Below are 113,281 nucleotides of genomic sequence, written 5' to 3' on the forward strand. Positions count from 1 at the left end.
GGAAGCCGGCGCGGTGGCCTTCACCAATGGCCGCAAGGCGCTTTCCGATACGCTGGTGCTGCGCCGCGCCATGACCTATGCGCGCGAACTGGGCGCAGTGATCGCGCTCGAGACGCGCGACAAATATATCGGCGGCGGTGACATGAACGAGGGGCTTTTCGCAAGCTGGCTCGGGCTGTCGGGCGTTCCGAAGGAGGCCGAGATCATCCCGCTGGAGCGCGACCTGCGCATTTCCGGGCTGACACAGGCGATCTACCACGCCGCCAAGATTTCCGTGCCCGAATCCGCAGAAGCGATCCGCGTTGCGCGGCAGCGGGGCGTCAAAGCCACCTGCGGCATCTCGATCAATCATCTCACGCTCAATGAAAACGATATCGGCGAATACCGCACGTTCTTCAAGCTCTCTCCGCCGCTGCGCGCCGAAGACGACCGCAAGGCCATGGTGGAAGCACTGAAGGACGGCACCATCGACATTATTGTCTCCTCGCACGACCCGCAGGATGTCGACACCAAGCGGCTGCCGTTTTCGGATGCGGCGAGCGGCGCGGTCGGGCTTGAAACCCTGCTGGCGGCGGCGCTGCGCCTGCACCACAGCGGCGAAGTTCCGCTGATGCGGCTGATCGATGCGCTCTCCACCCGCCCGGCGAAGATTTTCGGACTGGATGCGGGAACGCTGAAGGCGGGTGCGAAGGCCGATATCACGCTGATCGACCTCGACGAGCCATGGCTCGTGGCAAAGGAGCAGCTGGTCTCGAAATCCAAGAACACCCCGTTCGAGGATGCCCGTTTCAGCGGCCGCGCGGTTGCCACTTATGTGGCTGGCAAAGCCGTTCATTCCTTGGCATAAGATCACCGACAGAGATCACGCGGCCAGCGCGACAGAGGGGACGTTTGAATGAGTGCTTTGACTGACTGGCAGACGGCGCCTGCCCTTCTCGCGCTTTCAGCGCTGATCGGCTATCTGTTCGGTTCCATTCCTTTCGGCCTCATTCTTACCCGCATGGCGGGGCTGGGTGACGTGCGCAAGATCGGCTCCGGCAACATCGGCGCGACCAATGTGCTGCGCACGGGCAACAAGAAGCTCGCCGCCGCAACCCTGCTGCTGGACGCGCTGAAGGGCACGGCGGCGGTGTTGGTCGCCAATGCGCTCTGGGGTTACGAAGCGTCGCTGGTCGCCGGTTTCTTCGCCTTCCTCGGCCACCTGTTTCCGGTGTGGCTCGGATTCAAGGGCGGCAAGGGTGTGGCAACCTATATCGGCGTGCTTTTGGGGGCCGCACCGCTGATGATGCTGGCCTTTGCGCTCATCTGGCTCGCAACCGCCTTCATCACCCGCTACTCGTCGCTGTCGGCGCTTTTGGCCATGCTGGTCATTCCCGTCGCCCTCTGGGTGTTTGGCCCTGAAAAGACGGCGCTGCTGGTGACGCTGCTGAGTGCGATTTCATGGTGGAAGCACCGCGAGAACATCGCGCGCCTGCTGGCGGGCACTGAAAGCAGGATCGGGCAAAAGGGCTGAGGCCCATTTAAGGATGTGCCATGCCGCATGAGGAAACGACACGGCAGGGCATAGAGCTTTCCGCGCGGCAGCGGGTCGCGTGGCTCCGGCTGATCCGTAGCGACAATATCGGTCCCGTCACCTTCCGCGAACTCATCAATCATTTCGGCAGCGCCGAAAAGGCGCTCGATGCCCTGCCCGAGCTTTCAAGGCGCGGCGGCTCGTCGCGCAGTCCGCGCATCGCGACGCAAGCGGAGGCGGAACGCGAGATCGAGACCGCGGAGAAATTCGGCGCGCGTTTCGTCGGCATCGGCGAGCCCGATTACCCATCTGCCCTGCGGCAGCTGGATGGCGCGCCGCCGCTGATCGCCATGAAAGGATCGGCAGCGACCGCGACAAGACCGAGCATCGGCATCGTCGGTTCGCGCAACGCCTCCATCAACGGCGCGAAATTCGCCGCCATGCTGGCTCGAGATTGCGGCCGCGCCGGCTATAGCATCGCTTCGGGGCTGGCGCGCGGCATCGATGCGGCCGCACATCGGGCAAGCCTTGCAACGGGCACCGTCGCCATGCTGGCCGGCGGTCTCGACCGCCCCTATCCGCAGGAAAATTTCGGGCTTTTGCAGGAAATATATGACCAGGGCGGCGCGACGATCAGCGAAATGCCCTTTGGCTGGGAGCCGCGCGCCCGCGATTTTCCCCGCCGCAACAGGTTGATCGCCGGCGTCTCCCTCGGTGTCGTCATCGTCGAAGCGGCGGAACGCTCCGGTTCGCTGATAACGGCAAGGCTTGCCGGAGAAGCGGGGCGGCTCGTTTTCGCCGTACCCGGCTCCCCGCTCGATGCACGCTGCGAGGGCACCAACCGGCTGATCAAGGAAGGCGCGATGCTGACCACGGGCGCGGCCGATATTCTGGAAGCGCTGCGGCCGCTGATGGAGCCGCAATTGCCCTATGAACGCAAGATCGAGGAACCGAGATCCGACACGGAGATGTCACCACCAGGGGACGACGAGCGCAGCATCATCGCCGCCGCTCTCGGTCCCTCGCCTGTGGAAACGGACGATATCATCCGTCACACAGGTTTTTCCGCTGCAACCGTTCACCTGGTGCTGCTGGAGCTTGATATTGCCGGACGTCTAAACCGGCATGCCGGGGGGCGTGTGTCGCTCTTCATCGCGGATTGACAGCTTGCGCCGTCCGCTCTGGATATCGCCGACTTCGACATAGGCCATCTCGATCAGATAACACAGCATGTCGGCCCCCTCACGGCTTGCGACCTGCCTCAGTTCCGCGAGCATCTGGCGAATGTAAGCCAAGTTCTCTCTGGTCCCTTCATTATCGGCATTATTGTTTGTTGCGTTGGGGACCATATATCTATCCTGCAAAATTTGCCTGAAACGAAGAGCAATAAGTCGATTCAAATGATGTTGCCCATCATAACCAATTTACCAAAGATTGCAATACAACAATAGATTATCCATAGGTTGCAATCACCTTGAAGCGATAAAATCGGCCTTGCCTCTTGACCCGCGCGCATTACCTGTCCATGTCGAAATATAAAGAAGGCGAATTGCGGCATTGCGCCGTGACCCGGCCACGTTAACGGACCAGTTCCAGAGAAAAACAATATGAATGTCGTCGTCGTAGAATCTCCTGCCAAAGCCAAGACGATCAACAAGTATCTTGGCTCGGGCTACAAGGTTCTTGCATCCTTTGGCCACGTCAGAGACCTTCCTGCCAAGGACGGATCGGTGCTGCCCGACCAGGATTTCGAAATGTCCTGGGAGGTCGACAGCGCATCCGCCAAGCGCATGAAGGATATTGCCGATGCGGTAAAATCCTCCGACGGCCTCATTCTCGCAACCGACCCGGATCGCGAAGGCGAGGCCATTTCCTGGCACGTTCTCGATCTCTTGAAGAAGAAGCGCGTCCTCGGCGACAAGCCGGTAAAACGCGTGGTCTTCAACGCCATCACCAAAAAGGCCGTGCTGGACGCCATGGCGAACCCGCGCGACATCGACGTGCCGCTGGTCGACGCCTATCTTGCCCGCCGCGCGCTGGATTATCTGGTCGGCTTCAACCTGTCGCCCGTGCTGTGGCGCAAGCTGCCCGGCGCGCGTTCCGCCGGCCGCGTTCAGTCGGTTGCGCTGCGTCTCGTCTGCGACCGCGAATCCGAGATCGAGCGTTTCGTCTCTGAGGAATACTGGAACATCAGCGCGCTTCTGAAGACACCGCGCGGTGACGAGTTCGAAGCCAAGCTGGTTTCGGCCGATGGCAAGCGCCTGCAAAGCCGCTCGATCAAGACCGGAGACGATGCGAACCGGCTGAAGGCGCTGCTGGAAGGCGCGAGCTATGTGGTTGAAAGCGTCGAGGCGAAACCGGTCAAGCGCAATCCCGGCCCGCCCTTCACCACTTCGACGCTGCAGCAGGCGGCCTCCTCGCGCATGGGCTTTTCCGCCTCGCGCACCATGCAGGTGGCGCAGAAGCTTTACGAAGGCATCGATATCGGCGGCGAGACCGTCGGTCTGATCACCTACATGCGTACCGACGGCGTGCAGATGGCCCCGGAAGCGATCGATGCCGCCCGCCGCGCCATTGGCGAGCAGTTCGGTGGCCGTTACGTGCCGGAAAAGGCGCGTTTCTATTCCACCAAGGCCAAGAACGCCCAGGAAGCGCACGAGGCGATCCGCCCGACCGATTTCAACCGCACGCCGGATCAGGTGAAGCGTTACCTCGATCCCGATCAGTTGCGTCTTTATGACCTGATCTGGAAGCGCGGCATAGCGAGCCAGATGGCCTCGGCGGAAATCGAGCGGACTACGGTGGAAATCCTCGCCAGCAATGGCGGCGAAAAGGCAGGCCTGCGCGCCGTCGGCTCTGTCATCCGCTTCGACGGCTTCATCGCCGCCTATACCGACCAGAAGGAAGATGGCGAACAGAGCGATGACGGTGACGACGAAGGCCGTCTGCCGCCGATCAACGAGCGCGAGAACCTCGCCAAGCAGAAGATCAATGCTAGCCAGCACTTCACCGAACCGCCGCCGCGTTATTCGGAAGCCTCGCTGATCAAGAAGATGGAAGAACTCGGCATCGGCCGTCCTTCCACCTATGCGGCGACGCTGAAGACGCTGAGCGACCGTGAATATATCGTCGTCGACAAGCGCAAGCTGGTGCCGCATTCGCGCGGCCGGCTGGTGACGGCTTTCCTCGAAAGCTTCTTTACCAAATACGTCGAATATGATTTCACCGCCGCGCTTGAAGAAAAGCTCGACCGGATTTCCGCCGGCGAACTGGACTGGAAGCAGGTGCTGCGCGATTTCTGGAAGGATTTCTTCGCCCAGATCGAAGACACCAAGGAACTGCGTGTCACCAACGTTCTGGATGCGCTGAACGAGGTTCTGGCGCCGCTGGTCTTCCCCAAGCGCGAGGACGGCTCCGATCCGCGCATCTGTCAGGTTTGCGGCACCGGCAATCTTTCGCTGAAGCTCGGCAAATACGGCGCTTTCGTCGGTTGCTCCAACTATCCGGAATGCAACTATACCCGCCAGTTGACCTCGGACGGTTCGGAAGCCGAAGCTGCCGCATCGAACGAGCCGAAGGCGCTGGGTGCCGATCCGATGACCGGCGAGGAGCTGACGCTGCGCTCCGGTCGTTTCGGGCCCTATATCCAGCGTGGCGACGGCAAGGAGGCCAAACGCTCCTCGCTGCCCAAGGGCTGGAAGCCTGAAGATATCGACCACGAAAAGGCCTTAGCGCTCATCAACCTGCCGCGCGATATCGGCAAGCATCCGGAAACCGGCAAGATGATTTCCGCCGGCCTCGGCCGCTACGGGCCGTTCCTTTTGCATGACGGTTCCTATGCGAACCTTGAAAGCATCGAGGACGTGTTCTCTATCGGCCTCAACCGCGCCGTGACCGTGATTGCCGAAAAGCAGAGCAAGGGACCGGGCCGCGGCCGCAGCGGCACGCCGGCGGCGCTGAAGGAACTGGGCGACCATCCAGATGGCGGCGCGATCACCGTGCGCGACGGGCGTTATGGCGCTTACGTCAACTGGGGCAAGGTCAACGCCACCATTCCGAAAGGTCAGGACCCGGCTTCGGTGACGCTGGACGAGGCGCTGGTGCTGATTGCCGAGCGCATTGCCAAGACCGGCACCGGCGGCAAGCCTGCCAAGGGCAGGAAGACAACTGCCAAGAAGGCCGATGGTGACGCCGCAGCAAAGCCCAAGGCGACCAAGGCCAAGGCGGCAACGAAGAGCAAGACGGCCGCCAAGCCGAAGGCAGCGGCCAAACCCAAGAAGGCAGCAGAGTGAGCAAAGCGCCGCGTCAGAGACAGGGTTCCGCCAGCGACGGTTTCGGACGCACCGGGCGCGGCAAGCGGGTCAGTGAAGGTGAAGGCATCATCCATGGCGAGGTGCCGTCCCGCGAGGTGCTGCTGAAATTCATCGCCGACCATCCGCAACAGGCCTCCAAGCGGGAAATCGCCAAGGCTTTTGGGCTGAAAGGCGAGAACCGCGTCGTTCTCAAAGCGCTGCTGAAAGAGCTTGAAGCCGACGGCATGGTGCAGAAGAGCCGCAAGTCGCTGACGCGGCCGGGCGGCCTGCCGCCGGTCACGGTTCTCGATATCACCACCCGTGACAAGGACGGCGAATTGATCGGCCGGCCGGCGGAATGGCCCGAGGATCAGGGCGCGGCGCCGGCCGTGCTCATCCGCCAGTCATCGCAGGATCGCGGCAAGAAAGCGCCAGCCGCCGGTCTCGGCGACCGTATTCTCGCGAAAATCTTCCCCTCCAAGGAAAGCACCGGCCCCGCCTACACGGCCCGCGTCGTCAAGCTGATCGACCGTCGCCAAAATGCACTGCTCGGCGTGTTCAAGGAAACGCCCGGCGGCGGCGGACGGCTGATGCCGATCGACCGGCGCGGCGAGGAAATGGTCATCGACCCCGATGGCGTCGGCGATGCCAAGGACGGCGATCTGATCGAGGTGGAAACCTCGCGCAACAGCGGTCGTTACGGGCTGACGCGCGCCAAGGTGCTGTCGGTCATCGGCTCCGTTGCCTCGGAAAAGGCGATCTCGATGATCGCGATCCATTCCCACGGCATTCCGCATATCTTTCCCTCGAACGTTCTTGCCGAGGCGGATGCCGCCAAGGCGGCCAGCATGTCGCACCGCGAGGACTGGCGCGACCTGCCGCTCATCACCATCGATCCGGCCGACGCCAAGGACCATGACGATGCGGTCTATGCCGAGCCCGACACTTCGCCCGACAATCCTGACGGTGTCATCGTCACCGTCGCCATTGCCGATGTCTCCTGGTATGTGCGTTCCGGTTCGCCGCTGGACCGCGAAGCGCTGAAACGCGGCAACTCGGTCTATTTCCCCGACCGCGTCGTGCCGATGCTGCCGGAGCGCATTTCCAACGATCTCTGCTCGCTGAAGGAAGGCGTCGACCGCCCTGCCCTTGCGGTGCGGATGATCTTTTCGAAGGAAGGTCGCAAGGCCGGCCACACCTTCCACCGCATCATGATGAAGAGCGCTGCCAAGCTCTCCTACAGCCAAGCTCAGGCGGCCATCGACGGACGGCCGGATGACAAGACCGGTCCGCTGCTGGAGCCGATCCTGAAGCCGCTATGGCACGCCTATGCGGTGATGAAGCGCGGCCGCGACCGCCGCCAGCCGCTGGAACTCGACATGCCGGAGCGCAAGATCCAGCTGCGGCCAGACGGCACGGTGGACAAGGTCGTCATTCCTGAACGCCTCGATGCGCACAAGCTGATCGAGGAAATGATGATCCAGGCGAATGTCGCCGCCGCCGAGACGCTGGAAAAGAAGAAGCAGCCGCTGGTCTATCGCGTCCACGATGCGCCCACGCTTTCCAAGCAGGAGGTGCTGCGCGAATTCCTCGGAACCATCGGCATTTCCATGGCCAAGGGTGCGGCCATGCGCGCCAATTCCTTCAACGGCATTCTGGCCCGCGCGCTCGATACGCCGCACCAGATCATGGTCAACGAGATGGTGCTGCGCAGCCAGAGCCAGGCGATCTACAGCCCGGAAAACATCGGCCATTTCGGCCTCAACCTGATGAAATATGCGCATTTCACATCGCCGATCCGCCGCTATGCCGACCTCATCGTGCATCGCGCGCTGGTGGGGTCGCTTGGCCTCGGCGAAGGCGGCATCACACCGCAGGAAGAGGCGACGCTGGATGACATCGCCGCCGAAATCTCGACCTTCGAGCGGCGCGCCATGGCAGCAGAGCGCGATACCGTCAACCGGCTGATCGCGCATCATCTTTCCGAACGGGTGGGTGAAGAATTCGAGGGTCGCGTCGGCGGTGTCACCAAGGCGGGACTTTTTGTCGCGCTTCCGCAATTTGGCGCTGACGGTTTTGTTCCTATATCTACACTCGGAACCGATTATTTCCTTTACGATGAGGCCCATCAGGCCCTGACAGGAGAGAAGACCGGCCTCGGATACCAGCTTGGCGATACGGTTCAGGTGCGGCTTGCGGAAGCGGTGCCTTTGGCAGGCGCGCTTCGTTTCGATATGCTGAGCCCGGGGCGCAAGATGCCGGTCGGCTCGCGGTCGTTCCACAAGGCAGGCCGGCGAACGTCGCGTTCTGCCGCAAAGCCCGGGACGCGGCCGCCCAGAAGGCGACGGTAACAAGACCGCTGCAGGCGGTTGAAAAACGGGAGAAGGACTTAAGGATGAGTGCACATCAGGGCTCGGAAACAGTCACCTTCGGAGACGATAGCGCGGAACGGCCGCTTGGCCGCTCGATCATGCGGGGAATGGCCAATCGCTGTCCTGCGTGCGGAAGCGGACGCCTGTTCCGGGCCTTCCTGAAGCCGGTGGACGCCTGTGCCGCCTGCGGCGAAGAAATGCACCACCACCGGTCCGATGACCTGCCGCCCTATATTTCCATCGTCATCATCGGCCATATCGCCGTCGGCGGTTTCATGATGACCGATATGGTGTTTTCGGTTCCCATGTGGGTGCATTTCGCCATCTGGGTGCCGATCACCATTCTCGCCGCACTTTTGACGCTGCAACCCATCAAGGGGGGCGTCATTGGCCTGCAATGGGCGCTGAAGATGCATGGGTTCGACCGAAAACAGCAAAAAGCGCAGATCGACGGCTCGTCTCACTGACGGCGGGCGGGACCTTGCAGGTGACTCAGCTTCCCCGGCGTGCCGAAACGGCGAGCGCGCCCATGCGGCCGCGCGACGCCGCCTCCATCATTCTGTTCGACCGCTCCGGCTCGCAGCTCAGGGTGCTGATGGGCCAACGTAGCAGCGCCCATGTCTTCATGCCGGGCGCTTTTGTGTTTCCCGGCGGCAAACGTGATCCGCGCGACCATGCGCTGCCCTTTTCGGGCGATCTGCATCCCGCCGTCCTCCACAGCCTCACCGCCTCCGCGGCGCGGCGGCTGAGCGCTGCTGGCGCGAGAGCTCTGGCGCTTGCCGCCGCGCGCGAACTTTTCGAGGAAACCGGTGTGGATCTCGGCTTGAGCACCAGAGGCCCCGATCTTTCCCGTTTCCGATATGTGGCCCGCGCTATCACCCCACCCGGCAATGTGCGGCGCTACGACACGCGATTCTTCTGCTGTTATGCCGACGAATTGCGGCTGGATACCCGGCTAACCCGTGATTCTGACGAGTTGCACAATGTGCAATGGCTTGACATGACAGACCTTTCCGGTCTGAACATGCCGAAAATCACGCGCACGGTTCTCGAAGATGTCACAAAACTCATGATAGGTGATCCCTCATTGCCCTTTGAAAGCCCCGCGCGGCTCTATGTCACGCGCCACGGCCGGTTCATTCGAGACTTTGTATAAAGGCCGTCATGTCACAAATGAAATGCGAAGAAGCGGACGCCATTCACTGGCCCTCACTGATCGCCGCCATTTCCGCCATCAGTGCGGTCGGTGTCGCCATCGGCCTTGGCCTTCCGCTCCTGTCGATCATCCTTGAGAAGCGCGGCATCTCTTCCACCATGATCGGGGTGAATTCGGCCATGGCCGGCGTCGCGGCGATGATGGCGGCCCCCGTGACCACCAAGATCGCCCATGATTTCGGCGTGGCGCGAACCATGCTGTTCGCAGTCGTCATTTCGGCGCTGAGCGCGCTCGGTTTTTATTTCGCCGAGGCCTTCTGGATGTGGTTTCCGCTGCGAATCGTTTTCCATGGCGCCACCACCACGCTTTTCATTCTCTCCGAATACTGGATCAACATGACCGCGCCGCCCAGAAAACGCGGCATGGTTCTCGGCATCTACGCCACCGGCCTTGCGGTCGGTTTCGCGGTCGGTCCGCTGCTGTTTTCCGTGGTCGGCAGCGAAGGCATATTGCCGTTTCTGGTCGGCGCGGCGATCATCCTGCTCGCCGCGATCCCGATCTTCATGGCGCGCGGCGAAAGCCCGGAGCTGGACGAAGGACCGAACCACCATTTCGTCCGTTATGTCTGGCTGGTGCCCATGGCGTCCGCGGCGGCCTTCGTCTTTGGCTCGGTGCAGGCCGGCGGCCTTTCGCTGTTTCCGATCTATGCGACGCGGGAAGGCTTCAACGAATCGCAGGCAGCACTCCTCCTCACCGTCATGGGCATCGGCAATATGGTCTTCCAGATACCGATCGGCCTGCTTTCGGACCGGATGAAGGACCGGCGGACAATGCTGGGGCTGATGGCCTTTGCCGGCGTCTGCGGCACGCTGGCGCTGCCTTTCCTGGTGGAAAGCTGGCTTCTGGTGGCGGCCTTGCTGCTGTTCTGGGGCGGGCTGGTCTCCGGCATGTATACTGTCGGCCTCACCCATCTCGGATCGCGCCTGAAAGGCGCCGATCTGGTCGCCGCCAATGCCGCCTTCATCTTCTGTTACGCCGTCGGCACGATTGCGGGGCCGCAGGCCGTGGGCATTTCCATGGACCTTGCCGGAACCGACGGCTTTGCCTGGTCGCTGGCGGTATTTTTCGGGCTTTACGTGGTGCTTTATATCGTCCGTTTTGTTTTCCGGGCAAAACAGGCTTGACTTTTCAGGCGCGATACGTAGTTTCGCGCCAGATTTAGCCGAGGTGAGAAGCGCCTGCGGCTTCTCTTTTGTTTAAAGGCAGGACGACCATGGCGAAAGCTACAACAATCAAGATCAAGCTGCTGTCGACAGCCGACACCGGTACCTTCTACGTCACCACCAAGAACAGCCGTACGTTCACGGACAAGATGACGAAGACGAAGTACGACCCGGTTGTACGCAAGCACGTTGAATTCAAGGAAACCAAGATCAAGTAATTTCTTGATCGGTCTCCGACAAAAGCGCGCCCAACGGGCGCGTTTTTTGTTTGTGCCGAAGGAAGAGGCTGCCATCAGCCTTGTCGCGCCCAGAGGCTTTCCAGACTGCCAATAAGGCCACCTCTCCGCTGCCCCGGAAATTGCCGCCGTCACCGGCAAAGCGCGCGAGCAGCCAAGGGTAAGTCCGACCATCTGGCCTGACGCCCCATCCGCCGCCGCAATCATTCAGATGCTCGGAAGAAGTATCCCAAGGGCTACACATGCGCCCCTGCCCCGTATCACGACCTCGGACATGACGCGAACGGAGACGACCGCAAAAGCCGCTAAGCTGCGACACGCACACCACGAACAGGCAATTTTCTGGAAGAAGGCGGTCGGCCAACGATGCGATTACGGCACGAGGAACCGATTCGGACATCGTCAGCCGACCGACCCCACGATTCAGGAGATGCGGCGGACCTGAGCATCATGGGGCATTCAAACTACGCAATACCAGCCCCTGACGAGCGAAATCGCGACGGCTAAAGCCGCTATCATTCATCATCACAAGACGGATAAACCGCCGGAAGAACTGTTACTCTCAATAGGAGTGTGCGCAGAAGTAAAATAAAAATCAACAAATTCTTAAGCCAGAGATACATCACCTGGGAAACATGGTTAAGTATACAAAGCTGGCACACTATAGTTGCCGGAGAGATTGAATTCAACGTATTTTTCAACTTCAACTCTATTTATATCGCCAATTTGCATCTTTTCATTGCAAAGTGATAAAATACGTCCAAGGTCAATGGCTTGCAGTCTTGCGACGGCCGCCCCGTATTCCCGAACAACTATTTCGCCGGGATATGACGGAGAGATTGCGCAATATTTTATGCAATCCGCCGCTAACGCTCAGGCAGCGGCAGCAACGACGCGGTTGCGGCCGGCGTGTTTCGCCTCGTAGAGCGCCTTGTCCGCCTGCTTCAGGATTTCGTCCGGCGCACCGAAGGCGCCGCTGCTGGTGGCGATGCCGAGGGAGGCGGTAATGCTCAATTCCCGGTCGATGGAACGAACATAAAAAGGCTTGTCCTCGACTATCGCCCGCAGGCGCTCGGCGACGCTTGCCGCAAGCTCCATCGGCGTATCGGGCATGACGACGACGAATTCCTCCCCGCCATAACGGCAGGCGAGATCCGCGCCGCGCACCGTGCTGCGGATGCGTGCTGCAAATTCCCGCAGCACCTCATCGCCGACATCGTGGCCATAGGTATCGTTAACCAGCTTGAAGCGGTCTATATCCGTCATGCAGATTGAGATCGGACGGCCGCGAACGGCAGCTCGGTCGAAGAGTATCTTGAGGTGGTTGTCGAGATAACGGCGATTGTTGAGGCCGGTCAGCCCGTCGACAATGGCAAGTTCCATCGTATGCTGGAGATTGAGTCGCAGATGTTCGTTGTAGCGCTTGCGCCTGATCTGCGTCAGCGAGCGCGCGACGAGTTCGTTCGGATCGATCGGGCGGAGAATGTAATCATTCACGCCGAGATCGAGCGCCCGCGCCACCATATCGTCCGCCCCCTGCTCCGCCACCAGAAGCAGCGGCAGGAAACGGGTGCGTTCCAGCGAGCGAAGCTGTGAGCACAGCCGCAGCGGATCGTAATTCTCGAAATTGGAATTGACGATGACGAGCTCGAACGGATTGCCCGCAGCCTTGAGCAAGGCCGCCTGCGGCTCGGTGACGGCATCGACCTCGGCAACCGGCTTCAGCGCCCGCACGATACGTTCCTGCGAGCTGGCGCGGCCATCCGCAACCAGCACGCGGCCCGGCGTCTGCATCAGGCCATCGCTGCGCAGCATTTCTTCGATGCCAATCTGGCGTGCGGTTTCGGCACGCAGCCGCAATTCGTCGCTGACGGCCTTGAGGCGCACCAGGCTTTTGACACGGGCGATGAGCTGAAGGTCATTGACCGGCTTGGTGAGAAAATCGTCGGCGCCGGCCTTGAGGCCGCGCACGCGGTCCGAAGGCTGATCGAGTGCCGTGACCATCACCACCGGAATATGTGCGGTATTCGGATTGGCCTTCAGCCTTTCGCAGACCTCGAAACCATCCATGCCCGGCATCATGATATCGAGCAGGATGATATCGACCTGCTCTTCGTCGCAGATCGCCAGCGCCTTGAAACCATCCTCGGCGGTGACGACATCGAAATATTCCGCCAGAAGACGGGCTTCGAGAAGCTTCACATTGGCCGGAATATCGTCAACAACCAGAACTCTCGCCGTCATAACCGTTCCCCAGTCGCCTCACGCATCGCCCAGATAAGTCTTGATAACTTCGATGAACTTCGGAACGGAAATCGGCTTCGACACATAGGCCTCGCATCCGCCCTGGCGAATCCGTTCCTCGTCGCCCTTCATGGCGAAAGCCGTGACCGCGATGACCGGAATGACATGCAGCTCGTCATCTTCCTTCAGCCACTTCGTCACCTCCAGCCCCGAGACTTCCGGAAGCTGGATATCCATGAGGATGAGGTCCGGGCGGTGCTTGCGGGCGAGATCGAGCGCTTCCATGCCGTTGCGCGTCTGGATGGTCGTGTAACCGGACGCCTCGATCAGGTCGCGAAAGAGCTTCATGTTCAGCTCGTTGTCTTCGACTATCATGACCTGCTTGGGCATGGTGAGCAGTCCCCGTTTCGCTTTGAAACCTTCATCCAGACATATAAGTTGCCAGAGAACCGATTCCATCGTCCATTTGTTGCGCAAGGCTAGAGGGATTTGGTTTCAAAATAGGTAACTTCGGGGAAGAAATGCTGCGCGATACGAAAAACAAAGGCAATGCCGGCCAGGATCCGCAAGAAACGGCAGCCGCCATACTTGGCTGGCTGGCAAACGAGCCGGAAATGCTGGCGCGTTTTCTGGCGCTGAGCGGGTTGCAGGCCAATATGCTGCGCCAGGCCGTCAACGATCACGGCTTTCTTGCCGGCCTCACCGATTTTCTGATGAGCCATGAACCGGACCTGATGGCGTTTTGCGCCGCGACCGATACTTCCCCCGAAACAGTGGCGGCCGCCTGGCATCACTTTTCCGGGCCGGGGCTGGATTCAGGCGTGTATTGACGGGTCGCCAGCCGGAGGCGGTCAGCGTTTCAACAATGTGCGGGCATAGGATTCCAGCACAGCATTCATGCGCGTCTGGTATCCCTTGCCGGTGGATTTATAAGCCTCGACGACGGACTTCTTGACCCTCAGCGTGATCTGCTGCGTCCCTTCCGGCTCCACGAGTTTTGCGTTCGCCCAGAAGCGCTCATCCAGTTCGGGAATATCGCTGTAGTCTATCTTCTCGTCAGGCAAGGCTGCCAGTTCTTCAAGACTCAGTTCTTTTTCGTATTTCTTCGTCATAACGTTTCCTTTCGCGGCGGTTTGCCGGCCGGGCGGAGATGATGCGGGTTTTACCGGCACGATCGGTATGGATGACCGCCAGAAATACTATTCCTTCGATCTGCCCTATGCTGTGATAGAGCGTCTCTCCATACGCCCCGCGCTCATCGACCCATGAAAGAACCGCACCCTCGAAGATTCGAATCGCAGTCTGAAATCCGACGCCATGCTTTCGGATGTTGGACCTGTTTTTCTCTTCATCCCATTCGAACATGCGTAAAAAATCATCTACAATTGTAACTACAAATATGGGTGAAGATCAAATATTTCTCTACGATATGCAAGTTTTCCCATGTACCGGGGTTTTCAGATCCGGGCTTTGTCGCGAACGCCCCTTGAGCCGTTGTCACGGCCGGAGTATGGTCGGCAACGTTCTGGTTTTGTTTTCGCCCCATGTCCACGTCGCAACCCTATGATCCCGGTTTTTGCCGCGACTGTCTGGCCGGCCAGCCAGAGGGGCTGAGGCGTTGCCGCGCCTGTGGCAGCCCGCGGCTTGTTTATCATGCCGAACTCTACGATCTGAGCATTGCCCATATCGACTGCGACGCCTTTTATGCCTCCGTTGAAAAACGGGACAACCCGGAACTGGCCGACAAGCCTGTGATCGTTGGCGGCGGCAAGCGTGGGGTGGTTTCCACCGCCTGTTATATCGCCCGCATTCACGGCGTTCGCTCCGCCATGCCCATGTTCAAGGCGCTGGAAGCCTGTCCTGACGCCATCGTCATCAAGCCGGATATGGAAAAATACAGCCGTGTCGGACGCGAAATCCGGGCGATGATGCAGGAATTGACGCCGCTGGTGCAGCCGCTTTCCATAGACGAGGCGTTTCTCGATCTTTCCGGCACCGAGAAGCTGCATCACGATCCACCGGCCCGTGTGCTGGCGAAATTCGCTAGGCGCGTGGAAAAGGAAGTGGGCGTGACCGTTTCAGCCGGGCTTTCCTATTGCAAATTTCTGGCCAAGGTCGCGTCCGACCTGCAAAAGCCGCGCGGCTTTTCGGTGATCGGCGAAACGGAGGCGCTGTCCTTTCTGGCGACACGACCGGTGACGACCATCTGGGGGGTGGGCAAGGCCTTTGCGGCGACGCTGGAGGCGGACGGTATCCGCATGATCGCGCAGCTGCAGGAGATGGAGGAAAGCGAGCTGATGCGCCGTTATGGCGTGATGGGGCAACGCCTCTTCCGGCTTTCGCGCGGCATTGACGAGCGGCATGTGCACAATAACGACCCCGTCAAAAGCGTCTCTTCCGAAACCACCTTCTTCAACGATATTTCCCGCCATGAGGATCTGGTGCCGATCCTGCGCTCGCTTTCCGAAAAAGTTGCCTGGCGGCTGAAAAAGAGCGGCATTGCCGGCCAGACGGTGGTGCTGAAGATGAAGACGGCAGACTTCAAGCTCCGCACCCGCAACCGCAAGCTGGACGACCCCACGCAGCTTGCCGACCGGATTTTCCGCACCGGCCTTTCGCTGCTGGAAAAGGAAACGGACGGCACCAGGTTCCGCCTCATCGGCATCGGCGTCAGCGATCTGCGCGACGCGGGCCTCGCCGATCCGCCCGATCTGGTCGACAAACAGGCGGGGCGCCGGGCAGCGGCGGAAGCGGCGATGGACAAGCTGCGCGACAAGTTCGGCAAGGGCAGCGTCGAGACCGGCTATACGTTCGGAACGCGCAAATAACGGTTGCGGGATTGTGTGACAGGTCGCGCAATCCTGCGCTGGCCGCCTCGCGCCGGATATATTTTAGATTTTACACAAATTAGTGATGTTGCGAATGGACGGTCCTTAAACTTCATTAAACTTCGCGTGATTGAGTGAGGCAAGTTTTGTACATGTGGTGTATTGCGTCATGTCCCTCCGCCTCCGTCTTATGGCCGGCATGCTGTCGGCCAGCATTCTTGCCTTTCCGGCGCTTGCCGCTGACAGCAGGTCCCTGCAGATACTGGTATCGAAAAGCGACCAGTCGCTTTCGCTTTATGAGAACGGCGAAATCGTCGCCACCTCGAAAGTCTCCACGGGCAAGGCCGGGCATGAGACGCCGAGCGGCATCTTCTCGATTCTGGAAAAGCGGAAATACCACGAGTCGAATATCTACTCGGCCGCGCCCATGCCCTTCATGCAGCGGCTGACATGGTCCGGCATCGCGCTGCACGAAGGCAAGGTACCGAACTATCCGGCCTCGCACGGCTGCGTGCGCCTGCCGTCCAAATTCGCGAAGTCTCTCTTCGGAGACACCAAGACCGGCGTGCATGTCATCATCACCGACCGGCCGGTCTCGCTGCGCTTTGTGCAGCATCCGGCGCTGTTTCAGCCGCGCGACGATGCCGATGACGGCAAGCTGCTTCTGTCGGATGTGGAATTGCGCCCGGCGACTTTCGATGCGGCCTTGGGGACGGTGGAGGTTGCCGTCAATGAAAAGACCCAGGCTATCAAGCCGGCGGCAAAGACCAGGGAGCCCTCGCCCCTGCGCATTCTCATCACCCGGCGCGGCGAGCGGGAAAAGGTGATGGATATTCAGACCGTTTTGACCCGCCTCGGCTTCGATGCCGGTTCAGCCGATGGTTATGCCGGGGAAATGACGATCAGCGCCATCAATGGTTTCAAGCGCTGGAAGGGGCTGAAAACCACCGGCCCGCTCCTGACCGACGCCTTCGTGACGGCGCTTTATGCCTCCGCCGGTGAGGACCACCCACCGACCGGCCAGATCATGGTGCGGCAGGATTTCAAGCCGCTGTTCGAGGCAGCCATCGACATCAAGGACCCGGAAGTCGCGCTCGGAACCCATTTCTTCGAAGCCGTGTCCGTGGATCGCGCCGCCGGAACTGCCGAATGGAACGGCGTGACGCTGGAAAACCATCTGCCGGCGGCGGCCCGCAAGCGGCTCGGCATCTCCGTTACAGAAGCCCCGGGCGGTTTCGATCAATTGAGCGCCGTGCTCGGCCGCCTCGAAATTCCCACGGAAATACGCAGCCGGATCGAGCAGGAGCTTTCAAGCGGCAGCTCGATCACCGTTTCCGATATCAGTCACCAGCTGGAGACAGGCACTGGAACGGACTTCATTACCGTGACCAAAGAAGGGCCGGTATGAGCGACGTGTGAGGCCTCATGCCTCACACCAGTTCCACATCGACGACACCGGGCGCGGACCGCAGCGCAGCGGCGATTTCCGGCGAGATGCGGTATTTCTCTGTCAGCTCCACCTCGATCTCGCGGCTGCCCTCATCCTTGATGACGATGAAATAGACTGAGCCATCGCCTTTCGTATTGAGGTGGCGGGCCACCGTTTTCAGCGGGCCGGAATCGCGCACATAAACACGCAGCGCCTTCTGCATCTGCACGGATTTCTCTTCCAGTGACTGCGCCGTCTGGATACGCAGGCCGATGCCTTCCGGGCGCTCTTCCGCCTGCACGGTGATGACCAGCGATTTACCGACCTCGAGCAGATCGCGGAACTGGCCGAGCCCTTCGGAAAACAGCACCGCCTCATATTGGCCCGATGCGTCCGAGAAGGTGACGATGCCCATCTTATTGCCGGTGCGGGTCTTGCGCTCCTGCTTGCCTGTCACCGTGCCGGCCAGACGCCCGGCAGTTGCGCCCTGTTTCACCGCGGCGGAAAAATCGGCGAAATTCTGCACCCGCAGCTTCTCCAGCACGGGGCGATAGGTATCGAGCGGGTGGGCGGTGAGGTAAAAACCAAGCACCTGATATTCACGCAGCAGCTTTTCGGAGGCAAGCCACGGCTGGAAGGCAGGAAGGACCAGCTTTTCCGGACCGCTTCCGCTACCGGAACCAAACATGTCCGATTGTCCAACTGCGCGATCATTCTGAGCCATCTGCGCATAACCGATGATGCGGTCCAGCCCGCCGATCAGCTCGGCGCGGTCGCGGCCGAAACAATCGAAAGCGCCGGCATTGATCAGACTTTCCAGCACACGCCGGTTGATCTGCTTGGGATCGATGCGCAGGCAGAAATCCTCAAGGCTCGTGAACGGCTTGCCGTCGCGTACCTGGACGATGTGTTCCACTGCCCCCTCGCCCACGCCTTTGATGGCGGCGAGCGAATAATAGATGCGGTTCTCACCCGTCTCGAATTGCCGGAATGACGTCTGTACCGAAGGTGCGACGACCTCGATGCCAAGGCGGCCGGCATCCTGGCGGAAATCGTTGAGCTTTTCCGTGTTCGCCATATCGAGCGTCATGGAGGCCGCCAGGAACTCCACCGGATAATGCGCCTTCATATAGGCGGTCTGGTAGGACACGATGGCGTAGGCCGCAGCGTGGCTCTTGTTGAAGCCGTAATTGGCGAATTTCGCGAGAAGGTCGAAGATGGTGTTGGCCTGCGGCTTCGAGACGCCGTTCTTGATGGCTCCGTCGACGAAACGCTCGCGCTGCTTGTCCATCTCCTCCTTGATCTTCTTGCCCATGGCGCGGCGCAGAAGATCGGCTTCGCCGAGCGAATAACCGGAGAGAACCTGGGCGATCTGCATCACCTGTTCCTGATAGACGATAACGCCCTGCGTTTCCTTGAGCAGATGGTCGATGGTGGGGTGGATGGACTCCAGCTCCTCCTCGCCATGTTTGCGGGCATTATAGACCGGGATGTTTTCCATCGGTCCGGGACGATAAAGCGCCACCAGCGCGATGATGTCCTCGATGCAGTCCGGCCGCATGCCGATCAGCGCCTTGCGCATGCCGGCACTTTCCACCTGAAACACGCCGATGGTTTCGCCACGCGAGAGCATCTCGTAGGTTTTGGCATCATCCAGCGGGATCGCCGCGAGATCGACCTTGATGCCGCGCTTGGCAACAAAATCGACGGCCACCTTCAGCACCGTCAGTGTCTTCAGGCCGAGGAAGTCGAATTTGACGAGACCGGCGCTTTCCACCCATTTCATGTTGAACTGGGTGACCGGCATATCCGAGCGCGGATCGCGATACATCGGCACCAGCTTCGACAGCGGGCGGTCACCGATGACGATACCGGCTGCGTGGGTGGAGGCGTGGCGGTAAAGTCCCTCGATCTTCTGGGCGATATCCAGAAGGCGGGCGACGACCGGCTCCTTGTCCGCCTCTTCCTGCAGGCGCGGCTCTTCCTCGATCGCTTTCGACAGGGGTGTCGGGTTGGCCGGATTGTTGGGCACCAGCTTGCAGATCTTGTCCACCTGCCCATAGGGCATTTCCAGCACGCGGCCGACGTCGCGCAAGGCCGCGCGCGCCTGCAGCGAACCGAAGGTGATGATCTGCGCCACCTGCTCGCGGCCATATTTGGCCTGCACGTAACGGATCACCTCTTCGCGACGGTCCTGGCAGAAGTCGATATCGAAGTCGGGCATCGAAACGCGTTCAGGATTGAGGAAGCGTTCGAACAGCAGCGAGAAGCGCAGAGGATCGACATCGGTAATCGTGAGCGCATAAGCGACAAGCGAGCCCGCACCCGAACCGCGGCCCGGCCCGACCGGAATATCGTGCTGCTTGGCCCACTTGATGAAGTCGGCAACGATCAGGAAGTAACCGGGGAACTTCATGCGCGAGATGACGCCGAGTTCGAAATCCAGCCTGTCGCGATAGTCCTGCTCCGTATAGCCGGCCGCCATGCCGAGCGCCGCCAGGCGCTGATCCAGCCCCTCCACCGCCTGACGGCGAAGCTCTTCGGCTTCGGCATGTTCCGCCGCCTCCGGGTCGTCGCTGGCGCCGGTGAAACGCGGCAGGATCGGCCCGCGCTTCTTCAGCACATAGGAGCAGCGCAGCGCGATCTCGACGGTGTTTTCCAGCGCCTCGGGAAGATCGGCAAACAGCGCCGCCATTTCCTGTCGACTTTTGAGGTAATGGTCGGGCGTGAGCCTGAACCGGCTGTCATCGGAGACAATAGCGTTATGCGCCACCGCCATCAGCGCATCATGCGCCTCGTAATCGGCTTTGGAAGGGAAAAACGCCTCGTTGGTGGCGACCAGCGGAATATCATGGTCATAAGCAAGGCCGATCATGCGCCGCTCATGGGAGCGGTCATAACCGGACTGGCGCTGTAATTCGATATAAAGCCGGTCACCGAAGAGTGACTTCAGCGTCAGCAGCCGTTCTTTCGCCTGGGCAGCGTGACCTTCCTTCAAGGCCATATCCACCGGACCGCCGGAAGCGCCCGTCAGCGCGATCAGGCCGGCATTGGAGGCTTCCTCCAGCCATGCACGGGTAATATGTACCGAATGGCCGCTGCCCTCGCCTTCCAGATAGGCGCGGCTGACGATATCCACCAGCCGCTCGTAACCTTCGGCATTGGCGGCAAGGAGCACTATGGCGGGAAGTTTCTGAAGGTGGCTGTTATGGTTGCGGCGGTCCTCCGCCGCATCCTGCATGTCGATCGACAGCTGGCAGCCGATGATGGGCTGCAAACCTTCATCGCGCGCCTTTTCGGAAAATTCCAGCGCGACAAAGAGGTTGTTGGTATCGGTGATGGCAATGGCCGGCTGGCCGTCGGCGACGGCCTTCGACATGATTTTCTTGAGGGGTAAGGCCCCCTCAAGCAGGGAATAGGCGGAATGAACCCGCAAATGGACGAAACCGGGAGTTTTTAGCGTCTCGCCAGAGGTCTCTCCACGCACAACCGCATCGCCCATATCATCATCCTGTCATTCTGAATCGAGGGGGCGATTTTCCGATTTCCGGCGCTCAAAGTCCACCGCTTTGCGGCGTCCATACAGGTTTCTGCGCCAGCGTGCCCTTCACAGGGCGGTGAGGATCACCGAAAAGCTGGCTACGAAGACAGCGATGGAGGCGAAAGCGGCAACGTCACGGATGAAATCAGTCATTGGTCTCTCCTTACTCGTTATGTTCCAACTTTGTTCTTATTTTGTTCGATTGTCAACAGGGTTTTGCTGATATTCCCCTTGCTAATGCCGCAGAATCGCCTTCGGTTCCCGCATGGGAACAGCAAGCCACTGACTCCAAAACGAAAAAACCCGGAGGTAAAACACCCCCGGGGCTCGGAAAAAACTCAAATTTGGAGAACGGGCGTTCTCTGGAGAGCATCGGGCGGACCGAATCGCCAGCTTGGTGCAATCCGTCCCGGTGCCGTCATTCACCCCAATTGGCGGGAACGATCATTTCCAGCGCTATGGAAAAATTGGCGCACGAGGATCGTGTCTCGCGCATCAGTTCAGAAATCGACGATCTTGCCGTCGGTCAGCGTCACACGCCGGTCCATGCGGGCGGCGAGTTCATGATTGTGGGTGGCGATCAGCGCCGCGAGGCCGGATTGGCGTACCAGCGCCTCCAGCGCGTCGAAAACATAATGCGCTGTTTCCGGATCGAGATTGCCGGTCGGCTCGTCGGCGAGCAGCAAAAGCGGTGCGTTGGCGACGGCGCGGGCGATGGCGACACGCTGCTGTTCACCGCCGGAGAGTTCCGCCGGGCGGTGCTCACCGCGATGCCCCACCCGCATATAGTCGAGCAGCGCACTGGCGCGCTTGTGGGCTTCGGCCTGTGTCAGACCGGCGATGAGCTGCGGCATCATCACATTTTCCACCGCCGAGAATTCCGGCAGGAGGTGATGGAACTGGTAGACAAAGCCGATATCGCTGCGGCGGATCGCGGTTCGCGTTTCATCCGGCAGGTCATTGCAGGGTGCGCCGTTGATATAGACCTCGCCGGCATCTGGATGTTCGAGAAGTCCCGCCAGATGCAGCAGCGTGGATTTGCCGGTCCCCGAAGGGGCGACCAGCGCCACCATCTCGCCGCTCTTCAATTCGAAATCAGCCTTGCGCAGAATGGAAAGCGACGTCTCGCCCTGACCATAGGTTCTCTCGACGCCAGTAAGCCGCAGCACTGTTTTTTTTGCCATATTGCGAAGCGGTCCTTATTCGTAACGCAGGGCCTGCACCGGATCGAGCTTGGAAGCCCGCCATGCTGGAAAGATCGTTGCCAGGAAAGAGAGCGTCAGCGCCATGATGACAACGGAAATGGTCTCGCTGATATCCATTTCGGCCGGAAGCTGGCTCAGGAAATAAAGCTGCGGGTCAAACAGCACCGTGCCGGATATCCACGAGAAGAACTGCCGGATGGATTCCACATTGAGGCAGACGATGACGCCGAGCGCCACGCCGGCAAAGGTGCCGACCATGCCGATGGCCGCCCCGGTCATGAAGAAGATGCGCATCACGGAGCCGGAGCTTGCACCCATGGTGCGCAGAATGGCGATGTCGCTGCCCTTGTCCTTCACCAGCATGATGAGGCCGGAAATGATGTTGAGCGCCGCCACAAGAACGATGAGGGTCAGGATCATGAACATCACGTTCCGCTCCACCTGCAGGGCGGAAAAGAAGGTCTGGTTCCGCTGTCTCCAGTCGGTGATATAAATCTGCCGTTCGGCGGCCTGTTCGACCAGCGGGCGGATTCCGTCGACATCGTCGGGGCGGCTGACATAAAGCTCTATGGATTGCACGAGGCCTTCGGCATTGAAATAAAGCTGGGCTTCGGACAGGGGCATATAGATCATCGAGGCGTCATATTCCGACATGCCGATCTCGAAGACGCCGGATATCTTGTAGGATTTGACGCGCGGATTGACGCCCATCGGCGTCACGTCGCCTTCCGGGGAAATGAGGGTGATGTCGTCACCGGCCGTTACGCCGAGCTGGGCGGCAAGCCTTGAGCCGACGAGAACACCATCTCCAGCCATGAAGCCGACCAGATCGCCAGTCTTGATGTTGGTGGCGACTTCCTTGACCTTGTCGATATCTTCCTGGCGAACGCCGCGCACCAGGGCGCCGGAGCCCGCGCCGCCGCGGCCGGAGGCGAGCGTCTGGCCCTCCACCAGCGGCAGGGCCATGGTGACGCCGGGAACGGCGGCAAACTTCTTCGCCAGCTCATCATAATTATTGAAGGGCTGGTCGATCGGCTGCACGATCATATGGCCGTTGATGCCGAGAATGCGCGAAATGAGCTCGGTGCGGAACCCGTTCATCACCGCCATGACGATGATAAGCGTCGCCACGCCCAGCATGATGCCGACAAAGGAAAAACCGGCGATGACGGAAATGAACGCTTCCTTGCGCCGCGACCGCAGATAACGCCAGGCCACCATGCGTTCAAAAGCGGAAAACGGCCGGGCGGTTTTTGCCCCGGCGGAAACAGCCGCACCCTTGTCAGCCTCGGCTTGTGCCATGTCGTCTCCCTGATCTCAAACTGCAAGGCCGGTCTTTTCCGAAAACCGGCCCATATTTCTGCGGCATCTGCGTTACGAAACCGGAGCGGACTTCGGGTGAAGCCGCTCCGTCTTCAGCTCGCGCTTAGCCGAGCACTCTGGTCATCGCCGCCTCGATCGTCACGGTCTCCCGCTCGCCGGTCTTGCGATCCTTCACTTCGACTTCGCCATTCGCGACCGAACGCGGGCCGACGATGATCTGAAGCGGCACGCCAATAAGATCAGCGGTTGCGAATTTCTGGCCTGCACGGTCGTCCGTGTCGTCGTAAAGAACATCCTTGCCGGCGTTGGAGAGCGAGTAATACAGCTTTTCACAAGCCGCATCACAGGCAGCATCGCCAGCCTTCATGTTGATGATCACGACATCGAAGGGAGCGACCGAGGCCGGCCAGATGATTCCGTTCTCATCATGCGATGCTTCAATGATGGCGGGAACAAGGCGTGTCGGCCCGATACCATAGGAACCCATGTGGACAGGGTGTTCCTTGCCATCCTTACCCTGCACTTTCGCGCCCATCGGCTCCGAATATTTGGTGCCGAAATAGAAGATGTGGCCGACTTCAATGCCGCGCGCGGAAAGGCGCTCGCCATCGGGAATGGCATTGTAAGCGGCTTCGTCATGCATTTCGGACGTGGCGGCATAATCGGCCGTCCACTCATCGAATACGCCTTGCAACGCCGCGACATCGTCGAAGTCGGTGTTTTCGGCGGGAATGGCGCGGTCGAGGAAGCTCTTGTGGCAGAAGACTTCGGATTCGCCGGTATCGGCCAGAATGATGAATTCATGGCTGTGATTGCCACCAATCGGGCCGGTATCGGCACGCATCGGAATGGCGCGCAGGCCAAGGCGCTCGAAGGTGCGCAGGTAAGCCACGAACATCTTGTTATAGGAATGGATCGCGTCTTCCTTGGTCAGATCGAAGGAATAGGCGTCCTTCATCAGGAACTCACGCGAACGCATGGTGCCGAAACGCGGACGTACCTCGTCGCGGAACTTAAGCTGTATATGGTACAGGTTCAGCGGCAGGTTCTTGTAGGACTTCACATAAGAACGGAAGATGTCAGTGATCATCTCCTCATTGGTGGGGCCGTAGAGCATCTGGCGGTCCTGACGGTCCTTGATACGCAGCATTTCCTTGCCGTAGTCATCGTAACGGCCGCTTTCCTGCCAGAGCTCGGCCGATTGCAGCGTCGGCATCAGAAGCTCGATGGCGCCGGAGCGATCCTGCTCCTGGCGGATGATCCTGTTGACCTTGTCCAGCACGCGCTTGCCGAGCGGCAGCCAAGAATAGATGCCAGCCGATTGCTGCCGGATCATGCCGGCGCGCAGCATGAGGCGGTGGGAGACGATCTCCGCTTCCTTGGGGTTTTCCTTCAGGATGGGCATGAAATAACGGCTGAGACGCATGACGGCTTCCATTGATGCGGACGACAGCGCGCAAAGGCGCGGGAATCGCCCCGAATAGAGGGATATTGGCGCCGGATATAGCCGTTTCCGGCCGAGATGAAAACCCGCCATGAAAAGAGCGTTAAAGGCCATTTTGCGGTATTTTCGCGATAGCTAATTCGCGTCAAAACGCTTTGGTCGGAATATTATTCTTGATCCGGTGCGACAAATTGCACCACGGAGAATTTTTTGCCGACTGTAACAAATATGCAAAAAATGAGATGACAAGCTTGGGGGTTTGAGCTAGCTTTAGCTTACAAAAGAGGCAGGAAGTTTAAATTCTTGTCATTTTCGCGGTCAGTCTTGGGAGGATCAGATCTTAGGCGCGCTCGTTCGCAGCCCCGGCAACGGTTACAGATCACGCGAAACCTGGAAAACAAGGCTGAAAGGCCTTGTTTTTTTTTGCTTCTACACAAATGACCCCGCCCCCGCCGCTATATTCCGGTAAAATTATGGCGGTGAATCAGGCACTGAGCACGTTCCTGCTGTGTGCACGAGAGATATGACATCCATATGACAGAATCCCGGTCATATCCCCCGGAAACTGCCGCGACCATGGGCTCACCGCCCGTCTGAGTGAGCAAGATGCGCGCGAACGGCGATCACCAGCGCAGCTTTTCAATCGAAAACGGGAATAATTCTCGGCAGGTCATCGAGGCTGACGCCGAACCACCAGGTTCCGCCGTACCACAGCCCACAGATCAGGGCCGAGATTACGGTCGTCCACAAAACGATCCGCCCGCCCCTGAACCTTGATGGCGCACTGGCGACCGTGCCCAGCGCCACATCGCCCTCCTCGTCCTGAGTGCGCAGGCCAATCGGCAGCACGATGAAAAGCACCGTCCACCAGACGATGAAATAAACGGCGAAGGCCGAAAGAAGCGGCATGTGATCCTCCTGCACAATGGGATTCTTGTAACGCATTCATCCGCAGATCGGAATCACTTCTCCGCAAGAAACCCTAAAAGAAAACAGAAGGGCCGCGCTTTGCGGCACGGCCCTGGAATCAACGGGAAAAAGGCAGACGCCCCGGCCGATTGCCAGTAAGCTCCCGGCTTAGACCTTGGTTACAAATACCGTGACGATCGGCTTCTTGCCCCAGCTCTGGTTGGCGGCGGCACGCACGGCGCGACGCACGGCTTCACGCAGCAGATCCAGATCCTTGCGGCGGGCACGCGGAATGCTTTCTACGGCGCCGAGAACGGCGTCATAAAGCGTGTCTTCCATCGCCTCGTCCTCGTCATCGAATTCCGGCAGGCCGAAAGGCACGACATCGGGGTCGCCAAGGAAGTCATAACGGCTGTCCAGCACGACGTTGACGGCGACGTGGCCGGCGAAGGACAGCTTGCGGCGATTGCTGATGCCCATCTCGTCCATGTCACCGACGAGATTGCCGTCCTTGAAGACGCGGCCATGCGGCACATCGTCAATCACCTCGGCCGGACCGGGCGCAAGGCGCAGAACATTGCCATTGCGAACCTTCGGCACCTGCGAAATGCCAGCCTGTTCGGCGAGCTCCTTCTGCGCCACCAGATGCGCCGCTTCGCCGTGAACGGGCACGACGATCTGCGGCTTCGTCCATTCATACATCCTCAGAAGCTCGTTACGGCGCGGATGGCCGGAGACATGCACCAGCGCCTCATTGTCGGTGACGATATGGACGCCCTGCTCGATGAGGCCGTTCTTGATGTCGATGATCGCCTTCTCGTTGCCGGGGATGGCGCGCGAGGAAAACACCACCGTATCGCCGGAAGCCAGCGCCACATTGCGCATCTCGTCACGCGAAAGCTTGGCGAGTGCGGCGCGCGGCTCGCCCTGCGAACCGGTCAGGATCAGCACCACCCGGTCGCGCGGAATATAGCCATATTCGTCTTCGGCGAGGAATGGCTTGATGCCTTCCATGATGCCGAGATCCTGCGAGACGTTGACGACGCGCTTCAGCGACGAGCCAAGCAGCAGCACCTCGCGGCCGGCTGCTTCCGCGGCCTGCGCAATCGAACGGATGCGACCGACATTGGAGGAGAAGGTGGTGACGGCCACACGACCCTCGGCGTTTTCGATGATCTGCCGCAGGCCTTCGGAAACCTCGTGTTCGGAGGGCGATACGCCATCGCGCACCGAATTGGTGCTGTCACACATCAGCGCCAGTACGCCCTCTTCGCCGATGGCGCGGAAGCGGGCCTCATCCGTCAACGGACCGAGCGACGGGGCCTCGTCGATTTTCCAGTCACCGGTGTGGATGACATTGCCGAGCGGTGTGCGGATGACCAGCGACATCGGCTCCGGAATGGAGTGGTTGACGCCGACCGCCTCGATTTCGAACGGGCCGACATTGATGCGGTCGCCCGCCTTGAAGATCGTCACCGGAATTTCGGCACGCGTGCCCTCATAGGCGCGCTTGGCTTCCAGCATGCCGGCGGTGAAAGGCGAAGCATAGACCGGCACGTTGAGGCCGGGCCAGAGATCGTTAAGCGCGCCATAATGGTCTTCATGGGCGTGGGTGATGATGATGCCCTTGAGGTTCTTTTTCTGCTCGGCGATATAGCTGATGTCCGGCAGTACCAGATCGACGCCCGGCAGGTCCGGGCCGGCGAAGGTCACGCCGCAATCCACCATGATCCATTGGCGCTTGCTCTCCGGCCCGTAGCCATAAAGCGCCAGATTCATGCCGATTTCACCCACGCCGCCAAGCGGCACAAAGACCAGTTCGTCCTGTTTAGCCATTGTTTTTCTTATCCATTCACGAAAGCATGCAGGCGACGGCAATTGGCCGCGCCCGCCGCTCTTAAGCATCGGACCTGTTGAACCATCTGATCGACCGGGCCGATGCGGAACCGGTTTTTCACCCTGCTTTTCATGAGCCGCAGGAAAGCTCCAACCTGTGGGATCCGGTTCGGCGCGGGTTCCTGGGCCGCACCGTTCGCCTCATCCGAAAAACACGTCGCCGGCGGCGATGGAGCGTCTTGCGCCCTCATCCTCATCCAGCAGCAGATAACCATTATCATCAATCCCGACGAAACGCCCGCCAATCGAGCGGTCCGGAAAGTTGACGGTGATATGTTCGCCGATGCCGCAGGCGGCGGCACGCCAGCCGGCCATGATGCCGGCAACGCCCCTGCCCTCGTCCCAAGCCCCCAGCACCTCCGCCGTCTCACGGAAAAGATGGGCGAACAATTCGTCGGGCGAGCAAGAAGCCCCATGTTCGGAAAGCATGGTGACGGGGTAAAGCGGATTTTCCGGCTTATGGGCGATATTGATGCCGATGCCGATGACGATGGCGCGTCGGCCATCCGGCAGCAGCTCCGCCTCCATGAGAATGCCGCAGGTCTTGCGGCGTCCGATCAGCACGTCGTTCGGCCATTTGATTTCGAGCGGCTCACCACCCGTCGGCAGCACCGCGCGGATGGCGCGATAAACAGCCAGCGCGAAGGCAAGCGGCAGGGACCCTATACGGTCCATCGGAGCGGGATCGATCAGAAGAAGCGAGGCGTAGAGATTGCCGGGTTCGGAGACCCATGGCCGGCCGCGACGGCCGCGTCCGCCGGTCTGGCGGATGGCGGTGATCCACAGATTGCCGCCATCGCCCGCCCTTGCCTGGGTGAAACATTCCAGATTGGTCGATGGCGTTTCCGCCATCGCCTCGTGCCGGAAGTCATCGATGGACATCCGGCCCGTATGCTTGTGTGTGCTGCTCAAAAGAAGGTCTTCGCCGCAGCAGTGACCGCGTTGCCGAGTGCACCGCCGAAGACGATGAAGGCCACGGTGAAGAAGGCCGAAAGCGCATAAACCACTTTGAGTTCGCCCGACGGACGCTCGAACTTGTCCTTGGCTTCATCGAACCACATGACCTTGACGACGCGGATGTAATAATAAGCGCCGACAACCGAGCCGATGACACCGATGATGGCGAGCGGATAGAGCTTCGCCTCGATGGCAGCGAGGAAGACATAATACTTGCCGAAGAAGCCGGCGAGCGGCGGAATGCCGGCAAGCGAGAACATCAGGATCGTCAGCACAACCGCCATGAAGGGGTTGGAGGACGAAAGACCGGCCAGATCCTCGACAGTCTCGACATTGCCGATTTCCTTGCGGCGCATGGAGAGAATGCAGGCGAAGGTGCCGAGCGTCATGACCATATAAACGGTCATGTAGAGGATGACGCCAGCCACACCGGCTTCGGTGCCCGCAGCGAGACCGACCAGCGCATAACCCATGTGACCGATGGAGGAATAAGCCATCAGGCGCTTGATGTTCTTCTGGCCGATTGCGGCAAAGGAGCCGAGCAGCATGGAGGCGATGGAGATGAACACGACGATCTGCTGCCAGTCGGCGAAGACCGGCTGGAACGCCTCGATGACGATGCGAACGAGGATCGCCATAGCGCCGATCTTCGGCGCAGCCGACAGGAACGCCGTTACCGGGGTCGGCGCACCTTCATAAACGTCCGGCGTCCACATATGGAACGGCACGGCCGAAATCTTGAAGGCGAGACCGGCGAGAACGAAGACCAGGCCGAAAACGAGACCGAGCGAACGGGTTTCCGAGGCCAGAACCTGGGCGATTTCGGTAAAGCCGGTATTGCCGGTGAAGCCGTAGACCAGCGACATGCCGTAAAGCAGCATGCCGGAAGACAGCGCGCCGAGCACGAAATACTTCAGGCCCGCTTCCGTGGAGCGCAGGCTTTCACGGTTGATGGCGCAGACCACGTAGAGCGCCAGCGACTGCAGTTCCAGCGCCATGTAGAGCGAGATCAGGTTGTTGGCCGAGATCATCAGCAGGATGCCCAGCGTCGCAAGAACCAGCAGCACCGGATATTCGAAACGGCCGATGGGTTCGAAACGGCCCTGACCGACGGCCAGGATCATGGCGGTGATGGAGCCGATCAGCGCCAGTACCTTCATGAAGTTGCCGAAGGCATCGGCGATGTAGACACCGCCGAAGGCCACGCCCGAAGCGGGGGCAAAGATGATCCAGAGACCGACGACGAGCAGGAGGGCAACGGCAAGGCCGGTGACCGTCGTTGTCGACTTGTCGCCCGAGAAGACGCCAATCATGAGCAGCGCCAGCGCGCCGACCGCAAGGATCAGCTCGGGCGTCGCAATGTGCAGACTGGCAAAAAGGATTTCAGCGGTCATGTCCAACGGGTCCTGTCGTCAATTCATAGAGAGCGCAACATTTTGCGCCGCCTGCAGTGCAGCCGAATAGTTGTTTACCAGAAGATCGACCGATGCGGCTGTCGCATCGAACACCGGTGCCGGATAGACGCCGAAGAAGATCGTCAGCACAACCAGCGGATAAAGGATGACCTTTTCGCGGGTCGACAGATCGAGCATCGACTTCAGGCTTTCCTTCTCGAGCGCACCGAAGATCACGCGGCGATAGAGCCACAGCGCATAGGCGGCCGAGAGGATGACGCCGGTTGCCGCAAACAGTGCGACCAGCGTGTTGGCGCGGAAGACGCCGATCAGCGTCAGGAACTCACCGACGAAGCCGGAGGTGCCGGGCAGACCGACATTGGCCATGGTGAAGATCATGAAGGCGACGGCATATTTCGGCATGTTGTTGACGAGGCCGCCATAGGCCGCGATTTCGCGGGTGTGGAGACGGTCGTAGACAACGCCGACGCAGAGGAAGAGCGCGCCCGACACGATGCCGTGCGACAGCATCTGGAAGATTGCGCCCTGCACGCCCTGAACGTTGGCGGCGAAGATACCCATGGTCACGTAACCCATGTGGGCGACGGAGGAATAGGCAATCAGCTTCTTGATGTCGTCCTGCATCATCGCCACCAGCGAGGTGTAGATGATGGCGAGAACAGACAGCGTGAAGACGAAGGGAGCGAAATAATCCGAAGCCAGCGGGAACATCGATAGCGAGAAGCGGATGAAACCGTAACCGCCGAGCTTCAGCATGACGCCGGCAAGGATGACCGAACCTGCGGTCGGGGCCTGAACGTGGGCGTCCGGCAGCCAGGTGTGCACCGGCCACATCGGCATCTTGACCGAGAAGGCGGCGAAACAGGCGAGCCACAGCCAGGTCTGCATGCCGGCCGGGAAGCCGTATTTCAAGAGTTCTGTCATGTCGGTGGTGCCGGCCTGCCAGTACATGGCCATGATGGCGAGCATGGTCAGAACCGAACCGAGCAGCGTGTAGAGGAAGAACTTGTAGGAGGCGTAAACGCGATCCTTGCCGCCCCACACACCGATGATGATGAACATCGGGATCAGCGTCGCTTCGAAGAAGACGTAGAAGAGAACCGTATCCAGCGCCACGAAAACGCCGATCATGACGACTTCCAAGAGCAGGAAGGCGATCATGTATTCCTTGATGCGCTTCTCGATCGAATCCCAGCTTGCCAGCACGCAGAAAGGCATGAGGAAAGTGGTGAGGATGACGAAGAGCATGGAGATGCCGTCGACACCCAGATGGTAGGCGGCGATGTTGCCGAACCATTGATGCTTCTCGACCATCTGGAAACCGGGGTTCGAATTGTCGAAACCGATCCAGATGAACAGCGACACGATGAAGGTGAAGACTGTTGTCAGCAGCGAGACATTGAGAATGTTGCGGCGACCATAGGGGCCGTTCTCATTCGTCAGAAGCAGGAGCACCACGCCGACGAGCGGCAGAAAGGTGACCGTTGAAAGAATGGGCCAATCGGTCATCAGAGGGCACTCCCGAGCATCATCCAGGTGACAAGCGCCGCGATGCCGATCAGCATCGCAAAGGCATAATGATAAAGATAACCGGATTGCAGGCGGACCATGCGGTTGGTCACGTCAACCACACGCGCTGCAATGCCGTTCGGTCCATAGTGGTCGATGACGGCGACGTCACCCTTCTTCCACAGGAAGCGGCCGAGCGCCTTTGCGGAACGAACGAAGAGGAAGTCGTAGAGTTCGTCGAAATACCACTTGTTGAGAAGGAACTGGTAGAGGCCACGATGGGTCTCGGCCAGACGCTTCGGCGTCTCCGGCGACTTGATGTACATGTACCAGGCGGTCACGAAACCAAGCGCCATGGCGAAGAACGGGCTCCACTTCACCCACAGCGGAACGTGGTGGAACTCTTCGAGGATCTCGTTTTCCGGAAGCGTAAACAGGGCGCCCTTCCAGAATTCGGCATATTCATGACCGAAGAAATAACCTTCGAAGGCAACACCGGCGAAGATCGCGCCAACGGTGAGGATGAAGAGCGGGATGAGCATGACCATCGGCGATTCATGCACGTGGTGCATGACGTCGGCCGAAGCGCGCGGCTTGCCGAAGAAGGTCATGAAGGCCAGACGCCAAGAATAGAAGCTGGTGAACAGCGCGGCAATGACCAGCAGCGTGAAGGCGAAGCCCGACAGAACCGAATGCGACGCATAAGCGGATTCGATGATGACGTCCTTGGAGAAGAAGCCGGCAAAACCGATCATCGTGCCCGGGATACCAACGCCGGTCAGCGCCAGCGTGCCGACAGTCATGGTCCAGAAGGTGATGGGGATATGCTTGCGCAGACCGCCCATGTACCGCATGTCCTGCTCGCCATCGACGGCATGGATGACCGAGCCGGCGCACAGGAACAACAGGGCCTTGAAGAAGGCGTGCGTGAAGAGGTGGAACACGGCAGCGCCATAAGCGCCGACGCCGAGCGCCACGAACATGTAACCGAGCTGCGAGCAGGTCGAATAGGCGATAACGCGCTTGATGTCGTTCTGCACGAGGCCAACGGTTGCCGCAAAGAAGGCGGTGATGGCGCCGATCAGCGTCACGACGGTCAGCGCATCGTGCGAAAGTTCGAACAGCGGCGACATGCGGGCGACGAGGAAGACGCCGGCGGTGACCATGGTTGCGGCGTGAATGAGGGCAGACACCGGGGTCGGGCCTTCCATCGCGTCCGGCAGCCAGGTGTGCAGCAGGAACTGCGCCGACTTACCCATCGCGCCCATGAAGAGCAGCAGGCACACGCCCGTCATCGCATGGGCCTTGTCCAGATGCATGCCGAACAGGTTGATGACGGTTTCCGAGGAGGCAGCGCCTTCAGCCGGCAGATAGGTCGCAGCGGCAGCGAAGATCGTTTCGAAATTGATCGAACCGAACAGCACGAACACGCCGCCGATGCCGAGAATGAAGCCGAAGTCACCGACGCGGTTGACGATGAAGGCCTTCATCGCAGCGGCAGAAGCGGACGGCTTCTTGAACCAGAAGCCGATCAGCAGATAGGACGCCAGACCCACGCCTTCCCAGCCGAAGAACATCTGCAGCAGGTTGTCGGAGGTCACCAGCATCAACATGGCGAAGGTGAAGAGCGACAGATAGGCGAAGAAGCGCGGACGATGCGGATCGTGGTGCATGTATCCGATCGAATAGAGATGCACCAGCGTCGAGACGGTGTTGACGACGACGAACATGACGGCCGTCAGCGTGTCGATGCGGAACGCCCATTCGACATCGATGCCGCCGGACTGGATCCAGCGCAGCACGGTGACCTTGATCACCTCGCCCGGCTCGCCATGGGCGAGCGCGACGGTGAAGAACACGATCCACGACAGGATGGCGACCACGATCATCAGACCGGTGGTGACATATTCCGAAGCCTTGGCGCCGATGGAGCGGCCGAACAGGCCGGCGATCAGGAAGCCGATCAGTGGAAGAAAGACGATAGCCTTGTAGATCATAGCCTTATCAGCCCTTCATCATATTGACGTCTTCGACGGCGATCGATCCGCGGTTGCGGTAGAAGACAACGAGTATTGCAAGACCGATGGCCGCTTCAGCGGCTGCGACGGTCAGAATGAACAAAGCGAAGACCTGGCCGACGATATCGTTCAGGAAGGCCGAGAAGGCCACCATGTTGATGTTGACCGCCAGGAGGATGAGTTCGATCGACATGAGGATGACGATGACGTTCTTCCGGTTAAGGAAGATGCCGAAGACGCCGATCGTGAAGAGGATCGCGCTGACCGTCAGGTAGTGGGAAAGACCGATTTCCATATTCTGTTTCCTTGGATCCGTTCGCGCCTCAGATGCCCTGGCCCGGCTTGACCTTGACCGTGGTAACGGCGGTCTTCGGGTCGCGGCCGACCTGCGTGGAGATATCCTGCCGCTTGATGTCGGTGCGATGACGCAGCGTCAGCACGATGGCGCCGATCATGGCCACCAGCAGCACGAGGCCGGCGAGCTGGAAGAAGTAGACGTAATTGGTATAGAGCACGTCGCCGAGTGCGGCCGTATTGGTGCGTTCGGTGACCGGCGGGATCGGCATGGTGATGGACTTGGCCGCAATCGGGTTCAGCATGCTGCCGCCGACCACGACGATCAGTTCCGCCGCGAGGATGACGCCGATCAGCGCACCGACCGGGGCATATTGCAGCACGCCCGAACGAAGCTCTGCGAAATCCACATCCAGCATCATGACGACGAAGAGGAAGAGCACCGCCACGGCGCCGACATAAACCACCAGCAGGATCATGCCGAGGAATTCGGCGCCCGTCAGCAGGAACAGCGCGGCTGCGTTGAAGAAGGTCAAAATCAGGAAGAGCACCGAATGAACTGGGTTCTTCGATGCGATGACCATGAACGCAGACGCCACGGCGACGAAAGCGAATATATAAAAGAATACAGCGTGCAGACCCATGTTGGTGCCTTCTTGTCCTCATCGGGCAAAGATGGCTCGAAGGCCCCTCACCCGTTTCGTCCCCGCCGGCGAAAACCGCGCAGGCATTTTACTTTTCATCGCTCTCCGGGGTTTCCCCCGGAAAGACGGTTGCGCCTTAACGGTAAGGCGCATCCAGTGCGAGGTTGCGTGCGATTTCACGCTCCCAGCGGTCGCCATTGTCGAGAAGCTTCTGCTTGTCGAAATAAAGCTCCTCGCGGGTTTCCGTCGCGAATTCGAAGTTCGGGCCTTCGACGATGGCATCCACCGGGCAGGCTTCCTGGCAGAAACCGCAATAGATGCACTTCACCATGTCGATATCGTAACGCACCGTGCGGCGGGTGCCGTCATTGCGGCGCGGGCCGGCTTCGATGGTGATCGCCTGAGCGGGACAGATCGCTTCACACAGCTTGCAGGCGATGCAGCGCTCTTCACCGTTCGGATAACGGCGCAGCGCATGTTCACCACGGAAGCGCGGAGAGACCGGGCCCTTTTCGAAAGGATAGTTCACCGTTGCCTTCTGTTTGAAGAAGTGGCGCATCGTGAGCAGGATCGCGCCGACGAACTCCTTCAGGAACAGCGAATTGACGGCTTGGGAGAGGCTTGCCATCTCAGTCTCCAGATTTCTGAGCGAGGAGTACGGACATCAACCGGCCCACCCCGTCAGCTTCAATACGAATGCAACAATAACGACCATGGCGAGCGACAGCGGCAGGAACACCTTCCAGCCGAGACGCATGAGCTGGTCATAACGGTAACGCGGAACGAAAGCCTTGGTCAGCGCGATCATGAAGAAGACCATGCAGCCCTTCAATGCGAACCAGACAATGCCCGGAACCCAGTTCAGGAACCACACATCCACGATCGGCAGCCAGCCGCCCATGAACAGGATCGTCGTCAGGCAGCAGATCAGGACGATCGCAGCATATTCGCCGAGCATGAACATCATGTAAGGCGTGGAGCCGTATTCGACCATGTGACCGGCGACCAGTTCCGATTCCGCTTCCGGAAGGTCGAAGGGCGGACGGTTGGTTTCGGCAAGGCCCGAAATGAAGAACACGATGAACATCGGGAAGAGCGACAGCCAGTGCCAGTCGAGGAACGAGGCCGGCAGGCCGAGCATGGTGCCGAGGCCGGTCTTCTGGGCCAGAACGATGTCCGTCAGGTTGAGCGAACCGACGCAGAGCAGAACGGTGACGATGACGAGGCCGATCGACACTTCGTAGGACACCATCTGCGCGGCAGAACGCAGCGCGCCGAGGAACGGGTACTTCGAGTTCGAAGCCCAGCCGCCCATGATGATGCCGTATACTTCAAGCGAAGAAATCGCGAAGATATAGAGAATGCCGACATTGATATTGGCGACAACCCAGCCTTCATTGAAGGGAATCACGGCATAGGTGGCGAGCGCCAGCGTCACCGCTACCAGCGGCGCCAGAAGGAAAACGGCCTTGTTGGCGCCGGCCGGAATGACAGGCTCCTTCAGAATGAACTTCAGAAGGTCGGCGAAGGACTGGAAGAGACCGAAGGGACCAACGACGTTCGGACCACGGCGCAGCTGTACCGCCGCCCAGACCTTGCGGTCGGCAAGCAGCAGGAACGCGATGGACACCAGAAGGCAAACGAGAAGCAGCAGGGACTGGCCGACCATGATCAGCGCGGGCCAGACGTAGCTCCAGAAAAACTGTTCCATAAATCCCCTACCCTTACTCTGCCGCAGCCTGGAAATTGTTGCGGGCCAATGCGGAGCACTCGGCCATGACGGCGGATGCGCGCGCAATCGGGTTCGTCAAATAAAAGTCTTTAACCGGCGAGGCAAACGCCGACTTGTTGAGCGAGCCGCTTTTGCCAGCCAGCGCTTCGATATCTTTGCCGTTGCCGGCGACGATCTCGTCCGTTTCCGCCAGATGCGGATGCGCTACATAGAGCTGGCCGCGGAGCGCCGACAGCGAATCGAACGGCAGCTTCTTGCCGAGAACATCGGACAACGCACGCAGGATCGCCCAGTCTTCGCGGGCTTCGCCCGGTGCGAAACCGGCGCGGTTGCCCACCTGCACGCGGCCTTCGGTGTTGACCCAGATACCGGATTTTTCGGTATAGGCCGCACCCGGAAGGATGACGTCGGCATTCATCGCGCCCTGGTCGCCATGGCTGCCGATATAGACGGTGAACTTGGCGCCCTTGTTCGACAGGTCGAGTTCATCGGCGCCGAGCAGGAAGAGAACGTCCATGGAGGCGACCATGTCAGCGGCGGCAACACCGCCCTCGCCCGGCACGAAGCCGATGTCGAGACCGCCGACGCGGGAAGCGGCGGTGTGCAGGACAGAGAATCCGTTCCACTCTTCGGTGACAGCACCTACCGAGGTAGCGAGCTTGGCGGCGGCAGCCAGCACGGCTGCACCATCGGCGCGCGCCAGAGCGCCTTGGCCGATGATGATCAGCGGGTTCTTGGCAGATTTCAGCTTGTCGATGAAGCTGTGCGAGCCATTGGCCAGATCGGACAGCGTTTCAGCGCCGGAACCGAGATATTCGTAATTGTAGCGCAGTTCGCCAGCTTCGCCGATTACGCCGATCGGGAAACCGCCGCGACGCCAGCGCTTGCGGATGCGGGCATTGAGCACGGCCGCTTCGTAGCGCGGGTTGGAACCGACGATCAGCAGGGCGTCGGCCTGCTCGATGCCTTCAATGGTGGAATTGAAGATGTAGCTGGCGCGACCGAGCGAAGGATCAAGCGCTGCACCATCCTGACGGCAATCGACATTGGCCGAACCGAGCGAAGAGAGAAGCGACTTCAGCGCGAACATTTCTTCGACGGAGGCCAGATCGCCGGCAACCGCGCCGATCTTGTTGCCGGTTGTTGCGGCAACCGCCTGCTTGATGGCACCGAAGGCTTCACCCCAGGTGGCGGGCTGAAGGCGACCATCCTTGCGGACGTAAGGCCGGTCGAGGCGCTGAGTCTTCAGGCCGTCCCAGATAAAGCGGCTCTTGTCGGAAATCCACTCTTCGTTGATCGCCTCGTTGACGCGCGGCATGACGCGCATGACTTCGCGGCCGCGAGTATCGACGCGGATGGCCGAACCGAGCGCGTCCATCACGTCGATGGTTTCGGTCTTGTTCAGTTCCCACGGGCGGGCGGTGAAGGCGAAAGGCTTGGAGGTGAGCGCGCCGACCGGGCAGAGGTCAACGACGTTGCCCTGCAGCTCCGAGGTCATGGCCTGCTCGAGATAGGTGGTGATTTCCGCATCTTCGCCGCGGCCGATGAGACCGAGTTCGGCAATGCCGGCCACTTCCGTGGTGAAACGGACGCAGCGCGTGCAGTGGATGCAGCGGTTCATGACCGTCTTGACGAGCGGTCCGATGTACTTGTCTTCAACCGCACGCTTGTTTTCCGCATAACGCGAACCGGCGATACCGAAGGCCATGGCCTGGTCCTGCAGGTCACATTCGCCGCCCTGGTCGCAGATCGGGCAATCCAGCGGGTGGTTGATGAGCAGGAATTCCATCACGCCTTCGCGGGCCTTCTTGACCATTGGCGTGTTGGTGAAGATTTCCGGCAATTCGCCGTTCGGGCCGCCGCGAACGTCGCGAACGCCCATGGCGCAGGAAGCGGCGGGCTTGGGCGGTCCGCCCTTCACCTCGATGAGACACATGCGGCAGTTACCCGCGACCGACAAGCGCTCATGAAAACAAAAGCGCGGAACTTCGGCGCCAGCCTCCTCGCACGCCTGCAACAGCGTGAAATGATCCGGAACCTCGATCTCTTTACCGTCAACCTTGAGCTTTGCCATGGTTCTACTTACGTCCTGTTGCCTGTTCGTCCCATGTCTCACACGGTCCGCAACAAATCCTTAATCACGCCCGGCACTCGTATCGTCTGCCAGACGCTTCATGGTGTCGCGAGGCCGGAAAACTCCGGCTCCGCCTGAAGCCTTAATGCTTATTCAGCGGCTTCCAGAACAGCGCCATCATCCATGGCCCTGTAGGTATATTGGTCGATGCGCTTTTCGATTTCCGGACGGAAATTGCGGATCAGCGCCTGTACCGGCCATGCGGCGGCGTCGCCGAGCGCACAGATGGTGTGGCCTTCGATCTGCTTCGTCACTTCAAACAGCATGTCGATTTCGCGCTTCTGGGCATTGCCCTTGACCATGCGTTCCAGCACGCGCCACATCCAGCCCGTGCCTTCACGGCACGGCGTGCACTGACCGCAGCTTTCATGCTTGAAGAAGGCCGCGATGCGGGCAATCGCCTTGATGACGTCGGTGGACTTGTCCATGACGATCATGCCGCCGGTGCCGAAGGAGGATTTCACTTCGCGCATGCCGTCGAAATCCATGATGGCGTCCTTCATGTCCTCACCGCGAACGATGGGGCAGGATGCGCCGCCGGGGATGACGCCGAGCAGATTGTCCCAGCCGCCGCGAATGCCGCCGCAATGGTGTTCGATCAGCTCGCGGAAGGACAGGCCCAGCGCATCTTCGAAGGTGCACGGACGCTCGACATGGCCGGAGACCATGAACAGCTTGGTGCCGACATTGTTCGGACGGCCGATGGACGAGAACCATGCCGCGCCACGGCGCAGGATGGTCGGCGCAACGGCGATGGATTCGACGTTGTTGACGGTCGTCGGGCAGCCATAGAGGCCCATATTGGCCGGGAACGGCGGCTTCAGGCGCGGCTGGCCCTTCTTGCCTTCAAGGCTTTCGAGCAGAGCCGTCTCTTCGCCGCAGATATAGGCACCCGCGCCGTGGTGGACGTAGATGTCGAAATCCCAGCCGTTCTTGTTGTTCTTGCCGAGCAGGCCGGCATCGTAGCACTCATCGATGGCTGCCTGCAGCGCCTCACGCTCACGCATGTATTCGCCGCGAACGTAGATATAAGCGGTATGCGCGCCCATGGCGAAACCGGCGATCACGCAGCCTTCAATCAGCGTATGCGGATCGTTGCGCAGGATTTCGCGGTCCTTGCAGGTGCCGGGCTCGGATTCGTCGGCGTTGACGACGAGGTAATGGGGGCGGCCGTCATTTTCCTTCGGCATGAAGGACCATTTGAGACCCGTCGGGAAGCCAGCGCCGCCGCGACCGCGAAGGCCGGAAGCTTTCATCTCGTTGATGATCCAGTCACGGCCCTTTTCGATGATCTGTTTGGTGCCGTCCCAATGGCCGCGCGCTCTCACGCCCTTCAGGGACTTGTCCTTGAGGCCGTAGAGATTGGTAAAGATGCGATCCTGATCTTTTAACATGCTTCACCTCTTACCGCGGCTTCTTGCCGAAGACCCTGATATACTCGGCTTCGCCACCCTTGGCGAGCGCCTCGGCCTGCTTGACCCAGTCATCACGGCCGATACGGCCCTTGAAATTCAGATATCCATCGACCCAGTCGCATTCGGCCTGCTTCCAGCCGGCGATCTGCGCATAGGTGAAGATGCCGAGCTCGTTCAGCGTACCCTCAATCTTGGGGCCTACGCCGGAAATCAGCTTCAGGTCGTCGGGCGTTGCGGGCTTTTCGATGCCTGCCGGACGATCCTTGGAATCGAGCGACGGCTTCGCAGATCCCGAAGCTTCCTTTTCGGCGGTCTTCACATTGGCTTCGGCAGCCTTCGGCGCGGTCACCGGCGTCTTCAGCTTCGGATCGGTTTCAGGCGCATCCGTCTTCGGCTTGGCGGCGTTGGAGGGCGGAACCGGTGCGGCGTCCGCAGCCACTTCGGCCGGCTTGTCGAGATTGGAGCGATCCGGCTTGATCTCTTCCGTCAGCGTCGTCAGGCCGCCGACCGGGACCGACTGGTGACGGTCGATCTGCGGGCCGGTCTTGACGGTGTCGCCCTTGCCTGCCTCGAACGTATCGATGATCTCTTCCAGACGCTCGGGCGTCAGGTCCTCATAGGCGTCCTTGAAGATGATGACCATCGGCGCGTTGACGCAGGCGCCCTGACATTCCACTTCTTCCCAGGAGAGCGTGCCGCTCTCATTGGTGTGCAGCGGATCGTGGTGGATCTTCTTGCGGCAGACATCCATCAGCGCTTCCGAGCCGCGCAGCATGCAGGGCGTGGTGCCGCAAACCTGAACATGGGCGCGCGTGCCGACCGGCTTCAGCTGGAACTGGGTATAGAAGGTCGCCACTTCCATGACGCGGATATAGGCCATATCCAGCATGTCGGCGATTTTCTCGATGGCGGCGCGGGTAACCCAGCCGTCCTGCTCCTGCGCACGCATGAGCAGCGGGATGACCGCCGATTGCTGGCGTCCCTCGGGATATTTCTTGATCGTCTTTTCAGCCCATGCGGTATTTTCCGCATTGAAGGCAAACGCCACGGGCTGGAACTGATCTTCGGCTAGTCGACGAACGGACATACTTCCTCACGCCTTTTCAGTTTAACGTCTCACAACGCGATCTCGCCACCGTGACGAATTCGCAGGCGTAAGCCGCCTTGTCTTTCTGCATGAACACGATGAACTTGCTGCCATTGGGAACCGAGGCCTTGATCTCGTATCCCGACGACAGAAGCTGCTTGATGGTCGAAGAGCCGCCGCTCGACAGCGATATGCCGCCCACGTCCGTCGCCGTCTGGGCGAGAGCGGAGGCAGACATCGCAGCGAGAAAAGCCGGTATGGCCAGCGGCAGACGCATCAGCGGTCGACCTCCCCGAACACGATGTCGAGGGAGCCGAGCACGGCTGTAACGTCAGCAAGCTGATGGCCCTTGCACAGGAAATCCATGGCCTGCAGGTGTGCGTAGCCCGGCGCGCGGATCTTGCAGCGATAGGGCTTGTTCGAACCGTCTGCGACCACGTAAACGCCGAACTCGCCCTTCGGCGCTTCGACGGCGGCGTAAACTTCGCCGGCGGGAACGTGGTAACCTTCGGTGTAGAGCTTGAAGTGGTGGATCAGCGCTTCCATCGAACGCTTCATCTCGCCACGCTTCGGCGGAACTACCTTGCCGTCTAGCGACGAGACCGGGCCGATGCGATGCTTGCCGGAGAGAAGGTCGACGCACTGCTTCATGATCTTTACGGATTCGCGCATTTCCTGCATGCGGATCAGGTAACGATCATAGCAATCGCCGTTCTTGCCGACGGGAATGTCGAATTCGAGATCGGAATAGCACTCATAGGGCTGCGCGCGGCGCAAATCCCAGGCAGCGCCCGAGCCGCGCACCATCACGCCCGTGAAACCCCAGGCGAAGGCGTCTTCAAGCGAGACGACGCCGATATCGACGTTACGCTGCTTGTAGATGCGGTTGTCGGTCAAAAGGCCCTCGATATTGTCGAGAACGGTGAGGAACGGATCGCACCACTTGCCGATATCATCCACCAGTTCCGGCGGCAGGTCCTGATGCACGCCGCCCGGACGGACGTAAGCCGAGTGCATGCGGGCGCCGCAGGCGCGCTCATAGAACACCATCAGCTTTTCGCGTTCTTCGAAGCCCCAGACCGGCGGCGTCATAGCGCCGACGTCCATGGCCTGCGTCGTCACGTTCATGATGTGCGACAGGATGCGGCCGATTTCCGAATACAGGACGCGGATCAACTGACCGCGCATCGGGATTTCGAGACCGAGCAGCTTTTCGACGGCGAGCGCGAAAGCGTGTTCCTGGTTCATCGGTGCGACGTAGTCGAGGCGGTCGAAATAAGGAACGGCCTGCAGATAGGTCTTGGTCTCGATCAGCTTTTCGGTGCCGCGATGCAGGAGACCGATATGCGGATCGACGCGCTCGACGATTTCGCCATCCAGTTCCAGAACCAGACGCAGCACGCCGTGCGCGGACGGATGTTCCGGACCGAAGTTGATCGTGAAATTGCGGACGTTATGCTCAGTCATTCTAGTGCTCCGCCGAGGTGATCATGGCGATGAATTCGGGGCCGGTCATGTTCTGCGTGGTTTCCGCGAAAGAATAGCTCGAAGGCTTCTCATCCGTGAAAATCTGCGACGCGAACTTGAAACTGGAAGGGTTATCGAAAGCCTGCAACGAAACGGCGAAATGCTTGCCGTCCTTCGAGCGCCACATCAGCGTGCTGCCGCAATTCTTGCAGAAGCAGCGCTCACCCCATTCCGACGAGGAATAGACGCCGAGGTTCTCTTCGTTCTCAACGGAGATATCAGCGCATTCGACAGCCAGAAAGGCACCGCCGGACCAGCGGCGGCACATGGAGCAATGGCAAACGCCGAATTCGCGGGCACCGATGACGGCATTGAGGCCGACGGCGCCGCAAAGACATTGTCCATGCTCTGTCGGGGGGGCTTGGCTCATTGCTTGGCCTTTTCGTCACCCGGGAGAACATATTCGGTTCCTTCCCAGGGGGAGAGGAAATCGAAGTTGCGGAATTCCTGTTTCAGTTCAACCGGTTCATAAAGAACCCGTTTCAGCACGTCATCGTAACGCACTTCCACAAAGCCGGTAACCGGAAAATCCTTGCGCAGCGGATGGCCTTCGAAACCGTAGTCCGTGAGGATGCGGCGGAGATCCTTATGGCCTTCGAACGGAATGCCATACATGTCCCAGGCTTCGCGCTCGAACCATTCGGCACCCATATAAACCGAGGTCGAAGACGGTACGCCCTCGTCTTCCGCCACCTGCAGCTTGACGCGTACGCGCAGGTTCTGGCGCGGCGACAACAGGTGATAGACGACATCGAAACGCTTCTCGCGCTGCGGCCAGTCGACACCGCAAATATCGATGATGTTGACGAAACCGCACTGCACGTCGTCACGCAGGAAGGTCAAAAGCGCGATCACGCTTTCAGGCGTCGTGTTCAGCGTCAGCTCGCCATAGGCGATATCAGCCGACACCACGAGGGAACCACGCGCTTCCTTAACGTAAGCAGCAAGATCGTTGAGAGCTTCGCTCATTCTTAATCCGTCCTTTGCCCTTAGCGCTCGATCGTACCGGTACGACGAATCTTCTTCTGCAGCAGAAGCACGCCGTAAAGCAGCGCCTCCGCCGTGGGGGGACAGCCCGGAACGTAGATATCCACCGGCACGACGCGGTCGCAGCCGCGCACCACGGCGTAGGAATAATGGTAATAACCGCCGCCATTGGCACAGGAGCCCATGGAGATGACGTAACGCGGCTCAGGCATCTGGTCATAGACCTTGCGCAGAGCGGGCGCCATCTTGTTGGTCAGCGTGCCGGCGACGATCATCACGTCCGACTGGCGCGGTGAGGCGCGCGGGGCGACGCCGAAGCGCTCCATGTCATAACGCGGGCCGGACGCCTGCATCAGGCCTTCGACGGCGCAGCAGGCAAGGCCGAACTGCATCCACATCAGGGAGCCGGTGCGTGCCCAGGTGATCAGCTCGTCGGTCGAGGTGACGAGAAAACCCTTGTCGGCCAGCTCGTCATTGATTTCCGTGAAGTAGGCATCGTTGCTGCCAACCGGCTTGCCGGTGGAGGGATCGATGATCCCCTTCGGCTGCGGCGCAACGAGCGTGGTGTTGTTCTGGCTCATGCCCATTCCAGCGCTCCCTTCTTCCACTCATAAATAAAGCCGATGGTGAGAACGAGAAGGAACACCATCATCGACCAGAAACCGAACCAGCCCATCTCGCCGAAAGACACCGCCCAGGGGAACAGGAAGGCGACTTCCAGGTCGAAGATGATGAACAGGATCGACACGAGATAAAAGCGGATATCGAATTTCATGCGGGCATCGTCGAAGGCGTTGAAACCGCACTCGAAAGCAGAAAGCTTTTCCGGGTCCGGCGCCTTGTAAGCGACAGCGAACGGCGCAATGAGAAGCGCCAGGCCGATGACGAGAGCGATACCGATGAATATTGCGATCGGAATGTAGGAACTGAGGAGTTCAGTCATGGTCTCTTCCCTGCCCGGCCGGGTGCCGGGCCTGCCTTTGTGACCTTAAGTCTCAAAGAGCGGACAATATGTTGCAACGCCAAAGTCGTTAGCGCAGCCGCGCTCTCTCTGCAAGAGTTTAGGCACCATTTCAAGACACCTGCCGCATTGATTGGCAACAATATTGCCGGAATTGACGCAAATTTGGGCCACAATTCCGGCCTAAGCCACTCAAATACAATAATAATCGATTGAACGACGCAACCGCAAAAAAGTCACACGAATTTTACGTCGGGATGGCGGTGAAGTGACGATATTTGGGAATCGAAACTTGACTAAAAAATGCAGGAAAAATCGCGTTTAAAAAGCCCGGAATCAGGCGCTGGAATCGTCAATAGACGAGCGCGCAAATCGCGTGTCGATCTGTTTTTGAGGAGACATTTCAGGAGAGAGAAATGGCGCGAGTGACGGGGCTCGAACCCGCGACCTCCGGCGTGACAGGCCGGCACTCTAACCGACTGAGCTACACCCGCGCACCACAGACATTCATCTGCGTTTTCCGAGGGACAGGATGGCGCGAGTGACGGGGCTCGAACCCGCGACCTCCGGCGTGACAGGCCGGCACTCTAACCGACTGAGCTACACCCGCATCTCCTGACGACAGGAACCAGTCCCGCCGCTCGAACCAGCCTCGGCTGTTCGATGAGCGGCTAACTACGGCGTTCGTGCGGGGGTGTCAAGCAGGTTTCACGACAAAAGAATAAGCTTCTTCATTTTGATCAGGAAAAACCGAAAGGCCTTGGAACGCGATTGCGGCAAACGCCCTGTTTTTCGGGCTTTTCCCAACGAAAACAAAAAACTTGTCCACAGCCGGAGGCTTCCGTAGCGGGATTTCCACATGACCATCACGGCGTCCTCGGGTCCTGTTTCGGGAAAAAAGCCCGCAGTTCCCGGCTTTTTGCCCCCGTCCCCCGGCGACGGAAAATTTTCTCGGCAAAAAAACAAAAAAACTTCACAAAAGCCCTTGCGGTTTTTTTCCGATCCGCATACATCACGGCCACCGACGCGGCGGACATGATCCGCAAGACGCGAAGGGCGATTAGCTCAGTTGGTAGAGCGCCTCGTTTACACCGAGGATGTCGGGAGTTCGAGTCTCTCATCGCCCACCATTTTTCCAGAAGATTTAAATATCACCCCTGAACCGAGATCGTTCGTGTTTGCTTTCGCTATGCGATAAGCCCTCGAGTATTCGGAATTATCCCCCCTGCCCTCACTACGGTCGGTAGAGCGTCGTCATGATTCCCAACCGCTGGAATCGCTTTTCTCCAGTTGCGCCATGCCAAATCGGCACTGCTGTTCCAAAATCCGACAACTTGACCACCCCCTGTATCACCCCGCAACATACCGGAAAATAAGGAAGATTCAGACTTTCTAAAGAGATTTCAGGCATTGTTTGCGCACCGTTTCATGATGAACGGTTGAACTGATGGATGAAACCATGTCGATCGACGCGTTTGTAACACTCGCGCTTATTGCGCTGCCTGTTTATATTTTTTTCCGCTGGGTCCAGCAGGACTCGGAAAAACAAGATACTCCCAAAAGCAAGAATTCCATGGGGCGGTGATCCGTTACGATCGATCCGCAGCATTTTCCCGGATGGCTCCGGACGAATCCTTCACAATCCGATATCGAAGCGGCAATGCCGATTTTAACGGCTTGCGTCGTCAGGCATCGTGCAAGATCGGGAAATCCGGCCAAGCGGCCCCTCACCATGCAGAAAAGCCGGGCATAGCCCGGCTTTTCTCATTTGCGGTGCCAATCGGCTCGATCAGTTGATCGCCTTCATATTGACGGTGAAGAACAGCGTTTCGCCGGAAGAATCGTCCACGCCGTCATTGTCGGTCACGGCATAGGCCGTTCCCGCCTTGTCGAAGGTGAAGCCTTCCAGCTTGTCGACGACATAACCGTTGGTCTGGGCCTTGAGGTCAGGCAGGAAGTCATGGGCTTCCTGCTTGGCCACCAGCGGCAGGTCGCCGCCGATCTTGCCAGGCTTCAGGTCCGCGATCGCAACACGGTAGAGCTTCTTTATCTTTGCCTTGTCGCCGATCTGGTTGTCGCGCTCGACGATATAGACATAGTCGCCCTGCGCGGCGATTTCGGAGAGGCCGACCCAGCCTGCCTCGGTCTTGTCGAGCGGGTAACGGACGGCGCCCCACTCCTTGGATTTCGGATTGTAGGAGACCAGCTTGACGAAGCCCTTTTCGTCCGTGCCCCATTCACGCTGCACAGCCATCCACAGCGTCGCGTCGTCGCCCTTGCCGATCATCGTCACGCCTTCGAAACCGAAGCGGGTGTCGCCGGCGAGAAGTTCCTTCGGCAATGCGATCTCAGCCTTGATCTCGCCCTTGGCGTTGACGTTATAGAGCGCGTGCGGAACGAGCTTGGCGCTGTCGCCTTCAGAAGCCAGCCAGAAACCGCCTTTGCCGTCCAGCGTGATGCCTTCGATGTCGAGCTTCTGAGCGGCAATACCGTCACGCTTGACGCGCAGGACGCTAGTGATGGTGGCGGGCTTTTTCGTCGCATCGATGGTGAAGATCGACGGCTGGTTGCCATAGACCGAGTCGGACACGGCATAGAGAATGCCGGGCTTTTCGGCATCGCCGACCAGACCCGAAAGAGCGCCCCAGCCGATCGGTGCACCATCGACGGTGGCGGAAACCAGCTGCGGATAGGCTGCTTCACCTTCACCGCGTTCATAGAGCATGACATGCGAGCGCACGCCGCCGTCTTCGATCAGATCGACCTCATTGGCCGTGGCAAGGAGGTTGCGCGACGGGATGGCGACAGCGCCTTCCGGCGAAACGCCCGAAGGCAGGAGCTGCGTCAGTTCCGGCTCCTTGCCGGTGTCCTTGTATACAGCGACGACAGAGGCGCGCTCCGACAGCACGAAGAAATATTTCTGGTCGCCGAAGGTCGCAGCTTCCAGACCTTCCGGCTCGATGCCCTTTGCCTTGGAGCGCTTTTCCGGATAGTGGCCGATGGCCGCAACCGCGTGTTCGAGCGAGGAGCCGGATTCATAGACGAGCTTGCCGGTCTTGTCGAAGATGGTAAAGCCGCGCGAACCACCCTGCCAGTCGCCCTCATTGGCGATGACGATACGGTCATTGTCCAGCCACTTCACGGCGTCCGGCTCACGCTTGCGGCCTTCCTGCTTCTCGGTGAACTTCAACTGGCCATCGGTCTTCGTATCGATGCCTTCAAGATCGACCTTGCCGGCGGAGAAATGCGTCTTCACCGTACCGGTCTTGCCGTCGAGAATGACGATATGATTGTTTTCCTGAAGAGTCAGCGCGATCTCGCCATTGGCGTTGATCGACACGAATTCCGGTTCCGGATCCTCAGGGGAAATTTCGGCAAGGCCGGTGAGTTCGATCTTCTTCAGCGTCGCGCAATCGGCAACGCCGTCTTTCAGGCCGACAGTCACCAGATAACCGGCTGGCATCTGCGGCAGGGCACCTTCGTTTACCTCTTCATCGCGCTCGTTTTCGATGGCGATGGCGGCGAAGGTCTTGTCCGGGGAAACGGCGACGGAATCGGGCTGGCCGCCGAGATCGCAGCTTGCTTCGATCTTCTTGGTAGCAATATCGACCGTCACCAGCTTGCCGGACGGCTTGGCGCGATTTTCCGACGTGTTGACGCCGGCCAGCACCTTGAGACCGGCAACGGCAACGGACGTTGGCTCGCCTTCGAGCAGCAGCGCGCCGCCGGCCTTGGGAGCCTTGGCGTCGGTGATGTCGATGAAACCGATGCCGCCAAGCGGGCTGTCCGAATAGATCAGCGTCTTGCCGTCTTCGCTGGCGGTAATGATTTCAGCCGAGGTGACGGATTTGGCGTCCTTGTCCGCGGGAAGGTTTTTCGCCACCGGGAAAGATGCGATGCGGTTGAAAACCGGCTCGGCCGCGGCCGGAATGGCTGCGGACGTGAGCAGCGCGGCGGTCAAAGCCATTTGAGAAAATCGGAACGCCATTTTAATCCCCCTTGGGTCCAAAAATACCCCAAGGCTTCTGCGTTACAGACATGACAGTGGCATGACACTTCCTGACCGCTGAATCAAAAAGCCCGGCCTGGAAGGCCGGGCTTTCGTGTTTATGCCCACATTCCGCGTCGAAAAACGCCGTGTGTCCGGATGGAAGCTACACAGGCGCTTCCCTGCTTTCATTCACATCTTGACCGGGAGAACCCGGCCTGTCCGAAAAGAGCTTTTCGAAACACCGCCCGCTTTTGGCGGCGATGTGACGGCGTCAGGGCGTCAAAACATGTTTCCTCGTGAACCTGAAAAGCTGCCCGCCCGCCGCCGGGCGTTGCGGCTTTCTGGAAACCTTACGAGTTGACGGCGTCCTTCAGGCCCTTGCCTGCGGAAAACTTCGGTACGTTGCGAGCCGGGATATCGACTTCAGCACCCGTGGAAGGGTTACGGCCCTTGGAGGCTTCACGACGGCTGACGGAGAAGCTGCCGAAGCCGGCCAGGCGAATGTCGCCACCGTTCTTCAGTTCGCTCTGTACAGTTTCGAATACAGCATCAACAGCGGAAGCAGCATCTGCCTTCGTGAGACCAGCCTTTTCGGCAACAGCAGAGACGAGCTCGTTCTTGTTCATGTTTCCACCCCTTTCAATGGTTTGAAACGACTCAAATTAAGCCGGCGCAGAATACGTTCGCATCCGCGCGCAGCAACCCAAAAGCGCTGGAATCGCCTGAAAAACAAGGGGTCTGCGTTTTTTTTCACAAAAAAGGCCGACATTTCTGCCGGCCTTCCACATATTCGTGCCAAATTCGCATCACTTGTGCGCAGCTTTACGCCACATGCGCCTTCCGACACCTAACACATTGAATCTATGCATCAGCCGTCGCGAAAGGCGATTCCCGCCCCTCGCGACGATGCATGCATCAATGCGCGATGGTCTGGCTGCCGTCGTCGACGCCTTCGACGGTTGCGATCACCGGCGTCTCGATGCTGCCGTCCCACTCGATGGGCTCCGGCTGGCGGATAAGGGCGTGCTTGATGACCTCGCCCATGCGCGACACCGGGATGATTTCCATCTCGTTCTTCACATTGTCCGGAATTTCCGCCAGATCCTTGGCGTTTTCTTCCGGGATCAGCACCTTCTTGATGCCGCCGCGAAGGGCCGCAAGCAGCTTTTCCTTCAGGCCGCCGATCGGCAGCACGCGACCGCGAAGCGTGATCTCACCCGTCATCGCCACATCCTTCGAGACCGGGATACCGGTCATGATGGAGACGATGGCGGTCGCCATGGCAACGCCGGCGGACGGTCCGTCTTTCGGGGTCGCACCTTCCGGAACGTGCACGTGGATGTCGCTCTTGTCGAAGCGGGGCGGCTCGATGCCGAAGTCCACGGCGCGCGAACGGACATAGGATGCCGCCGCCGAAATGGATTCCTTCATCACTTCCTTGAGGTTGCCGGTCACCGTCATACGGCCCTTGCCCGGCATCATCACGCCTTCGATGGTGAGCAGCTCACCACCAACTTCCGTCCAGGCCAGACCCGTGACGACACCGACCTGATCCTCGCGCTCGGCCTCGCCGTGGCGGAACCGCGGAACGCCCAGATAATCCGGAACGTTTGCTGCGGTAACCTCAACGGACTTGACCTTGCCCTTGATGATCTCGGTGACAGCCTTGCGCGCCAGCTTCATCAGCTCGCGTTCGAAGCTGCGCACGCCCGCCTCGCGGGTGTACTGCTGGATGACGACCATCAGGGCGTCATCGGTAACCGAGAACTCTTCCGGACGCAGGGCATGTTCCTTGATCGCCTTAGGCAACAGGTGACGCTTGGCGATTTCGCGCTTTTCGTCTTCCGTGTAACCGGCAATGCGGATCACTTCCATGCGGTCCATCAGCGGGCCGGGAATGTTCAGCGTGTTGGCCGTGGTCACGAACATCACGTCGGACAGGTCGTATTCCACTTCAAGGTAATGGTCCATGAAGGTGGAGTTCTGTTCCGGATCGAGCACCTCGAGCAGAGCCGACGACGGATCGCCACGGAAATCCATGCCCATCTTGTCGATTTCGTCGAGCAGGAAGAGCGGGTTCGCCTTCTTGGCCTTCTTCATCGACTGGACGATCTTGCCCGGCATGGAGCCGATATAGGTACGGCGGTGACCGCGGATTTCCGCCTCGTCACGAACGCCACCCAGCGCCATGCGCACATATTCGCGGCCGGTCGCCTTGGCGATCGACTTGGCGAGCGAGGTCTTGCCGACGCCGGGCGGGCCGACGAGGCAGAGGATCGGACCGCGGATTTTCGTCGCACGGGCCTGCACGGCCAGATATTCGACGATACGCTCCTTGACCTTGTCCAGACCGAAGTGGTCCTGATCCAGGATCTTCTCGGCATTGTTGAGGTCCGCCTTGATCTTGGACTTCTTGCCCCAGGGCAGACCAAGCAGCCAGTCCAGATAGTTGCGCACGACGGTCGCTTCCGCAGACATCGGGCTCATCTGGCGCAGCTTCTTCATTTCCGCTTCGGCCTTTTCCTTGGCCTCCTTGGAAAGCTTGGTCTTGGCGATGCGCTCTTCCAGCTCGGCCATCTCGTCACGGCCGTCCTCGCCGTCGCCGAGCTCCTTCTGGATCGCCTTCATCTGTTCGTTCAGGTAATATTCGCGCTGTGTCTTCTCCATCTGGCGCTTGACGCGCGAGCGGATGCGCTTTTCAACCTGAAGCACGGAAATTTCGCCTTCCATGAAGCCGAGCGCCTTTTCAAGCCGCTGCTTCACGCTGACGGTTTCCAGCATTTCCTGCTTTTCGGTAATCTTGATCGACAGGTGCGAAGCGACCGTATCGGCAAGCTTCGAATAATCGTCGATCTGGCCGGCAGCGCCGACAACCTCGGGCGAAATCTTCTTGTTGAGCTTCACATAGCTCTCGAATTCAGACACGACCGAACGCGACAAAGCCTCGATCTCGACCGGATCTTCGGCAGGCTCCTGCAACGGCGTCGCAGTGGCTTCATAGAAGTCTTCACGGCCGGTGTAGCTGTCGATCTGGGCGCGGCCCTTGCCTTCCACCAGCACCTTCACGGTACCGTCGGGAAGCTTCAGAAGCTGCAGGACATTGGCGACCGTGCCGACCTTGTGGATGGCCTCCGGGGCCGGATCGTCATCGCTGGCGTTGATCTGGGTAACAAGCATGATCTGCTTGTCCGACCCCATGACTTCCTCGAGCGCACGGATGGATTTTTCCCGCCCGACGAACAGGGGAACGATCATATGCGGGAAAACGACAATGTCGCGCAGGGGAAGTACCGGATAGGTACCGCCAGATGCCGCAGACGTGATGTTCGTCATATCATTTCCTTTCCATGGTCCCTTTCGGGACACTTTGCCGGACAGCTTGGGGCATCCGGCACATTCATTTCTCGAGACTGAAAGTGGAGTTTCGAAACACCGATTTCAAGTCGCCGGAACAGACGGCCTTACGCGACGGCAGGACCGTGAAATTCAACAAAACCCAGCGCCGGCTAATACTACCGACATTTCCGGTTATCCTTGAGGGCTCAGGAACCGGGTCGCCAACGAAATTCACATTTCCGTCATATCGCGCTGCAAATCAGTTGTAAGACTTTATCAGCAAAGCGCAATCCGCTCCAAACGCAAAATCGGGCTTCGCCAAGTTAGGCGCAAGTTTCACACCCGGCGACAACAGAAAAGGCCCGCACGGAGGCGGGCCTTCTGACTTCATCGAAGCACCGGACCGGCCGATCAGGCCGAAACGTTGGTCTTTTCTTCCTGACGGTCCGCATAGATGTAGAGCGGACGTGCAAGGCCGCTGACGACCTCGTCGGAAATGACCACTTCGCGCACGCCTTCCAGCGTCGGCAGTTCGAACATGGTGTCCAGAAGAATTTTTTCCATGATCGAGCGCAGGCCGCGGGCGCCGGTCTTGCGGGTGATCGCCTTGCGGGCGATTTCGCGCAGCGCGTCCTCGTGGAAGGTCAGTTCCACATCTTCCATCTCGAACAGGCGCTGATACTGCTTGACCAGCGCGTTCTTCGGCTCGGACAGGATCTGGATCAGCGCATCCTCGTCGAGGTCTTCCAGCGTGGCAAGAACCGGCAGACGGCCGATGAATTCCGGGATGAGACCGAACTTCACCAGATCTTCGGGCTCTAGCTCGCGCAGCACCTCGCCGACGCGGCGATCGTCTTCCGCCTTGACGGTCGCACCGAAGCCGATCGAGGTCTTTTCACCACGGGCCGAGATGATCTTGTCGAGGCCGGCAAACGCGCCGCCGCAGATGAACAGGATGTTGGTCGTATCCACCTGCAGGAATTCCTGCTGCGGATGCTTGCGGCCGCCCTGCGGCGGAACGGAAGCGACCGTGCCTTCCATGATCTTCAGAAGCGCCTGCTGAACGCCCTCGCCCGACACGTCGCGCGTGATGGAGGGGTTGTCCGACTTGCGGGAAATCTTGTCGACTTCGTCGATATAGACGATGCCGCGCTGAGCGCGCTCGACATTGTAATCCGCAGCCTGCAACAGCTTCAGGATGATGTTTTCCACGTCCTCGCCGACATAACCGGCTTCAGTCAGTGTCGTTGCATCCGCCATGGTGAAGGGAACGTCGATGATGCGGGCGAGCGTCTGGGCAAGATAGGTCTTGCCGCAGCCCGTCGGACCGACGAGCATGATGTTCGACTTCGCAAGCTCGACATCGCCATTCTTGGAGGCGTGCGCGAGGCGCTTGTAGTGGTTGTGAACAGCAACAGACAGGATCTTCTTCGCCTGCTTCTGGCCGATGACGTATTCGTCGAGGATCTTGATGATGTCCTGCGGGGTGGGAACACCCTCGCGAGACTTCACCATCGACGTCTTGTTCTCCTCGCGGATGATGTCCATGCACAATTCGACGCATTCATCGCAGATGAATACCGTCGGTCCGGCAATGAGTTTCCGGACTTCGTGCTGGCTCTTGCCGCAGAATGAACAATAGAGTGTATTCTTAGAGTCGCCGCCGTTGCTGCCGCTGACTTTGCTCATATCACTTTCCTTCCAGCACGCCGCAGGTCCGCCAAACGGATCGCGGTCAACTTACCGCCCGCCGATACGGCAGCCCTTGGGGTGCATCGCCGTATCCGCCTCGTTTCCCGGGGTACTAACCGGTATCAGATACATGAGCTGACAACCGGCTGCAACGAATTCCCCATCAAACCAAAGGCCACGTCATAAAAATTCAACATAGCCTTTATATATACTAATATCGCTTTCTGTTGCGGTTGAAAGCCCCGAAATTACTTTTGCGGGTTCAAACAAACGTCAAAAAGCGGCGCGCCTCAATTCGCGGCGGCGCCTTCGATTTCCTGGCGCGAGGTCAGGATCTTGTCGATCACGCCCCAGTCCTTCGCCTCGTCTGCATCCATGAAGTGGTCGCGATCGAGGGTTTTTTCAACCTCTTCGAGCGTACGGCCCGTGTGCTTCACGTAGACTTCATTGAGGCGGCGCTTCATCTTGATGATGTCGCGGGCGTGGCGCTCGATGTCCGATGCCTGCCCCTGGAAACCGCCGGAAGGCTGGTGCACCATGATGCGGGCGTTCGGGGTTGCGAAACGCATTCCCTTTTCACCGGCAGCCAGAAGCAGCGAGCCCATGGAGGCAGCCTGGCCGACGCAGAGCGTGGAGACCGCAGGGCGGATGAACTGCATCGTATCGTAGATCGCCATGCCGGCGGTCACAACGCCACCCGGCGAATTGATGTAGAGCGCGATTTCCTTCTTCGGGTTTTCAGCCTCGAGGAACAGCAGCTGCGCGCAGACGAGCGAAGCCATCTGGTCTTCCACCGGGCCGGTGAGGAAAATGATGCGTTCCTTGAGAAGACGGGAAAATATGTCGTAGGAGCGTTCGCCGCGATTGGTCTGCTCAACGACCATCGGCACCAGAGCCATGGCGGTATCAACTGGATTTTTCATGTCCGTCCTTTGTCAAACTCTGCCCTTCGCGAAAAACCGCTCCGGAATCACTTCTAACCTTCATACTCCCTACATAGAGTGTCCCTGCCCCGTACTTCAAGACACGAAGCCGCATATCCTTAACGGCTCAACAGCGTTTGCAGGCCTTTCGGGCCGAGGTTGACAGGGCTTTCGGTCCGGGCGGCGCCAGCGGGACCTCCTTCCCCCGCTGCCACCATTTTTTTACTATGGCAGGCGACGACGGCAAAAATCGCCCGCCATGCACAGATATAACTTCTCACCGGCAAGAACTCGTTAGTATTTGCTGCCGATACTGGCCAGCGAATTTCCGGTTCCCTTTGGGGAATGGGCCCACCGGGCGAAATGGCAGCTCAACAATTCCAGCGGGCATAACGCACCTCGTGCGAAAGAGCCCGCTTTTATCGCATTATGGCGCAGATAGGATTTTGCAATGCTGGATGCAAAGACGAGCACGCTACTGTGGGCGGCGGAAACGTTCACCCTTGCCGTGCTTTTGGGAACGCTGTGGCTGCACCGCCCTTCCCGCCGGCATAATCTCTTTTTCGCCGCCGGTTTCCTCGCCACGGGCTTCGGCGCTGTCATGGTGGCGTTTCGCGGGGATATTTCCAGTTTTCTGTCCATCCAGGTCGGCAATACGCTCGCACTTTCCGCCTTCGGTTTCTGGCTTGCGGGCCTGCTGTGCTTCGAACAGCGGAAAATCGGCGGCTGGGTCGCCATTCCGGCTCTCCTGTGGATCGCCGGAATGTTCCTGCCGCCCGTGCGTGAAAACATGGTGGCCCGCATCCTGCTTTATCACGCCAGTGCGGCTACCGGTTATTTCATGCTCGCCGGCGTCCTTCTGGCCAGCAAGGCGCGCGCCTCACGCAGCCGCCGGGTTCTGGCCGCGATCCTGATCCTGCAGGCTTTTGCCGGGGCGTTCGTCGCATCCATCGTCATCCCCGTCAATGCCGCCATCCCCAACGCCATTCCCATGACATCGGCGCTTGCCCTCTCCGGCATGCTCGGCTTCACGGCCATCATCATGATCAGCGCCAAGATCATCATGGAGGATACGGAAAGCCGCCTCCATCGCCTCGCCATGACCGATCATCTGACTGGCGTTCTCAACCGGCGCGGCCTGCTGGAGGAGTTCGAGCGTATCAAGAAAAGGTCGCCGGCCTCCAGCCGTTACGTGGCGCTGGTGCTGTTCGATATCGACCATTTCAAGAAGATCAACGACAGATACGGCCACCAGTCCGGCGATGCGGTCCTCGTGCATTTCTGCAATATCGCCCAGCGCGCAATCGGCGATCGCGGCCTTTTCGTCAGGATGGGAGGCGAGGAATTCGCGCTGGTTGCCGAAGTCGAAAGCCCTTCCAGCACGGCGACGCTTGCGGAAGCCATCCGCAGCAATCTGCGCCTTTCGAAGATCAGTTCGCGCGGTGAAGCCATCGAGGTGACCACCAGCGTCGGCATATCGGAAGCCATGATCAAGGATGCCGACCTCAACACGATGATGACGGAAGCCGACCGCGCGCTCTATGCCGCCAAGAAGGCCGGGCGCAACCGGACCGTCATCCATGTCAATTCGGCAAATGTCGTCGTGCCCGCCTCGGACCGTGACGAAAATCCGATGGACAACAATGCCGACCGTCAGGTCGCGGCGCTGAACCGGATAGCCGCCATCGCCAGCCGATGACGATGTAACCACCCAGTGACAGGCATAGAGGTATCCGGAAGGGATTTCCCTCCCTTCCCAAAGCGCCGCGCGCGGAATAGACCATGGGCATGACAGCGACATTTCCGTTTCTAAAAATCGATCCCGCCACCCGCCGCATTTCCCTTGATGCCCGCGACCCGGCTTTCTACAGCGATCCGAACCCGGTCTATGCGGCCCTGCACGCTGAATGTCCCACCTTCTACTGGGAAGAACAGCGGCAATGGTTTTTCACCGGATACGACCACGTGAGCGCGCTGTTGCGCGACCGCCGCTTCGGGCGGCAGATCCTGCATGTGGCAAACCGCGAAGAGATCGGCCTGGCGGAGCCGCTGGAACATGTGAAGCATTTCGACGCCGCCGAGCAGCATTCGCTTCTGGAACTGGAACCGCCGGAGCACACGCGGCTGCGCACGCTCATCAACCGGGCCTTCGTGTCGCGGCATGTCGACAAGATGAAGCCGGAAATCGAGGAACTCGCCAACCGGCTGATCGACGCCTTCGAAAGCAAGGGCGAGACGGAACTGCTCTCTTCCTATGCCGATATCATTCCGGTGACGATGATCGCCCGCATGATCGGCATTCCCGAGGAGATGGGGCCACAGCTTCTGAAATGGTCGCACGCCTATGTCGGCATGTATATGTTCAAACGCACGCCGGAAGACGAGCTGCTGGCCGACAGGGCCGCGCATGAGTTTTCAGATTATGTGCGCAGCGTGATCGCCGAGCGGCGGGCGGAGCCGAAGGACGATCTGCTGAGCCACATGATCCATACGGAGCACAAGGGCCAGTATCTGACCGACGACGAGCTCATCTCCACCACCATCGTGCTGCTGAATGCCGGGCACGAGGCGACCGTGCACCAGATCGGCAATTCCGTGCGCATCATTCTGGAAAGCGGCATCTCCCCCGAGACGCTGTTTAACGACGATGCCGCCACGGAACGCACGGTGGAAGAAACCCTGCGCATCTGCGCGCCGGTGCATATTTTCCAGCGCTGGGTTCTGGAACCCGTCGAAATCGACGGCGTCGCGTTCAAGCGCGGCGACAAGGTCAGCCTCATCCTCGCCGCCGCCAATCTCGATCCGGCAAAATTTTCCGATCCCCTGACCTTCCGGCCGGACCGCAACGAGGGCGCCAACGTCTCCTTCGGCGCCGGCATCCATTTCTGCATCGGCGCGCCGCTGGCAAGGCTGGAGCTCAATCTTGCCCTGCCCCTGCTTTTCAAACGCCTGCCGGGCCTGAAGATCGCCGAGCCGCCCAGGGTCAAGGATGTCTATCATTTCCATGGTCTGGAGCGGCTCGATCTGGCGTGGTGAAGTAGTTTTTTTATCATCCCCGATGCGCTATGGTATTTTCGTCCAATAGTGATGAGGCAAATGCCTTGGCAACCAAGTCGAAGAAAAAAACGGATATGACGCTGCCCACTCCGGTCGTTTTTACCGAACTGGAGGCGCATCTTGAGAGACTATCACGTCAATTGGATGCGGTGGGTCTTTCGGAGAGTAAGTCGGGCTCTGTTCCACACGAAAAACGCCGACGCGTTCCGGGGCGTTTCAAGGGCGTGCTCGTCGTCGGACCTGAGTTCTTCGAACCGCTGACGGAAGACGAACTTAAAGAGTTCGAGACCGAATGAAATATCTACTGGATACCCATGCACTGCTTTGGTGGCTGAATGACCATGACCGGCTTTCGCCGGATGCGCGCGAAATCATCAGCGACCCCAATAATGACCTCTATGTGAGCGCGGCTTCGGCATGGGAAATTGCCACGAAATTCGCACGAGGCCGTTTGCCCGGTGCGTCGCTCATACTTCCTGATTTTGCAGGTGTAATCGAACAGGAAGGCTTTCTCGAACTTCCCATCAACAGCGCTCATATGGTTCGAAGCGCCATGCTGCCGGGCGAACACCGCGATCCGTTCGATCGAATTCTTGCGGCTCAATCTATTTTAGAAAACATGGCATTGATATCTATCGACGAGAAAATTCCATCGCTCGGCGTCATGACACGCTGGTAGCGCGCCATCAGAGCCGGATGACATAATCCTTCCGCGTCGTCTCGACGACCTCCCACGTGCCCGTAAAGCCAGGACGCAGGATAACGCGGTCGCCCGGTCTCAGATCGCGCGGCGCACCGCCGTCTTCGGTCAGGATGGAATGGCCTTCGAGAATGTTGAAATATTCCCATTCGTCATAGACCACCCGCCATTTGCCGGGCGTGGACTGCCAGATGCCGGCATAGATGCCGCCCGGAGCTTCCTCGATATTCCATGTGGTGAATTTGGGATCGCCGGAAATCAGTCTTTCCGGGGCGGGTGCACCGTATTCCAGCTCGGCGATATCATCGAAGGACAGAAAATTCGTCATGACGTCCCCTGTCCGTCAAATATGGTTGGCCATACAGCTTTGCTCAATTCTGAGCGCTTCGTCAAACAGTCTTGGGTATTCCGGTTGGGCGTTACCGCCGAGGAAATGAGACGCCTACTCCATCTTCGTCCAGCCGAAAACCAGCCAGGTGTATTTCGACTTCTTGTCGGGTTCAGCGGTGTACGTCATCTGTATATCGCCGTCCTTCGCGTAGATATCGAGCCGGGGCGCGGTATCCAGCTTCAGCCACAGCGAACTCTTGTCAAAGGACCATGTGCCGCACCAGACGCATGAACCTGAGGGATCGCCGGGTTGATGAAAATTGTAGCGACCGTCCGCCGTGATCTCCAGATAATCAAACGCGGAGTAAAATGTCGTCACCGTTTCCTGGAACAGTGTCGCATCCGCTTCCTGCTGGGCGGCGGGCGCAGTCCTCATATCGCGCGGCGGGCGGCTGGTTGCACCGGTGAGCTTCCATTTTCCGACAAAATCCTGCTGCGTCGGGAAATACTCCGCCTCGGCCTTTGCCGGCGAAACCGAAGCTACGACCTGTATGTCAGCCACACCCGCAACCCCGATCGCAAGGAGAAGGGCGACAATACGGAGCATCCCGGTTCGGTTTTTCATATGGCGCATCTTTCGCGATGGGACGGCGGGGGCCTACACTCAAATCCGCTGCCGCCGAAAGCACCCTGTTTTCAGGGTTTTCCGGCGGCCTCTCAATCACACTTAAATATCACTGGGGGTCACGCGGTCACCAGACTCGCGTGAGCAACCACATCAGACCTTGGCGAGCGATTGCTCGAGATCGGCGATGATGTCCTTGACGTCCTCGATACCGACCGACAAGCGAACCACATCCGGCCCGGCGCCGGCGGCCGTCTGCTGTTCCGGTGTCAGCTGCGCATGGGTGGTGGAGGCCGGGTGGATGACGAGAGAGCGAGTGTCGCCGATATTGGCGAGATGGGAGAAGAGTTGCAGTCCTTCCACCAGCGCCTTGCCGGCCGCATAACCACCCTTGACGCCGAAGGTGAAGACGGAGCCCGCCCCCTTTGGCGAATAATGCTGCTGGATAGCGTGGTTATCGCTGTCTTCCAGCCCCGCATAATGCACCCAGCCAACCTTGGGATGCGCCTTCAGCCATTTCGCGACGGCAAGCGCATTGTCGGAATGGCGCTGAACGCGCAGCGGCAGCGTCTCGATGCCGGTCAGGATGAGGAAGGCGTTGAAGGGCGAGATCGCCGGGCCGAGGTCACGCAAGCCAAGCACACGGCAGGCGATGGCGAAGGCGAAATTGCCGAAGGTCTGGTGCAGCACGACGCCGGAATATTCCGGCCGGGGCTGTGACAGGGCCGGATATCGGTCCGTCGCCGACCAGTCGAAGGTTCCGCCGTCCACGATGATGCCGCCCATGGAGTTGCCATGGCCGCCGAGGAATTTCGTCAGCGAATGCAGCACGATATCCGCGCCGTGTTCCAGCGGCCGCAGCAGATAGGGGCTCGCCATGGTGTTGTCGACAATCAGCGGCAGGCCATGCCGATGGGCAACATCGGCGATTGCGGCGATATCCACGAAATTTCCGCCCGGATTGGCAAGGCTTTCGATGAAGACGGCGCGCGTGCGCTCGTCGATCTGCGCCTCGAAGCTGGCCGGATCGGTGGCGTCGGCCCAGCGGACCTGCCAGTCGAAGCCCTTGAAGGCATGGCCGAACTGGTTGATCGAGCCGCCATAGAGCTGGCGGGCGGCGACGAAATTGTCGCCGGATTGCAGCAGCGTATGGAAGACCAGCAATTGCGCGGCATGGCCGGACGCGACGGCAAGCGCGGCCGTGCCGCCCTCAAGTGCTGCCACGCGCTCTTCCAGAACCGCCTGAGTGGGGTTCATGATGCGGGTGTAGATATTGCCGAACTCTTTCAGTCCGAACAGGGCGGCGGCGTGATCGGCGTCGCGAAAAGCATAGGCCGTGGTCTGATAAATGGGCGTGGCACGCGCGCCGGTGGTCGGATCGGGTTGCGCGCCCGCATGAACGGCCAGCGTCGAAAACCCGGGATTGCTGCTCGGCATGATGTTTCCTCCAATTGGAATTTCGGAGGGATCATAATGCCTTGCCGCCAAATGATAAGTCCGATCCGTACCAACTATCGCACAATATTGAGACGGGGATACTCAATTGCAGGGCAACGATCCATCACGACTTCCATACCGTAGGCTTCCGCCTTGGCGGCGGCATTGTCATCGCGAACGGAAAGCTGGCCCCAGATTACCGTTGGCCGCTCCGGCAGTAAGATCGCCTCCTCGACGATTGCCGACAAATATTCCGGCGCCCGGAAAACGTCGATCATGTCCACCGGCTCGGGAATATCGGCGAGTTTGGCATAGACCTTCTGCCCCAATATCTCCTTGCCTGCCTGGCCGGGATTGACCGGAAACACACGATACCCCCGGGACAGCAGGAAGCGCATCACGCCGTGGCTCGGCCTGTCCGGGTTGGGCGAAGCACCGAGCAGGGCGATGGTTTTGACATCGGTCAGAATTCTTCTGAGGTAGTCGGGCTCGTAACTATCATGCTGCATGTCAACTTATCCCTTCTGGAGCGTCGCATGGTTTGAAGAATACCAATGCAGCTGCGCCATTTAAAAGCGCCGCGAGCATAGCGTCTCCCGCATAATTCCACCGACACATACCTGACGCTACCGGTTGCGTCCCCCCCTCCATCTAGGAAGGTTCTTCGCTCTCTTTAACCCCTGCACGGCTGAAAAATTGCCGCTGCGGCAGACACCTCGCCGCGCAGCGGCACGTTTTCGCCCACGCAAAATGATTTCACCAAACGCCGGAATGGCGGTTGTACTGACTATTTTTGTCCAGTTTTCAAAATGGTGCGAATTGGCGCAAATAAGGGCCAAAACAACATTAGCGTGCAATTCATGCGCTCTTCGTCTCCTGTTTGTTTTCATTCCGTTCACAGGAAAATTAGAGATATCTAATTTTCAGAAAGTTATTCTGCAAATCAAACTACATAGAAGTCTACAACGTTACAGATTACAGTTCATGGAAGATATGAAATTGTTTTTCACGCGCACCGTGGTCCGATTGATACATCTTGCGCCCAAAGCGTCACAGCGCACTGCGCACCAATATTTGACAAATTTGGTAGTATTTTCAGTGAAAATTCGCTTCGAGGCGAAACCAGAAGCTGTGCGTCGGACGCTCATGCCTCCATCTGGCGGATGAAATCATGAGCAGAACATCACATGATCTCGACGCAAAATCATTCCCCGGCGCCATGACATGCACAAAGCATAAATTTTACGCGCGTTGCAGTTTCCGCGGTGACCACATGCCGCTTGCGGGCGGCTTCCCGGGCGAAAAAAGCGTGCTCGAACAATCGGGAAAGGCTTGCCGCCCTCGCCGAAAATCGATTCCGGTTTTCAAGCCGATGCTGTAGGTTGCTCAAAGTAGCCCGCGAGCGAGTCTCTATTGTGACATTTGACATTCTTCTTCTGGTGCTCCTGGGCGCGATGCTGCATGCCGGATGGAATGCGCTGGTCAAAGCCGGATCCGACAAATCGCTGGACGCCTCGCTGATCGCGGCGGGCGCTGCGGCCTGTTCGCTACCGTTTCTGCCTTTCCTGCCATTTCCCGCGCCGGTCGCCATTCCTTTCCTGATCGCTTCGGCCGTTCTGCAATTCGCCTATTTCCGGCTTGTCGCCGCCGCCTATACGATCGGTGACATCGGCCTTGTCTATCCCGTCATGCGCGGCGTGGCGCCCCTGATCGTCGCGGCGACGAGCAGCCTGTTCCTGAGCGAGATTTTAAGCCCGCTGGCCCTTGCCGGCATCGCCGTCATCTCCGGCGGCATTCTGACGCTCGCTTTCGAGGCGCGACGCGGTGGCGGAAAGGCGATCATGGTCGCCCTGCTAAACGCCTTCGTGATCGCATCCTACACCTTCGTCGACGGTGTCGGCGCAAGGCTTTCCGGCAACGCCATCTCCTATACGCTGTGGATGTCGCTTCTGCCGCCCGTGCTGCTTTTCGGTTTCGCCTTTTACCAGCGCGGCGTGGGCCCGGTCGCGGACCATGTCCGGCGCAACTGGTGGCGCGGCCTGATCGGTGGCGGCGGCTCCATTCTCTCCTATGGGCTGGCGCTCTACGCCATGACCAAGGCGCCCGTCGCCGTGGTTGCGGCGCTCCGGGAAACCTCCATTCTCTTTGCGCTGGTGATCTCCGTGGTGATCCTGAAAGAACGTGCCAGCATCTGGCGTTATCTTGCCGGAGGCATCATTGCAGCGGGCGTTCTGGTGATGCGACTGGGATAAAACGGGGGCGCTGGATGAGGTAAAATAATACCCCATTATCAAGTCATTGTTTTTGCTATCTTATTTTTACACCCTCCAGAATCCGTCATATTGACGCTTTCGCCCGCGCACCGTATAAGCGCGCCAGATCGGATTCCAGCCGGAATAGGGTCATTTGCGGTTGCCTTTGACGGCAACCAAACCAAGCAACAAGAAACGCCCGTATGCTCTTTCATAAAGAGGATGACGGGTCCACATTAGAAAGTGAAATTCATGTCTACTTTCGTTCAGAAGCCTGCTGAGGTGGAGAAGAAGTGGGTCATCATCGACGCCGAAGGCCTCGTTGTTGGTCGCCTCGCCACCATCGTTGCAACCCGCCTGCGCGGCAAGCACAAGGCTACCTACACCCCCCACGTTGATGATGGCGACAACGTCATCGTTATCAACGCGGAAAAGGTTGCCTTCACCGGCAACAAGTACTCCGACAAGAAGTACTACTGGCACACCGGTCACCCGGGTGGCATCAAGGAGCGTACGGCTCGCCAGATCATCGAAGGCCGCTTCCCGGAGCGCGTCGTTGAAAAGGCCATCGAGCGCATGATCCCGCGCGGCCCGCTCGGACGTCGCCAGATGAAGAACCTGCGCGTTTACGCCGGCTCGAACCATCCGCACGAAGCACAGCAGCCCACCGTTCTCGACGTGGCCGCGCTTAACAAGAAGAACGTAAGGAGCGCCTGATAATGGCCGATCTTTCCTCTCTGAAAGACCTCGCCCCGGCATCGGAAGCTTCGGCTCCCGTGCATGTCCGCAAGGTTGATACCCTCGGCCGCTCCTACGCGACCGGCAAGCGCAAGAACGCCGTAGCCCGCGTATGGGTCAAGGCCGGTTCTGGCAAGATCATCATCAACGGCCGCGATTTCACCACGTATTTCGCACGTCCGGTTCTGCAGATGATCCTTCAGCAGCCGATCGTCGCCGCTGCCCGCACGGGTCAGTTCGACATCATCGCCACCGTTGCCGGTGGTGGTCTGTCCGGTCAGGCCGGCGCCGTTCGTCACGGTCTGTCCAAGGCCCTCACCTACTTCGAACCGGGCCTGCGCTCCGTTCTGAAGAAGGGTGGCTTCCTGACCCGCGACAGCCGCGTTGTCGAGCGTAAGAAGTACGGTAAGGCCAAGGCCCGCCGTTCGTTCCAGTTCTCGAAGCGCTAATCGCTTCTCAGAACGGCTCGTTCAGAACTTCGAAAGGCGGGGCCTCGGCTCCGCCTTTTTTTTATTTTGTCCCCGACGGCATCTTGAATTATTCCCTCAAGGGAATAATATCGCCTCATGAATTATGTCGTCGAGTATACGGACGAATTCGGAACATGGTGGGAAACGCTTGAAGAAAGCGAACACATCAGCATCGACGCTCATGTTCAGAAACTGGAAGAACGCGGCCCTCGACTGCCGTTCCCCTATTCGAGCGGCATTTATGGATCGCGTCACGCGCATATGCGCGAATTGCGAATCCAGAGTAGCGGAAAACCGTTGCGGATTTTTTATGCCTTCGATCCCCGTCGAATGGCGATCCTCTTGATTGGCGGCGACAAGACGGGAGACAAACGATTTTATGACCGCATGATCCCGATTGCCGACGACCTTTATGACGAGCATCTGGCCGAGCTTGAAAAGGAGAAACACAATGAGCGGTAGGCACAGTTTTGCGCGGTTGCGCAACCGGATGTCGGACGACGCGCGTGTTAAGTCGAAAGCCGAAGCAGATCGTCTGGAAGAAGAAATGGACCTTGCGGATGTTCGCAGGGCGCTGAAACTCTCGCAGGACGAAATAGCGCAGGCGCTGGATATCGGCCAAAGCTCCGTCGCAAAACTGGAAAAGCGCGCTGATATGTATGTTGGGACCTTACGCCGGTTCATCGAGGCGATGGGCGGCGAACTTGAAATCGTCGCGCGCTTCGACGGCCGCGCGATCAAAATTCGCAACTTCGCCGATCTTGCAGAAAAGGCGGATAAATAATGCCCAACAAAACCATCGACCATGCCTTCACCGCAACGACCCTGACATCGGCCGCCACCGACCCGACCCATGCGGGCGTCCTCTCCTTCATGCGGCGCAAATATACCAAGAACCTCAAGGGCGTATCCACGGCCATCTGGGGCATTCCCTTCGATGCGGCCACCTCCAACCGGCCCGGCGCCCGTTTCGGGCCGCAGGCGATCCGCCGCGCGTCGGCGATCTTCGACAACGATCCGCAATATCCTTTCGCGCGCGATCTTTTCGCCCATATGCCGACCATCGACTATGGTGACTGTCTGTTGGACTATGGCAATCACTGGAAAACGCCCGATACGATTGAAAAGGAAGCGCGCCGGATCATTTCCAAGACAGATTACCTGCTGACGCTTGGCGGCGATCACTTCATTACCTGGCCGCTTTTAAAGGCGCATGTGGCCAAGCATGGGCCATTGGCGCTGGTACAGTTCGATGCGCATCAGGACACCTGGTTCGATGACGGCAAGCGCATCGACCACGGCTCCTTCGTGGCGCGCGCCGTGCGCGATGGTCTGATCGACCCCGACCGCTCCATCCAGATCGGCATCCGCACCCACGCGCCTGACGATTTCGGCATTCGCATTCTCCACGGTTATGAGGTGGAGGAAATGCGGGCGAGCGATATCGCCTCGCTGATCGTCAAACATACTGCCGGCATGCCCGCCTATCTGACCTTCGATATCGATTGCCTCGATCCCGCCTTTGCGCCGGGAACGGGCACGCCGGTGGCCGGCGGGCCGACCAGTGCCAAAATTCTCTCCGTTCTGCGCGGGCTTGGCCAGCTCGATATTCGCGGCTCGGACGTCGTGGAAGTCGCGCCCGCATACGACCATGCCGATATTACCGCCATTGCCGGAGCCACCGTTGCAATGTATATGCTTGGCCTGCGCGCCGAACGGCTGGCCAAGGCTGGCTGATAAAGACAACGGCGCCTGCCAAACTGATTCCGATTACCCTCGCAACCCTCTGAAAAGTCAGGACAAGGACATGACAGCGAAGATCTTCATCGATGGCGAACACGGCACCACGGGTCTGCAGATCCGCACGCGCCTTGCCGGTCGCCGCGATATTGAGCTGCTGTCCATACCCGAGGCCGAGCGCCGCAATGCGGCGATGCGCGAGGATATGCTCAACAATGCCGACATTTCGATCCTCTGCCTGCCGGACGATGCTTCCCGGGAAGCGGTCTCGATGGTGGCCGGCAACAACAATGTCCGCATTATCGATACCTCGACCGCCTATCGCGTTCACCAGGACTGGGCCTATGGCTTTGCCGAAATGGACAAGGAACAGGGCGAGAAGGTTCGTTCCGCCCGTCTCGTCGCCAATCCGGGCTGCTACCCGACCGGCGCGATCGCGCTTCTACGCCCGCTGCGCGCCGCAGGCCTGCTGCCGGACGGTTATCCGGTCAGCGTCAATGCGGTTTCCGGTTACACCGGCGGCGGCAAGCAGATGATCGCCCAGATGGAAGACCAGAGTCGCGATGACGCGATCAGCGCCAATAATTTCCTTTATGGCCTGACGCTCAAGCACAAGCATGTGCCGGAAATGACCATTCATGGCCAGCTCGACCGCGCACCGCTGTTTTCGCCTTCCGTCGGGCGTTTCCCGCAGGGCATGATCGTGCAGGTGCCGCTGTTTGCCGCCGACCTGAAGGAAGGCGCGACCGTGGAAACGATCCATGCGGCGCTGACTGCCCACTATGCGGGACAGGACATCGTCAACGTGGTGCCGCTTGCCGAAAGCAAGGGGCTCGCTCGCATCGACGCCGAGGAACTGGCAGGCAAGGACACGATGAAACTCTTCGTCTTCGGTACGCCGGGCGGCGAACACATCAACCTCGTCGCGCTGCTCGACAATCTCGGCAAGGGCGCATCCGGTGCTGCCGTGCAGAACATGGAACTGATGCTCTCCGCATGAGACTTTTCTCATGAAGATTGCCCCGCCCCCTTTTCCGGCCTCGTGGAATATCGAGGCCGCGAAACCTATTGCCGATACGCCGGCTGGGGTGGTTTACGAGCTTACGCGCGGCGACGGTTCCCTCGCCGTCGCCAAGGTTCTGAAAAAGAAAGCACTGAAGGACAGCCTTCGCGGCGCGGATTTCATTAAATGGCGCGCCGGCATCGGCTGCGTGGAGCTGCTCGACCGCTCCGACGATATTCTGCTGATGGAACATGCTGGCACGGAGACCCTGCGCGACGTGCTGTTTCGCGACGGCAACGACGATGCCACCACGGAAATCGCCGCCGATGTCCTGCTCAGATATCACCAGCCATCGCAGCAGCAGCCGCCTTCAAGCCTGCTGACGCTACCGCTCTATTTCGAGAGCCTGTTCCGCAAGGCCGAACAGGACCGTACCGACGGCGTGGACAGCCCCTATATCGAGGCGGCCACGCTGGCGCAGGCACTGATCAGCCAGCAACGGGATGTGAAGCCGCTGCACGGCGATCTGCATCACGAGAACATCATGCGCAGTGAACGCGGCTGGATCATCATCGATCCGGCCGGCCTGATCGGCGATGCGGCGCTCGATGTCGCCAATATGTTCTCCAATCCGCTCGACCGTTTCGACCTCACCCGCAGCGAGGCGCGCATCGCCTCAATGGCAGCGATTTTTGCGAAGGCTCTGCAACGGGACGAACGGCTATTGCTGCAATACGCCTTTGCCTATGGCTGCCTTTCTGCCGCGTGGCACGAAGAGGATGGCAATGCGGAGGAACGCGACAACGAACTCGCCGTCGCGGCCACCATCAAAACGGTGCTCGGGCAGTTCTAAGCCGCCTCAGTCCCTGACTTCGACCGCAACGGGCGCCGGATATTCGCCGATAAAACCGCGCCAGTGGGCGACGGCGAAACCGAGCACGATCAGCGCCATGCCCTGATGAGCGAGCGCGACGTGAATATCCACATGCATCAAAAGCGTGGTGATGCCGAGCGCCGCCTGAATGGAGACGAGCACGAAGAACAGCACCGCGCGGCGAGCGTGTGGTGTGCCGGGCAAGGCGCGCGCCATCGACACCATATGCCACAGCGTGGCGGCAAACAGCGTATAGGCGCCGAGGCGGTGGACGAATTGCACCGTCTTGGGGTTCTCGAAGAGGTTGATCCACCAGGGCTGTTGCAGGAAGAGATCGCCCGGCACCAGCGAGCCGTCCATCAGCGGCCAGGTATTATAGGAAAGGCCGGCATTCAGCCCCGCCACCAATGCGCCGAGATAGATCTGGAAGAGACAGAGCACCGTCAGCAGCGCGGCAAAACCCCTGCCCGTCTTTTCGTCGGCGGCATCAGGCGAATGATGCGATAGTCCGCGCAAAATCCACATGCAGCCCGCAAAGATGAGGCAGGCGATGGTCAGATGTGTGGCAAGGCGATATTGCGAGACGTCGGTGCGGTTGACGAGGCCGGAAGAGACCATCCACCAGCCGATGAAGCCCTGAAAGCCGCCAAGCGCCAGAAGGCCGACCAGCGGCAGGCGCAGGCGCTTTTCGACGCGGCCGGTGAGCCAGAAGAAGGCGAGCGGCAAAGCGAAGATGACGCCGATGGTGCGGGCAAGCAGGCGATGCGCCCATTCCCACCAGAAAATCGTCTTGAACTCGTCGAGCGACATGCCCTTGTTGATTTCCTGATATTGGGGAATGCGCTTGTAGAGCTGGAATTCCTCTTCCCATTCGGCGACTGAAAGCGGCGGAATGGCGCCGTGGATCGGCTTCCACTCGGTAATCGACAGGCCGGATTCGGTAAGCCGCGTGGCGCCGCCGACGAGGACCAGACAGAAGAGCGTGAAAAGCACGACGCGCAGCCAGATGCGCAGCAGGCGGCGGTCCTTCTCCTGTTTCTGCAGGGCAGCCTCCACCACCATTTCCGCAGAACCATTTGCCATCGTCATGCCGCTCGAACGCATCTTTCAGGTCTCCCTCATACAGTCATGTTGATTAGCCCCAACCGGCACCACAAAACAAGGCCTCAGGGTTTGCGGCATGCGGTCGCGGCGCTATAGTCCCGCGCAGATACTCAATGACGGAAGACTTCATGCACCCTCGCCTCAGATCGCTTATCGGCACCATCGTCATCATCTGCCTCGTCGTCGTTTACGCCGTGGTGGCGACGGCCATTGCATCGGCGGCGCTGGCGCAATCGCCCTGGTGGGTGCATCTCGCTTATTTCGTGCTGACCGGAATCTTGTGGGTTCTGCCGGCGATGCTGATCATCAAATGGATGGCCGGACCCAAAAAGCAGGGTTAAGCGCCAGCCATCGCATGACACCCTGAGGTCGCAATTTTATAAACCGATTGTTTGCCGCTCAGCGATATAGTCCGACCGAAACAACCGGAGAGAGTGGATGGCGGCGGAGGGGCCGGTCTTTATCAGCGACGAGCAAGCACCGACCGCCGTGCAAAACGAGCGGCGGAGTTCTGATCGTCTGTTGATCGATCTGGTCGATGACGCTTCCACCATCCGCTCCGACTGGGAGCGATTGGAAAACGACCCGCTCAATTCGCTGCATCAGGGTTTCGGCTGGTGCTCCATCTGGGCGCAGACGCAGGACAGCGCGCTCCTGACGCTTCGCGGCCGTCAGGGCGGCAAGACGATCTTTCTGCTGCCGCTCGAAATCGTACTGGAAGGCGGCATCCGCAAGGCGCGTTTTCCCGGCGGCCGTTTCAACAACATCAATACGGGGCTTTTCGACCCCTCATTTGCCGAACAGGCCGGACAGGAAATCGCAGCGGCGATTGCCCGCGAAGCGCGGAATCTGCTGCATGGCCGGGCCGATATCCTGGCCTTGCAGAACATACCGCTGACGTGGCGCAACAGGACCAATCCCCTCTCGCATCTTGCTTCCGTCGAAAACCAGAATCCGGCCTTCCAGCTTCCGCTGTTCGAAAGTTTCGAGGCCACGCTTCGGCAGGTCAATGCCAAGAGGCGACGGAAGAAATTCCGCATCCAGAGCCGAAGGGCCGAGGAAATGGGCGGTTACAGCCATGTGATCGCACGGTCGCCACAGGAAAAGTGCGAATTGCTGCAGGCATTTTTCCGCCAGAAGGCTGCCCGTTTCGCCTCGCAGGGCATTCCGGATGTGTTTCGGGATCAATCGGTGCGGGATTTCTTCTACGATCTGGCCAATTTTCCCGAGACGGGCACGGACAGTCTGCTGGAATTGCATGCCATTCGCCTGCATGGCGAAAGCGAGGGCGTCATCGCCGCGATCGCCGGCCTTTCGCGCAAGCAGGATCACATCATCTGCCAGTTCGGTTCGATCGATGAATCCGTTTCGGAACTCAGCCCCGGTGAATTGCTGTTCTGGCTGATGATCGAAAGGGCATGCCGCGAAAAGGCGGCGATCTTCGATTTCGGCGTGGGCGACCAGCTCTATAAGCGCAGCTGGTGCCCGCTTTTCACCGTGCAGCACGATATATTCCTGCCGGTGACGTTGAAGGGTCGTGTTGCGGCCTCAGCCTATGTCGCCATCGCCCGGACAAAGAGCCTGATCAAATCCAACCCGGCGCTTTATGCGCTCATACAGCGTTTTCGCGCCGGACGCTCGAAGATGGACACCGCCACCGACTGAGCAGGGTTTTGCCGCATCTCAGGCCGCGCTCAGATGGTCCGGCTTGCGCATGCCGGTCATCGGCAATGCCTGTTCATAGCCCTCAGCAACCAGTTCACCGAGCGTCTTTTCCAACAATTCGCTATCCTTGCCGGGAACCGAGACGATGATTTCCGCCGGCAGGTTGCGCAGCATTTTCCCGAGGCTCGAAATCTGCACCGCGCCACATTCGACGAGGACGGTATCATAAGCGTCGGAGAGCGCGCCGAGGATCATCGTCAGACGGTCTATCGCGCGCATGGCCTCGCGCGGCTGCGCATTGCCGCGCGGCACGATATGGGCGTCGGACAGGCGGTCGCCGTGAATGGTTTCACCGAAAGCGGCGGCGCCCGCCAGAAGGTCCATGACACCTGGAAGCCCGGCTTCCGGCGCCATCAACCGCGTCGGACAGGCTGACGCCGTCATGTCGACGAGAACGACCGAACGGCCCATTTCGGACAAAGCGCGCGCCAGCATGACGGACGTGGTCGAGCCGCTATCACCGGCCGGCGACACAATTGCGGCGACCGGTTTGGCGAGGCGGGTGGCCAGGAAACCTGCAACGGCGTCGATGGAGAAATCGTCATCGGTATCGATTGCCTCCTCTTTCGCAGCCGTGACATCTTCCACCGGCAAGGCCGGCATGGCAGCAGCAGCGACGGCCGGTGCATGCCGTTCTTCCTCTTCGGCAACGGGCTGGTATGCCGCGACCGGCCTGGTCCGCGCAGCAGGCTGCACGGTTTCAGGGCGCGCCGCTACAGGCTGTTCCGGCACATCCGTTGTCTTGTCCGGATCGGCTGGAGCACGCGGAGGAGAAGGCGGATCGGAGAGCGGCGGAACCTGATTCCTGCCCATCGGTTTCAAGGCCCGGCCGGTGAAAAGCTCCACCAGCATGACGACGATGCAGGACAGCAGAAACGCCGCCAGCGTCACAACGATGGTGATGGCGCCCGTCTTCGGGAAATAGGGTTCGCGCGGCTCCACGGCCGTCGAGATGACGCGTGCATCGGCCGGCGTGGAATCCACCGAGCCGGCGCGCGACGTCGCTTCGCGATAGCGGGCAAGATAGGTTTCCAGAAGCTGCCTTTGCGCCGAGGCTTCCCGTTCCAGATCGTTGAGGCCGACCTGCTGTTCGCCCGCACGCACGCTTTCCGATTTCAGCATGTTCAGCTGCTGGACCAGCTGTCGCTCCCGCAGGCGCGAAACATTGGCCTCGTTTTCGAGACTTGCCAGCACCTTGCGGGTCTCTTCCTGAATCTGCCGCTGTATGCCGTCGAGCTGGTTGCGCAGCGCGCGGATGCGTGGATGGCCTTCCAGCAGCGAGGACGAGAGATCGGAAATCTGGCTGCGGATGGTCGTTTCGTTTTCCTTCAGCCTCTGGATCGTTGGGGAACCGACGACATCGGGAAAAGTATCGAGCGGGCGGCCGCTTGCAAGCGCGCTGCGCACGCCTTCCGCCCGCGCCTCCGCATTGGCGCGCTCTCCGCGGATACGGCCAAGTTCGGTGGAGATATCGCTGAGCTGGCGGGTGGCGAGCGTTTCGCCCTGCCCCGCCGAGAGAAGATCGGAGGAGGCGCGGTAATCCGCAACCTTCCTGTCGGCCTCGCGCACCTTTTCGCGCAGATTGGCGATTTCCGGCTCCAGCCAGCGCGCCGCTTCCGTGCTTGTATCCAGCTTCGCGCCGCTTTGCAGGGCGATATAGGCCTTCATCATCTCATTGGGGATGGCGGCGGCCAGCTTGGGGTCCTGCGAGGAAAATTCGACCGTGATGACGCGCGAGCTTTCGACCTGATAGACCTGCAGCTTTTCCCGGAAGGCGCTCAGCACCCGCTCTTCTGGCAGCACCTGAAGCGGGTCCTTCTTGACGCCGACGGCGACCAGGAGCTGCGAGATGAGCGAAGGGTGGGCCTCCGGATCGAACTCATCCAGCTCGTAAAGCTTCATGTCTTTGGCGACCTGCTTGATGAGGTCGACCGATTGCAGGATCTGCACCTGGCTGGAAACGGTTAATTCATCGAGCACGGGTTCGGCGGGCGCATTGGACTGCTGCGAGGCGCCGAAGGAGGCCGCGCGGGATTCGATCAGCACGCGCGCCTCGCCCTTGTAGGCGGGCGACATCATGCTTGAGATCACGAAGGCGGCGCCCCCGGCAAGAAGCGTGATTGCCGCGATCCGGCCCTTGCGCTGCCAAATGGCCGCGACAAGCTGCGCAAGATCGATATCCACATCCCTGTCGTCAATGCGATCGCCGTTCATGCGGGCTCCGTAACCGAGACAAACCTCGGGCGCTCAAATATAGATGGTCAATTTTCGCGAAGTTTAAGTCTTGCCGGTAACACAACAGTTAATCCCTGCGAATCCGACGAAATAAAGCCGATATTACCAACGCTCGCGCCGGTCGTTTACCGCACATTAACCCTAACAGAACGATAAGAATGATCAAAGTTCGACTCGGAGCCAGATGAGATGCCGCTCGCCGGATCACGACATGTCACCGCACTGACGCTCGCCGTTCTGACGGCCCTTTCCGGCTGCGCGGCATATCAACCCGCTCCGAGGTCGTTCAACGAAGCCGCCCTGCAGCCCTATCATGTCGATAGCGGCGACAGGCTGCGCATCAACGTGTTCGAGCAGGCCGGGCTGACCAATACCTATACGGTCGATCAGGCCGGCTATGTCGCCTTCCCGCTCGTCGGCCAGGTTCCGGCACGTGGCAAGACCCTGCCGCAGCTCGAAGCCGCCATCGCCGCCAAACTGCGCCAGGGTTATCTTCGCGATCCGGACGTGACGATCGAGATCGACCGTTATCGCCCGGTCTTCATCATGGGCGAAGTCGGCCGTCCCGGCCAATATTCCTACGTGCCGGGCATGACCGTGCAAAACGCCATCGCCATTGCCGGCGGCTTCACCCCGCGCGCCAATCAGGCCGATGTCGACATTACCCGCAAGATCAATGCCGAGGTGATGACCGGCCGGATCGGTATCACCGCCCCCATTCTGGCCGGCGATACCGTCTATGTGCGTGAACGCTTCTTCTGAAAACGGAGTGGCGAACGTGTCGGATGACGGCCCTCCCCTGCGCATCATTCACTGCTTCCGCTCCCCGGTGGGCGGTGTCTTCCGCCATGTGCGCGACCTCATCGAAGAACATGTGAAACAGGGCCACAAGGTCGGCATCGTCTGCGACAGCTCCACCGGCGGCGCGCATGAGGAACGGCTTTTCGCACAGATCACCCCGATGCTGGAGCTTGGCCTCACCCGTCTGCCCATCCGTCGGTCCATCAGCCCCGGCGACTTCATGGCGCTGTGGAAATCTTACAAGCACATCAAAAGTTTGCGGCCGGACATTCTGCACGGGCACAGCGCCAAGGGTGGCGCTCTTGCCCGGCTGATCGGCTCACTCCTGCGGGCGAACAGGTATCGCGTAGCCCGCCTCTATTCCCCGCATGGCGGCAGCCTGCATTACGCCAGAAACAGCCTCAAAGGGCAGCTTTTCCTGCGGCTGGAGCGGTTTCAGGAGCATTTCACCGATGCGCTCTGTTTCGTCTGCAATTTCGAGCAGGCGACTTACGAGGCCAAGGTCGGCAGGCCACGCACCCGCACTGCGATGATCTATAACGGCGTGCAGGAAAGCGAGTTCGAAACCGTGCCCGCCCGCGAAGATGCGGCCCGTTTTCTCTATATCGGCATGTTGCGCGACCTCAAGGGACCGGATGTCTTCATCAGGGCATTCGCAAAAATGGAACGCAGCATCGGCCAGCCGATGACCGGCGTGATCGTCGGCGACGGACCGGACAGGGACAAATATGCCGCGATGATCGACAAGGCCGGGCTTTCCCGACGGATTTCCATGCATGCGGCCATGCCCGCCAGGCAGGCCTTCGAACTGGCAACGACAGTGGTAGTGCCGTCGCGCGCCGAAGCCATGCCCTATATCGTGCTCGAAGCGCTTGCGGCGGGAAAAACGGTCATCGCCTCGCATGTCGGCGGCATTCCCGAAGTCCTTGGAAAAGACAGCGAGGCGCTCGTGCCGGCTGGCGACGCCGATGCGCTGGCACTGATCATGGTCAAGGATGCCGAGGATGCCGGCTGGGCGCAGCGGATCATGCCTCGCCCGGACAGCTTCAAGGCGAAATTTTCAACCCCGGTCATGGCGGATGAGATGATGAAACTCTATCGCGACCTGTTATCGACCTGATAGTCATTTCAAAAACACGATTTTTAATTGTATATTCCGGCCGTCCTGTAGAAACTCATCATAAACGTTTCTTAGCATGTTTCGGCTAGTTTTCTGCTCGTAGAGCGCCACGTGTCCATTCGGATGCACGAAGGGCGCTCTACCACTTTGAGGTTGCGCATCGTTCCGGTCGAAAATCCAATGCGATTTTAAGGCCGATGCGCTGGAGGGTGCGGACCAAGGCAATGACCAAGACTGACAAGGACAGGCTGCAATTCGATCTGGCGTCATTGCGCAAGAAACTCTCCGACCATGAAGCCGGCGGGGCTTCGGCCTCCGAAACTGTCGTTCTCAATCCGCTTGCACGGCAGATCGCCAACCAGCTTCGCGCCGGCAACCATTCGCCCAACATGGTGATCGGGCAATTGCGGCTTCTGGAATTCACGATGCTCGTCGTCATCGCCGCCATCGTCAACGGCATCGCAGCCGATCGCGGTCTCGAAACCTTTCTGTCGGTTTTCGGCGGCGGCGTGCTGGGGGCGGCGCTCTGCGTGTTTCTGTTGCAGGCCGGTGACTGCTATCAGCTTCCGACGCTGCGCACGCCGCTGAAGATGTTCGCCCGCATTCAGGGCGCAGTGTGCCTTTCTTTCGTGGGAATTGCCTGTTTCCTTCTCCTCTTCTTTCCCGATGCGCTGCATTCCTGGCAGGCCTTCGGCATCTGGTATGCAACGGGTGCGTTGGCGATCTTCGCCGGGCGGCTGATCCTCGGCTTCGCCATTCGCCACTGGGGCCGCAACGGCGTCATGGAACGCCGTGCCGTCATCGTCGGCGGCGGCGATACCGCCAAGGACCTTATCCGCTCGCTGGAACAGCAGTCCGATAACGATATCCGCATCTGCGGTATTTTCGATGACCGGAAAAGCGCCCGTTCTCCCGAGGTTGTCGCCGGCTATCCCAAGCTCGGCACCTTTGCGGAACTGGTGGAATTTGCCCGCCTGACGAAGCTGGACATGCTGATCATCGCCCTGCCGCTCAGCGCAGAGGCGCGCATTCTCCAGCTTCTGCGCAAGCTGTGGGTGCTGCCGGTCGATATCCGCATTGCGGCGCATGCCAATAAATTGCGTTTCCGCCCCCGCGCCTATTCCCATGTCGGCAAGGTGCCTATGCTCGATGTGTTCGACAAGCCGATCCGGGACTGGGATTCGGTGGCGAAACGGGTGTTCGACATCACCTTCAGCCTCATCGGCATCGCCCTTTTATGGCCGGTGATGGTGGGCGCGGGAATTGCCGTGAAAACAACCTCGAAAGGCCCGGTCCTTTTCAAGCAGAAGCGCCACGGCTTCAACAATGAGACGATCAACGTCTGGAAGTTCCGTTCCATGTATACGGAACTCAGCGATCCGACCGCGAAAAAGGCCGTGACGAAGAACGACCCGCGCGTCACGCCCGTCGGCCGCTTCCTGCGCAAATCCTCGATGGACGAGTTGCCGCAGCTTTTCAACGTTCTTTATGGCGATCTTTCTCTCGTCGGGCCGCGCCCGCATGCCGTTCATGCCCAGACGGGCGACCTGAAATATACCGAGGTGGTGGAGCACTATTTCGCGCGCCACAAGGTCAAGCCAGGTGTTACCGGCTGGGCGCAGATCAACGGCTGGCGCGGCGAAATCGACCATGGCGACAAGATCAAGTTCCGCACCGAATACGATCTCTACTACATCGAGAACTGGTCTTTGTTCCTCGATCTGAAGATCCTGTTCCTCACGCCGATACGGCTGCTGAAATCGGAAAACGCCTATTGACCCACACCGGCTACCAGCACGCACCGGATTTCGACGCGCCGCTGGCCGCCATGCGGCTCGTCGGTTCGTTCTTCATCGCATTCGGCGTGTTCCTTTCCGGTTTCGTCATTTCCGAGCCGGCGCCCTATGAGCTGATGATGGTGGGACAGGTGGCCCTGTGGTTCCTGCTCGGCCTTCGCCTTTCGCGCACCGTCGTCCTGCTTCTGTGCCTGCTGCTTGCCTTCAATGTCGGCGGTTATCTTTCGCTCACCACCATGGCCGATCTGGACGAGGGGCCGCTTTATCTCGCCGTCTCGACCTTTCTGGCGCTGACCTCGGTTTTTTATGCGGCGATCATAGAGGACAAATACCAGCGGCTGCTTTTGATTTTCCGGGCCTGGCTTGCGGCGGCGCTGATCACCGCCCTGCTTGGCATCATCGGATATTTCCACGCCATTCCGGGTTTCGAGGTCTTCACCCTTTACGACCGCGCCAAGGGCGCCTTTCAGGACCCGAACGTTTTCGGTCCCTTTCTGGTGACGCCCTCGCTCTACCTCATTTACGGCCTTCTTACCGGCAAGGCGATGCATGCGCCGTGGCGGATCGCCGGGCTGCTCATCCTGTCGCTTGCTGTGTTCCTGTCGTTCTCGCGCGCAGCCTGGGGCCTGTTTCTGTTCGCCACCATCCTCCTCGTCTTCGTGATGCTGCTGAAGGAGCGCACGGCCGCGTTTCGCCTGAAGATACTCGTGCTGTTTCTTGTCGCCGCCGGGCTGATGGTCGCGGCGGTCATCATCGCGCTGCAGTTCAAGCAGGTGGCGGATCTGTTCTCCAGCCGCGCTTCGGCGGTGCAATCTTATGACGGCGGCCATCTCGGGCGTTTTGCCCGCCACTATCTCGGCTTCCTGCTCGCCATGGAACACCCGCTCGGCATCGGCCCCATGGTGTTCGACAATATCTTTCCCGCCGCCGAACATAATATCTGGCTGAAGAGCCTGACGACGCATGGCTGGTTCGGTTTCGTGATCTATCTCGTGTTGATCTGCTGGACCATCGCCGCCGGTTTCAGGCACCTGCTGCGGCCACGCCCCTGGCAGCCGTTCCTCATCATTTCCTGGGTGACGTTCGTCGGGCATGTAATGATCGGCGCCGTCATCGATACCGACCACTGGCGACACTTCTTCCTGCTGCTCGGCATATTGTGGGGATGCATGGCGCTTGAAAAACGCGAAAGCCTGCGCCGCCGCACGCGTGTCGCCTAAACCGCTTACCCTTACGGAACCTTACGCCATTTCATGCGTTTAGCCCCGGATTCTGATTGTCAAACGGGGAGACATCTTAATGACGCAGACCAATAATCTCTATCTTATCATCGGCGCACTCATCGTGGTCATCGCAGGCCTTGGCGTCTATGTCTGGCACGAGGAAAGCAAGCCGAAGGGGATCGAGATGAATATCGGCCCGAACGGCGTCTCCGTTCAGGAGAACTAATCCGCAAGCGTCGCGCAAAGTCCGGCCATTAAGACCGGGTGCATCCCAAGCCGAACGCGGCCGGGATTCGCCCGGTCTTCTTATGAGAGGAGACGAAAGGCGGGAGCGATGCCCGCCGAGCCGGTTCGGTACGAATGATGCGTATCGCCCGATCAAGGAAACAGCTAGCGCAATGGTCTCCTCCATCGACCTGTCCACACGCCTCACCGCCACCAGACTGGCCCTCAAGGCCATCAAGGAGCAGGAAGACAATTCCGCCGTCACATCCTCCTCCACAACGCGGACGTCTCTCCTCGATTCTTACGGGCTGGACACCACCTCCTCCTCGTCTTCCACCAACACGCGGCTCACGCAGCTTCTGGCGCAATATGCCCAGACCTCGAACGAGGATACGCAGACCGACGACACGGATACCCAGCTTTCTTCCGGCGATATTACCAAGGCCGATTTCATGAAGGAGCTGAAGGAGACGCTGGATGAACTGACCGCAGACCCGGACAAGGCTTCGCAGGCCAAGGCCATGCTGGAGGCTTTGACGGCCGGCACGCTGACCGTCTCCGACCCCGCCGAGGGTGCGCAAATAAAGGCCTGGGATGTGGCCTCCGATACAGAAACCACCTCCAGGCCGGCCACGGATATCGCCATGACGGGATGGAGCGACTTTCTGAAAGACCATCTCAAGCGCGACGGCTCGGCCTATGCGAGAAGCGAGGCCGGCGCCTATGTCGATACCGTTTCCGGCGACAACGCGTTTTTCGGCAGCGTCGGCAGCCGCTATTATTATCTCACCTGGCCTCAGGCGAAAAACGGCACTTTGACCGTATAAGCCGAATTCCCCGATGCCCGAGCAGATGGCCTCGACATGGAATATGCCGCAGCCTCGCTTTCATCGTTTGCTCAGACGGCAGGCGCGGCAGCCGGTTCGGCTCCGCCGGAAAGCGCCTTTTGCAACTGCGCTTCCTGCGCCGGCGACAGCGACGTCTTGATGACCCGGCCGCGCAGGCCTTCGAATTCCGCCAGCACCTTTTCCGGCTGCACCTTGCGGATCAGCACGAACAGCGCTGAAGAACCGTTGGGAATGGTCTCGCCGAGCGATTTGATGAAATCGTCGTCGATGCCGAAATCCGTTAGCGAACCCGCAAGAGCCCCCGTGCCGGCACCGATCGCGCCGCCGATGGCAAATCCCGCCAGTGGATTGAGGAAAAGCAGGCCGACGAGGCCGCCCCAGAGACCGCCGGACAGGAAACCGGAGCTTGCGCCGATCGCCGTCAGATTGACGCTTTGTTTCAGATGCACCTTGCCATCTTCATCGCGAACGACAACCACGGCATCTTCCAGATCGACCAGATATTCCTTTTTCAGGCCTGCAAGCTTCAGAAGCACCCTGTCGGCCACTTCCGTTCCGTCAAAACCAACAACGACGAGTTCGGACATAGTTCGTCTCCCTGAGTTTCACTTCCGCTGCGATTGAACGCCGAAGCGGGCGGCTTGTTCCGGCAATGATGGAAAGGGGATGTGTCATGCGTTTGACGGCCGCCCATCCGGGCTGCTTAGCCCTCTCTACGCCATCCACACCGTTTGCTCCTTTTTTTATGAAAAGACCATTTTCCGCTTGCGCCCTAACAGGCTTATATATAAACGGCTTTCAGGTCCGGAGCGTAGCGCAGCCCGGTAGCGCACTTGACTGGGGGTCAAGGGGTCGTGGGTTCGAATCCCGCCGCTCCGACCATTAAAATCAGATAGATAGCCAGTTCCCCCAGAGCTGGCTATATTTGTTTCAGCTATCTGGTAACCTGCGCCATGCGCGAATTTAAAAGCCCGGATTGGGCTATACGTTTGTCCAGGCCTGAGAATGAGGTGTGCCGAGATGGCCAAAAAAACGAAAATAGAACACTCAGAATTCTCGGGCGAGTTTGAAGACGACGGCATCACGGTTCTGGTTGATATCTACCGGCCCGCTGGCACCCAGCAGGATTGGACGCTCGAGGTCATCAGCGAGCATGACGATGTCACCACCTGGGACGAACCCTTCGCGACCGACAAAGATGCCTGGGAAGAATTCCTGGCCACGTGTGAGAAGGACGGGATTCGCAGCTTTCTGGATGGCGAAGAACCGTCTGTTCACTAACGTTCAATTCCGCAGTGCCGGACTGTAAAGGGCCACGCCCATTGCGTTGTTGACTCTCTGCTAAAATTAGAACATTTAGTGAACAAAAGAGAGGTCATCCACTATGTCCGACGCTGAAAAAATCACCCCCACACGGCCTGACGACATAGCCGGATATGTCATCCAATGTCACGACGGCGATGCGAAGGCGGCTGTCGAAGCTCTTCTCGGCGAAATCGAGCATCTGCAGGAACAGCTTTCCCTGGCGGTCGCCATTATGGGAAGGGGATATACGCGCGGATGGACGCCGCTGGACGGGATTGGGCGCTGATAAGCCCTGTCATTGCACCAGACCGGAGAAGCCGATAACTTCCCGCAGATAGCGAACCTTCACTGCCAATCGTCGCGAGGTGTTGAATGGATATCGATGAAGAGAAAATCGATGACACGGTGCTTGCACTGTTATGGCTGACCCTTCACAACGATTACTACGCTTGGAAGGGGCATGACTGGGATGTGCTGGAGCGTTTGCACCAGAAGGGCATGATCGATAACCCTGTTAATAAATCGAATTCGCTGGGGCTGACGCATGAAGGGCGTCAGCGTTCGGAGGCGTTGTTTCGGCAACTCTTTACGCGACAGTGATCGAGTTAAGTCGCCGTCACGCAGTATCGCCTGACAGATTGGAATGGCCGCAGCTTTTCTGAGGCGATGCCGAGTTCACCCGGCATCGTGGTACGTGATTTACCCGATCATGAATCGTATACTATTGAGAGTTGGGACTGGCGCAGCAATCAGCCCTTGTCCGCCAGCTGACCGATTTCGCGGTCGATCAGGTAAAGCGCGTTGGGGCCGTCGCCGATCAGCTCGATCTTGCCGAGTATGGTGCGGCAAAGGCTGTCTTCCTCATGCTGCTCATCCACGAACCATTGCAGGAATGAGGTTGTGGCGTGGTCTTTTTCCACGTGGGCAAGATCGACTGCCGCGTTGATGGCGGCGGTGACGCGGGATTCGTGCTCCGTCACGATGGTGAACAGCCCCTTGATGTCGTTTGCCGTGACCTGCGGCGCCGGCAGCTCGGAAAAGGTGACGCGCGCGCCGAGATCGTTCAGAAAGCCGAAGATGCGGTGCATGTGCTCCAGCTCTTCCGCCGCATGGCCGAGCAGGAATTTATAGCAACCGTCGAGATTGCGTTCCGCCGCCCATGCGGCCGCCTGAAGATAGGCGTGGTGGGCGCGCAGCTCGCCATTGAGGAGATCGTTCAGCGTCGTTTCGATAACTTTGTTTGCCATGGTTTCATCCTTGGTTTCGGGGTTGAAGAAGCGGATTTGCGGTGCGGATTGGCGCGGCCTGAAAGGCGGGGCGTTATTGTGCGGGCGTCACCTGCCCGAGCGCCGTCTCCAGCCTTTCGCTCTTCATGACGAGCTTGGGCCGCAGCTTCTCGGCCTTTTGTCTGACGGCTTCGAGATTGACGGGCTTGCCGACTTGAATGATGCCGATCATCGCCATCATCAGATGCGGCGGGCAATAATAGAGATAGACGCCCTCCTTCTCGACAGTGACGGTGAAGGCCTCATCGAGCTTGCTTTTCCAAGGGCTAACGCCTTCCGGAACCGCATAGGACTGCACATAGTGGCTGGAATTTTGCGGCACGAAGGTAATGGTGTCGCCCGGCTCCGCCTTCACGTATGAAGGCTCGAACACCATGCCGCCATCCTTGCCGTAATTGAGCATCAGTATCTTGTGTTCGGCGGCAAGGGATGGCGTGACGGGCAGGATTACGGCCAAAGCCGTGGCAAGCGTCATCAAAAATCGTTTCATGCAATTATTCCTTCAAGGGTTTTGAAATGTTCGAGCGGCGGATCGCCCGCCGGCTGGATGACGGGATTGCCGCGCCGGTCGCGCAACACCTCCACGGCAACGCCATAGGTCTCGGAAATAAGCTTCGGCGTGACGATATCGCCCGGTGCGCCGGTCGCCTTCAGCGCGCCATCCGAAATCACCAGCAGGTTGTCGGCATATTGGCAGGCGAGATTGAGATCATGCAGCACAACAAGCGTCACCCGGCCATTGGCGCGGGTTTCTCGCCGCACCAGATCGAGAAGCGCCACCTGATGCTTGAGGTCCAGCGCGCTGACAGGCTCATCGAGCAGCATCGCCTGCGGCTCACGCATCAGAACCTGCGCAAAAAGCGCCATCTGCCGTTGCCCGCCGCTGAGCGAGGCGATCTCCCTGCCCGCCAGATGGGCTATTCCGGCCTGATGCAGGCGTGTCATCGCCAGATCGAGCGTTTCGTCGTCGATATGAAGCGAAAGCCGGCCGAAGCGGCCGAGCGCCACCACCTCCAGCACACTGAGCGCTATATCGGCGGCCGCGTCCTGCGGCATATAGGCGAAACGATCCCGCCATTCCCTTCTGTGCCGCCCTGCCCTTTCCCCGGCCTGAAGGCGACGATCACCGAGGCTGATCGCGCCTGCAGCGAGCGGCAGGTCGCCGAAGATCGCTCTGAGAAGCGTCGTCTTACCTGTGCCGTTCGGGCCGATGACGGCGTGGATTTGCCCGGGCTCCAGGCGTGCCGAGAGGTCTCTCACAATAACCTGCCCGCCCCGTTCGACGGAAATATTATCCAGAACCATCATCGGCCGCGCCTCTTCGGAGCGAAAATCAGCCACAGGAGAAACGGCACGCCGACAATGGCGGTTACGATGCCGACCGGGAACAGAGCGCCGGGAATTATCGATTTGGAGAGAATCGAGGCTGCCGAAAGCATCAGCGCGCCGCTCAGTACCGACATGGGCAAAAAAAAGCGCTGATCCTCGCCCACCGTCATACGGGCGATATGCGGCGCGACCAGCCCGATGAAACCGATGACCCCGACAAAACTCGTTGCCGTCGCTGTCATGATGGCGACGATGATGAGAACCTTCATGCGCAGCAGGCGCACATTGATGCCGAGGCTGGCTGCCCGCATTTCCCCCATCCTCAGCGCCGTCAGTTTCCAGCAATCCGCCATCAGCAGGGCGCAGCAGAAAGCGGTGACGGCGGCTGTCAAACCAAGCGTTGGCCAGGTCGCCTTGGTCAGGCTGCCGAACAGCCAGAAAAGAATCTGCTGCGACAGTTCCGGCGAGGACAGGAACTGGATGAGCGACAGTAGCGACTGAAACAGGAAAAGAAGCGCGATGCCGCCGAGAATGATGGTTTCGGCCGTCATCTGCCGCATGGAGGCCAGCATGAAGAGAAAGAGCGCGGCGAGCATGGAAAAGACGAAAGCGCCGAGCGGAACGGCAATCATGGCATCCAGCCCGAGACCGCCGAGCGAAAGCACCAGCGCGGCGCCAAAGCCCGCCGCAGCCGCCATGCCGAGCGTGTAGGGGCTTGCCATGGGATTATTCAGCAAGGTCTGCATCTGCGCGCCGCCGGCGCCGAGCGCCGCTCCGACGGCAAGCGCCATCAGCGCCATGGGCAGGCGAAGGCCGCGCACGATGGAATCGGTCATCGCCGCCCGTTCGCCAAGGCCGGTCAGCGACTTCACCACTTCGGCGGGCGACAGCAGCGATGGACCGGTGGCGATATCGAGAACGAGGCTCACCGCCATCAGCACGAAAACGACCAAGACGACGCGCCAGCGACGACGTTCACGCAGCCGGTGCGCACCGATGGCTTCGGCATTGCGGGCGGCAATTGTCATGGAAAACCTGTTTGAGAAAGACGGTGAAAAACGGACGCCGTGCCGTGGCGTCCGCGGAATTTAACCTTCAGCGGCAAGCAAATATGCTTTTCCGCCGCCGGCCACAGAACCATCAATCCTTGACGGCGATGGCAAAGGTGCCTTCAGGCGTGACCGGCAGGTACTTCCTGTAATAGCCGAGATAGTTGGCGATCGGATCGACATCCTTGAACTGCTCGGGATAAAGCTGCTTGGCGATATATTGCACCATGGCGAAATCGGAGAGTGTGCGCGACGCCCCCTGATAGACACCGAACAGTTGACCGTTCTTGATGGCCGGCACTTCACTCCAGCCCTGACGGGTTTCGAAGGCCTTAAGCTTTTCGCGGGCATCCGCTGCCTTCACCGCCTGCCCCATCGGCAGCGCCGCGGGGTTCTTGTTGTTTTCACGGCCGGAAATAAAGATGGCGTCGGGCTTCGAAGCCAGAACCTGCTCGGGATTGATCGGTCCCCACCACTCAACGAAAGGTGCTGCGATATTGTCGCCGCCAGCGGCGGTGGACATGGCGCCCCACATGTTCTTGCCATAGGTGAAGGAATATTCGGCCGGTCCCTTATTGCCGAATTCGACATAGACCTTCGGTTTCGGCTGACCGGATTTCGCCACCCGTTCGGCGACATCCTTCAGAGAACCGGCGTAGAATTCCGCAATTTCCTTGCCGCGCTGCTGCTGGCCGGTGAGTTCGCCGAAAAGCCGGGTGGAGGCGACGTGGCGCTCGACCGTCTGGGCGTTGTAGTCGACGACAACGACGGGAATGCCCTCTTCTTCCAGACGGTCGGCATCGAGACCGAGCGCCTTGTATTGCCAATCCGCCAGGATCACCAGATCGGGATTGAGGCTCAGAACTTTTTCGACCGAGAAGGTCTGGGCTTCGACTTCGCCGACATCGGCAATATCCGCAAGCGAGGCGCGGTGAGCGAGATGCATTTTCCAGTTGGCGGGAACCCAGCCTTCCCACGCTTCGCGGGAAATGCCGACGACGGAATCATAGGCCTTTTCGCCACCCACCGCCATGTAGTCCTCGAAATAGAAACCGAGAACGACGCGTTTTGCAGGAAGATCAACCTTCACCTCGCGTCCGATGACGTCGGTGATGGTCTTCTCTGCAGCGGTGGCGGAAGGTGCGATAAAGAAAACGGATAAGAACGATGCGGCAAGGCCGCCGATAAATTTTTTGCGGGTCATGATGCGATCCAGAAGTTGAAACAATGCCGCTGTATAAAAGGTGACACCGCGAGTCAACTTAAATTGCAAGATCGCATAAGTTGCTAATATAAAAATGAAAATTGTCATTTCCGGTAGATATGCATGTCGGAGAAATATTGCGCTGGGCGACGGCAATAGATGCTGCGCAGCCCGCGCCCTCAGCCGGCCAAGATCTCTGGGTTGCGCCCGTCCCGATAACCTACGTCATCGAGACAGGACGCAAGATCCCGTTCAGATCATTGAAGTGTGCCCTGTGGGGAATGCGCCCGAGCCGACTTCAGAACTCGTTGGAGGCGATGGCGAAATCGTCGACGACGGGCATCTTTTCCGCGTTCTCCCAGGTCCGGTCCATGGCGTAGGTTTCCGAGAGATAGGGAATGCCGATATGGCCGAAGCGGAAGGAAAGCTGGCTTTCCGCCTGTTCCTCATCAAGCTTTGCCACGCGGCTGAGATAGAGCGCGGTGGCGAGGCCTGTCCTGTCCGCGCCGGCCTTGCAATGAATGAGAATGGGCTTCGGCGCATCGCGCATGATGGCGACCAGCTCGTTGACCCTGTTCATGTCAAGCTCCTGGCTTGCCGACATGCCGAAATCGATATGATTAAGTCCCAGTTCGCGGGCGGTTTCGACCTCATCGCGATACCAGGCCTTGGATTCGTTCGCGCCGCGCAGATTGATGACCGTCCTGATGCCATGGTCTTTGGTATAGCGGACGAGTTGCTCATTGCTCGGCTGGTTGGAGCGATAAAGCTGCCCCGCGACAACCTCGTGAAAATTGCCCAGGAGCTGAATGGCGTAGAGGTAACCGCCTGCGGCAAGCACAGCAATACCCATGCCCCAAAAGGAGCACTTCCAAAATCTTCGCATAATAAAACGGTTCCCTCATTCGACGAGAGAACCGATACAGACGGATTCTGACAGTAAGCTGAAAGTTATGCGACAGTATTGTAAGAGTAGAAAATTTGCGCTTGATCAACGCACGAAAACGTAAACCGCATAGACCGCGATGAGCGCGGCGGCGGCTGCCGCGGTGATGGCGCCGAGGCGTTTTTCGATGAAATGACGGACCGATTCCCCGTATTTCTGCAGCAATCCGGCAAGGATGAAAAAGCGCGCGCCGCGCGTGACGACGGCCGAAAGAATGAACAGGCCAAGGCTGATATTGGCCGCGCCGGAGAGGATAGTCACGACCTTGATCGGCGGCAGATGCGCGAGCCCCGATGTCACCAGCAGGAGAACGATGGTTTCGTAGTCAACGGAGTTCTTCAGATGCTCGAAGCTGTCGAGCTTGCCGTAAAATTCGAGAATGGGCCGCGCGATGCTTTCAAAGGCATAGTGGCCGAGGAACCAGCCGGCGATTCCGCCAAAAACCGAGGCGACAGTTGCCACGAGCGCATAAAACATCGCCTTTTTCGGTCTGGCCAGCACCATCGGCAGGAAAAGCACATCGGCAGGCACAACGAAGATGGAGCTTTCCACGAAAGCCACGATTGCCAGCCACCACACGGCGGTTTTGCGCGCGGCGAGCGCCATCGTCCAGGCATAGATGTTTTTCAGCATGTCGTGTCCCCGGGGAAGAGTGTTGCGGAGTGAAGGCGGGCGGGAGCCAAGGCATATCGGCGGTGATTCATGCGGTTGCCGACGGGCCGGAGAGACCGGCCCCGAATGAGGATTAGAGACAACGCAAGAGAATGGCAAATGTTGGAAAATTTATTTTTGCATCGCAAAAAATCATAAAGACGAGCATTTCCAGCCCTCACCGCAAGCCGGTTGTTGCAATGCGAAATTTCAGCCTGTGGTAGATGAACTCGCCTTTTTGCTGTAGAATAAGAAGTGGAGGAAAGAGGAGGAAGTTATCATGGACTATGTAAACTTCGTTACATCGATCAATCCGGTCATACTTGTCATTCTGCTGGTGGTTCTTCTTGCAGGCGCCTACAGTAGCTGGGTTTCGCACTAATCCAGGCGAACCACGCGACCAAATGAGATGAGGCTCTTTTTCTATCGGCGATAGGCATTGGGCCGGATGGATGTTATCAATCCCGGAGTTAAACAACTTCCGGGAAGCCGCATGACGAACGAATTCGCATTTACTGATACGTCTGAAAAGCTGAGCACGACGCTTGAGAAGCTGATAGGAAAGCTGCAGGGCCAGACGATCACGTTGCGCGAGTTGATGGAAGCGATCGGCGAACAGGGCCTTTTGCTTATCTGCGCAATCGCCTCCCTGCCCTTTCTCATCCCGGTTTCCATTCCCGGCGTCAGCACGGTCTTTGGTGCGGCGATCATTCTTGTCAGCCTGGCAATCACCCTCAACCGCCTGCCATGGCTGCCGGCAAAAATCCTCGACCGGCAGATGGAGACGGCAAAGCTCGTTCCCGCCCTTCAAAAAGGCGTCGCCATTGTCTCCAAGCTCGACGGTTTCATCCGCCCGCGCATTCCCGCGCTGACGACCGGCATCATCGCCAACCGCATAAACGGACTTGCGCTGATGACGGCGGGCGTATTGCTGATGATGCCGCTCGGCTTCATTCCCTTCTCCAACACCCTTCCAGGCGTTGCGATCCTGCTTTTTTCAGCCGGGATGATTCAGAGGGATGGCGTTACCGTGCTCGGCGGTTACCTGTTTCTCGGGCTGACGGCGATTTATTTTGCAGCGCTTGCCTATGCGGCCTTCTGGGCCGGCCAGGGCATCAGCAGTTCCATCGGCGCATAAGACCTATTGCCGGTCGCCATTGCGGGTGTCGCGGCGGTTCTGCCGCGATGCCCACCAGACCGCCAGCCGTCGCCGCTGGCGGCGAACCGCCGGCAGATCGTGGGAAAGCACGACGAGACCGAGCGGAATCATCCAGAAACCGAGCACGGGCAGGAAACCAAGCGTTCCGCCCACCACCAGCGCCGAGCCGGTCGCAATCCTGCCGACGCGCGAACGCGGCATGGCAAAGCTCCATTTTCCGACATGGAGGCGGTGCGTTCTGTGGTCGATACCGAATTTCATTCCATCCTGCCCTTTTGCATCTGGCCTGTGGATAATTTTTTCACCGGCGATAAGCCCGGAAAATCGGGACTCTGGATGGATAAAACAAGAGGAATGCGTTTTTTTTGAAAAAACCGCTTGGCAAATCGGAAAAGCATTTGTATTACCCCGCTCACACCGCGCCAAGCGGTGGACGTTCCCTGGTAGCTCAGCGGTAGAGCATTCGACTGTTAATCGACAGGTCGCCGGTTCGAATCCGGCCCGGGGAGCCATTTCAGATCGAAACTGCGAACGCCGTGCGCCGCAGTTTCCACTCCAGGCTTTCCTCCAGACGCTACGAGCGTTTGGAGGAGCCGGGCTCTCGATCCCACTATCCGGATTTCGTCGGTTCCCACCTCGGCTCGCTGCACAAGCTGCTGGATGTAGTTCCGCCGGAAAGAACCATCCTCGCCCCGCATCCGGTCCTTTGCTGCGGCCGCGAACGTCCGGAGCGCCTGTGGGGTGATTTCGATTCTCCGTTCGCGCCGACCTTCTGCCCGCTCCACGTCGGCTTGGGCCGAATCCCGAATCCTCTTCAGCTCCGCGATGCGCCCCTTGAGGTTCGAATCGGTCAGATCGGCCAATCCCGCCTCGATTGCCTCGTAGAGACGCGTCAGCTTGTTTTCTGCGTCCAGAGCGTTGCGTTTGAGCGCGACGATCCTTCCCGTCTCGCGTTCCGCCGCCTCATCCCGGCGCTTCAGAAGCGCGCTGAGCGCCTCTTCGAGGAAGTGCGGGCTGAGAAGCCGCTCAACCACGCTGCTCACGACCAGGTCGTTCAGCTCGTCCATCGGGATGGATCGGCCCTTGCAACCCTTCGGCCCTTGCCGCGCAGCCGTGCAGCAGGTGTAGTAGCGGTATTCAGAACCCTTTCCGGACGTTCGAAGCGTCATAGCGCCACCGCAATCGGCGCAGAACGCCACGCCGCCGAGCAAGGTCGGGCCGCTCACGAAACGGGGCGCGCGGAGTTGCGGGCTGCGCGAGCGCATGATCGCTTGGACCTCCTCGAACTCTTCTACGGTAATGATCGGCTCGACCTCGACCTCGACGACTTCGTCCGCCGGCTTCTTGACGCCCTTCCGCCAGCTAGACACGTTGAAGCGATGCTTCCCGATGTAGGTCTCGCGGGTCAGTACCTGATGGACGCCGCCGACGCCCCACCGGCCGCCAGTCTGTGTTCGGATGCCGCGATCATTGAGGTATCCGGCAATCTGCCTTGACCCCATCGGCCCGTCCCCGTCGCCGACACGCGCCAAGCGGAAGATGAGCTTGACGTTGTCGATCAGCAACGGATCGGGCTCGATCTTCTTTTTCGTGCGTTGTCCACGCGTCTCCGCTGCAATGATCCGATAACCGTAGGGCGGCCGAGAGCCATTCCAGTACCCTTGCCGAGCGTTCTCGCGCATGGCGCGGAGCGTATGCTTGGCGTTCTCCTTCGACTGGTATTCATCGAACAACGCCATGATCTGGCGCATCATCCCGCTGATCGGATCATCGCCTAGGTCCTGGGTGATCGAAGTCAGCTTCACGCCGTTCTTCGCGAGGCGGCGAAAGTAGAACTCGAGTTGGAACTGGTCCCGGAAAAACCGCGAGAACGAGTGAACGATAATGCAATCGAACGGCGCCGGCTTCTCAGAGGCGGCGTCCATCATCCTCTGGAATTCGGGGCGCTTGTCGTCTGTCGCGGATGCGCCAGGCTCGACGTATTCAGCGACGACCTCGATTCCCTTCGCCTCGCAATATGCTCGAAGCTGCCGGCGTTGGTCCGGGATCGACAGATCATGCTCGGCCTGCCGTCCCGTCGAGACCCGAAGATAGAGTGCAGCACGCCCCGGCATCGCCAAGGCGAGGTTCGCTTTGGCTTTCACGCGACGCCTCCTTTAGTAAGGTCAGTTCTTTGGATCGAATATCTCGTCCAGGATGTCAGCGAGGTGGATTTCCAGGATGTCCAGCTCTGCCTCGGTGACGCCGACGGGCCACTCGGCCACGACGCGCGGCCGGGATTTGACTTTTCGTGGACGACGCTCGCGCGCGGGCGAATAAAAGCCCTTCTCCGCATAGTCGAAGAAATCGTCGATCTCAGGTTCGATTTCAGTGATGGCTTGCTTTGCTGACATGCTGACATGATCGTGCTAAGCAACGAATTATCCAAGCTATTCAGGGTGTTAATGCGAACATCGGTTTGCGGGATTTGGCGCCGACCGGCGGCAGTGGAGAGCTCTCGGCGGCAGTCTGAAACCGCCGCGTAGTGCAATAAAGTGCGGCCGGCGGCGCGGACGCCCGTCAGCGTAGTATGTTCGGCGGGTTTGGTGCGCATTAGGGTGTCCTCGGCAAAGTCCGAATCCGCCGTCGCGACCTGTCGGCCTTGCAGATTCCCGGCGCTCTGGTTATATTACCGGTTATAGTCCGGAGAGCCAGAATGAGCAAGAGTCCTCAGCGCCGAGCAATCGACAACTATCGCAGTCGCCTAACCGAACGAGGTATGGCGCGGTTCGAGGTGATTGGCCGCGATGACGATCGCGACCTGATTCGCTCGGTCGCAAGGAGGTTGGCCGAGGGCGGTGCTGACGCCGATCGACTGCGGGCGGCCGTCAATCAGTCCATCTCTGGCGAGCCGTCGCGAAAAGGCGGTATCCTCAAGGCCCTTCTGGCCTCGCCCCTGATCGGCTCCGAACTCGACCTAAGCCGTCCGCGTGAGGAAGGACGGAAGGTCGATATTTGATGCGCTACCTGCTCGACACCAACATCCTCAGCAATTTCACCAAGCCGGCGCCGTCGGAATCACTGGTCGCCTGGATGGCCGATCAGTCTGACGATGACCTTTTTATCGCCTCGTTGACCTTGGCGGAGCTTCGCAGGGGCGTGATCGAGAAGCCGGCAGGCAAGCGTCGGGACCAACTCGACGCTTGGTTCAGCGGTCCGCAAGGCCCACAGGCGCTATTTGCCGGCCGTATCCTGCCCTTCGACGAACGAGCCGGTCTCGTATGGGCGGAGTTGATGGCCGAAGGCAGGGCGGCGGGTCGTCCGCGCAGCGGGCTCGACACGATCATCGCCGCCATCGCCACCACGAACGACTGTGTTGTCGTGACGGATAATGAGCGCGATTTCGCGGGTGTCGAGATCATCAATCCATTGCGGGGCGGCGCATGATGGGGGCAATCGTCAAGATTTGCCCTCTAAGGTTTATCATGAGGGGGCGCTCAGTCCGTGACTGCCGGCATATAGGCCGTTCCGTTCGCCTTCCGCTGGGGGGCGACGACAGTGCATACATGTGAACCACCCATCGATGCGATCGACGAGTGGCTTTCGTCGAACGGGACAGTCAGAGGGGCATACGGCCATCTCCTGCTTGAACAGAAGGTAGCCACCGACGAAGACTTGATCGACGCGATGCGCCCGTACTTCGAGTCCGCGCATCTCGATGCTCGCGAGTATTTCCACCGTCAGATCGGCATCGACCTCCACCCCGACGCGGACGCGCCCGGGGCCCACGCGTGTTACCCGAGCTGCCTCCCGTCAACCGCGCGTCGCGGGCTCTTCGGCGAAGTGATGGCCGGAATGGTCACGGAAGCATTCCAGGCCAAATTCGTCGGCGGCCACCAATGGTGCATCCCTATCTTCCTTTTCCGACAACATGCCGACGTCGAGGCCTACCTATGGGACCTCGCGCGCAATCCGGACCGCGTTCGCCAGATTTTCGGCCGCTTTGGCTCCGACTTCTTGGGACTCTCGCTCAACGAGGACGGTGAAGTCGTCCGCTTCATCGTGGGAGAAGCGAAGTGGCGCCAGCGATTAACCGAATCCGCTGTCGATTCCTTGATGCTCGGCCCCTGGGAGGAAGATGAAGAAACCGGCGAGCGCACGCGATCCGGCCGTGGTGTCTGGTTCGAAGTCAATCGAGACACGCCGCTCCCGCACGGCCTCCGGCAACTCCAGCGACTCCTCGAATTGCGGGACCCCGAAGGCCATCAGGCTGCAATTCTGTCGATCGACCAAGCCGTCCTTTTGGAAGATGCGCCGCCGCTGCCTCGAACCAATCTCATCCTCATCGCCGGTAATGGAGCTCGAGATCGCAAGGCACTCGACGTGCTCATCGGGTGGGAAGAAACGCCGGAGGAATATACCGCTCCGCACGATCTTCAGGTCGTCGAGCTCATCCTGACCGACGGCGAGCGCCTCATCGATGGGCTCTATTCGAGCTTGTGGCAGGAGGCGGAATAGTGCCCGAACTCGACGCTGACCGCCTAGACGTTGCCGACACCCTCCGCCGTGCGCTGGCCATCGAAAACGAACTTTCGCGCCCACAGGCGCGCGCCTATGTGCGCTGCCTCCAAACGACCTGGCAGGTTCCTGCGATTCAGTGGAGCGATCGCGAGTCTGCCCGGCAGTTGGCGGACGCCCGGCGCCTGCTTCATGCAGCCCATATTTTTCGGGAGATCGAAGGAACATCCTCGCCTCGGGCAATCGACTGCTATCGCAGGACGGGCGAAATTCTGGAGTGGCTCTCGCGGGCTGCCGATGGTCTTCGCTCGATCGTCCCGATCGAGCTGCTCGCGGCCGCTGCATACCAACTCGGGGGCCTGCCAGCGATGGCGTCAGGCCTTCTCAGGCAGATCGCGACCGATCACGAAGGTGTCGCGCTCTATTCGGCGTTTCTAAGAGCGGATTTCGATGGCGTCATTCGTCGATCCTCCACCTTCTGGAACACGCACCCCGATCTGACGGCACCCGACGCATCACGCCGGCTCGCCGCGGCTGGAGTCGAAGAGTTCGACCTGGACGAGGACGATGATCGCGTTGCTTGGTTTTTCACCGTCGAACTCGTGCGCACCCTCGGATTGATCGCTGACAGCCTCCGCCGCGGCGACGACGCGCGTCGGGAGGTCGCTATGTCGAAGCTTTATGCGCTCGATGAAATGGCCGCGAGGACGTTCAGCGACGACGCCTCGCTTGTCATTGCGCTCATGCGGCAGGTCGCAGACGGCTACAAGGCAGCCAGCATCTATCGGCCGCTGCGGGCGCTTGCCGCGCTGAATCCGGCCAGGACGGGAAAGCTGGTGGCATATGCCCGCGACCAGTTCAGCCGTGGTCGTGGAATTCTATGGACATCCCAGCTCCAAGGCCTTGATCGCCTACTGCGCGACTCGTCGTTCGCGCTCTGCACTCCGACGGGTTCGGGAAAGACACTGGTAGCAAACATGGCGCTCCTGAAGGAGCTGCTGCTGCGCGAACACGATGGCCTAGCTCCGCTCGCCATCTATCTCGTACCCTCGCGGGCGCTCGCCGGGGAGGTCGAAGCCAAGCTCCGCGCCGAACTCGGCAGCGAAATGACCATTACTGCGCTCTATGGCGGCGCCGATTGGGGTATCACCGACTACTGGCTTACCGGAGAAGAGCCGACGGTCCTGATTGCGACCGTGGAAAAAGCGGACGCGCTGATGCGTTATCTCGGCCCGATTATCACGGCTCGTCTGCGGCTCTTGATCCTAGATGAAGCGCATCAGGTCGTGCCCGACGCGAACGACAATACTCGCATCAGCTTCTCGGACCACAGCAACAGATCAATCCGGCTGGAGAACTTCGTCTCTCGTGTGATCGCGCAGCGGCCGGACGTGGTCCGCATCGCGCTGACGGCCGTCGCAGGCGGCGCGGCTCTTCCCGTTGCTCGATGGGTCGAGGGTCGCGCCGATGCAGATGCAGTCGGCGTCCGCTATCGCAGCACACGGCAGGTCATTGGCATTCTCGAAACCGCGCCGAACGCGACCGGCCGAATCCTCCTCGACATCATGAACGGCCGGACGCTCTACGTGCGTGGCCAGGAGCAACCGGTCTATCTCCCGCTACGCATGCAACCGATGCCCCAACTTCCGGCGGCAATGCGCAACAGCCTCAATCGCTTCAACTGCCTCAGCGTTCTCTGGACTGCGCTTCACCTTGTCGAAGAGGATCAGCGGATTCTGATCTCGGTCGCGCAAGAGCCCGAACAGACGATGCGCTGGTTCAAGGAGGCGCTGGAACTCGACGCGTGGGCAGCTATTCCCCCATTCGCGGCTCCCGAGGGCATGGACCGTGAAAGGTTCGATGAAGCCCGAGCAGCCTGTATCGACTATTGCGGCGAAGGCTCATTCGAGCTGTTCCTCCTCGATCGGGGAATCGCGACCAGCCACGGGCAGATGCCGCAGCGCCTACGACGACTGATGGTGGAGATGATCGAGCGTCAGATTTGTCCCATCACTGTCGCCACCGCGACGCTCACCGAAGGGGTGAACCTCCCGTTCGATCTCATCTTTCTAACATCGCTCAAGCGGCGCTCGTGGGATCAGGTCACCCAAAGTCAGGTCATCGCTCCTCTATCGACGTCTGAATTCCGCAACCTTGCGGGGCGCGCCGGAAGGCCTGGCGCGGCGAAAGGAATCGAAGGCATGACCCTCGTCGCGCTGCCGACGCAGGTATCGTCTACCGCGCCGGCAACAATCCCAGTTCAACGTGGCCAGCTCCGCGAGCTGCAGAGCGACTATGACCGCCTACGCGCCTTGCTTCTCATCGAAGAAATGGATGCGGACGAAGTTGAAAGCCCTTTGGCGTTGCTTCTCAATGCCATCCGCGATCGTGCAGAGCGCTTGCTCGGTATCGACCCCGACGACTTCCTTGAGTGGCTCGAAGAAGCACTGCCCCCCGACATCAGCGGCGAAGCGGGCGAAGGTGCGACCGACGCCCGTGCCCGCCTCGCTGACACGCTCGACGAGCTCGACGGCGTGCTTCTGACCGCGATCGAAGAGGTCGCACGAGCCGACGGAGCCGATATGACCGGCCCTCGAGCCGAGGCTCATCTTGTGGAGCTGTGGCGGACGACATTCACGTCCGCTGCCGCGGCCCAAGAACTTTGGCTCGAGCAGGCTTTCGTGCAACGAGGTCGCGCAATCGTCGAGACCATCTATCCAGACGCGGACGAGCGACGCCGACTCTATCAGTATGGCTTCTCTCCCGTCGTCGGTCGCCGCTTTGAAGCGATCGCTCCTCGCCTTCGCGAGCTCATTGCGGAGGCGACCACCTACGGTGAGGTCGACGCTGCAGCGCGGATTGATGTTTTCGAGGAGATAGGCGACCTGCTCGCCGCCGACCGTGGCTTCGGCTTCCGTGTCCGTCAGACCGATACGGATCAGGCGCTCCTGCGGCGCTGGGCGGACGTGTTGGGATGGTGGATGCATGAACCCGATGCGCTAGCGCCGGACGCGGACGATCTGCGCGCCTGGCAGCGCTTCGTCGCCGATAATCTGGAGTTTCGGCTTGGGGTGGCGATCGGGGCGGTCGTTGCGCAGGCGTGGTCAGAAGGCGCAGCGGACGCGTTCGCCGTCCCAACGCTCGCCGAATGGAAGGCCACCACGGGGTTGCCCTGGTTCGGGTTTTGGGCGCGCGAGCTTTTGAGATGGGGAACGCATGATCCTTTCGTCGCCTTCGCGCTGTCGCAAAATCTCGCGCAGACGCGCGAAGCGGCAGCCGCGCGACGCGGGGAATTTGAGGCCTGGCTCAACGATGGATTTGACGACATCGAGTCCGAAGATCTCATCGACCCACAGCTCTTTCTCCAATGGCAAGGAACCCTAGCGCGCCGAGCGCACGAGGCCGCGGTCGAGCAACCGGAACCGGTTGCCCTCACCGGCACCGATGGCCGTCGACAGCGATACAACGTCATCCCGATCACTGATGGCGCCGTCGTGCGCTGGCTCGATCCGGCTGGGTTCGAGCTTGCACGATCGGAGGACATCCTGGGCGAGTTTGACGACCGATTGATCACCAATGACTACGAGCTTCGCGCCGGTCGACGGGGATCGGCTGTGCACCGGACGTTTGCCGCTGGATCTCGGGCATAGGAGCGACACGGGAAAGGAGAAAGGCCGTGGTGGGGGTAACCAAGTCGCATCGTAAGCGAGATTTCGGCCGGACCTTCCCAAATAGCCGATACGACGACCCTCGCGGCGGCCGGCCATCCGCGCTTGAGCGGAACGTCTTACGGTATCGCGCAGCAGAGGCCACGCTTTACCTGTTTTATGCGGAGGAAGTCCGCGGCTTCATGCTCGCAAATGTCTACCCACGCGCCGGCAAAGACCCAAACGCTCCCTTTTGGGAGACGACAGAGGAACGCCGTCTGCGAGGGGTGTTCGGTAGAATCTTGTCTGATGCCGAATTAGCCGGCCGGCTCTCTCCCGAAGATGCGCAAAAGCTGCGTCACTCTCAGGAGCATGATCCAAAGGAAGGCAAGAAACTGCGGAAGGCTTTTCGCTTTGCTGTCGATGCGGGGATGTTCACGGCCGAGGAAGCTGACGAGCTGGTAGAACTCTTGAGCTACAGAAACGACATCGCCCACCGCATTCACCACGTGATGTCGGACGTGACGCGATCGTACTGGACGTCCGAGCACGTCGCTTTCACTGCACCCACCTACAAAGGTGACGCGCTCGATCGCCTTCGCGCATACAAAGACTCGCTATGGACGCGAGCCCGAGCGCTATTGTTGACCCTCTCGATGGATGGCCTGCTCTTCGAAACGGCGGAGCGAATTTATGAGGACGAGCTGAAGCGCCTGGATCGCCTCATCCAAATACAAATCCGAAGCGAGCAGAAGCGCCTTAAGGCCATCGATGCCGAACTCGATTTGAGCGGGTCTGAATTGATCGGGGATTTGCACCCGCGTTTCCCAGCGAACCATTACAACAACGGTTCGGACGGTGGTCCTGCAACCGGCCATCTTACAAAGCGCGGAGTCGAGATCTGCTACCGGCTCTTCGACATGGGGAAAAGTCCTCTCGCTGTTTCCTACATCATGGGGATGAGTCTGCGGGCTGCCAGGCTGCGGCAAAACGGATGGCGAGATGCTGGAGGGCCTAACAGGGTCAAGGCCGAGGTAGAGCGCTACGACCTCTCGCCGCGCCCATCCAAAGTCGGACAATGAAAACGGTCGGACACGGAATCCACCTTGACTCCGGCACTCCAAAGATAGAACAAATAGAGAACATGATGCTGAACCCGTGCCCGGAGGTCAACGAGGAATTTGCGGCCCGAGCCCGCCATAGAGTCATTGCGCGCGCAGATCGAGAAGATCGAAGGCAGAGGCCGGCGCGCGAAATCGGTGCTTCCGTTCGGAATCGCCGAGGTCGACTCGCGGCTTCCAGGCGGCGGCCTCACACTCGGCGCACTTCATGAAATTGCCGGCGGCGGCAACGGTGCCGTTGATGGTGCGGCCGCGGCTCTCTTCGCCGCTGGGATCGCTGCAAGAACCAGGGGCAAGGTTCTTTGGGTCATCACCCGGCCTGATCTCTTCGCCCCAGCGTTGGCGCAAGCGGGCCTCTCGCCCGATCGCGTGATCTACGTCGAGGCGGGCAACGACAAGACGGTGCTGGCCTGTGTCGAGGAAGGCCTACGCCATGGCGGCCTTGGCGCTGTCGTCGGCGAAGTCGCGCGGCTCGACATGACCGCATCACGGCGGCTCCAGCTCTGCGCCGAAGGCAGCGGCACGATCGGCATCGCCTTGCGGCGCTGGCGCCGACAAACGGACGCTTCTGATTTCGGCCAGCCGACGGCCGCCGCCACGAGATGGCGCGTGTCCGTCATTCCCTCGGCGACCCTGCCGGTGCCCGGCGTCGGCCGCCACCGCTGGCTCTTGGAACTCATCCGCGCCCGTGCGGGCGAAAGTGCAGATTTTGAAGTGGAGGCGTGTGATGACACGGGTCGTCTCGCTCTTCCTTCCGAGTTGGTCCACCGACCGGCTCCGGCGGAAGGCTGGCGACGCGGCGCCTCCGGCTGAGGTGCCGCTCGCCCTGATAGGCCGCGACGGGAGAAAGCAGGTGGTGCTGGCGGTTGACGCCGCAGCCCAGTCCGCCGGCGTGCGCGTCGGGATGCCCGCGACCAAGGCCCGGGTTCTCGTGCAGAACCTCGTGGTCCGTGACCATGACGCGGCGGCCGACGCTCGAGCTCTCGACCACCTCGCCCTGTGGATGCTCCAGCGCTACGCGCCAATCGTCGCGGCCGATGCGCCGGACGGGCTGGTTATCGATTCGACCGGCGCCGATCATCTCCACGGCGGCGAAGCCGCAATGCTCGCCGCACTAGTCGACCGGCTTTCAGCCTCCGGCCTGCGCGCCCGTGCCGCTATCGCTGACACCTGGGGCGCTGCGCACGCCTTGGCCCGTTATGCCGCCAAGCCGACCGTGGTGGCGCCACCCGGTCATGGCAGCGCGATCCTGGCCGATCTGCCACTGCCGGCGCTGCGCCTCCCGGCGGACATGATCGCAGCGCTCCATGTTCTCGGGTTAGAGCGCATCGGGGATCTTCTTGCGCAACCGCGCGCTCCGCTCGCCCTGCGCTTCGGGCCGCAGCTCGGTCGCCGCCTCGACCAGGCCTTGGGATTGCTCAGCGAACCGATCGATCCGATCCGCCCCGACGAGCTGATCGAGGTAAAGCGGAATTTCGCGGAGCCTATCGGCGCGGCCGAGACGATCGCCCGCTATGTCGGCAAGCTGGTTGTCCAGCTCTGCGCCGAACTGGAGGCCAAGGGCCTCGGCGCCAAGCGCCTCGACCTGATCTGTCACCGGGTCGATAATCGCCTGCAGGCCGTCCGTGTCGGCACCGCCATGCCGGTGCGCGACGTGAAGCGCCTCACGCGCCTGCTGACCGACAAAATCGAGACGATCGAGCCGGGCTTCGGCATCGAGATTCTGAGTCTCACCGCAACGCTCGCCGAGCCGCTCTCGCAGAAGCAGACGCTCACAGCCATGGTCGACGATGGCGTGCCGGATGTCTCCGACCTGGTCGACACGCTGATCAACCGGGTTGGCGAGCGCTGTCTCTACCGGGCGGCTCCGGTGGCCACCGAGGTGCCCGAGCGCTCAGTACGGCGCATTCCTCCGATGGCGCCCGAGACCGGCGCGAGCTGGCCGGGTCATTGGCCACGACCATCGCGGCTGTTGGCTTCGCCAGAACCGATCGAGACGATGGCGCTTCTGCCCGACCATCCCCCGGTCGCCTTCACGTGGCGGGGCATCCGCCGGCGTGTTCGGCAGGCTGACGGACCGGAGCGCATCCGCGGCGAATGGTGGCGACGCGATTCCGAGCTGACCGCCGTGCGCGACTACTTCCGGGTCGAGGATGACGCCGGCGAGCGCTACTGGATCTTCCGCTCCGGCGACGGAGAAGATCCCAATACGGGATCGCAGCGCTGGTTTCTGCATGGTGTGTTCGGATGACCCGCTACGCCGAGCTGCAGGTCACCTCCCACTTCTCGTTCCTGCGAGGTGCCTCATCCTGCGAGGAGCTGTTCGCCCAGGCCGCAATCCAGGGCATCGAGGCTGTGGCCGTCGTAGACCGCAATTCGCTCGCCGGCATCGTTCGCGCCTTCGAGGCAGCGAAGACGACGGGGGTGCGCCTGATTGTCGGTTGTCGTCTCGATCTAGCCGACGGCATGTCGGTGCTGGTCTATCCGACCGACCGAGCGGCCTATGGCCGGCTATGCAGGCTGCTGTCGCTTGGAAAGAAGCGCGGCGGCAAGGCGAAGTGCATCCTCGATTGGGCCGATCTCGTGGCCTACAGCGAGGGTCTGATCGCCATCCTCGTTCCGGACGAGCCCGACGAGACCTGCGGGCTCCAGCTCCGCCGGCTGCGCGACGCGTTCGGGGACCGTGCCTATCTTGCCCTGACCCTCCGGCGCCGCCCGAACGACCAGCTCCGTATCCACGAGCTGTCGAACATGGCGACGCAGATGCGCGTGCCGGCCGTTGTCACCAACGACGTGCTCTACCACGCGCCGGACCGGCGTATCCTGCAGGACGTCGTGACCTGCATCCGTCACGGCATCACCATCGACGAGCTCGGCGACCGGCGCGAATACGGCGACCGTTACCTGAAGCCGCCGGAGGAAATGTACCGGCTGTTTCCGCGCAATCCCGAGGCAGTCGCCCGCACGATAGAGATCGCGGCGCGCTGCCGGTTCGACCTGAAGGAGCTGGCTTACCAATATCCTGAGGAGCGAGATGATCCGACGCTCACGCCGCAGGAGACGCTCGAAAAACTCGTCTGGGAAGGCGCGGATGCCCGCTATCCCGAAGGTGTGCCGGACACCGTCAGAGCGTCTCTGCAGCACGAGCTGCGCCTGATCGAGAAGCTGCAATACGCGCCTTATTTCCTGACCGTGAACAGCATCGTACGGTTTGCCAGGTCCAAGGATATCCTCTGTCAGGGACGTGGTTCAGCAGCCAATTCCGCCGTCTGCTACGTCCTCGGGATCACGTCGATCGATCCCGGCCGTAACGACCTCCTGTTCGAAAGGTTCGTCAGCGAGGAGCGGCGCGAACCGCCGGATATCGACGTTGATTTCGAACACGAGCGGCGCGAAATCGTAATGCAGTGGGTGTTCGACACTTACGGCCGAGACCGCGCTGCGCTGTGCTCCACCGTGATCCGCTATCGCACCAAGGGCGCGATCCGCGATGTCGGCAAGGCGCTCGGCCTCACCGAAGACCTCATCAAGACGCTCTCAGGCCAGGTCTGGGGCTGGTCGGAAGGCGTCGAGGAGAAGCATGTCGAGGCGCTAAACCTAAATCAAGGCGACCGACGGCTGCGCCTGGCGCTCGATCTCGCGCGCCAGCTCATGGGCGCGCCCCGGCACCTGTCCCAGCATCCGGGTGGATTCGTCCTGACCCATGACCGGCTCGACGAGCTGGTCCCGATCGAGCCCGCGGCGATGGTGGACCGCCAGGTGATCGAATGGGACAAGGACGATATCGACGCCTTGCGTTTCATGAAGGTCGACGTCCTGGCCCTGGGGATGCTGAGCTGCATGAAGCGCGGGCTCGACATGCTTGCCGACCACAAGGGCATCAATCTCGACCTCGCCACCATCCCCGCCGAGGATCCGCGCACCTACGCGATGATCCGGCGAGCCGACACACTCGGCAGTTTCCAGATCGAATCCCGTGCGCAGATGTCGATGCTGCCGAGGCTTAAGCCCCGGACCTTCTACGACCTGGTCGTGCAGGTCGCGATCGTAAGACCGGGGCCGATCCAGGGTGACATGGTCCATCCATACCTGCGCCGCCGCGAAGGTCTCGAACCCGTAGTCTTTCCGAAGCCGGAGCTGGAAAAGGTGCTCGGCAAAACCCTGGGCGTGCCGCTCTTTCAGGAGCAGGCCATGCGCGTCGCGATCGAGTGCGCCGGCTTCACGCCGGGCGAAGCCGACATGCTCCGCAAGTCGATGGCCACCTTCAAGTTCACCGGCGGGGTCTCCAGCTTCAAGGAGAAGCTCATCCAGGGGATGGTCGACAACGGGTATCAGCGCGATTTCGCAGAGGCCACGTTCAAGCAGCTCGAGGGGTTCGGTTCTTACGGATTTCCGGAATCGCACGCAGCCTCTTTTGCGCTGATCGCCTATGCCAGCGCTTGGCTGAAATGCTGGCATCCCGACATATTCTGCGCGGCTTTGCTCAACGCCCAACCCATGGGCTTCTACGCGCCCGCCCAGATCGTCAGGGACGCGATCGAACATCGCGTCGATGTTCGACCCGTCTGCGCCAACGCCTCCCGCTGGGACTGCACGCTCGAACCAACGGAGGACGACAGCCGCTTCGCCGTCCGGCTCGGCCTGCGCATGGTCAAAGGCCTCGCCAATGCCCATGGCGCCGCGATCGTAGCCGCGCGTGCTGACCAGCCCTTCGCCTCAATCGACGATCTCTGGCGGCGTGCCGGCGTGCCATCAGCGGCTCTGGTCCAGCTCGCCGAAGCTGACGCCTTCCGTCCGGCGCTCGGGCTTGCGCGTCGCGAGGCCCTATGGGCAATCAAGGCTCTGAGGGACGAGCCGCTCCCGCTTTTCGCTGCCGCGTCCGCGCGCGAGGCCGAAATCGTGCCAGAGATCAGTGAGCCAGCCGTGGCGCTGCGTCCCATGACGGCCGGCAGTGAGGTGGTCGAAGACTATGGCCATGTCGGCCTAACGCTCCGGGCCCACCCCCTCAGCTTCCTTCGTGAGGACCTCCGCAGCAGGCGGATCGTCACCTGCGCCGAGGCAATGGCGACGCGCGACGGCCATTGGCTCGAGGCGGCCGGGATCGTCCTCGTCCGCCAGCGTCCGGGCAGCGCGAAGGGCGTGATGTTCATCACTCTGGAGGACGAGACCGGAATCGCTAACCTCGTCGTCTGGGCCAAGGTGTTCGAGGCGAACCGCCGCGCCGTCCTGTCGGCAAGCATGATGGCGGTGCGCGGCCGCATCCAGCGCGAGGGAGACGTCGTTCACCTGGTCGCTCAACGGATTACCGACCTCTCGGCCGACCTTGCCAGCGTGGGAAGCCGCGATGCGGCGTTCCCGTTGCCGCATGGCCGCGGTGACCAGGTCCGCAACGGCGGCGCTGGCCCCGATCCGCGCGAGCTACCGCCCAAGGCGCTGCGCACCCGCGACATCTACATCCCCGACCTGCATATCGACACGATCAAGGTGAAGAGCCGGAACTTTCATTGAGCAGCCAGAGATACGGCAGTGTGGGGTCGCTTGGCCGCCTATCAGGTCTCCCAGAACTTCTTCAGCGCGGCTGTGAAAGTTCGGAAATTGGCCGAGGACCAGCAAACCGAGGAGTTGTCGCGAACGAGCCAGTGAAGTCCACTTCCGGTCGTCAACTTGGACTCGTCGGCGGCGACGATCCAATTAAAGCACTCGACGAACATGTCCTGATAGCTGCCGACATACTTATCGTTGGGAACATTGGATAACATTCCCTCGATGAAGTACGACGGGGCCACCTTGTCGGCGAGCATTCCTTTCGCGATCATTGTGTTTCGCATGTTCTTGAAAATTCTCACCACACGCTTGAAGTTCTGATTCGTGGCTTGATGCTTTGCTGTACACTTCTCAGCATGCTGTTTTGGGAAGTTTTCGACACGAATGCCATTGACGTAAAACGCGACGCCATAGTGACATCCATGCACTCCCGGCTCGTACGAGTAATAGCGTCGAAATTGCTGGCAAACGAGGACGTCGGCATCACGACGACCGTTATTACCAGGGATATGCAAAGCCTTCTTCCCTGGAACAACGCCATTGTAGAGGCCGCCGATGAAACCCTCGGCGTCCTTTTTGAACTCGTTGTATCCGTAGGCCGCATTGGTGGAGAAGACGCCTTTGAACGCGTCCTGCTCGCCTTGGCTCATGCCGGTTATGTCGTAATAAAATGCACCGTTGTGACAAAGAACGATGTCGACGTCACTGTCGGCCCACACGTTCGTATCGTTGCCATAGGACCCCTGAAGGTGGATCTCCACGTCCTTCAAAGGATAAGGCGCTGAGGCATCCAGGAGGTTCCCTCGGATGGAATTGTATGTGTCTGTGAATTGCCCCGTCTTCCCTTGCTGAGACCATGTTTCGAGCTGCGCCTCTGCGATCGCCATATCCCCCCCTCAAACTAGGAATTTTTTCAATTCTTCTTCTGCGTCGCGTGCGCAGTCGCGCCCGCGTTGCCAGAGCAACCCGAGCTTCTCTAAGTCGACTTCCAGCATATCGGTCGCCATTTCGGGTTGCGTATATCGGGCATGGATTCGGATCGTCGGAACCTCTCTGAACATGACCTTGCGCAACTGATCCATCGACTGCGCACTGATCTCCATCGTCTTCTGCAGAAAGACCATCGTCGGGAGCTTGCTCGCCCAATTTCGTACGCTCCACGCTGGCAATTTCGGCGGCGGATACTCACCGACGCCGATGCTAACAACCCGAACCGCCTCTCTCGAAACTCCGAGAGCTTCGGTAGCGTCCACTATTGCGTAGAGTGTCGGGTTATTCGCCACAAACCCGCCGTCCCGAACTTCGATCTTCTCGCCGCGGCTAGTTTTTACGAATTTCCTCTCGAAGAAGGGATAAGCCGAGCAGGATCCAACAACCGCATCTCCGATGGTGCAGCCGAAGCCAGGGTCAAATGTCGCCTTTCCGCGAAATGCTTGTTTCCCATCCGTTTTGAAGATGATGGGGCGCTCTTCAGTCCATCGTGTGCCGACGATGCCCACGCCTGTCTTAAAGGCGTCGAATTTCAGGTCCTTGAAAACCTCTGCCGCGAGCGCGTCGAGCGCAGCCGTCCGCTGGCGAGGGAGCCATTGCGACATCACAGTCACAACGTGCTTGCGGTACAGCGCCTCAATCTCGTCGACGGAATATCCTAACGCAAGCAACGCGGCGATTATGGAGCCGGTCGAGGTCCCATAAATGAGGTCGAACTTCTCGTGGAGTCGGCAGCCGGTCAGTGCCTCGATTTCCTTCAACGCACCGAGTGTATAGAATCCTTTCGCGCCTCCGCCATCTAAGCTGAGCACGCGGAATATCTCACTTGTCGCTGGAAACTCGCCCACCCATTCTGCCTTCACGAATCCGCTTCACTCAATAATACACGATAATGACTCACCCGACCTGTACTACTTGCAGCGAGCCGGCCGACAGCGGCCGGATGAGCGATTGCGCCGGCACGGACGGGTCGAGCCAATCGGCCCAGGCATCGCGTTCGAGGATGACGATCTGCCGGTCATGGTATGGCGCGATGTCAGACCCGGGCTCCATGGTCAGCATCGTGAAGGCCTCGCCCACATCCTTCGTCTCGCGCCAGATGCCTGCGATGCAGAAGATCGGCTCGTCACGCTTGGTGAAAAGCCACTTGTCTTTCCGCTTCTTTCCCTTCTCGGCAGGATCGGTGAACTCGTAGAAGCCGTCCGCCACGATCAGGCAGCGGTTCGAGGTGAACTCGCGCCCCTCAGAACGAAAATTGTAGACCGGCCGCTTGTTCGGCGCCGGCCAGCTCCACCGGCGTTGCACCATGTCGCCTTCGCCGCGGGTCCCATCGACCGTGCGGATGATCGGAGCGACATCCGTGATCTTGATGTCGTCGCGCGCCTCGATGTTCGGGGTCCCTTCGCCGAAACGTATCTTGATCTTCAGGTCGGCGAAGTCCTCCACGATCGAAGCGACATCCACCTTCAGTCGATAGTCATTGCACATCGGTCCTCCGTCTCGATCGCCATTGCCTTACGATCGTGTTCTTGTTATGTTCACAGGTCATGAGCGCGAAGGTTTTCGATCCCGACGCATCGCTCGACGAACGCCGCATCATCATAAGGCGCGACGGCGGCGATGTTGAGATGGTGAAACTGCCGTGGGGCCTTCAACCCCGCGAGCGTGGCGGCCGGCCTTTCACCGTCGTGCGCGCCGAAGGTCGGAAGTTCCCGTCCTTCCGCTGCCTCGTCCCTGCCTCCGAATTCAGGCACCGCAGCCGGGGCAAGAACTACACCTTCTCGCTCGTCAGTGGTGACTGGTTCTATTTCGCAGGCATCTGGAGGCCGGCGACATTGGAGTGGCCGGAGGCCTACGCAATCCTGACGACGGCGGCCAACGACGATGTCGAACCCTATCACGACCGGCAGATGGCGGTGCTGCGCCGGGATCAGCGCATGGACTGGCTCGACCTGACCTGCCCGGAAGAAGAACTGTTGCGCCCCTTGCCGGCGGGGAGCTTTCGCGTGTCGCAGCCGCGCGAGGCGCAGGCGGCGCTCGCGTTCTGACTTACTGAAATCCGGTTTTACGCAGTTACGATTTTAAAGGGGAAAGCCTTCCCCTGCGGCCGAGCCCTTGGTCTCGGCCGACCCCTTCTGCGGGGAGACCCCGCAACGCCCCCTAAAGTGAGAGTGCGGACCGGGTCTGCCGTGACGGGTTGAGGGCTGGGAGAGAGGCTCCTGGCGCCCGTCGCGGAGATCCGCGATGTCCAGAAAGACCGCACCCGCTCGCGCCGGCCAAGAGCGGGCGAGCCTTTACGACGAAATCACCGGCAAGATCATTTCCGAGCTGGAAGCCGGCCGCGTGCCGTGGGTTCAGCCTTGGGGAACGGCGGGGGCGAAGGCGCCGCTCGCCATGCCGCGAAACGCCGCCACCAGCCGGCACTATTCCGGGATCAATGTGCTGATCCTATGGGGCGCCGTGATCGAGCACGGCTTTCCCGGCCAGAGCTGGCTCACCTTCCGCCAGGCGCTCGCGCTCGGCGGCAATGTACGCAAGGGCGAACGTGGCACGACCGTCGTCTATGCCGACCGCTTCGTCCCTGACGACGAGAAGCGCCGCGCCCGCGAAACCGGCGAGGAAGCCCAGGCAATACCGTTCTTGAAGCGCTTCACCGTCTTCAACGCCGCACAATGCGAGAATTTGCCGGAGGACGTCGCGATCGTTGCACCGCCTCCGTTGCCCGGCCTGATCGAGCCCAGGGTCGAGGCCCTCATCCGTGCGACGGAGATCGACTTCCGCATCGGTGGCAACCGTGCCTTCTATGTACCGGCGCTCGACTACGTGCAGGTCCCGCCGCCCCAGGCCTATTTCGAGCCGATCAATTGGCACCGCACGGCGTTGCACGAGCTCGGCCACGCGACTGGCCATCCCTCCCGGCTCGGCCGTGACATGAGCGGCGGCTTCGGCACCAAGAAATACGCATTTGAGGAACTGGTCGCCGAGATGAACGCCGCCTTCTGCTGCGCCTCGCTCGGCATCGTGCCGACCGTCAGGCACGCGGACTACATCGGCTCCTGGCTGGAGGTGCTGCGCGAGGACAATCGCGCCATCGTCCGCGCAGCCAGCCAGGCGAGCAAGGCAGCCGACTGGCTGCTCGGTTTCATGCCGGCCGATGGTGCCGAGCTGCAGGCCGACACCTCTATCGACAGGAGGGCGGCATGATCCTTCTCTCGGCCGAGCTGCGCCATCAGCTCCTCTCCAATGGTCGCGCACGCGACGTCGACCATGTCCCGGTCGTGAAGTTCTTCAACCCGATCGGTGAAGGCGTCTGGCTCGCCACCGAACTCGATGATGACGGCGACACCCTTTTCGGCCTGGCCGATCTCGGCGAGCCCGAGTTGGGCTCGTTCAGCCTCGCCGAAATGGTCGCTGTACGGTTGCCTTTCGGGCTCGGCATCGAGCGCGACATACTGTTCGAAGGCCTGTTCCCCATCTCGGTGTGGGCCGAGACGGCGCACCGGACGGGCAGCATCCACGAGGCCGAACGCCTGCTTCACGCCGTCCGTCAAGCCCAACGGGAAGCGCCATCAACTAGAGAGTGAGAGGGAGGACGGGATTTCCGTGACGGGTTGGAGGTCGAGAGAGAGGCTCTCGGCCGCCCGTCGCGGAGTAAATCCCGATGGCTACTGCAGCTCATAAGATCGTCCTTTCGTCCTCGCGTGATATTCCTTTCAACAAGCTGGTGCTCAGCGAGTCGAACGTCCGGCGCGTGAAGGCCGGCGTCTCCATCGAGGACTTGGCGGCCTCGATCGCGCGGCGCGGCCTGATCCAGAGCCTCAGCGTCTTCCCCGTGATCGACGCCGAAGGCAACGAGACCGGCATGTTCGAAGTGCCCGCCGGCGGCCGCCGGTTCCGAGCGCTCGAAATGCTGGTAAAGCAGAAGCGCCTCGCCAAGGCCGCGCCGGTCCCCTGCGTGGTGCGTGAGCGCGACAACCGCATCCTCGCCGAAGAGGTCTCGCTTGCCGAGAATATCGAGCGCGCGCCACTCCACCCCCTCGACCAGTACCGCGCCTTCCAGGACATGCGCGACAAGGGCATGAGCGAGGAGGAGATCGCCGCGGCGTTCTTCGTGCCGGCCCAGGTCGTGAAGCAGCGGCTGCGGCTCGCGTCCGCATCGCCGACGCTGCTCGACGTCTATGCCGACGACGGCATGACGCTGGAGCAGCTCATGGCGTTCACCGTGTCGAACGACCACGCCCGCCAGGAACAGGTATGGGACGCGATCAAGGATGCCTGGTCGAAAGAGCCGTACCAGATCCGGCGCATGCTCACCGAGACTACGGTGCGCGCTTCCGATAAGCGGGCTGTGTTCGTCGGCGTCGAGGCCTACGAGGCCGCTGGCGGCGTCACCATGCGTGATCTCTTCCAGTCCGACGATGGCGGCTGGATGCAGGACCCGGCACTGCTTGATCGCCTGGTCGCCGAAAAGCTGAAGGCCGCGGCCGAGACGGTCGCCACCGAGGGCTGGAAGTGGATCGAGGTCGCGGTCAGCTTTCCCTATGACGCCACGCGCGGGTTGCGCGAACTGCAGGGCGAACCGCTCGATCTCTCGGCCGAGGAAAACGCCACCATCGAGGCGCTTAACGCCGAATACCAGACGCTCGAGGCAGAATATGAAGGGGCCGACGAGCTGCCGGACGAGGTCGATCAACGCCTCGGCGAGATCGAGACGGCGCTCGCCGCCTTCGAGACCCGGCCGGTGCGCTTCGATGAGGACGACATCGCCCGTGCTGGAGTATTCATCAGCATCGCCCATGACGGCAGCCTCGATATCGACCGCGGCTACGTGCGGGCCGAGGACGAGGCGCTGATCGAGCCCGAGAGCGAGACCAGCGTGGAAGCCGGCGGCGATCCGGCCGAGCCCTCGGTGCAGCGGGCGGTCATCACCATCGGGGGCCAGGCTGCCGAGCCGGAGGACGACGATGAGGACGAGGTCATCAAGCCGCTGCCGGAGCGCCTGGTCATAGAGTTGACGGCTTATCGGACGCTCGCGCTGCGGAACGCAGTCGCGGAGAATCCGCACGTCGCAATGACCGCGCTGCTCCACAAGCTCGTCTCGGACACCTTCATGACCCGCATGTATACGGGTGCCATGGAGGCCGGGGTGAAGCACATCTTCTTCCCGGCCCAGGACGATGCACTGAAGGACAGCCCGTCCGCGCGCGCGGTGCAGGACCGCCACGCCGCCTGGGCTGGCGACATCCCGAAGGAGGACGACGCCCTGTGGGATTGGCTCGCGGCCCTCGACGACGCCAGCCGGATGGCGCTCCTGGCGCATTGCGTCAGCTACGGCGTGAACGCGCTCTATGAGCGACCGAACCCGCACAGCGCCGGCGGCATTTCCCAGCACACGCTCGATATGCGGCTCGCCCAAGCCGATCGCCTGACCCGGGCGACCGGGCTTGACCTAGTCGAGGCCGGCTGGCGGCCGACCTTCGGCAACTACCTCAACCGGGTCACCAAGCCCCGCATCCTGCAGGCGGTACGCGAGGGCGCCGGCGAACAGCACGCGCAGCTCATCGACCATCTGAAAAAGGTCGACATGGCCAAGGAAGCCGAGCGCCTGCTGGCAGATACTGGCTGGCTGCCGGAGCCGCTGCGTTTGGCCGCCGCGCCCGAGGCATCCGTGTCGGCGACCGAGACCGTTCTCGAGGATGACGGCGCGGCGCTGCCCGACTTCCTGGCGGGCGATGACGGGGAGTCCGCCGGCGAAGACGACGAACACCACCTCGTCGCGGCCGAGTGATCGCTCGGGCGGAGCGGCTTCGTTCGCTCCGCCCCTCCCTCCAACCGAGCCCTGGCCGTCTTGGCAGTTTGGCTACTAGCCCAACCCACCTCCGATCCTTCCCGAGCCCGGCCCAGCGCCGGGCTCTTTTCGTTTCAGGAGCGCTTCATGACCGATTTTCTCACCCGCTTCTCATGTCTGCTCGACGTTGGCACGGCCGCCAACGCGGCGCGCGCCTTTGACATCTACACCGCGCTGATCGCGGAAAACGCCCGCGAACACCCGCCGGCCGAACCATTTCTGCTCTCGCTGACGCCCGAGCACGGCCCGGACCGCCTTTGGCTGCGCGACCCCGGCACCGCCGACCAGCAGCTCGCGATCACCTTCGTGACGCGCTGCGCGGAGGCTTTCGGCCTGACAGGCCGCTGGGGATTCCAATGGGCGAACATCGCCTCCGACCCCGTCATCAACGGCTTCTCCGGCGGAGCCCATGTGCTCGATCTTTCGACCGGCGAGACGCTCGAATGGATCAGCACCGGGCGCTGGCTCGCCGACCGCCTTGGAAAGGGAGGCGCGCGATGAGCATTCCCGACCATGCCCGCGCGAACTTCCAGACGTTGCTGCGCGCTGCGGCCAGCGGCGACCTGGCGCTGCTGGAATGCACCGAGGTCGCGACGGGCGAGATCCGCTACGTGATCTGCGCCGTTGGGCGCGATGGCGACAACTATATGTTCACGCCGTTCGGCCATCTCGCCGACGGCAACCCCTTCGAGCTTTACGGTCCGCCCGACGCCTCGACGTAAGGGCGGACGCGGTCGATGAGGTCGGCGACGATCGCTCGGGCCTTGACCGGAAACGCCGCGTCGCCGGCCGGCACGACGAAGCTGCCGAAGGCGTGCTTCGGATAGTAGGCGTTCAGCACTGAGACGGTGCCGTCCAGCTCGGCCGTTGCCTTCAGACCTGCGGCCTTAGCGAACGCCAGCGCCTTCTCCAGATCGTGCCGCACGTTGTTGCGGCAGCGATCGTCGCTCCAGCCCTGGGCCACGAGGAACGCCTTCAGTGCCAGCTCGATGGCAATGGCGATCGCGTAGCAGATCTCGCGCGCATCTTCGCGATCGGCCGTGTCTGCGCCCGGTAGGAAACCTTCGCCATTGGCGAGGAACGTGGCTGCCAGCTCGCTGTCGATCTCGACTGCGCTACCAGACGGCCACTTCCCACTGACCGTTAACCCGGGCGAAGCCGATCGGGCGGTTCTGCGGAGCCGCGCCAGGCTTCCTCGGGTCCATGACGAGTTGCGTCATGCAGGTCACGCCGGGACCGACACCTCCCCGCGAGCAGTCGCCAAGCTTCAGCGTCGCCCGTTCGAGCGACGTGCCTGTGAACCGACGATGGCGCCGGACGGCGGCCGTCGCCTCTTCCTCGCTGGGCTGCGCCACGCTGGAAGCCAAGGCCGGTGACGCCGCAACGGCCGAAGCGGCGACGGGCGAGATCACCGGTCGGAGAACGAAGCCCGCGCCGAATCCGACTGCTAGGCATCCCGCCACGAGGATGCCGATCGCGCTTCCCTTCATGCCGTCTGCCTTTCGCGCAGCGCGGCGAGCCCGTCGAAGAAGACGCCGCGCGGCTAATATTCCCAACCGAGATTAGCGTCCCATCGCTGCCGCTGGAAGCCGGAGCGATAGAACGGGCGCCGACCGCGTCAGAGTGAGAGGTCGGCCGGGACGGGTTCGAGCCCGTCCGGTCGAGAGAGAGCGCTGGGCCGGCTCGTCCGTCTTCCGCTCTTTCGAGGTATCCTCAATGCTTAACGCACCCGTGTCCAGAGCCGCTCCAGCGGCCTCTCTTCCGCTCGCGCCCGGCGCGCCTCCGGCTGCCGCTATTCTCGCCGCCGCCAACCGCCTACTTCCTCACCTCGAACAAGGGCACGCGATCGATGCCCCGATCCTGCGCAGCGCCATGGAACAGGCCTTCGGCGCGTCCGACGCCAGCGGTGCCTGGGGCTGGAAAGCGGCCTACGACGCCTGTGAGGCAGCAACCGTCCTGTTCCTGCGCAAATACGGAAAGACGCTTTTCCGCAAAGCCGCGTCTCCGGCTGCACGGCTCGCCGCGCTGACCAAGCTCGCCCGCCTGCTGCCGACCCACACGCGCCGGTCTGAGGAGGCCCAGGCCTTTCAGCAATTCTCAACGCCGACGCCGCTCGGCCTCGCGGCCTTGACCGCCGCCTCGCTGACGCCCGACGACCGGGTCTTGGAGCCGTCGGCCGGCACGGGCCTGCTCGCAGTCCTTGTAGAGGTCGCCGGTTCCGATCTTATCCTCAATGAGCTGGCCGAGACCCGCGCCGATCTCCTCGCCTCCCTCTTTCCGGCCATTGCCGTCACGCGCTTCGACGCCGCTCAGATCGACGATCATCTCAATCGGGCCGCCATCCCCAGCGTCGTCATCATGAACCCGCCGTTCTCAGTCATGGCGAATGTCTCCGGTCGCGTGGCGAACGCCGCTTATCGCCACATCGCCTCAGCGTTGGCGCGGCTCGCACCGGGCGGCCGACTGGTCGCGATCACCGGGGCGAATTTCTCGCCCGAGCTGCCGGCCTGGCAGGACAGCTTCGTCCGGCTGCAAGAGCGCGGCCGCGTCGTGTTCACCGCAGCCATCGCGGGTTCGGTCTATGCCAAGCAGGGCACAACCATCGAGACGCGCCTGACCGTGATCGACAAGGCGCCAGCCGAAGATGCGGCTCGCTTCCCCGAATCTCCCGGTGTCGCGCCGGACGTGGGGACGCTGCTCGCCTGGATCCAGCGCGATGTTCCGACGCGCATGGCCGTCGCCGTGCCAAAGGTCGAACCGGACGCCGCGCCGCGCACGGTGTGCGGCTATCTCGCCCGGGCGGCGGCCGCCGCGCCCGCTCGGCACCTGGCGCAGATCGGAGGCGTGCCGCTCGACTATGAGATCGTGGATTGGGCGCCACCCGAGGATGGCAGCATGTCGGACTCGATCTACGAGGCCTATGCGCTCCAGTCGATCCGCATCCCGGGCGCGCAACCTCATCCCACCAAATTGGTGCAATCGGCCGCCATGGCGTCGGTCGCGCCGCCGAAGCCGAGCTACCGTCCGACGCTTCCGGCCGCGATCGTCAGCCAGGGCGTTCTGTCCGACGCCCAGCTCGAGACGGTGATCTATGCCGGCGAGGCCCATGGCGAATATCTCGCCGGCGCCTGGACCGTCGATGCGACCGGCGATCTTGTCAACGCCGCCACCGACGATGCGCCGAACGCCGTCCGCTTTCGGCGGGGCTTCATGCTCGGCGACGGCACTGGCGCCGGCAAGGGCCGCCAATCGGCCGGCATCATTCTCGACAACTGGCTCCAGGGCCGCCGCAAGGCCGTCTGGATTTCGAAGTCGGACAAACTGCTGGAGGATGCGCAACGCGACTGGTCGGCGCTCGGCATGGAGCGCCTGCTGGTCACACCGCTCTCGCGCTTCCCGCAGGGCACGCCAATCCGGCTCAACGAAGGCGTCCTATTTCTAACCTACGCTACGCTACGGTCCGACGACCGCGGGGAGAAGCTTTCGCGGGTCAAGCAGATCGTCGAATGGTTGGGCTCCGATTTCGACGGAGTGATCATTTTCGACGAGTCCCATGCGATGCAGAACGCCGGCGGCGGCAAGGGAGAACGGGGTGATGTGGCCCCATCGCAGCAAGGCCGTGCGGGGCTCCGGCTCCAGCACGCGCTCCCGAACGCCCGCGTCGTGTACGTCTCGGCAACGGGTGCGACCACCGTCCACAATCTCGCCTATGCCCAGCGGCTCGGCCTATGGGGCGGGGACGATTTTCCCTTCGCCAATCGCGCCGAGTTCGTCGAGGCGGTGGAGAATGGCGGCGTCGCGGCGATGGAGGTGCTCGCGCGCGACCTGCGTGCGCTTGGCCTCTACACCGCCCGGTCGCTTTCCTATGACGGCGTCGAATACGAGCTGGTCGAGCACCAGCTTACGCCCGAACAGACCCGCATCTACGACGCCTATGCCGGCGCCTTCGCCATCATTCACAATCATCTCGATGCCGCGATGCAGGCCGCCAACATCACCGGCGACAGCGGCACGCTGAACCGGCAGGCGAAGTCGGCCGCACGGTCGGCCTTCGAAAGCGCGAAGCAGCGCTTCTTCGGCCACCTCCTGACCAGCATGAAGACGCCGACGCTGATCCGCTCGATCGAGCAGGACCTGGCCGACGGGCACGCGGCCGTCATCCAGATCGT

The 113,281-nt window shown here is 60.4% G+C and carries 107 protein-coding genes and 5 tRNA genes (2 of these 112 cut by a window edge); 55 read left to right on the plus strand and 57 right to left on the minus strand.

Features of this window, described 5'->3' with window-relative positions; translation table 11 throughout:
• The 3 genes in view from RAC79_RS02945 to dprA are tightly spaced (at most 48 nt apart) and all read left to right on the plus strand, a layout consistent with a single transcriptional unit that may run on beyond the window.
• On the plus strand, window positions 1-847 hold the 3' portion of the coding sequence (locus tag RAC79_RS02945) for a dihydroorotase (RefSeq protein WP_174039083.1). 446 nt of this gene lie to the left of the window's left edge; the window shows 847 of its 1,293 coding nt (coding positions 447-1,293); its start codon lies off the left edge, out of view; the stop codon is at window positions 845-847.
• 48 nt (window positions 848-895) lie between these two features.
• Window positions 896-1,513, plus strand: coding sequence for a glycerol-3-phosphate 1-O-acyltransferase PlsY (gene plsY / locus RAC79_RS02950; protein ID WP_174039082.1), 618 nt, complete (start codon window positions 896-898; stop codon window positions 1,511-1,513).
• 20 nt (window positions 1,514-1,533) lie between these two features.
• A complete protein-coding gene (dprA, locus tag RAC79_RS02955; RefSeq protein WP_374996855.1) occupies window positions 1,534-2,676 on the plus strand; it encodes a DNA-processing protein DprA in 1,143 nt (380 codons plus the stop codon).
• On the opposite strand, the gene RAC79_RS02960 is transcribed toward dprA, so the two are convergent.
• Entirely contained in the window at window positions 2,629-2,862 is a 234-nt protein-coding gene (locus RAC79_RS02960; protein WP_003521491.1) for a hypothetical protein, read from the minus strand. The genes dprA and RAC79_RS02960 overlap by 48 nt on opposite strands.
• 258 nt (window positions 2,863-3,120) lie before the next feature.
• Here RAC79_RS02960 and topA point away from each other — a divergent pair, with 258 nt between their 5' ends.
• The 6 genes from topA (at window position 3,121) to rpmG (ending at window position 10,774) form a co-directional block, all read left to right on the plus strand.
• Window positions 3,121-5,805, plus strand: a complete 2,685-nt coding sequence (gene topA / locus RAC79_RS02965; RefSeq protein ID WP_174039080.1) for a type I DNA topoisomerase — start codon at window positions 3,121-3,123, stop codon at window positions 5,803-5,805.
• The gene (gene rnr / locus RAC79_RS02970) at window positions 5,802-8,156 is read left to right on the plus strand and encodes a ribonuclease R (protein WP_174039079.1); all 2,355 of its coding nucleotides are present in this window, start codon (window positions 5,802-5,804) and stop codon (window positions 8,154-8,156) included. The genes topA and rnr overlap by 4 nt, the downstream gene beginning before the upstream one ends.
• Before the next feature lie 44 nt (window positions 8,157-8,200).
• Window positions 8,201-8,644 (plus strand): DUF983 domain-containing protein, encoded by a 444-nt coding sequence (locus RAC79_RS02975; protein WP_059752697.1) that lies wholly within the window; start codon window positions 8,201-8,203, stop codon window positions 8,642-8,644.
• Window positions 8,645-8,706: 62 nt separating this feature from the next.
• On the plus strand, window positions 8,707-9,333 hold the full coding sequence (locus RAC79_RS02980; RefSeq protein ID WP_065653975.1) for an NUDIX hydrolase: 627 nt from the start codon (window positions 8,707-8,709) through the stop codon (window positions 9,331-9,333).
• 17 nt (window positions 9,334-9,350) lie between these two features.
• Window positions 9,351-10,517, plus strand: a complete 1,167-nt coding sequence (locus tag RAC79_RS02985; RefSeq protein ID WP_161987842.1) for an MFS transporter — start codon at window positions 9,351-9,353, stop codon at window positions 10,515-10,517.
• An 89-nt stretch (window positions 10,518-10,606) separates the two neighbouring features.
• Entirely contained in the window at window positions 10,607-10,774 is a 168-nt protein-coding gene (gene rpmG / locus RAC79_RS02990; protein ID WP_003496403.1) for a 50S ribosomal protein L33, read from the plus strand.
• An 891-nt stretch (window positions 10,775-11,665) separates the two neighbouring features.
• Here rpmG and RAC79_RS02995 read toward each other — a convergent pair.
• On the minus strand, window positions 11,666-13,036 hold the full coding sequence (locus tag RAC79_RS02995) for a PleD family two-component system response regulator (protein WP_020810655.1): 1,371 nt from the start codon (window positions 13,034-13,036) through the stop codon (window positions 11,666-11,668).
• 18 nt (window positions 13,037-13,054) lie between these two features.
• A complete protein-coding gene (locus tag RAC79_RS03000) occupies window positions 13,055-13,426 on the minus strand; it encodes a response regulator (RefSeq protein ID WP_003521498.1) in 372 nt (123 codons plus the stop codon).
• Window positions 13,427-13,557: 131 nt separating this feature from the next.
• Here RAC79_RS03000 and RAC79_RS03005 point away from each other — a divergent pair, with 131 nt between their 5' ends.
• Entirely contained in the window at window positions 13,558-13,866 is a 309-nt protein-coding gene (locus RAC79_RS03005; protein ID WP_078054010.1) for a DUF3572 domain-containing protein, read from the plus strand.
• 21 nt (window positions 13,867-13,887) lie between these two features.
• Here the strand turns inward: RAC79_RS03005 and RAC79_RS03010 are convergent, their stop codons facing one another.
• Both RAC79_RS03010 and RAC79_RS03015 read right to left on the minus strand, forming a co-directional pair.
• Window positions 13,888-14,148, minus strand: coding sequence for a BrnA antitoxin family protein (locus RAC79_RS03010; RefSeq protein ID WP_003502419.1), 261 nt, complete (start codon window positions 14,146-14,148; stop codon window positions 13,888-13,890).
• Entirely contained in the window at window positions 14,114-14,401 is a 288-nt protein-coding gene (locus RAC79_RS03015; RefSeq protein ID WP_374996856.1) for a BrnT family toxin, read from the minus strand. The genes RAC79_RS03010 and RAC79_RS03015 overlap by 35 nt, the downstream gene beginning before the upstream one ends.
• A 179-nt stretch (window positions 14,402-14,580) precedes the next feature.
• Here RAC79_RS03015 and RAC79_RS03020 point away from each other — a divergent pair, with 179 nt between their 5' ends.
• Both RAC79_RS03020 and RAC79_RS03025 read left to right on the plus strand, forming a co-directional pair.
• Window positions 14,581-15,864 (plus strand): DNA polymerase IV, encoded by a 1,284-nt coding sequence (locus RAC79_RS03020; protein WP_269830832.1) that lies wholly within the window; start codon window positions 14,581-14,583, stop codon window positions 15,862-15,864.
• Between the two features lie 169 nt (window positions 15,865-16,033).
• Window positions 16,034-17,272: a L,D-transpeptidase family protein gene (locus tag RAC79_RS03025; protein WP_374996857.1), complete on the plus strand. Its 1,239-nt coding sequence runs from the start codon at window positions 16,034-16,036 to the stop codon at window positions 17,270-17,272.
• Window positions 17,273-17,294: 22 nt separating this feature from the next.
• Here the strand turns inward: RAC79_RS03025 and dnaE are convergent, their stop codons facing one another.
• The 25 genes from dnaE to RAC79_RS03150 all read right to left on the minus strand — a co-directional run bounded on the left by dnaE (window position 17,295) and on the right by RAC79_RS03150 (window position 44,901).
• The gene (dnaE, locus tag RAC79_RS03030) at window positions 17,295-20,795 is read right to left on the minus strand and encodes a DNA polymerase III subunit alpha (protein WP_374996858.1); all 3,501 of its coding nucleotides are present in this window, start codon (window positions 20,793-20,795) and stop codon (window positions 17,295-17,297) included.
• 539 nt (window positions 20,796-21,334) lie between these two features.
• Window positions 21,335-22,018: an ABC transporter ATP-binding protein gene (locus tag RAC79_RS03035; RefSeq protein ID WP_338810278.1), complete on the minus strand. Its 684-nt coding sequence runs from the start codon at window positions 22,016-22,018 to the stop codon at window positions 21,335-21,337.
• A gap of 15 nt (window positions 22,019-22,033) precedes the next feature.
• Window positions 22,034-23,341, minus strand: a complete 1,308-nt coding sequence (locus RAC79_RS03040; protein ID WP_003521507.1) for a lipoprotein-releasing ABC transporter permease subunit — start codon at window positions 23,339-23,341, stop codon at window positions 22,034-22,036.
• Between the two features lie 124 nt (window positions 23,342-23,465).
• Complete coding sequence (gene proS, locus RAC79_RS03045; RefSeq protein ID WP_174039076.1) at window positions 23,466-24,788, minus strand: proline--tRNA ligase; 1,323 nt, start codon at window positions 24,786-24,788, stop codon at window positions 23,466-23,468.
• 657 nt (window positions 24,789-25,445) lie between these two features.
• Window positions 25,446-25,751: a DUF1467 family protein gene (locus RAC79_RS03050; RefSeq protein ID WP_374996859.1), complete on the minus strand. Its 306-nt coding sequence runs from the start codon at window positions 25,749-25,751 to the stop codon at window positions 25,446-25,448.
• A gap of 132 nt (window positions 25,752-25,883) precedes the next feature.
• Window positions 25,884-27,551 carry a ribonuclease J gene (locus tag RAC79_RS03055; protein ID WP_174039075.1) on the minus strand — a complete coding sequence of 556 codons (1,668 nt, stop codon included), beginning with the start codon at window positions 27,549-27,551 and terminating at the stop codon, window positions 25,884-25,886.
• A gap of 201 nt (window positions 27,552-27,752) precedes the next feature.
• Window positions 27,753-28,493, minus strand: coding sequence for a biotin--[acetyl-CoA-carboxylase] ligase (locus RAC79_RS03060; RefSeq protein WP_174035913.1), 741 nt, complete (start codon window positions 28,491-28,493; stop codon window positions 27,753-27,755).
• A 26-nt stretch (window positions 28,494-28,519) separates the two neighbouring features.
• Window positions 28,520-29,962 (minus strand): NADH-quinone oxidoreductase subunit NuoN, encoded by a 1,443-nt coding sequence (nuoN, locus tag RAC79_RS03065; protein ID WP_078054275.1) that lies wholly within the window; start codon window positions 29,960-29,962, stop codon window positions 28,520-28,522.
• An 18-nt stretch (window positions 29,963-29,980) separates the two neighbouring features.
• Window positions 29,981-31,492, minus strand: coding sequence for an NADH-quinone oxidoreductase subunit M (locus tag RAC79_RS03070; RefSeq protein WP_142844881.1), 1,512 nt, complete (start codon window positions 31,490-31,492; stop codon window positions 29,981-29,983).
• Window positions 31,492-33,489, minus strand: a complete 1,998-nt coding sequence (nuoL, locus tag RAC79_RS03075) for an NADH-quinone oxidoreductase subunit L (protein ID WP_065653984.1) — start codon at window positions 33,487-33,489, stop codon at window positions 31,492-31,494. Before nuoL ends, RAC79_RS03070 begins: the two co-directional genes overlap by 1 nt.
• A 7-nt stretch (window positions 33,490-33,496) precedes the next feature.
• Complete coding sequence (gene nuoK / locus RAC79_RS03080) at window positions 33,497-33,805, minus strand: NADH-quinone oxidoreductase subunit NuoK (RefSeq protein ID WP_003521516.1); 309 nt, start codon at window positions 33,803-33,805, stop codon at window positions 33,497-33,499.
• Between the two features lie 28 nt (window positions 33,806-33,833).
• Window positions 33,834-34,448: an NADH-quinone oxidoreductase subunit J gene (locus RAC79_RS03085; RefSeq protein WP_003521517.1), complete on the minus strand. Its 615-nt coding sequence runs from the start codon at window positions 34,446-34,448 to the stop codon at window positions 33,834-33,836.
• Between the two features lie 136 nt (window positions 34,449-34,584).
• Window positions 34,585-35,076: an NADH-quinone oxidoreductase subunit NuoI gene (nuoI, locus tag RAC79_RS03090; RefSeq protein ID WP_003496449.1), complete on the minus strand. Its 492-nt coding sequence runs from the start codon at window positions 35,074-35,076 to the stop codon at window positions 34,585-34,587.
• Between the two features lie 36 nt (window positions 35,077-35,112).
• On the minus strand, window positions 35,113-36,159 hold the full coding sequence (nuoH, locus tag RAC79_RS03095) for an NADH-quinone oxidoreductase subunit NuoH (RefSeq protein ID WP_003521518.1): 1,047 nt from the start codon (window positions 36,157-36,159) through the stop codon (window positions 35,113-35,115).
• Between the two features lie 13 nt (window positions 36,160-36,172).
• Entirely contained in the window at window positions 36,173-38,254 is a 2,082-nt protein-coding gene (gene nuoG / locus RAC79_RS03100; RefSeq protein WP_142844880.1) for an NADH-quinone oxidoreductase subunit NuoG, read from the minus strand.
• A 149-nt stretch (window positions 38,255-38,403) separates the two neighbouring features.
• Window positions 38,404-39,708, minus strand: coding sequence for an NADH-quinone oxidoreductase subunit NuoF (gene nuoF / locus RAC79_RS03105; protein WP_020012329.1), 1,305 nt, complete (start codon window positions 39,706-39,708; stop codon window positions 38,404-38,406).
• 10 nt (window positions 39,709-39,718) lie between these two features.
• The gene (locus tag RAC79_RS03110; RefSeq protein WP_078054017.1) at window positions 39,719-40,816 is read right to left on the minus strand and encodes an NADH-quinone oxidoreductase subunit E; all 1,098 of its coding nucleotides are present in this window, start codon (window positions 40,814-40,816) and stop codon (window positions 39,719-39,721) included.
• 16 nt (window positions 40,817-40,832) lie between these two features.
• Entirely contained in the window at window positions 40,833-41,093 is a 261-nt protein-coding gene (locus RAC79_RS03115; RefSeq protein WP_142844879.1) for a hypothetical protein, read from the minus strand.
• Window positions 41,093-42,283 carry an NADH-quinone oxidoreductase subunit D gene (locus RAC79_RS03120; RefSeq protein WP_003496461.1) on the minus strand — a complete coding sequence of 397 codons (1,191 nt, stop codon included), beginning with the start codon at window positions 42,281-42,283 and terminating at the stop codon, window positions 41,093-41,095. Before RAC79_RS03120 ends, RAC79_RS03115 begins: the two co-directional genes overlap by 1 nt.
• Window position 42,284: 1 nt before the next feature.
• Window positions 42,285-42,713: a GFA family protein gene (locus tag RAC79_RS03125; protein ID WP_174039074.1), complete on the minus strand. Its 429-nt coding sequence runs from the start codon at window positions 42,711-42,713 to the stop codon at window positions 42,285-42,287.
• Window positions 42,710-43,312: an NADH-quinone oxidoreductase subunit C gene (locus tag RAC79_RS03130; protein ID WP_003496465.1), complete on the minus strand. Its 603-nt coding sequence runs from the start codon at window positions 43,310-43,312 to the stop codon at window positions 42,710-42,712. Before RAC79_RS03130 ends, RAC79_RS03125 begins: the two co-directional genes overlap by 4 nt.
• 20 nt (window positions 43,313-43,332) lie before the next feature.
• Window positions 43,333-43,917, minus strand: a complete 585-nt coding sequence (locus RAC79_RS03135; RefSeq protein WP_003521524.1) for an NADH-quinone oxidoreductase subunit B family protein — start codon at window positions 43,915-43,917, stop codon at window positions 43,333-43,335.
• Window positions 43,908-44,273 carry an NADH-quinone oxidoreductase subunit A gene (locus tag RAC79_RS03140; RefSeq protein WP_003496469.1) on the minus strand — a complete coding sequence of 122 codons (366 nt, stop codon included), beginning with the start codon at window positions 44,271-44,273 and terminating at the stop codon, window positions 43,908-43,910. The genes RAC79_RS03135 and RAC79_RS03140 overlap by 10 nt, the downstream gene beginning before the upstream one ends.
• A gap of 435 nt (window positions 44,274-44,708) precedes the next feature.
• A tRNA-Asp gene (locus RAC79_RS03145) sits at window positions 44,709-44,785 on the minus strand.
• A 39-nt stretch (window positions 44,786-44,824) separates the two neighbouring features.
• Window positions 44,825-44,901 (minus strand) — tRNA-Asp (locus RAC79_RS03150).
• A gap of 444 nt (window positions 44,902-45,345) precedes the next feature.
• On the opposite strand from RAC79_RS03150, the gene RAC79_RS03155 reads away from it, so the two are divergent.
• Window positions 45,346-45,421: transfer RNA gene (locus tag RAC79_RS03155), tRNA-Val, on the plus strand.
• A 317-nt stretch (window positions 45,422-45,738) separates the two neighbouring features.
• Entirely contained in the window at window positions 45,739-45,876 is a 138-nt protein-coding gene (locus RAC79_RS03160) for a hypothetical protein (protein ID WP_003502364.1), read from the plus strand.
• Between the two features lie 204 nt (window positions 45,877-46,080).
• Here the strand turns inward: RAC79_RS03160 and RAC79_RS03165 are convergent, their stop codons facing one another.
• The 5 genes from RAC79_RS03165 to clpP all read right to left on the minus strand — a co-directional run bounded on the left by RAC79_RS03165 (window position 46,081) and on the right by clpP (window position 54,233).
• Window positions 46,081-48,279: an esterase-like activity of phytase family protein gene (locus RAC79_RS03165; RefSeq protein ID WP_142844877.1), complete on the minus strand. Its 2,199-nt coding sequence runs from the start codon at window positions 48,277-48,279 to the stop codon at window positions 46,081-46,083.
• Window positions 48,280-48,632: 353 nt separating this feature from the next.
• Window positions 48,633-48,908: a DNA-binding protein HupB gene (gene hupB / locus RAC79_RS03170; protein WP_003502360.1), complete on the minus strand. Its 276-nt coding sequence runs from the start codon at window positions 48,906-48,908 to the stop codon at window positions 48,633-48,635.
• Window positions 48,909-49,197: 289 nt separating this feature from the next.
• On the minus strand, window positions 49,198-51,615 hold the full coding sequence (gene lon / locus RAC79_RS03175; protein WP_078054020.1) for an endopeptidase La: 2,418 nt from the start codon (window positions 51,613-51,615) through the stop codon (window positions 49,198-49,200).
• A gap of 414 nt (window positions 51,616-52,029) precedes the next feature.
• Window positions 52,030-53,307, minus strand: coding sequence for an ATP-dependent Clp protease ATP-binding subunit ClpX (clpX, locus tag RAC79_RS03180; protein ID WP_059752638.1), 1,278 nt, complete (start codon window positions 53,305-53,307; stop codon window positions 52,030-52,032).
• A 293-nt stretch (window positions 53,308-53,600) separates the two neighbouring features.
• Window positions 53,601-54,233, minus strand: coding sequence for an ATP-dependent Clp endopeptidase proteolytic subunit ClpP (gene clpP / locus RAC79_RS03185; RefSeq protein WP_003521529.1), 633 nt, complete (start codon window positions 54,231-54,233; stop codon window positions 53,601-53,603).
• Window positions 54,234-54,684: 451 nt separating this feature from the next.
• On the opposite strand from clpP, the gene RAC79_RS03190 reads away from it, so the two are divergent.
• The 4 genes from RAC79_RS03190 (at window position 54,685) to RAC79_RS03205 (ending at window position 57,969) form a co-directional block, all read left to right on the plus strand.
• Window positions 54,685-55,932 carry a diguanylate cyclase gene (locus RAC79_RS03190; protein WP_065653992.1) on the plus strand — a complete coding sequence of 416 codons (1,248 nt, stop codon included), beginning with the start codon at window positions 54,685-54,687 and terminating at the stop codon, window positions 55,930-55,932.
• 83 nt (window positions 55,933-56,015) lie between these two features.
• Window positions 56,016-57,269, plus strand: a complete 1,254-nt coding sequence (locus RAC79_RS03195; RefSeq protein WP_174039072.1) for a cytochrome P450 — start codon at window positions 56,016-56,018, stop codon at window positions 57,267-57,269.
• Between the two features lie 65 nt (window positions 57,270-57,334).
• Complete coding sequence (locus RAC79_RS03200; protein WP_142844875.1) at window positions 57,335-57,586, plus strand: hypothetical protein; 252 nt, start codon at window positions 57,335-57,337, stop codon at window positions 57,584-57,586.
• Complete coding sequence (locus RAC79_RS03205; RefSeq protein WP_059752628.1) at window positions 57,583-57,969, plus strand: type II toxin-antitoxin system VapC family toxin; 387 nt, start codon at window positions 57,583-57,585, stop codon at window positions 57,967-57,969. Before RAC79_RS03200 ends, RAC79_RS03205 begins: the two co-directional genes overlap by 4 nt.
• Before the next feature lie 7 nt (window positions 57,970-57,976).
• Here the strand turns inward: RAC79_RS03205 and RAC79_RS03210 are convergent, their stop codons facing one another.
• The 4 genes from RAC79_RS03210 to RAC79_RS03225 all read right to left on the minus strand — a co-directional run bounded on the left by RAC79_RS03210 (window position 57,977) and on the right by RAC79_RS03225 (window position 60,891).
• On the minus strand, window positions 57,977-58,318 hold the full coding sequence (locus RAC79_RS03210; RefSeq protein ID WP_059752625.1) for a cupin domain-containing protein: 342 nt from the start codon (window positions 58,316-58,318) through the stop codon (window positions 57,977-57,979).
• A 114-nt stretch (window positions 58,319-58,432) separates the two neighbouring features.
• Window positions 58,433-58,945 (minus strand): hypothetical protein, encoded by a 513-nt coding sequence (locus RAC79_RS03215; protein WP_174039071.1) that lies wholly within the window; start codon window positions 58,943-58,945, stop codon window positions 58,433-58,435.
• A 153-nt stretch (window positions 58,946-59,098) separates the two neighbouring features.
• Complete coding sequence (locus RAC79_RS03220) at window positions 59,099-60,382, minus strand: O-acetylhomoserine aminocarboxypropyltransferase (RefSeq protein ID WP_142844873.1); 1,284 nt, start codon at window positions 60,380-60,382, stop codon at window positions 59,099-59,101.
• A gap of 74 nt (window positions 60,383-60,456) precedes the next feature.
• On the minus strand, window positions 60,457-60,891 hold the full coding sequence (locus tag RAC79_RS03225; RefSeq protein ID WP_125145969.1) for a CoA-binding protein: 435 nt from the start codon (window positions 60,889-60,891) through the stop codon (window positions 60,457-60,459).
• Between the two features lie 906 nt (window positions 60,892-61,797).
• On the opposite strand from RAC79_RS03225, the gene RAC79_RS03230 reads away from it, so the two are divergent.
• The 8 genes from RAC79_RS03230 to RAC79_RS03265 all read left to right on the plus strand — a co-directional run bounded on the left by RAC79_RS03230 (window position 61,798) and on the right by RAC79_RS03265 (window position 67,438).
• A complete protein-coding gene (locus RAC79_RS03230) occupies window positions 61,798-62,634 on the plus strand; it encodes an EamA family transporter (RefSeq protein WP_080856254.1) in 837 nt (278 codons plus the stop codon).
• Window positions 62,635-62,886: 252 nt separating this feature from the next.
• Window positions 62,887-63,351: a 50S ribosomal protein L13 gene (gene rplM / locus RAC79_RS03235; protein WP_003502335.1), complete on the plus strand. Its 465-nt coding sequence runs from the start codon at window positions 62,887-62,889 to the stop codon at window positions 63,349-63,351.
• Between the two features lie 2 nt (window positions 63,352-63,353).
• Window positions 63,354-63,821, plus strand: a complete 468-nt coding sequence (rpsI, locus tag RAC79_RS03240; RefSeq protein WP_003521540.1) for a 30S ribosomal protein S9 — start codon at window positions 63,354-63,356, stop codon at window positions 63,819-63,821.
• 117 nt (window positions 63,822-63,938) lie between these two features.
• Window positions 63,939-64,304: a type II toxin-antitoxin system RelE/ParE family toxin gene (locus RAC79_RS03245; RefSeq protein WP_020811160.1), complete on the plus strand. Its 366-nt coding sequence runs from the start codon at window positions 63,939-63,941 to the stop codon at window positions 64,302-64,304.
• Window positions 64,255-64,626, plus strand: coding sequence for an XRE family transcriptional regulator (locus RAC79_RS03250; protein WP_223215619.1), 372 nt, complete (start codon window positions 64,255-64,257; stop codon window positions 64,624-64,626). Before RAC79_RS03245 ends, RAC79_RS03250 begins: the two co-directional genes overlap by 50 nt.
• Complete coding sequence (gene speB / locus RAC79_RS03255) at window positions 64,626-65,579, plus strand: agmatinase (RefSeq protein WP_174039069.1); 954 nt, start codon at window positions 64,626-64,628, stop codon at window positions 65,577-65,579. The genes RAC79_RS03250 and speB overlap by 1 nt, the downstream gene beginning before the upstream one ends.
• A gap of 70 nt (window positions 65,580-65,649) precedes the next feature.
• On the plus strand, window positions 65,650-66,582 hold the full coding sequence (gene argC / locus RAC79_RS03260; RefSeq protein ID WP_035217708.1) for an N-acetyl-gamma-glutamyl-phosphate reductase: 933 nt from the start codon (window positions 65,650-65,652) through the stop codon (window positions 66,580-66,582).
• Window positions 66,583-66,592: 10 nt separating this feature from the next.
• Window positions 66,593-67,438: an aminoglycoside phosphotransferase family protein gene (locus RAC79_RS03265; protein WP_174039068.1), complete on the plus strand. Its 846-nt coding sequence runs from the start codon at window positions 66,593-66,595 to the stop codon at window positions 67,436-67,438.
• Between the two features lie 6 nt (window positions 67,439-67,444).
• Here RAC79_RS03265 and RAC79_RS03270 read toward each other — a convergent pair whose 3' ends face one another.
• Entirely contained in the window at window positions 67,445-68,548 is a 1,104-nt protein-coding gene (locus RAC79_RS03270; RefSeq protein ID WP_174039122.1) for a COX15/CtaA family protein, read from the minus strand.
• Between the two features lie 143 nt (window positions 68,549-68,691).
• Here RAC79_RS03270 and RAC79_RS03275 point away from each other — a divergent pair, with 143 nt between their 5' ends.
• Together RAC79_RS03275 and uppA are read left to right on the plus strand one after the other, a co-directional pair.
• The gene (locus RAC79_RS03275) at window positions 68,692-68,904 is read left to right on the plus strand and encodes a DUF2842 domain-containing protein (RefSeq protein ID WP_020811154.1); all 213 of its coding nucleotides are present in this window, start codon (window positions 68,692-68,694) and stop codon (window positions 68,902-68,904) included.
• Between the two features lie 97 nt (window positions 68,905-69,001).
• Window positions 69,002-70,228 carry a polysaccharide biosynthesis GNAT family N-acetyltransferase UppA gene (gene uppA, locus RAC79_RS03280; protein ID WP_174039067.1) on the plus strand — a complete coding sequence of 409 codons (1,227 nt, stop codon included), beginning with the start codon at window positions 69,002-69,004 and terminating at the stop codon, window positions 70,226-70,228.
• A gap of 18 nt (window positions 70,229-70,246) precedes the next feature.
• Here uppA and uppB read toward each other — a convergent pair whose 3' ends face one another.
• Window positions 70,247-72,502: a polysaccharide biosynthesis protein UppB gene (gene uppB, locus RAC79_RS03285; protein ID WP_374996860.1), complete on the minus strand. Its 2,256-nt coding sequence runs from the start codon at window positions 72,500-72,502 to the stop codon at window positions 70,247-70,249.
• A gap of 210 nt (window positions 72,503-72,712) precedes the next feature.
• On the opposite strand from uppB, the gene uppC reads away from it, so the two are divergent.
• The 6 genes from uppC to RAC79_RS03315 all read left to right on the plus strand — a co-directional run bounded on the left by uppC (window position 72,713) and on the right by RAC79_RS03315 (window position 78,515).
• A complete protein-coding gene (uppC, locus tag RAC79_RS03290) occupies window positions 72,713-73,285 on the plus strand; it encodes a polysaccharide export protein UppC (RefSeq protein WP_003502309.1) in 573 nt (190 codons plus the stop codon).
• A 16-nt stretch (window positions 73,286-73,301) separates the two neighbouring features.
• Complete coding sequence (gene uppD, locus RAC79_RS03295) at window positions 73,302-74,444, plus strand: polysaccharide biosynthesis type 4 glycosyltransferase UppD (RefSeq protein ID WP_161987838.1); 1,143 nt, start codon at window positions 73,302-73,304, stop codon at window positions 74,442-74,444.
• 224 nt (window positions 74,445-74,668) lie between these two features.
• Window positions 74,669-76,222 carry a polysaccharide biosynthesis glycosyltransferase UppE gene (uppE, locus tag RAC79_RS03300; RefSeq protein ID WP_174039065.1) on the plus strand — a complete coding sequence of 518 codons (1,554 nt, stop codon included), beginning with the start codon at window positions 74,669-74,671 and terminating at the stop codon, window positions 76,220-76,222.
• Window positions 76,219-77,460, plus strand: a complete 1,242-nt coding sequence (uppF, locus tag RAC79_RS03305; protein WP_174035902.1) for a polysaccharide biosynthesis O-antigen ligase family protein UppF — start codon at window positions 76,219-76,221, stop codon at window positions 77,458-77,460. The genes uppE and uppF overlap by 4 nt, the downstream gene beginning before the upstream one ends.
• A 79-nt stretch (window positions 77,461-77,539) precedes the next feature.
• Complete coding sequence (locus RAC79_RS03310) at window positions 77,540-77,689, plus strand: hypothetical protein (RefSeq protein ID WP_104679367.1); 150 nt, start codon at window positions 77,540-77,542, stop codon at window positions 77,687-77,689.
• A gap of 172 nt (window positions 77,690-77,861) precedes the next feature.
• Window positions 77,862-78,515, plus strand: a complete 654-nt coding sequence (locus tag RAC79_RS03315) for a hypothetical protein (RefSeq protein ID WP_142844864.1) — start codon at window positions 77,862-77,864, stop codon at window positions 78,513-78,515.
• Window positions 78,516-78,586: 71 nt separating this feature from the next.
• On the opposite strand, the gene RAC79_RS03320 is transcribed toward RAC79_RS03315, so the two are convergent.
• The gene (locus RAC79_RS03320; protein ID WP_003521556.1) at window positions 78,587-79,123 is read right to left on the minus strand and encodes a DUF1269 domain-containing protein; all 537 of its coding nucleotides are present in this window, start codon (window positions 79,121-79,123) and stop codon (window positions 78,587-78,589) included.
• A gap of 218 nt (window positions 79,124-79,341) precedes the next feature.
• Between RAC79_RS03320 and RAC79_RS03325 the strand changes: the two genes are divergently transcribed.
• The 4 genes from RAC79_RS03325 (at window position 79,342) to RAC79_RS03340 (ending at window position 80,441) form a co-directional block, all read left to right on the plus strand.
• Window positions 79,342-79,418: transfer RNA gene (locus RAC79_RS03325), tRNA-Pro, on the plus strand.
• 138 nt (window positions 79,419-79,556) lie between these two features.
• Window positions 79,557-79,817, plus strand: coding sequence for a hypothetical protein (locus tag RAC79_RS03330; protein ID WP_065654007.1), 261 nt, complete (start codon window positions 79,557-79,559; stop codon window positions 79,815-79,817).
• A 103-nt stretch (window positions 79,818-79,920) separates the two neighbouring features.
• Complete coding sequence (locus tag RAC79_RS03335; protein ID WP_078054031.1) at window positions 79,921-80,127, plus strand: hypothetical protein; 207 nt, start codon at window positions 79,921-79,923, stop codon at window positions 80,125-80,127.
• 86 nt (window positions 80,128-80,213) lie between these two features.
• A complete protein-coding gene (locus RAC79_RS03340; protein WP_078054032.1) occupies window positions 80,214-80,441 on the plus strand; it encodes a DUF6429 family protein in 228 nt (75 codons plus the stop codon).
• A gap of 149 nt (window positions 80,442-80,590) precedes the next feature.
• Here RAC79_RS03340 and RAC79_RS03345 read toward each other — a convergent pair whose 3' ends face one another.
• The 7 genes from RAC79_RS03345 to RAC79_RS03375 all read right to left on the minus strand — a co-directional run bounded on the left by RAC79_RS03345 (window position 80,591) and on the right by RAC79_RS03375 (window position 86,288).
• Window positions 80,591-81,088 (minus strand): ferritin, encoded by a 498-nt coding sequence (locus tag RAC79_RS03345; protein WP_078054033.1) that lies wholly within the window; start codon window positions 81,086-81,088, stop codon window positions 80,591-80,593.
• Between the two features lie 73 nt (window positions 81,089-81,161).
• Window positions 81,162-81,617: a pseudoazurin gene (locus RAC79_RS03350; protein ID WP_078054034.1), complete on the minus strand. Its 456-nt coding sequence runs from the start codon at window positions 81,615-81,617 to the stop codon at window positions 81,162-81,164.
• Window positions 81,614-82,435 carry an ABC transporter ATP-binding protein gene (locus tag RAC79_RS03355; protein ID WP_374996861.1) on the minus strand — a complete coding sequence of 274 codons (822 nt, stop codon included), beginning with the start codon at window positions 82,433-82,435 and terminating at the stop codon, window positions 81,614-81,616. The genes RAC79_RS03350 and RAC79_RS03355 overlap by 4 nt, the downstream gene beginning before the upstream one ends.
• Entirely contained in the window at window positions 82,432-83,484 is a 1,053-nt protein-coding gene (locus RAC79_RS03360; RefSeq protein ID WP_174039064.1) for an iron ABC transporter permease, read from the minus strand. The genes RAC79_RS03355 and RAC79_RS03360 overlap by 4 nt, the downstream gene beginning before the upstream one ends.
• 112 nt (window positions 83,485-83,596) lie before the next feature.
• Entirely contained in the window at window positions 83,597-84,709 is a 1,113-nt protein-coding gene (locus RAC79_RS03365) for an ABC transporter substrate-binding protein (protein WP_174039063.1), read from the minus strand.
• Window positions 84,710-85,007: 298 nt separating this feature from the next.
• Window positions 85,008-85,562, minus strand: a complete 555-nt coding sequence (locus RAC79_RS03370; protein WP_003521565.1) for a dual specificity protein phosphatase family protein — start codon at window positions 85,560-85,562, stop codon at window positions 85,008-85,010.
• A gap of 138 nt (window positions 85,563-85,700) precedes the next feature.
• Entirely contained in the window at window positions 85,701-86,288 is a 588-nt protein-coding gene (locus RAC79_RS03375) for a YqaA family protein (RefSeq protein ID WP_080856238.1), read from the minus strand.
• Window positions 86,289-86,799: 511 nt separating this feature from the next.
• Here RAC79_RS03375 and RAC79_RS03380 point away from each other — a divergent pair.
• Entirely contained in the window at window positions 86,800-87,444 is a 645-nt protein-coding gene (locus tag RAC79_RS03380; RefSeq protein ID WP_003521567.1) for an exopolysaccharide biosynthesis protein, read from the plus strand.
• A 3-nt stretch (window positions 87,445-87,447) separates the two neighbouring features.
• Here RAC79_RS03380 and RAC79_RS03385 read toward each other — a convergent pair whose 3' ends face one another.
• Window positions 87,448-87,726 carry a hypothetical protein gene (locus tag RAC79_RS03385; protein ID WP_174044212.1) on the minus strand — a complete coding sequence of 93 codons (279 nt, stop codon included), beginning with the start codon at window positions 87,724-87,726 and terminating at the stop codon, window positions 87,448-87,450.
• Between the two features lie 176 nt (window positions 87,727-87,902).
• Here RAC79_RS03385 and RAC79_RS03390 point away from each other — a divergent pair.
• Window positions 87,903-87,977 (plus strand) — tRNA-Asn (locus RAC79_RS03390).
• Here the strand turns inward: RAC79_RS03390 and RAC79_RS03395 are convergent.
• Both RAC79_RS03395 and RAC79_RS03400 read right to left on the minus strand, forming a co-directional pair.
• A complete protein-coding gene (locus RAC79_RS03395) occupies window positions 87,936-89,579 on the minus strand; it encodes a recombinase family protein (protein ID WP_374996935.1) in 1,644 nt (547 codons plus the stop codon). The genes RAC79_RS03390 and RAC79_RS03395 overlap by 42 nt on opposite strands.
• A 51-nt stretch (window positions 89,580-89,630) precedes the next feature.
• Window positions 89,631-89,858, minus strand: a complete 228-nt coding sequence (locus RAC79_RS03400; RefSeq protein WP_374996862.1) for a hypothetical protein — start codon at window positions 89,856-89,858, stop codon at window positions 89,631-89,633.
• A gap of 302 nt (window positions 89,859-90,160) precedes the next feature.
• Here RAC79_RS03400 and RAC79_RS03405 point away from each other — a divergent pair, with 302 nt between their 5' ends.
• From RAC79_RS03405 to RAC79_RS03440, 8 genes are all read left to right on the plus strand, one after another.
• The gene (locus RAC79_RS03405; RefSeq protein ID WP_374996863.1) at window positions 90,161-90,463 is read left to right on the plus strand and encodes a hypothetical protein; all 303 of its coding nucleotides are present in this window, start codon (window positions 90,161-90,163) and stop codon (window positions 90,461-90,463) included.
• Complete coding sequence (locus tag RAC79_RS03410; RefSeq protein ID WP_185755988.1) at window positions 90,463-90,891, plus strand: PIN domain-containing protein; 429 nt, start codon at window positions 90,463-90,465, stop codon at window positions 90,889-90,891. The genes RAC79_RS03405 and RAC79_RS03410 overlap by 1 nt, the downstream gene beginning before the upstream one ends.
• 228 nt (window positions 90,892-91,119) lie before the next feature.
• The gene (locus RAC79_RS03415) at window positions 91,120-91,962 is read left to right on the plus strand and encodes an aminotransferase (RefSeq protein ID WP_374996864.1); all 843 of its coding nucleotides are present in this window, start codon (window positions 91,120-91,122) and stop codon (window positions 91,960-91,962) included.
• On the plus strand, window positions 91,962-95,612 hold the full coding sequence (locus RAC79_RS03420; protein WP_374996865.1) for a DEAD/DEAH box helicase: 3,651 nt from the start codon (window positions 91,962-91,964) through the stop codon (window positions 95,610-95,612). The genes RAC79_RS03415 and RAC79_RS03420 overlap by 1 nt, the downstream gene beginning before the upstream one ends.
• Before the next feature lie 26 nt (window positions 95,613-95,638).
• The gene (locus RAC79_RS03425) at window positions 95,639-96,691 is read left to right on the plus strand and encodes a hypothetical protein (protein WP_374996866.1); all 1,053 of its coding nucleotides are present in this window, start codon (window positions 95,639-95,641) and stop codon (window positions 96,689-96,691) included.
• A gap of 99 nt (window positions 96,692-96,790) precedes the next feature.
• Window positions 96,791-97,543: an ImuA family protein gene (locus tag RAC79_RS03430; RefSeq protein WP_374996867.1), complete on the plus strand. Its 753-nt coding sequence runs from the start codon at window positions 96,791-96,793 to the stop codon at window positions 97,541-97,543.
• Window positions 97,458-98,981, plus strand: coding sequence for a DUF6504 family protein (locus RAC79_RS03435; RefSeq protein ID WP_374996868.1), 1,524 nt, complete (start codon window positions 97,458-97,460; stop codon window positions 98,979-98,981). The genes RAC79_RS03430 and RAC79_RS03435 overlap by 86 nt, the downstream gene beginning before the upstream one ends.
• Window positions 98,978-102,238: an error-prone DNA polymerase gene (locus RAC79_RS03440; protein WP_374996869.1), complete on the plus strand. Its 3,261-nt coding sequence runs from the start codon at window positions 98,978-98,980 to the stop codon at window positions 102,236-102,238. Before RAC79_RS03435 ends, RAC79_RS03440 begins: the two co-directional genes overlap by 4 nt.
• A gap of 41 nt (window positions 102,239-102,279) precedes the next feature.
• Here the strand turns inward: RAC79_RS03440 and RAC79_RS03445 are convergent, their stop codons facing one another.
• Genes RAC79_RS03445 through RAC79_RS03455 form a run of 3 tightly spaced genes read right to left on the minus strand, consistent with a single transcriptional unit; the run spans window position 102,280 to window position 104,752 of the window.
• Window positions 102,280-103,161: a nucleotidyltransferase gene (locus tag RAC79_RS03445; protein WP_374996870.1), complete on the minus strand. Its 882-nt coding sequence runs from the start codon at window positions 103,159-103,161 to the stop codon at window positions 102,280-102,282.
• A 9-nt stretch (window positions 103,162-103,170) separates the two neighbouring features.
• Window positions 103,171-104,127 (minus strand): patatin-like phospholipase family protein, encoded by a 957-nt coding sequence (locus RAC79_RS03450; protein ID WP_374996871.1) that lies wholly within the window; start codon window positions 104,125-104,127, stop codon window positions 103,171-103,173.
• 34 nt (window positions 104,128-104,161) lie between these two features.
• Window positions 104,162-104,752 carry an SOS response-associated peptidase gene (locus RAC79_RS03455; protein WP_374996872.1) on the minus strand — a complete coding sequence of 197 codons (591 nt, stop codon included), beginning with the start codon at window positions 104,750-104,752 and terminating at the stop codon, window positions 104,162-104,164.
• Window positions 104,753-104,811: 59 nt separating this feature from the next.
• Here RAC79_RS03455 and RAC79_RS03460 point away from each other — a divergent pair, with 59 nt between their 5' ends.
• From RAC79_RS03460 to RAC79_RS03485, 6 genes are all read left to right on the plus strand, one after another.
• Window positions 104,812-105,312: an SOS response-associated peptidase family protein gene (locus RAC79_RS03460; protein WP_374996873.1), complete on the plus strand. Its 501-nt coding sequence runs from the start codon at window positions 104,812-104,814 to the stop codon at window positions 105,310-105,312.
• 196 nt (window positions 105,313-105,508) lie between these two features.
• Window positions 105,509-106,468 (plus strand): ArdC family protein, encoded by a 960-nt coding sequence (locus tag RAC79_RS03465; RefSeq protein WP_374996874.1) that lies wholly within the window; start codon window positions 105,509-105,511, stop codon window positions 106,466-106,468.
• Window positions 106,465-106,848, plus strand: coding sequence for a DUF2958 domain-containing protein (locus RAC79_RS03470; RefSeq protein ID WP_374996875.1), 384 nt, complete (start codon window positions 106,465-106,467; stop codon window positions 106,846-106,848). The genes RAC79_RS03465 and RAC79_RS03470 overlap by 4 nt, the downstream gene beginning before the upstream one ends.
• A gap of 77 nt (window positions 106,849-106,925) precedes the next feature.
• Window positions 106,926-109,052 (plus strand): ParB N-terminal domain-containing protein, encoded by a 2,127-nt coding sequence (locus RAC79_RS03475; protein WP_374996876.1) that lies wholly within the window; start codon window positions 106,926-106,928, stop codon window positions 109,050-109,052.
• A 147-nt stretch (window positions 109,053-109,199) separates the two neighbouring features.
• Window positions 109,200-109,613 carry a hypothetical protein gene (locus RAC79_RS03480; protein ID WP_374996877.1) on the plus strand — a complete coding sequence of 138 codons (414 nt, stop codon included), beginning with the start codon at window positions 109,200-109,202 and terminating at the stop codon, window positions 109,611-109,613.
• Complete coding sequence (locus RAC79_RS03485) at window positions 109,610-109,834, plus strand: DUF6117 family protein (RefSeq protein ID WP_374996878.1); 225 nt, start codon at window positions 109,610-109,612, stop codon at window positions 109,832-109,834. Before RAC79_RS03480 ends, RAC79_RS03485 begins: the two co-directional genes overlap by 4 nt.
• Here the strand turns inward: RAC79_RS03485 and RAC79_RS03490 are convergent.
• Window positions 109,807-110,076 (minus strand): hypothetical protein, encoded by a 270-nt coding sequence (locus tag RAC79_RS03490; protein WP_374996879.1) that lies wholly within the window; start codon window positions 110,074-110,076, stop codon window positions 109,807-109,809. The two genes, RAC79_RS03485 and RAC79_RS03490, sit on opposite strands and share 28 nt — an antisense overlap.
• Before the next feature lie 151 nt (window positions 110,077-110,227).
• A complete protein-coding gene (locus RAC79_RS03495; RefSeq protein WP_374996880.1) occupies window positions 110,228-110,602 on the minus strand; it encodes a hypothetical protein in 375 nt (124 codons plus the stop codon).
• A 226-nt stretch (window positions 110,603-110,828) separates the two neighbouring features.
• Between RAC79_RS03495 and RAC79_RS03500 the strand changes: the two genes are divergently transcribed.
• Window positions 110,829-113,281 carry the 5' portion of a strawberry notch-like NTP hydrolase domain-containing protein gene (locus RAC79_RS03500; protein WP_374996881.1) on the plus strand. Its footprint extends 1,870 nt past the window's final position, so the window shows 2,453 of its 4,323 coding nt (coding positions 1-2,453); the start codon lies at window positions 110,829-110,831; the stop codon falls past the right edge of the window.

Source organism: Agrobacterium sp. LR_9 (assembly GCF_041954855.1).
GTDB lineage: Bacteria > Pseudomonadota > Alphaproteobacteria > Rhizobiales > Rhizobiaceae > Agrobacterium > Agrobacterium leguminum.

What these genes read in the sequence shown, in the direction of transcription:
- plsY (WP_174039082.1), top strand. Translation starts at nt 896, where the DNA reads ATGAGTGCTTTGACTGACTGGCAGACGGCGCCTGCCCTTCTCGCGCTT.
- dprA (WP_374996855.1), top strand. Translation starts at nt 1,534, where the DNA reads ATGCCGCATGAGGAAACGACACGGCAGGGCATAGAGCTTTCCGCGCGG.
- RAC79_RS02960 (WP_003521491.1), bottom strand. Translation starts at nt 2,862, where the DNA reads ATGGTCCCCAACGCAACAAACAATAATGCCGATAATGAAGGGACCAGA.
- topA (WP_174039080.1), top strand. Translation starts at nt 3,121, where the DNA reads ATGAATGTCGTCGTCGTAGAATCTCCTGCCAAAGCCAAGACGATCAAC.
- RAC79_RS02975 (WP_059752697.1), top strand. Translation starts at nt 8,201, where the DNA reads ATGAGTGCACATCAGGGCTCGGAAACAGTCACCTTCGGAGACGATAGC.
- RAC79_RS02980 (WP_065653975.1), top strand. Translation starts at nt 8,707, where the DNA reads ATGCGGCCGCGCGACGCCGCCTCCATCATTCTGTTCGACCGCTCCGGC.
- RAC79_RS02985 (WP_161987842.1), top strand. Translation starts at nt 9,351, where the DNA reads ATGAAATGCGAAGAAGCGGACGCCATTCACTGGCCCTCACTGATCGCC.
- rpmG (WP_003496403.1), top strand. Translation starts at nt 10,607, where the DNA reads ATGGCGAAAGCTACAACAATCAAGATCAAGCTGCTGTCGACAGCCGAC.
- RAC79_RS02995 (WP_020810655.1), bottom strand. Translation starts at nt 13,036, where the DNA reads ATGACGGCGAGAGTTCTGGTTGTTGACGATATTCCGGCCAATGTGAAG.
- RAC79_RS03000 (WP_003521498.1), bottom strand. Translation starts at nt 13,426, where the DNA reads ATGCCCAAGCAGGTCATGATAGTCGAAGACAACGAGCTGAACATGAAG.
- RAC79_RS03005 (WP_078054010.1), top strand. Translation starts at nt 13,558, where the DNA reads ATGCTGCGCGATACGAAAAACAAAGGCAATGCCGGCCAGGATCCGCAA.
- RAC79_RS03010 (WP_003502419.1), bottom strand. Translation starts at nt 14,148, where the DNA reads ATGACGAAGAAATACGAAAAAGAACTGAGTCTTGAAGAACTGGCAGCC.
- RAC79_RS03015 (WP_374996856.1), bottom strand. Translation starts at nt 14,401, where the DNA reads ATGTTCGAATGGGATGAAGAGAAAAACAGGTCCAACATCCGAAAGCAT.
- RAC79_RS03020 (WP_269830832.1), top strand. Translation starts at nt 14,581, where the DNA reads ATGTCCACGTCGCAACCCTATGATCCCGGTTTTTGCCGCGACTGTCTG.
- RAC79_RS03025 (WP_374996857.1), top strand. Translation starts at nt 16,034, where the DNA reads ATGTCCCTCCGCCTCCGTCTTATGGCCGGCATGCTGTCGGCCAGCATT.
- dnaE (WP_374996858.1), bottom strand. Translation starts at nt 20,795, where the DNA reads ATGGGCGATGCGGTTGTGCGTGGAGAGACCTCTGGCGAGACGCTAAAA.
- RAC79_RS03035 (WP_338810278.1), bottom strand. Translation starts at nt 22,018, where the DNA reads ATGGCAAAAAAAACAGTGCTGCGGCTTACTGGCGTCGAGAGAACCTAT.
- RAC79_RS03040 (WP_003521507.1), bottom strand. Translation starts at nt 23,341, where the DNA reads ATGGCACAAGCCGAGGCTGACAAGGGTGCGGCTGTTTCCGCCGGGGCA.
- proS (WP_174039076.1), bottom strand. Translation starts at nt 24,788, where the DNA reads ATGCGTCTCAGCCGTTATTTCATGCCCATCCTGAAGGAAAACCCCAAG.
- RAC79_RS03050 (WP_374996859.1), bottom strand. Translation starts at nt 25,751, where the DNA reads ATGCGTTACAAGAATCCCATTGTGCAGGAGGATCACATGCCGCTTCTT.
- RAC79_RS03055 (WP_174039075.1), bottom strand. Translation starts at nt 27,551, where the DNA reads ATGGCTAAACAGGACGAACTGGTCTTTGTGCCGCTTGGCGGCGTGGGT.
- RAC79_RS03060 (WP_174035913.1), bottom strand. Translation starts at nt 28,493, where the DNA reads ATGTCCATCGATGACTTCCGGCACGAGGCGATGGCGGAAACGCCATCG.
- nuoN (WP_078054275.1), bottom strand. Translation starts at nt 29,962, where the DNA reads ATGACCGCTGAAATCCTTTTTGCCAGTCTGCACATTGCGACGCCCGAG.
- RAC79_RS03070 (WP_142844881.1), bottom strand. Translation starts at nt 31,492, where the DNA reads ATGACCGATTGGCCCATTCTTTCAACGGTCACCTTTCTGCCGCTCGTC.
- nuoL (WP_065653984.1), bottom strand. Translation starts at nt 33,489, where the DNA reads ATGATCTACAAGGCTATCGTCTTTCTTCCACTGATCGGCTTCCTGATC.
- nuoK (WP_003521516.1), bottom strand. Translation starts at nt 33,805, where the DNA reads ATGGAAATCGGTCTTTCCCACTACCTGACGGTCAGCGCGATCCTCTTC.
- RAC79_RS03085 (WP_003521517.1), bottom strand. Translation starts at nt 34,448, where the DNA reads ATGGGTCTGCACGCTGTATTCTTTTATATATTCGCTTTCGTCGCCGTG.
- nuoI (WP_003496449.1), bottom strand. Translation starts at nt 35,076, where the DNA reads ATGGCAAGCCTCTCCCAAGCCGTCAATTCGCTGTTCCTGAAGGAGTTC.
- nuoH (WP_003521518.1), bottom strand. Translation starts at nt 36,159, where the DNA reads ATGGAACAGTTTTTCTGGAGCTACGTCTGGCCCGCGCTGATCATGGTC.
- nuoG (WP_142844880.1), bottom strand. Translation starts at nt 38,254, where the DNA reads ATGGCAAAGCTCAAGGTTGACGGTAAAGAGATCGAGGTTCCGGATCAT.
- nuoF (WP_020012329.1), bottom strand. Translation starts at nt 39,708, where the DNA reads ATGTTAAAAGATCAGGATCGCATCTTTACCAATCTCTACGGCCTCAAG.
- RAC79_RS03110 (WP_078054017.1), bottom strand. Translation starts at nt 40,816, where the DNA reads ATGTCCGTTCGTCGACTAGCCGAAGATCAGTTCCAGCCCGTGGCGTTT.
- RAC79_RS03115 (WP_142844879.1), bottom strand. Translation starts at nt 41,093, where the DNA reads ATGCGTCTGCCGCTGGCCATACCGGCTTTTCTCGCTGCGATGTCTGCC.
- RAC79_RS03120 (WP_003496461.1), bottom strand. Translation starts at nt 42,283, where the DNA reads ATGACTGAGCATAACGTCCGCAATTTCACGATCAACTTCGGTCCGGAA.
- RAC79_RS03125 (WP_174039074.1), bottom strand. Translation starts at nt 42,713, where the DNA reads ATGAGCCAAGCCCCCCCGACAGAGCATGGACAATGTCTTTGCGGCGCC.
- RAC79_RS03130 (WP_003496465.1), bottom strand. Translation starts at nt 43,312, where the DNA reads ATGAGCGAAGCTCTCAACGATCTTGCTGCTTACGTTAAGGAAGCGCGT.
- RAC79_RS03135 (WP_003521524.1), bottom strand. Translation starts at nt 43,917, where the DNA reads ATGGGCATGAGCCAGAACAACACCACGCTCGTTGCGCCGCAGCCGAAG.
- RAC79_RS03140 (WP_003496469.1), bottom strand. Translation starts at nt 44,273, where the DNA reads ATGACTGAACTCCTCAGTTCCTACATTCCGATCGCAATATTCATCGGT.
- RAC79_RS03160 (WP_003502364.1), top strand. Translation starts at nt 45,739, where the DNA reads ATGGATGAAACCATGTCGATCGACGCGTTTGTAACACTCGCGCTTATT.
- RAC79_RS03165 (WP_142844877.1), bottom strand. Translation starts at nt 48,279, where the DNA reads ATGGCGTTCCGATTTTCTCAAATGGCTTTGACCGCCGCGCTGCTCACG.
- hupB (WP_003502360.1), bottom strand. Translation starts at nt 48,908, where the DNA reads ATGAACAAGAACGAGCTCGTCTCTGCTGTTGCCGAAAAGGCTGGTCTC.
- lon (WP_078054020.1), bottom strand. Translation starts at nt 51,615, where the DNA reads ATGACGAACATCACGTCTGCGGCATCTGGCGGTACCTATCCGGTACTT.
- clpX (WP_059752638.1), bottom strand. Translation starts at nt 53,307, where the DNA reads ATGAGCAAAGTCAGCGGCAGCAACGGCGGCGACTCTAAGAATACACTC.
- clpP (WP_003521529.1), bottom strand. Translation starts at nt 54,233, where the DNA reads ATGAAAAATCCAGTTGATACCGCCATGGCTCTGGTGCCGATGGTCGTT.
- RAC79_RS03190 (WP_065653992.1), top strand. Translation starts at nt 54,685, where the DNA reads ATGCTGGATGCAAAGACGAGCACGCTACTGTGGGCGGCGGAAACGTTC.
- RAC79_RS03195 (WP_174039072.1), top strand. Translation starts at nt 56,016, where the DNA reads ATGGGCATGACAGCGACATTTCCGTTTCTAAAAATCGATCCCGCCACC.
- RAC79_RS03205 (WP_059752628.1), top strand. Translation starts at nt 57,583, where the DNA reads ATGAAATATCTACTGGATACCCATGCACTGCTTTGGTGGCTGAATGAC.
- RAC79_RS03210 (WP_059752625.1), bottom strand. Translation starts at nt 58,318, where the DNA reads ATGACGAATTTTCTGTCCTTCGATGATATCGCCGAGCTGGAATACGGT.
- RAC79_RS03215 (WP_174039071.1), bottom strand. Translation starts at nt 58,945, where the DNA reads ATGAAAAACCGAACCGGGATGCTCCGTATTGTCGCCCTTCTCCTTGCG.
- RAC79_RS03220 (WP_142844873.1), bottom strand. Translation starts at nt 60,382, where the DNA reads ATGCCGAGCAGCAATCCCGGGTTTTCGACGCTGGCCGTTCATGCGGGC.
- RAC79_RS03225 (WP_125145969.1), bottom strand. Translation starts at nt 60,891, where the DNA reads ATGCAGCATGATAGTTACGAGCCCGACTACCTCAGAAGAATTCTGACC.
- rplM (WP_003502335.1), top strand. Translation starts at nt 62,887, where the DNA reads ATGTCTACTTTCGTTCAGAAGCCTGCTGAGGTGGAGAAGAAGTGGGTC.
- rpsI (WP_003521540.1), top strand. Translation starts at nt 63,354, where the DNA reads ATGGCCGATCTTTCCTCTCTGAAAGACCTCGCCCCGGCATCGGAAGCT.
- RAC79_RS03245 (WP_020811160.1), top strand. Translation starts at nt 63,939, where the DNA reads ATGAATTATGTCGTCGAGTATACGGACGAATTCGGAACATGGTGGGAA.
- RAC79_RS03250 (WP_223215619.1), top strand. Translation starts at nt 64,255, where the DNA reads ATGACGAGCATCTGGCCGAGCTTGAAAAGGAGAAACACAATGAGCGGT.
- speB (WP_174039069.1), top strand. Translation starts at nt 64,626, where the DNA reads ATGCCCAACAAAACCATCGACCATGCCTTCACCGCAACGACCCTGACA.
- argC (WP_035217708.1), top strand. Translation starts at nt 65,650, where the DNA reads ATGACAGCGAAGATCTTCATCGATGGCGAACACGGCACCACGGGTCTG.
- RAC79_RS03265 (WP_174039068.1), top strand. Translation starts at nt 66,593, where the DNA reads ATGAAGATTGCCCCGCCCCCTTTTCCGGCCTCGTGGAATATCGAGGCC.
- RAC79_RS03270 (WP_174039122.1), bottom strand. Translation starts at nt 68,548, where the DNA reads ATGACGATGGCAAATGGTTCTGCGGAAATGGTGGTGGAGGCTGCCCTG.
- RAC79_RS03275 (WP_020811154.1), top strand. Translation starts at nt 68,692, where the DNA reads ATGCACCCTCGCCTCAGATCGCTTATCGGCACCATCGTCATCATCTGC.
- uppA (WP_174039067.1), top strand. Translation starts at nt 69,002, where the DNA reads ATGGCGGCGGAGGGGCCGGTCTTTATCAGCGACGAGCAAGCACCGACC.
- uppB (WP_374996860.1), bottom strand. Translation starts at nt 72,502, where the DNA reads ATGAACGGCGATCGCATTGACGACAGGGATGTGGATATCGATCTTGCG.
- uppC (WP_003502309.1), top strand. Translation starts at nt 72,713, where the DNA reads ATGCCGCTCGCCGGATCACGACATGTCACCGCACTGACGCTCGCCGTT.
- uppE (WP_174039065.1), top strand. Translation starts at nt 74,669, where the DNA reads ATGACCAAGACTGACAAGGACAGGCTGCAATTCGATCTGGCGTCATTG.
- RAC79_RS03310 (WP_104679367.1), top strand. Translation starts at nt 77,540, where the DNA reads ATGACGCAGACCAATAATCTCTATCTTATCATCGGCGCACTCATCGTG.
- RAC79_RS03315 (WP_142844864.1), top strand. Translation starts at nt 77,862, where the DNA reads ATGGTCTCCTCCATCGACCTGTCCACACGCCTCACCGCCACCAGACTG.
- RAC79_RS03320 (WP_003521556.1), bottom strand. Translation starts at nt 79,123, where the DNA reads ATGTCCGAACTCGTCGTTGTTGGTTTTGACGGAACGGAAGTGGCCGAC.
- RAC79_RS03330 (WP_065654007.1), top strand. Translation starts at nt 79,557, where the DNA reads ATGGCCAAAAAAACGAAAATAGAACACTCAGAATTCTCGGGCGAGTTT.
- RAC79_RS03335 (WP_078054031.1), top strand. Translation starts at nt 79,921, where the DNA reads ATGTCCGACGCTGAAAAAATCACCCCCACACGGCCTGACGACATAGCC.
- RAC79_RS03340 (WP_078054032.1), top strand. Translation starts at nt 80,214, where the DNA reads ATGGATATCGATGAAGAGAAAATCGATGACACGGTGCTTGCACTGTTA.
- RAC79_RS03345 (WP_078054033.1), bottom strand. Translation starts at nt 81,088, where the DNA reads ATGGCAAACAAAGTTATCGAAACGACGCTGAACGATCTCCTCAATGGC.
- RAC79_RS03350 (WP_078054034.1), bottom strand. Translation starts at nt 81,617, where the DNA reads ATGAAACGATTTTTGATGACGCTTGCCACGGCTTTGGCCGTAATCCTG.
- RAC79_RS03355 (WP_374996861.1), bottom strand. Translation starts at nt 82,435, where the DNA reads ATGATGGTTCTGGATAATATTTCCGTCGAACGGGGCGGGCAGGTTATT.
- RAC79_RS03360 (WP_174039064.1), bottom strand. Translation starts at nt 83,484, where the DNA reads ATGACAATTGCCGCCCGCAATGCCGAAGCCATCGGTGCGCACCGGCTG.
- RAC79_RS03365 (WP_174039063.1), bottom strand. Translation starts at nt 84,709, where the DNA reads ATGACCCGCAAAAAATTTATCGGCGGCCTTGCCGCATCGTTCTTATCC.
- RAC79_RS03370 (WP_003521565.1), bottom strand. Translation starts at nt 85,562, where the DNA reads ATGGGTATTGCTGTGCTTGCCGCAGGCGGTTACCTCTACGCCATTCAG.
- RAC79_RS03375 (WP_080856238.1), bottom strand. Translation starts at nt 86,288, where the DNA reads ATGCTGAAAAACATCTATGCCTGGACGATGGCGCTCGCCGCGCGCAAA.
- RAC79_RS03380 (WP_003521567.1), top strand. Translation starts at nt 86,800, where the DNA reads ATGACGAACGAATTCGCATTTACTGATACGTCTGAAAAGCTGAGCACG.
- RAC79_RS03385 (WP_174044212.1), bottom strand. Translation starts at nt 87,726, where the DNA reads ATGAAATTCGGTATCGACCACAGAACGCACCGCCTCCATGTCGGAAAA.
- RAC79_RS03395 (WP_374996935.1), bottom strand. Translation starts at nt 89,579, where the DNA reads ATGCCGGGGCGTGCTGCACTCTATCTTCGGGTCTCGACGGGACGGCAG.
- RAC79_RS03400 (WP_374996862.1), bottom strand. Translation starts at nt 89,858, where the DNA reads ATGTCAGCAAAGCAAGCCATCACTGAAATCGAACCTGAGATCGACGAT.
- RAC79_RS03405 (WP_374996863.1), top strand. Translation starts at nt 90,161, where the DNA reads ATGAGCAAGAGTCCTCAGCGCCGAGCAATCGACAACTATCGCAGTCGC.
- RAC79_RS03410 (WP_185755988.1), top strand. Translation starts at nt 90,463, where the DNA reads ATGCGCTACCTGCTCGACACCAACATCCTCAGCAATTTCACCAAGCCG.
- RAC79_RS03435 (WP_374996868.1), top strand. Translation starts at nt 97,458, where the DNA reads ATGACACGGGTCGTCTCGCTCTTCCTTCCGAGTTGGTCCACCGACCGG.
- RAC79_RS03440 (WP_374996869.1), top strand. Translation starts at nt 98,978, where the DNA reads ATGACCCGCTACGCCGAGCTGCAGGTCACCTCCCACTTCTCGTTCCTG.
- RAC79_RS03445 (WP_374996870.1), bottom strand. Translation starts at nt 103,161, where the DNA reads ATGGCGATCGCAGAGGCGCAGCTCGAAACATGGTCTCAGCAAGGGAAG.
- RAC79_RS03455 (WP_374996872.1), bottom strand. Translation starts at nt 104,752, where the DNA reads ATGTGCAATGACTATCGACTGAAGGTGGATGTCGCTTCGATCGTGGAG.
- RAC79_RS03460 (WP_374996873.1), top strand. Translation starts at nt 104,812, where the DNA reads ATGAGCGCGAAGGTTTTCGATCCCGACGCATCGCTCGACGAACGCCGC.
- RAC79_RS03465 (WP_374996874.1), top strand. Translation starts at nt 105,509, where the DNA reads ATGTCCAGAAAGACCGCACCCGCTCGCGCCGGCCAAGAGCGGGCGAGC.
- RAC79_RS03470 (WP_374996875.1), top strand. Translation starts at nt 106,465, where the DNA reads ATGATCCTTCTCTCGGCCGAGCTGCGCCATCAGCTCCTCTCCAATGGT.
- RAC79_RS03475 (WP_374996876.1), top strand. Translation starts at nt 106,926, where the DNA reads ATGGCTACTGCAGCTCATAAGATCGTCCTTTCGTCCTCGCGTGATATT.
- RAC79_RS03480 (WP_374996877.1), top strand. Translation starts at nt 109,200, where the DNA reads ATGACCGATTTTCTCACCCGCTTCTCATGTCTGCTCGACGTTGGCACG.
- RAC79_RS03485 (WP_374996878.1), top strand. Translation starts at nt 109,610, where the DNA reads ATGAGCATTCCCGACCATGCCCGCGCGAACTTCCAGACGTTGCTGCGC.
- RAC79_RS03495 (WP_374996880.1), bottom strand. Translation starts at nt 110,602, where the DNA reads ATGAAGGGAAGCGCGATCGGCATCCTCGTGGCGGGATGCCTAGCAGTC.